This is a genomic window from Tannerella sp. (assembly GCF_052170195.1).
Taxonomy (GTDB): domain Bacteria; phylum Bacteroidota; class Bacteroidia; order Bacteroidales; family Tannerellaceae; genus Tannerella.
In genome coordinates, this window is the sequence record NZ_JBQNAZ010000002.1 from 1 (window position 1) to 115,343 (window position 115,343).

Genomic DNA, 115,343 nt, shown 5'->3' on the forward strand with positions numbered 1-115,343 from the left:
AGTGTCAGCCCTAATTTTTTACAGTCCTAAAAGTTTTACCGGACAGCAATATTTTTGTATCTGATTCCTCAAGCTTTCAGCCCACACGGTCGGCAACGGCTTTTCTCCCCTCTTCCTTCTCAGGCTTGGGAGCGCTCAATGTCTGACGGTACAACGCCTCATTAGTCAGCACTTCCAACGCTTTCTGCAAGGCCTTGTCGCCTTTCAGGTTCTCGATAAGTTCCCCCTCCTGATAATAATACCGCTTGACAATCTCGGTTGTAATAAGTTTTTTGATATCTTCCTTATACCGTTCGAGGTCACGATCCAAATCAGGCTTGAGTTGAGCTTCGAGCGCCACAAAAACCGTTGTATCTTCAGATAAATACCCTTCAAACTCAGCCACCTCTTTGAGGTTCTTTAAGGCCTTCTCGCTCTGCCGGTCGTACGTAAACTTCGCATCTTTCAAGCGTTGCTTGAAGACTTCGTAATCAACGTCCGGATAAACGAACTCTTCAGCCGGTGCGATCGTCGGATGCGCCTGCACCCAATCGGTGACGTAGTCAAACAACGTAAAGTCGTTCAATAAATAATACAGCATGGTTGGTGTTTTCTTCTCCTCCACTTCAAAATCAGGGCGAACACCTCCACCGTCGCGTACGGGACGCCCTTTCGAAGTATAAAAAACAGATGTCAAGCTGTCTGGAATAGCCGAGACACTCCCGTCGGTATGGCGATGAGCATAGTCCATGTGCTGAACACATCGTCCGCTGGGAATATAATATTTACTCATTGTCACTTTAACATTACCGTCGTAAGGCAAGTTGCGTGTCGATTGGACGAGTCCTTTCCCGAACGATCGGTTGCCCACCAGCACTGCACGATCCATATCCTGCAACGCCCCGCTGACGATCTCGGCTGCCGATGCCGAACTTCCGTTAATGAGCACCACCATGGGAATAACCGTATCGATCGGCTCGACCGTAGTGCGATACGTGCGATCCCACTGTTTGATTTTGCTTCGCGTCGAAAGGACCTCCCGCCCCTTCGGTACGAAATAATTCACGATCTGAACGGCACTGGGCAGCAACCCTCCGCCATTATCGCGCAGGTCGAGAATCAACGAGGTAATCTGATGACGATTTTTCAGGTCTTCAAAAGCCTCTTTCACCTCCTGCGCACTCTTTTCCTTGAACCCGTCAAGGTAGATGTATCCCGTGTGATCACCATAAACACCGTAATGCACAACTTGTTTAAGCATCACTTGTTTACGTATCACTTCGAATTTACGCGGTTTCTTTTCGCCCGGACGCTGAATTTTCAATACCACCTTCGAGTTGGGAACGCCTTTGAGCAATTCGCTTACCTTCTCGCTAGTGGCCTTCGTAACGTCTGCCGTATCAATGCCCAGAATCCGGTCACCGGCCTTGAGACCGGCCAGAGCCGCAGGCATCCCTTCGAACGGTTCGGTGATGATTACTCCCCCGTCACGCGAACGGATATAAGCCCCTACTCCGCCGTATTCACCGGTGATCAACATTTTCATATTGTCCATCTCCTGCTCGGGAAAGTATTCCGTGTACGGGTCCAGACCTTTCAACATGGCATCGATGCCACGTCTCACCATCTTATCGACCTCGACCGAGTCAACGTAAAACATATCAACTTCTTTCACAAGTGCATTGAGAATCTCCAACTGTTTACTAACCTCAAAACGGTTACCCTGCTGAGCGTCGAGTCCGTAAACTCCTCCCAATGCCAGCAAAAGGGAAAGGAGCAGTATATTTTTTAATCGTGACATGTACTGTTGTGTATATTATAAATGTATAAGGATGCAAAAGTAGGCATTTTCGCCACGCCTATGATATGATCTCACTTACTTTTAACTTTATTTGTTGCCAACGATCGGCCGGGATTTGCGGCCCGACGGTTTCAACCACATGAGAGGCCATCACGGCACCAATCGAAGCCATCTGCTTCAATGAGAGTCCTTGCGAATACCCGTACAAGAATCCGGCGGCAAAGTTATCGCCCGCTCCGGTTGTATCGACAGGTGCATGACTTAAGGCCGGTACATGTACTGTTTCGCCCTGATGTCCGGCCAATGCTCCGTCTCTCCCGATGGTCACTACCGAATATTCAACATCTTTCATGATCTCACGAATGGCCTCAGCCGGAGCAAGGCCGGTATAAGCCTCGGCTTCGCTATCATTCGAGAAAAGAATATCTACATATTCGGGAATGACCTGATGCAACATCTCATGAAACCCGTGAACTATATTAAAGTTCGACAGATCAAGCGCAATTTTCAGTCCCAGCTTCTTTGCACGACGCAGGATCGGATGAAACAGTTGCTCGTTCGAGATCAGATAACCCTCCATATAAAGACAGTCATACATACGTAATACGTCATCTGTAATCTCTTCGGCCGTCAGTGTGGCTGCGGGACCGAGAAAAGTCACCATCGTCCGTTCGCTGTCGGGCGACATCAACACCGTGCAGCATCCCGATATACCGTCCGTTTGCACGATATGCGGTGTCACACCGGCATCGTGTATCGCCGTTGTATAAAAACGGCCGTTCGCATCCGAGCCTACTTTACCTATATAACCGACCGAAGCGCCTAAAAATGCAAGCGCACGCATCGTATTACATACCGATCCGCCCGGAGCCTCCGCACGTTCCAGTCCCGACTGTTCACGCTGAATCGATCGCATCGTTGCTTCGTCGATCAAATCCATCGCTCCTTTCTTCATCCCGATAGTTTCCAGCGTCATATCACTCTCCAGACGCAACAAAACGTCGAGTAATGCATTCCCAATTCCAATAATTTTCATCTACTCAAAAAAATTTTTGCACAAATATATTGCATATTTCGAAAATAGCCGTATCTTTGCACCGCAATTTTAAGAGAACAACACTCTTCCTTAGCTCAGTTGGTTAGAGCATCTGACTGTTAATCAGAGGGTCCTTGGTTCAAGTCCAAGAGGAAGAGCAAAAAAAGAGCTGAACAACAAAAGTTTAGCTCTTTTTCTTTTTATATCAGCCGACACAAAGCAAACCTATATGCTTATCTCCATTGATTTTCTACTGAGCCCGCTCTTCCGCCTGAAAGGAAAGATTACCCGATCTTCTGTCCGTTATACGAACGGGCAAAATAAACAGGACGTTTTTTGGTTTCGTTGAAGATACGCCCGAGATATTCGCCGATAATCCCAATAGAGAGCAGTTGGACACCTCCCAAAAAGAGGATAGTCACCATAATGGTAGGGAATCCGTCGACCGGATCATCGTAAATCAGATTGGTGACAAAAATGTAAATTCCATAGACAAACGCCAGCAACGAAACGATGGCTCCCGATACGGAAGCAATACGCAAGGGGGCTACCGTAAAAGATGTAATCCCCTCGACAGCAAGATTCAACAGTTTAAAGAAGCTCCATTTGCTTTCTCCCGCTACCCGACATTGCTGATCGAATAAAAGTTCTTTTTTACGAAACCCGATCCAACTAAACATTCCTTTCGTGTAACGCTGCGACTCACGCAACTGTTTCATGGCATTGATGCAGATTCGATCCAGCAGACGGAAATCGCCTGTATCTTGTTGAATCGGCATATGAGCGGCCTTTCGTAGCGTCGCATAAAAGATACGTCTCAATTTTTTTCGCAAAAAAGACTCCTTTTCATTCGTACGACGCCGCGCATAAACATCATCGTAGCCTTCTTCCCAATAACGGAGCATCTCGGGGATCAACTCCGGCGGATGCTGCAAGTCGGCATCCATAATCACCATGCAGTCGCCCGTAACATAATCGAACCCGGCCAGCATAGCTACCTCTTTGCCATAATTGCGCGACAAGTCAACATAGTTGATACGCAGATCCTTCTCGTGTAACTGCGCGAGCAGCAAAAGCGTGTGATCGCGGCTGCCATCATTGACAAATACCACCTCCCACGCGTACTCGGTGTGTGCATCCATCAAACTTCGGAGTCTCTCGTAAAGCATTAAAAGAGATTCCTGCTCATTGTATGCAGGGATTAAAACGGACACTTTTTTCATCTTACAGTCGTTTAGATTTCAAGACAGTACGAACGAGTATAAAATTGATCGGAATGGTAATGGCGTATACCGGCAGAGGTGCGATATTCTCGGGGACGCCAGCATAGAGAAACAAGTTCAAAAAACCAACCTGCAATACATAATTGATCAAGTGACTTCCTGCAAAACCCAACCCTTTCTTGGTCGAAGGTTTTGTCTTGAACGTGAAATAATTCGATAAAACAAAGTTAGCAAAGAAACTGATGATATACCCCACGGAAAAAGCGATGGTCGTATTCATCACCTTATTAAGCAACAAATAAATGCCGTAATGAATGCCTGTAGCCAATCCTCCGACGACACAAAACCTGATGAATTCTTTTTGTTTAGCTGAAATCTCCATGCTCTGGCGAAATCTTACGACCTGCAAATGTAACAGATAATTTTGAATTTAGGCCTTGCGAGCAGAAAACTTTTCCAAACATTACTATAACCATACTTCTTATCGAGAAAATATTTTATCCCCATTATTGGGGATTTGAGCATAAGACCGGATATACTATCTTTGCAGTCTGATTATAACGGCCATGCGTGGATATATTATTGGGGTTATCATATGGTGTTCGGTCTGTGCACAAAGCCTGTTCTGTCAGCCTTGTACAATAACGGGTAAAATACTGAACAGCAAAAGCAAGGAGGCGGTCGGTTTTGCCACCGTTTCGTTTGCGGACAATCGCTTGTGGACCGTGGCCGACGAGGCGGGACGGTTCGTGCTGAGAGATGTTCCCGGCGGCAAGGCTGTATTGCTGGTTCATTGCCTCGGGTACGTCACAAAATCGTTCGATATCGAGGTCAAAAACGATATGCCGGAGCTTGTATTTCTGCTCGCGGAAGAAAATCTGGCGCTCGACGAAGTTGTAGTCACGGCGCGCCAGAAACCTCGCGAGTTGACGACATCCTATACCATTGACCGTACGACGTTAGACCATGCACAGATATTGAATGTGAGCAGTATCCGTTCGTTACTGCCGGGTGGAAAAACTTCCATACGTCAGGGACTCACGACGGATGAACGTTTTGCATTACGGGCTAAAGGAGACGAGAAAGGAAATGCCTCGTTCGGGACGGCCATCGAGGTAGACGGGGTGCGCATACAAAACAATGCGGCCTTCGACGAAACAAAAGGAGCCGACATACGGAGCATCAGCTCGACGAATATCGAATCGGTCGAAGTTGTCACGGGTATTCCGTCGGTCGAACACGGCGACTTATCGAGCGGGTTGGTGAAGATCCACACGCGCAAAGGAAAGACGCCGCTGACAGTTGAGCTATCCACCTCGCCCGGAAACAAGCAGGCTGCTGTCAGCAAGGGCTTCTCGCTCGGTAAGGATGCGGGAACGCTCAACACAAGTTTCGAGCATACGAAATCCATCCCCGACCCAGCCTCTCCTTATACGTCGTATGCACGCAATGCGATTGCAGTAAAATACTCACATACGCTAAACAAAAGCCGGGGAATGCCTCTCTCGTTCGATCTGGGACTGACAGGCAATATCGGCGGATACGATTCAAAAGCCGACCCGGATGCTTTCAGAGAGACATACACATATATGCAAGATAACAATCTGCGGGCGAATGCAAAAGCCAGATGGCTGCTTAATAAGGCATGGATCACGAATTTGGAGTTCTCCGGATCGGTCAGTTATTCCGACCGGCTATCGAAGTTGAACACGAACAGAAGCAGTTCGTCGTCGCAGGCGTCTCTCCATTCGTTGGAACAAGGATATTTCATCGCAACGAACTATGACGAAGACCCGGATGCTCCCGTCCTCCTGCTTCCGCGCGGTTACTGGTATGTGTTGCAATATCACGACAGCAAGCCCGTTCACTACACAGCCAAGATAAAAGCCGACTGGCAGCATCTGTTCGGCTCGCTCTCGCACAAACTCATGGTCGGAGCCGAACTGAGCAGCAGCAGCAATAAAGGGCGGGGCGTTTACTACAACGATCTGCGCTATGCCCCGACGTGGCGTCCGTACCGTTACAACGAAAAACCGTCCGTGAATAACATTGCCTGGTATATCGAAGACAAACTGAGCCTGCCTCTCAGGCAGAACGCCTCGCTGCTCGAAGTAACGGCCGGCATACGCTCGGACATGACGATGATTCGCTCTTCGGCCTACGGTACCGTACAGAGCTTCTCGCCCAGAGCCAATGCCAAGTACACCCTGCGCAAAAATGCAGACGGCATGCTCAGCGACTTCAGCCTCTACGCAGGATGGGGAAAATCCGTCAAACTCCCCTCGCACGAAGTGCTCTATCCCAGACCGACATATTCGGACGATCTAGCCTTCGCTCCCGGCGCCATGGCCGACGGCAGCACGTTCTATGCCTACTACACCACCCGGACACTGCCTCGCCACAATCCCGACCTGCGCTGGCAACATAACGAACAGTATGAATTCGGTACAGAGTTTTGCATCAGCGGTGTAAAGGTTAATCTATCCTTCTTCCGAAGCCAAACCGTCGATCCGTATATCTGCACCCTCGAACACACGCCTTATTCCTATCGGTTGACCGATCAAAAAGCGCTTGAACAGAGTACCATTCCGTTGCAAAACAGAAAATATACAATCGACAGGGAGACGGGGATCGTCACCGTCTCGGACAAGACCGGCGCACACAGCAGTCATTCGCTCGAATATACGACACGCGATACGTATAAGACCAACTACGTCTATCGGAACGGATCGCCCATTGAGCGAAACGGCATCGAATGGACTGTTGAATTTCCGCGTATTCGCTCCATCAGAACCAAGCTCCGTCTCGATGGAAATTACTACCGCTACAAAGGAGTAGACGAAACGCTGATTGCGTCAGTTCCTGCACAGTCCATGACAGACAATACCCCGTTCAGGTACATCGGCTATTACGTCGGTTCGTCGACGAGCACTACTTCTTACCGAACGGGAGGCAGCATTGTATCAAGCATTCAGCCGGCGTCTCCTTCGGTCTCGAACGGAGGAATCTCCGAAGAAGTGAACCTGAACGTTACGTCCGAAACGCATATCCCCGCGATCCGAATGATCTTTACCGTAAAGTTCGAAGCGTCCTTATATCAATACAGTCGCCGGCTCAGTCAATACAAGGGGCGAAGCTACGGTTTCGTAATGAGCAAACCGGAGCATCTTTCGGGCGAGGATACCGATATTTATCAGGGGGATGTTTATGTAGGTACTTATCCGCTGTATTACTCGACGTGGGAGGATCCCGATACGAAGATTCCTTTTGCCGAAAAATTCGCATGGGCCAAAGAGAACGACAAAGATTTATACAACGAGCTGGCCAAGATGGTACTCAAATCGCCAACAAATTATTTTTTCAATCCGAACCGGATATCGCCGTACTTTTCGGCGAATATTCACATTACAAAAGAAATCGGCAAATATGCATCGATCTCCTTCTATGCCCACAATTTTTTCAATAACATGGGAAAAGTCAAGTTCTCGAACAACCGTACGGAAACCATTTTATATGAAAGCGGGTTCATTCCGCAATTCACCTACGGACTGTCGCTGCGACTGAAATTATAACGAATATAATCTTAATTTTATATGTATAACCAATTTAAAAAACAAGGTAAGATGAAAAAGATTTTTTATTTGATGATCAGTGCACTAATTTTGTGCACGTCATGCAAGGATGATGAGAAGGACTACCAAACCTTTGTAATCAAAATTCAACTGGCTTATCCGAAAGAAAGTCCCTTTAAACCGAGCGAAGGCATAGAAGTGACCCTGACCGACAGCAAAGGCTCTTCCCTGAAGGAAAAAACCGACAAGACAGGAATGGCTTTGTTTAAAGTACCTGCCGGCGTCTATAAGGCATCGGCAACCGATATCCGTCAAAGCGGCGACCATTCGTATATCTACAGCGGCATCAAGAGCAACATTGCTATTTCGATGGCTACATCGGCCAATCTGTTTGTGTTAGACCTTTCGGAATCGAAAAAAGGACAGGTCGTAATCAAAGAGCTGTATATCTCAGGATGCCCTAAGAACGACGGATCGGGGAATTTCAGCAATGATCAATATGTGATTCTGTACAATAACTCCGCCCAACCGGCCAGCCTCGACAATCTATGCCTCGGCATGACATTCCCGACTGCTAATTCATTTGCTCCCAACAAGGACTATGTAGGAGGAAAGTTAATGTACGAAAGCGAAGGATGGGTTCCTGCAGGCAACGGGATCTGGTACTTCCCGAAAAACGTAACGATTGAACCGGGCAAGCAAATATTGATTGCACTGAGTGGCGCGATCGATCATACGAAGACGTATACGAAGTCGGTCGACCTCAGCAAAGCCGAATATTACTGCACATACGATGTTTCCGTATACGACAACACCATATACTATCCGGCTCCTTCGGCGGCTATCCCGAGCACGCATTATCTTTCGGCCGTAAAATACGGATTAGGTAATGCTTGGGCGCTAAGTAATACAAGCCCTGCTTTCTTTATCTTTACAACGAAAGATGTCACTCCTGCGGCTTTTGCCAACGATAAGAGTAACTTCAATTACTATTCAGGCAAAGTGAATCCGGTTTATGCACGTCTGAAAATCAAAGACGAATGGGTACTTGACGGCATCGAAGTATTCAAAGTCGGTGAAAAAAACAACCAGAAGCGTCTGACGGCAAAGATCGATGCCGGATACGTCAATCACCAAAACGCGAAGGGCTATACGCTGTATCGCAACGTCGATCCGGAAGCTACGAAGGCCGTGCCGGGCAACGAAGCGAAGCTCGTATACAAATACAACAAAGGCACCGAAATCGACGGCAAGGCCAGCACCGACCCGAGCGGTATCGATGCCGAGGCATCGCTCAAGAAAGGGGCGCGCATCATCTATATGGACAGCAACAACTCGACGAACGACTTCCATCAGCGCCGGCAATCCTCGTTGAAAGACTAATCGGCAGAAGAAACAGATGATAGACCGTATGCAGAAACGATTTTATATACGCATGCTGATGTGGGTGGGCGGAGTGTTAAGCTCCGCCTGCATCGCAGCGCAAGACACGACGGGATACCCCGGACGGATCGATTACGGTTATATCAAACGTTCCGATGCGCGGCTTACCGGATACAATGCAACGGGTATCCGGTATCTGCCCGTCGGGAAGATGGCGGTGGCCGATGTCTTTGCCACAAAGGAAAACGGTGGGTTTATCAATTATCATCAGTCAGACGACAGTTACACGCTCGGCGCACAGACCGAGTCGTTCTTCCGTCTCTCGCCGCGAATCGTCTTCTTCGGAGGGATAAGTTACCGGTATTTCACAGGCAAAGATATGGGCGGATCGGCCTTTATCGATCCTTACGAACAACCTTTCGACATTGTGGAATACACCGATACGACACGCGGCGTCAAAAACCTCGAAACGTACCGTTTGGCCGGAGCGATCAGCACCGACCTGACCCATCGGGTGACACTAAGCGCAAAGGTAGATTATCATGCCGCCAATTACGCCAAACAAAAAGACCTGCGCCATAAGAACAGGCTGCTCGACATGTCGGTCACAGCCGGAGCTTCATGGCGTCTTCACGAAACGGTCGAGCTCGGAGCCAATTACTTCTATCGCCGCAGTGTAGAAGGACTTAATTTCAACGTATATGGCACAACCGACAAACGATATTACTCTCTGATCAGCTACGGCGCGTTTTTCGGTGCCGTCGAAGAATTCGGAGAAACCGGCTACACCCAAAAGAATGACAATACCCCCATGTATAACCGTTACCATGGCGCTTCGATGCAACTGCATATCGATCGCCCGGCTCACTTCCGGATGTTTCACGAGCTGACGTACAAGCAGCGCGAGGGCGGGTATGGCAGACAGGCTTCGGCAAGGGTGCTGCACAGCCGACATCGCTCGGATATCTGCGAGTACAAAGGAGCATTTCTGCTGAAAAGAGGCTCCGCCCATCACCGCCTCGACTTACACCTTGAAAACGAAAGTCTCGAAAACCTCGAAAGCGTATACAGACATGAAAGCCTGCCGGGCGGCACAACCGTGATCGTATATTACGATCCGCTGAAAGTAGCCGACAAGCAACGCCTGAACGCAAGCATCGGCTATACGGCTGATATCGGAGTGCGGAATTTCAATCCGCTATGGACGTTTAAAGGAGGCATCGACCTGTATCAACGAAAGCAAACCCTGTCGCTTTACCCTTATTACCGCAAACAAACGATCCGTTACGTACATTACCACGCCACCGCCGTGCGTAACCTCGTGCGAGGTAAGAACGAGTACGGTATTTCCGTCGGCGCACGCTATACCTCGGGCGGAGGAACGATGGCTAAAGACGGTCAGTACGCAACGCCCGGCGAAGACCAGACCAAGCCGAAATGCAACGAGCTATACCTCGCCCGCGAATACGAATACCTTACGGCCGCGCAGATCAGAGGCGACGTGGCGCTCCAATATTCGAGGGTTCTCAATGCGAACGGCACCCGCGGCTATGTGGCAATGAACGGTACGCTGACTCGGGGATTCAACGTGAAACACCTCGAAGGCAATCGCTTCGTCTCGCTCACCCTTCGCTTCGGATGCCTCTTTTAACGGATATTCCGCGATAGAGGTTTTTCGGTTCTGTCATCGAGATAAATCACAACTGTGATTTATTAAAAACAATTTGCGGGGAATAAATCTTCGCACAGATTTTTTCGTTTTACCGCTCTTCCCCCTTTGAAGGGGGGCTGGGGGGATGTTCCTCAGCGCTCGGATACCGTGTACCCGGCATAACAATTAACCATTAACCATTAATTTGTCATTCAGAGCGAAGCGATGAATCTCTTCCCTTTACCCCGCGAGATTCCTCACGGTGTTCGGAATGACAAGAGGAGGTGTTCGGAATGACAAAGATTGTTATTTGCGTTGATTTGCGCCCATTTGCGAAATTTGCGTTCGGATGGCCGTTGCACTCGGATACCGTGTACCACGCATAACAATTGACAATTAACCATTAACAATTGAATTACGTCAGGCTTACAGCCCTCCGCCGAGATGCGATGCCTTTTTTCCCAACGCTTCGCTTCGCTCCACATTGGGCTGAATTAATGCGCCCTTTCAGGGCTGTTACAACGGTCAGCAGTCAGCCAACAAACAATTCAACAACTAAACAATTAAACAATTAAACATCTCAACAACTAAACACCTAAACCCCTGAATTAAATTCATTCTTATTTCTTCTATCGCGAAATCCGGGATTATTACAAACAACGATGCGGGAGATAAATCTTCGCACAGATTTATTAAAAAACTCAGAGCCGCGAATTTAATACTCGGAGCTCTGATTCTTCAATTCGGGGCATCAACGTCGTGCCCTCTTTCGGCCTATCTATCCGGCTACGGAAAAAGATGTGCCGGTACTTCCTGTTTGGCTTAAGACTCGTAAACTACACGCCCTTCGCATACGATTCGGCGGAGGGGATGAGCCTTTGCCCACCCACAACGGGTAAAAGTATATACCGCCTTCTTTCCGAGCAATGCCGAACGGAGGTCTTCTATCGAATAACGGTCTTCTCCTCTATTGATGTACAGGCAGATGCCATTCCCCGTATCTTGAAAAACAATGTCTTTCACTCCTCCCGAATAAATCTCGTCCATCACATACTCCTCGCATGTGCTCTCGGTTGAGCTGACGGCAACAACCCCAAGAGAAAACATCGCTATCACCACGAGCGATACCAATGCGATCACAACCGTCGAGACACGGCCAAGTCCTCCCTTTTTCTCTTCATCCGATTTTTTCTTCATGACTCATTTTTTTAACAAATAAATGTTTTTTCATACAATCTCATGACAAAGGTAGAAAAAGAAAACAGAAAACCGGACTTCATAGCAAAAACTTTTTTATTGTGTTTCATCAACAAGAGGCGTCAAATTTATCTCCTCTGCTCGACAGACAAAGCTTCTCATTCCGACGTAAAGAGGCTTTGCGAGTTTTGCAAAATATCTGCTTCTATACCCGCGCCATCGAGTATGGTATGAAAAAGAAAATCGGTATGATAGCGTTTGTTTCTGTTTTGTAGCAGTCGTTCGTACATTCCGGGCTTCGCCTCGCGATAAGTATCGGAAAGCCAGACGATACAAGCCGGATTATGAGCGGCATCGACCGTGTTTGCGTGAAGCCACAAACCATCCTCTCCGAGCGCCTCACCGTGATCGGACAGATAGATCATCAGCGCCTTACGGTTACGAAGTCGATTAATGATACAAGAGATAAAGTAATCGGTAAAAACGACCGTATTATCATAGGAGTTAATCATTTCTTCCGATGTATTGGCCGTAACGATACGACTTTTCGTTTCAGGCACGAACCGTCGAAACTCGTCCGTATAATGCGCATTATAATACCAATGCGATCCTATGGTGTGCATAATCACCAATCCTCCGTCCGTCATGTCGGGTAATACCGTGTCGAGAGGCGGAAGCAACAACTCATCCGTCCAATGATCAAACACGTAATACGATTTATTGATATTCCCATAAATCAACCGGTCGCATTCTTCCATAAAATAAACATACGTTTTGGCCGGCTCCTGATTGCCCAGCCAGACAGTAGGAAAACCGCAACGTTTGAACAGATCGACGAAGGAGCGTTCGCTGTCGGCACGTTCGGGCGCCAGACTGTCGGCACGGGTCATGATATGCGCGATGCTCGGATTCGTATACGTATAGGGGGAATAGATGTTGGGAAACGAAACGACGCTTTCGGTCGCAAGAAGAGGGGTCGTGTTACGTGCATAGCCGTTCAGTCCCAAATGATCGGCACGCAATGATTCTCCGAGAATCAGTACGACCAGCGGCTTATCGACGGGTGCGGTAACTTTGCCGGGAAGCGGTTCTCGATAACTCCGAGCTGTTTTCTTTTCGGCAAAATAACGCTGAGGAATAAAGTACAGATTCATCGGGATACGTTCCGTCATCGGACGTCCGATACGGGGTAATTGAAATACCACAATCGTCAATGCTACAGCCAAAACAACATGTAAAGCAGGTAAGGGCACTACCGGTAACTTACGAAAGCGATATACAGTAAAACCGACTCCGGCCAATAAGCTGGCGATCATCGTCAGGATAAGCCAGACACTGATCAACTCTTGCGTAATTTTATGGTCGTTGTCAAGTGCCGCATCAAAGATCATCGTCGTAAAAATAGTGCCGGTCGTGTATCGGAAATAAGTCAATACACCGGACAACACGCATACGAGGGGATAGATGCTTGCAAAAACATATTTATTGATCGAAAGCAAATAGAAAACCGGAAATATCCCGATCAGGATGGCCAGCCATTGAGAGAAAAGGATCAAGCGGTCGGTGAGAGCATGGGTGGGAGCCGTGAAGAAGTCGGAAGCCGTATACGCAAGACCGACAAATAAGGTAGCAGCTCCGGCGAATAGCCAGACGGATAGGTGTTGCTTAAACTTTTGCATCAAATTATGTTTTGAATCCCTCTCCGCGAAACTCTTCTCAAGAAAGCTTCGCGGAGAGGCGCAATACAAAGCGCATTACTTTTCGAGCGCTTTGATCAGTAAATATCGATGTTATGTATTATGGTTTCCGAAGTTTGAATTTGATGTTGTTCAAATCTTGCGGATTGACTCCGGTCGTTTTCAGTACGACCGTACCGGTCGGATCGATCACAAAAACCGTCGGTCGGGCTTGGGCGCCGTATATGATTTTAAACGGCGTATGATCCATTTTGAAATCGGACACAAGCGTAAAAGGAAGATTCATCTTCTCTACGTAATCTTCCCGTAATTGCTCCGGACTGCTTGAAATACAGTAAACGACAATCTCCAAGTCGTCACGCGAAGTTGACTCGTACAGTTGCTTTAACTCATTTCGTCCCTCCTCGCCCATGCAACTGATCCCGTCGTAGAGCAATACGATGTATTTGCCTTCGAGCGATGATAACCGAAACGGACGGCCGTCGGCAGCGGTAGCTTCGAAATCGGCATAGCGGGCTCCTTCTTCTATCTGATGCGTATCCAAGTGCATGCGGATACTTTTCCCATAAGGCGACGTTTTCATTTCGTCAGGGAGACGGTTCCAGACAGCCTCGACGGTATCTTTCGGCAGATTGAGACGCACCCAAAACAACCGTTGCAAGCCACTCGGCACGGATGCGAAACGCAAAGCCGCCTGCTCATTCCGTCGCTGCGCATCTTCGAGATTCTTTTTAAATTCATGTTTCAATGCTTCTTTCCGCTCCGGTTCGCGCTTCATCAGGGCATAGATCGAATCGTTTTGCCGTTCATAGGCTTCCCAGATTTCTTTGTCCAGTTTCAGGTAATTCTCTTCCGTTATTTCCTGCGCCATACCGGCCGCAACAAAGACCGACAGAAGAACGGTCATCATATAAATTCGTTTCATAAAATGGGGAGTATTTAATGAGTAAATAAAAATATCATCCGCCATACGAACTATCGTATGATGAGGTAAATGATATAATAATGTTTGATGCCGAATGTCGCGTAACGCTCCCTTGCGTTTCCCGCATCGAGAATACAGTACGAAGCCATGCCCTTTCCGGTATCGTAAGGAGGAGTGTATGCAAAAACGGGAGTAAGTTTATTCACAGGAAGTTTCATGCTTTCATCATCATCGCAGGAAATGGTTCGAAGGGAATAGTCTGCATTTCCTCTGAGTTTTTTTGTCAGACAGATAGCGGGATAATCCATCAGCAGACGGAAGGTATCGGCTTCGAGCTTTCCGGCAAGCGCCACCCTAAAAACACTGTCGCCCGGCAGAAACGTTCTATAACGACAAGGGTCATAAAGATATTCTATCGTCTTCCCGTTTACTTCCATCGGTATCCGCTGTTCTTTACATTCTAAATCCGTTGAGTCGGGACGCACTTTCTCACCGTTCTCGTATTCTTCGGTATATAACAAAAATTGTTTGCCGTGCGCCAAGGTATCGGTGCACGTAAATCCGGTGTACTGAATATTGTTCAATTGATTGAGTAAAGTAAGGTCACGGTTCAGAGAAATAAACCGGATGCTGATACTGTCGTTCTGCGCCATACCGGAGGTAGCAGAGAGCAGTAAAAAGACAATTATGCCATAGATTTGTTTCATGAAAGTTTTATGAATAGACGTGAAACGAGCTTGTCTGGGATTGATCTTTTATGAAGACGCCTTCATAATGCGAACGAGGCTGTCTGCAAAGTCGGGTAGGACTTTTCGGACAGCCTCGCTTATACGAAAAATTCAGATACAAAGCGTTTCGTTACGCTTCTCCGCTCTTATTCGGCCGGTGTTTCGGGTTGTTGCTGTGCAGCATCCGGTTGCGCTGTTCCGAAGTTCGGTGCTACCGCATTGGGATCTACCATCACCGCATCGTTCACCTGCTGCTGAATTTCAGATTCCTGTTGCTGCATCGTCGACTCACCATGAGGGATGAACGACGTAATGACAATACTCAAGACAACGACTGTGCCGGCCAATGCCCATGTCGCTTTTTCAAGGAAGTCCGTCGTTTTGCGAACGCCCATGATCTGATTCGACGAAGAGAATCCGGAAGCCAGTCCGCCTCCTTTTGAGTTTTGCACCAATACAATCAATATCAGAAAAACAGATGCAATAAAAATCAAAATCGATAAAAATACGTACATTATATTTTTTGTTTAGAATGAATAATCAACTTTTCCAAGAATCGGATTTGGTCCGCAAAGTAAATATTTTTTTTCGGATATTTCAAACTTAAACTTCTAATAATCTCCAGCGCTTTCTCATAACGCTTCTGACGAATGTAAACATGAGCCAGTGTTTCAGTAAAATACGAATCATCCAGCGTGCCGTGATCAACCTCCGCCGTATGCTTCCGCTCAGGCTCTTCCTGATCTGTATCCCTGCCTTTTCCGACCTGCTCGGGCGTGAGTCTTCCGATCCGTTCGTTTCCGCTCTCGATAAAGGAATCGATCAGCTCCTGATGGCGCAGTTTATTTTTCGAAGCAGAGGCATCGGGATCTTTCTCGGTCAGCCAGCGCATATAGTCCAACGAAGCGGACGGTTCAAAGGCAGGTTTCGACAATTCCGTTTCCATCTCGTCCATCGGGTCGGATAAATATTCATTGACCGGAGCAGTTTGCTTTTGCCCGTCTTCACCTTCCCCCCTTTGGCCGCAGGGTTCTTTGCCGTAACGCGCCCCTTCGAGCCACAGGAAGAGCTGTGTCCTGTCGGGGACACCAATGGCTCTTTTCTTCAGTTCGATATTCAGGCGCAGGTCGTTCGTCACCTGCAGGTTCTTCAGGTAGAGCATCTGAACGGCATGAAAGTAGGGAAAATCTTCCGCAATCTGCTTGAGTTCGGGCAGTGTTTTCTCCGACAACAAGGCCGGCGCATTCATCAGTTGATATAATTCCTCACACGTCATCGTTTACCAATTAGCTACCGTTGCATTATAAATCTGCCCGACCAGATCATTGATGATCTCCTTACACAATTCATCCTGTACCTGATCGATGGTTTTCGTATTCTCAAAATCGCGATACGACGAGAAAGACTGTTCAAATCCTTCCTCCGGCTTGACCTGATTGGTATAGCGCACCCTGACGGTAATCGTCAGACGGGTCAAGGTAGCGAACGACGCTCTTCCGTCGGGCGTATCTTTCACCGCCTGCGGCGTTAGATCGTAGCCCGTGATTTCGCCCTCCAGATCGAGTGTTCCGTTTTCGCGCAGTACGCTCAGCTTCGTCTGCCGTACATACCGGTCTTTCAGCTCGTCGGTGAATCTTTGAGCCAAAGGACCGTAGACGAGCGGCGCCATATTGGGAAAATCCTTGATGGAAATAGATTTCACGAGCGTATAATCAATCGATGTACCGCTGAATTTGTAGGAGATCGAGCAGGCCTCCAGCATGAACAGCGCGACAAGCGTCAAAAAGCTTGCGGTTATTTTCTTAGTCCAGCCCATATTCCTTAATTTTCCGGTACAGGGTACGTTCCGAGATTTTAAGCTCGGCCGCGGCATTTTTACGGCGACCGTTATGTTTTTCCAATGCCCGGCGAATCATTTCTTTCTCCACCTCGTCGAGTGCGAGTAATTCTTCAACGGTTTCGGCTTCTTGAATGGGATCCGTATCAATGGGATGTGTCGTATAAGTCGGTACATCGGGCTGTTCGACGGGCATAGCCATCTGGATGTTTCCGCCCATAATGTCGTGCACGAGTTTTTTCAGTTCGTTCACATCCTTCTTCATATCGAACAACACCTGATAGAGAATCTCGCGTTCGGTATGAAAGAGTTTCTGGTCTTCTTTCTGATGCGCCAGCACCGGCAGTTTTTGCATGTCGAGACTGGGGAGGTACTGGCGCAGTTCGTCTGCGGTAATCGTGCGGTCGCGCTCGATGACGGAAATTCGCTCCGTCACATTCTTCAATTCTCTGACGTTCCCCGGCCAACGATAACTCACCAGCAGGCGACGGGCATTTTCTTCAAGCTGAATGGCAGGCATCCGGTACTTCTCGGCACAGTCGCTTGCAAATTTACGAAACAGCAGCAAGATATCTTCGGGGCGGTCGCGTAACGGAGGAATAACGATGGGTACGGTGTTGAGCCGGTAATACAAATCTTCGCGAAAACGATGTTGAGCGACGGCTTCTGCCAGATTCACATTCGTGGCCGCCACGATGCGTACATCGGTTTTCTGCACCTTCGATGATCCGACCTTGATAAATTCGCCGCTTTCGAGCACACGCAACAAACGCGCCTGAGTGGGAGTAGGCAGCTCGCCGACCTCGTCTAAAAAGATCGTCCCGCCATCGGCCACCTCAAAATATCCTTTCCGGTCGGCCAACGCGCCCGTAAACGAGCCTTTTTCGTGCCCGAACAACTCGGAGTCGATCGTTCCTTCGGGGATGGCACCACAATTGACCGCAATGTATTGTCCGTGTTTGCGCGGACTGTTCTGATGAATGATTTGCGGAAAATTCTCCTTTCCGACCCCGCTCTCGCCGGTAATCAGTACGGAAAGATCGGTGGGCGCTACCTGAAGCGCTACGTCGATCGCCCGGTTGAGCGCCGGACTGTTGCCGATAATCCCAAATCGTTGCTTGATTTGTTGTATGCCTTCTGTCATCATGATGCTGTAATTTTTTCAGTTTGACCTGACAAAATTACCTTATTTCTTGGAGACGGCAAAAAAACATCTGAAAAATTCCTGTACGTAGAGAGCAGAAGAACCCCAAGACGGATTTATCCTTTCTGACCGTACGTCGTACGATAAAGGAAATCGGCCAGTGCTTTATCATCGGTATAGCTCCGAATGATTTCCGGTTCAATCGGCTGACCGATATGCACATCGAGCGTCTTACCCCGTTTATTGAACGCTTCGGTAGGTACCCGCAGCAGCCTTATTTTCCAGTTGATCTGCCCTAACCAATAGAAGAATTTCGAGTTTCGACAATCGAAGTAGACGGGATAGACCGGTACGCCGGCCTTACGTATCAAACGAATCACACTGTGTGTCCACGGAAGGTCAAACACCTTTCCTTCCCTGTTACGGAAAGACATGGCGCCGGCCGGGAAGAAGCCCATGGGATGACCGTTGTTAAGTCGTTCGAGCGAAGCACGCACACCGTTCACATTCGCCGGATTAGCGGCTGACTGCCCGCCGGTTTTCGGTACGACGGCAATGAAATTATCGGCCATCGCCCCGATTTTTTCCAGAATGCCGTTGACCATCACGCAGAAGTCTGTCCGCCGCGAGGCAAAAATATCGATCAGCATGATGCCGTCGAGCGATCCGATCGGATGATTGGAGACGGTGATGAACGCGCCTTCGGGAAGTGTCTTCAGACGGTCGGAGTGATGAATCCTGTATTTCACATCCATCATAGGGTCGGCAAGTATGGCCGACGTAAATTCGGCTCCGCGAAGGTGGCTGTATCGGGCGTGAATCGTATTGACCTTGCCAATGTTGAGCCATTTCATCAGTCGTTTGGCCAAAAAAGCTGCCCATCTCTTTTTGAAGACGGGCGCCAACTGCTGCAAATCGTATATGTCGAGTACCGTTTTTTTCATGCTTCTTCTTTCAGGATGGCCATACATATACGTTCGTGTTTCCGGACAGAGACGTAAAGAATGCTATTCAGAACCACAATTTCGAACGCGAAATAGATCCATACCAGCCCACTCCAGCGAAGACTGAGAAGCATCACGGCAAAGAGCACGACGGTACGGCCGTTAAACGTCATCCAGTCGATATATCGTTTCATCAACCGGCGGCTTTGCTTGCGAAAGCGGAGGCGGAGAGGTTCGGGAATATCGTCTCCGTAACGGGCGTGCAAGGTGCGCAGCATCGTCTGCAAAGCGGGGGTTAATCGTTCCTGCACCCACGTGTATAAGGCGTATAACACGTAGAAAAACTTGTTTACCCGCTTCTTGATAACTTTTCGTTGCGCCTTGACCTGCTCCGTGCGCTGAAACTCCTTGCCTTTTTCCTTGCTGACGAAATAGAGGTGAAGCGTCTTGTAATAATCCGTAATACCGGCTTGGAGAAGATGTGACAGTCCGGCCGCGACGGCAGGCACAAAGAACCATCCGGTACCGTAGAGATGTGTGAGTCGCAAGGCGAGCGCCACGTAAATGACGGTAAACCAAATGTCGCCGGCTATGCCGTCGAGGATACGTCCGATCTCGGATTTGATGCCCGTCAGACGCGCCAGTTGCCCGTCTACGCAGTCGAGAATATTGGCAAAAACGAGCAGCAGGATACCAAGTAGCGTATACGTGAAGTTGTTCGTGAAATAGAACAGCCATCCTGCTCCGGCTCCGACGAAGATGGAGAAAAACGTAATCATGTTCGGAGTGATTCCCGTGTGACGGAGCATGCGAGCGATCCGGAAACCTATCGGACGGTAGAAGTACAAATCGATGATATTTTCCGTCTCGATCGATTTCAGCGATGTTTCATATTCTTTATCATTCATCTTTTATCGATATGCATAGCCGCCGTCTGCAACGACCACCGAGCCATTCATATAATTGTTTTCAATCAACATACGATAGATTTCCGCCACTTCGTCGGGACGGCAGAAACGCCCCATCGCCACCTTCGCCTCGATGTTGCGGCGTATCTCGACCGGTTTGTTCTTTTGCCAGTCGGTATCGACAAAGCCGGGTGCTACGGCATTGACTCGGATACCGTACGGCGCAAGGAATTTGACCAGATTCCTCGTCAGGGCATGAACGGCTGATTTGGTCACGCCATAGGATAGCGAGGTGGCATGCGGTTCGATCCCCATCAATGAGCCGGTGAACACGACGGCCGCCCCGCGTTGCATACGCCCCACGATGCGCTGAAGCAGAAACACCGGAAAATGCACATTGGCGAAGAATTGTCGTTCCCACTCGGCAAGATTCATCTCTTCAAACGTCGTGCGATACGTCGTTCCGGCATTCAGCACAAGGGCATCGAGTTTCACGCCCGAATCATTCAGACGGTTCTCGATCCGGTCGATTGATTCTTTCTGCGTGATGTCGGCCTGTAGCACATCGACCTTCACCGCATGGTCTTTCTGCAATGCGGCGGCGAGGTTTGCGGCGGTTGTTTCGTCGGTGTTATATGTCAGCAGCAAGTCATACCCTGCCTTGGCCAGACACAGGGCTATCGCTTTTCCGATCCCTTTTGTCCCGCCTGTAATCAGTACCTGTTTTGCCATTGTTACTTTGCTTTTTTCGATGCCGTTTTCTTCGGAGCGGTATTTTCGGCTGCTACCGGAGCAACTTCCATCGTTTTTACGGAAACAGGTTTTGCCTTTCGTTCATCTTGCAAATGCTTCTCGTACGAGTCGTGAATTGTCTTGCGCAGCGATGACGAAGAGACGCCCGTACCGTAGGGGAAATAAAAGACCTGCACATCGACATCTTTCAGATAGTCGTACTTCCCATACCAGTCATCGCCTACCACAAAAGCGTCGATATTGAGTTTTTTGACAATCTCGGTATGATCGAGGGTATGTTGCGGAATGACGATATCGGGCGTTTTGAGCGCTTCGATGATCTGCATGCGTTCGTTAAACGGGATGATAGGAGGCGCCTTATAGGAAGAAACCAACTCGTCGGTGCTTACCCCGACAATGAGGATATCGCCCAGACTGCGTGCATAGTTAATCATGCGTAGATGATTGTAATGGAACATATCGAATGTTCCCGATGTATACACAATCGTTTTATTTTTGAACATAATTCCTTTAGCTTACTGGAAGGGCAAAGATATAGCTTTTTTTCAATTTTTACAATTTATACTACCTTTCACACACGAAAGAGAGACGCGTTGGCCTTTTCTGGAAAACGGTATCGCATTTTCGTTGCCACAATGATGGTTTTAATCAATCTGTGTAGAGATTTATTTCCCGCATCGTTGTTTGTAATAAATCTGTGCGAAGATTTATTCCCTGCAAATTGTTTCTAATAAATCTGTGTGAAGATTTATCTCCCGCATCGTTGTTTGTAATAAATCTGTGTGAAGATTTATTCCCCGCAAGTTGTTTCTGATAAATCTGTGTAGAGATTTATTAGCCGCAACGCTGTTTGGTTAAAATTCCTGTAGCGATTTATCTCCCACAAATTATTTGCGATAAAACCGAACAGGAAGCGTTCGCCCGATTTTCCACGCGAACGCCTCCTCCTTGTTACGATTCGTCCAAATCGTCTTTCGTGAGATCGAGTTTGACGTTATCGTGCCCACCTTTGTCTACATACTCTGTCCGTAGGGGATTGGCCGTCATCTCACGGTAGATTTCGCGGTGGCGAAAGATGTCGATCGAAGCATAGACGGCATGGCGGAAAGAGACTTCGGAGGCTTCGTTTCGACCGGCAATATCGTAGGCTGTTCCATGATCGGGCGAGGTGCGGACAATGGGCAACCCGGCCGTATAGTTCACGCCGTTGTCCATCGCCAGCGTCTTAAACGGGGCCAGTCCCTGATCGTGATACATGGCCAGTACTCCGTCAAAATGTTGATACATCTTCGAACCGAAGAAGCCGTCGGCCGCGTAGGGTCCGAACGACATTACTCCTTCTTTCTCGGCCTCATTGATGGCCGGAATGATGATCGTCTCTTCCTCGCGCCCCAGCAAACCGGCTTCGCCCGCATGCGGATTGAGTGCCAGCACGGCAATGCGCGGACGGACAATGCCGAAGTCTTGCTTGAGCGAGGTATTGAAAAGTATGAGTTTGCGCACGATTGACTCTTGTGTGAGGCTGTCTTTAATTTCCGTCACCGGTACATGACCTGTCACCAACGCTACGCGCAAGTCTTCGTTCATCAGCACCATGAGCGAGCGATGCTGTCCGTTTTCGCCGAAGCACTCTTCAAGGTATTCGGTATGACCGGGAAAGCGGAAACCTTCGCATTGGATGTTGTGTTTGTTGATCGGCGCCGTTACAAGCGTATCGATCGCGCCGCGCTTAAGATCGGCCACCGCGGCCTCAAGGGCTTTGAAGGCGGCCTTGCCTCCGTCGCCGGTCGATTCGCCGGGGGTGGCCGTCAGTTCGGCCGGCACACAATTGATGATATTCAGCTTACCTTCCACCGCATCCTGAGGCTTTTGAATGACCTTAAAAGTCAGCGGTTCGATACCCAACGTTTTCTGATACGCAAGAGCGATTTTGAGCGAGCCGTAAATCACCGGCGTACAAAGTTCCATCATCCGGTCTTCGGCGAATGTTTTCAGGATGATTTCGTACCCGACGCCGTTGATGTCGCCGTGCGTAATGCCGACCTTAATCATTTTTCTTCCCGTTTATTTGCTGTTCTTCGTCTTGCGTATTTTCATTCATGTCGCCGACCGTGTCGAGCGGCTTGTCGAACTCGCCCGGCAGACGCAAGGTGTGCAACGCAGCTTCGAGCCGGCGGATGTAATTCCGCTTGTCCGTTTCGGGCGCATATACGAACCCTTCGGCCACCACGATGCGGTTGTTGGCCTCGTCGAGGCGCGCATAGCTGACGAAGGGCCCTCCCATCATGTCGCCTTCCATCTTCCACAAGCCCCGCAACACACCGCAATATTTGCCTTGCAGTTTTTTGACTTCGTACGAGAGTCCGAAAGGTACCGTCGTCATGTGAGAATTGGGGAACGCACCGGGGATATTCGCACCGAGAATCGAGTCGCGCATCGCTCTGAAATATTCCTGCGAGAACGTGTTGGCATCGGTATATGGGAACGTATAGACTACCACATCCATACGTCCGGTATTGGCATTGTTCGACGCCCAATAGAAATCGGCCGTATCTTTATCGGAAGTAATGTCGGAAGGCACATTGAGCATCACATCGAACTTGGTTTTGACCTTATCCATCACGCGAGAGCTGTACGTTTCCTGCATCACCTCGGCCATGCGTGCCATCTCCAACCGGGTGAAATAATCGGTCAGTATACCTTGATGCAGCCTCAGGTAATCGATGAGCATCGATTCGTTCGGAGCGGTAAAATATACGACGGTCTGCCCCGAAGCCCAACGATTTTTTTCGGTACGCAGCGAGAGCCTCGTATATTTTCCTTCGTCAATATCGACCATGAGGATGTTGCGAACATACGTCATGAGACCGTTAAAATCGTTCGGCGCCACATACGTAATCCGCATCGAAGGTTCGATCTGCGGAAGGCCGTGTACCGGCTGGCGCAGTTCCTCTTTCAGCACTGCTCCCAGCGTATCATTCCAGTTCGAAGGTGTGGCAACGACCACCACTTCGTACGGCATACCGGTTGCCGTCACTACCGACGGGGTTGAATGGCAGGCGCCGAGTAACGCCAGCAAAAGTCCCGCCATGAGAGTTAAAATCGGAGTTTTCATCGTGTATAAAAATTTTGTTTACAAACGTACATAAAAAATTTGATTGTATAACCCGTATGCCCGATAAAATTTCACTTTTCTACAAGCGCTTATCTTTTTTTTCGTCGTTCAAACGGGCGGTCGATAACATTCCGCAGGCCGCGAAAATATCTTCTCCTCGCGAAGCACGAATCGTACAGACGACGCCTTTCGCATTGAGCGCATCGCGAAACTGCTCCATCCTGGCTGGCGTACAGCTTTTGAGCGGCACGGAAGGAATGGCATGAAAACGGATCAGGTTCACGCGACACGGAATACCCTTAAGCAATGCCGCCAGCGCCTTGACATGTCCGAGCGTATCATTCAGTCCTTCGAAGAGGATGTATTCGAACGAGACGCGCCGCTGATGCGCAAAATCATATTGCCGCAACAATCCGATCAGGTCGGTGAGCGAGTAAGCCTTTTCGACCGGCATCAAGGACTGACGTTCTTCGGGGAAAGGCGAATGCAGGCTGACGGCCAGATGACAGGTGCTTTCGTCGAGAAAACGGCGCAGACCTTTAGGCACCCCGACGGTCGATACCGTAATCCGCTTGGGGCTCCAGCCGTAACCGTACGGCTCGGTCAGTATTTCAAGCACGTTGAACAGTTCGTTCGGATTGTCGAACGGCTCACCCATCCCCATAAAGACGACGTTCGTGAGCTTGTCTGACTCGGGTACCGAGCGGATCTGATTCAATATCTCGTTCGCCGTCAAGTTGGCCGAGAATCCCTGCTTGCCCGTCATGCAAAACAGGCATCCCATCTTACACCCTACTTGCGACGAGACACAAAGCGTCGCCCGGTTTTCGGACGGGATAAAGACCGCTTCGACTGCGCGCGCCTTGCCCGCCGAAAACAGGTACTTGACCGTTCCGTCTATCGAACGTACCGATTCGGCAGGCGCTACGGCTCCTACCTCATAGTGCGTTTCGAGCAACTTCCGTTTCGCCAAAGCGATGTTCGTCATATCTGCGATCGCCCCGACTTGTTTCCGGTACAGCCAGTCGGCCATCTGTCCGGCAGCATAAGCCGGCAGGCCTACTTCGGCAGCCACTTCACGCAATTGTGCAAGGGTCATCCCCAACAAACGTTTTTTTGCTTCCATTGTTTATGTATAAAACGATAAAAAACGGCGTGCCATCACAGGGGAATTGCTCCATTGCTTTTCATCTTACCCCTTCCTACACACCTTAAGAGGGTGCGCCAAAACCTTTCGTTTTGACACACCCTCTTTTATAATTCATGCCCAAAAAGATTTACTCGAAACGGATCCGATTGTCGTTTATCTTCGCCCCTTCCATCAGTTTCTGGATGGAGAAATAGCCGACACGCGGTCCCATATTTTCTTCCAACGAACGCACCTGCTCTTTTTCGTCATACGGCACATTCTCTTTTGTACGATTATACACCCTGAAGACGTACACCCCATTGTTTCCGGCAAGCGGACCGGCCAATTCGTTCTGAGCGGCATAGGCTACACCCGCATTCAGGACGGGCTCCATACCGATACCCGAAATCCGGGGCGTATTCATCGTAATGTATCTCACCGTGTCGATGCGCGAACCCATCGCCTGCGCATAGGCATCGATCGAGGTCAGATTTTTCGCTTTCAGATCTTTGACAATCTGCTCACCTTTCTTCTGAGCCAATAGCTCCATACGAATCATCGGAGCCACCGACTGCATCGGCTGATAACCTTCTTCCAGCACGTCGCGAAGGATCGCTACCACGTAGGTCGTTTGATAACCGTCGGTATTCGACAGTCTCGACTTACATTCTTTGATATCTGAAACAGTACCTTTCTTTTCGTTCTCGAAAGCCCAACGAACAACCTGACGGGCATCCTGAATGCCGCCGAGATTATGCTCTTGAGTCGTTACCGTTACATTCTGAACCAGTTCGTAATTGCTCTCCTTCACGGCTTCCGTTATCTTATCGGCCGTATTGTTTTTTGCCACAAAACTATTCAGGTCGTTGAACATTTGGCTGTATGTCTTATTGCTCGGCGCAACATCCATATACACATAACCCACTTTATATTTAGGTACACTGGCCGTACGTTCCGTAACTTTCATCAGGTGATAACCGTTCTGTGTCTTAATCAAGATCGGCTGATTCAGAGCAGCCGAAAAGGCCTCGCGCTGAAACTCGGCGCCGATATTGCTTTGCGCAATGGCAGCCTCGGTAAGCCATCCCAAGTCTGCTCCCGTTTCGGCCGCACCGAACGACGAATATTTCTTGGCCAACTCGTCCATGTCGGCTCCGCCTTTCAGGAGCGTCATCAAGCTGTCGGCCAAATGCGTCAGTTCGTTCGTTACAACACCCTGCGATGCCAGAAAAATATCGCTGATCTTCACCGAATCCGAAGCCATCTTCTTATCGACAAGTTTATATACACGATAGCTGTCATCTTTAAAAACAGGACCTTCTACCGCGCCGACCTCGGCCGTCGAAACGAAACGTTTCAAATCTTCATCCCGCATGTCTTTTTCCGACACGAAAAAATCCATGTACGGATTTCTGGAATATCTGGATATGATATGCTCAATGCTGTCGGTAGCCATCAGTTGAGCTCTTACGTCTTCGATTTCCTTGCTCACCTGCTCATAATCATCCTGACTCGGACGTACGTTGACGGCGATGTAATCGAGCACTCTCGCTTCGCTCTGCTTATACTGTTCCTTACGAAGGTTATAAATCTTCCGGATTTCGGAGTCGTCTACTTTCACTGTCGAGTCGGGAATGGAAGCGTACGACTGCATGGCATACACAATATCCGAACTCTCGATAGATCCTTCATATGCATCTTTAGCATCGATCGGATTGGCTACAATAGCTTTAGAGAGCAGATTCGTATATTTTTCCTGCATCCGCTGCATCTTCATGTTACGCTCCCAGAACAACCAGAAATCGCGCATGCGAGCCACTTCTTCGCGTTGTGCTTCGGGAACAGCCTCTATATTTTCAAGCGTTTTAAGTATGCTCAAGGCACGCGTCTTGCTGAACTGCTGTGTCTGAGGGTCGATAAACAAAGGATTCTGCTGAACGATCTGCGGCACATGGTCTCCCTGAATCATGTCGAACAATTCGTCCGAAGTCACATCAATACCGATCTTGTCCAATACGTCTTTCATCACAATTTCATGCACCATTGAGTTGTATACGCTCTGACGCAACTGCGTAGTCTGATCTTCCGTAAGACTTTGCAGACCATACTGCAACTTGTATACTTCGGTCATTTCCTCAATACGTTGCTGGTAATCCTGATAATCGACTGGGGTGCCGTCTACCGTCACCACCTGATTTTGAGAGTGCCGGAAATACGTTGATCCGGAATTCAAAAAGTCCTGTACAATAAATCCGAGTAAAGCAAGCCCAACCACGATAACAAGAAGCGGAGCATGACCTCTAATTTTTTCTAACGTAGCCATCTAATCTGTTTTCTATGTTTTTAATTTATTTATCCTTTATTTAGGGGCACAAAGGTACAAAAAAAAAGAAATGACCCAATTATTTCCTTCTTTTTTTATTTTTACGGCGAAAGTGGCGGTTCGGATTGCGTCGTATCCGCCTTGTCTGTTTCTAACGGTATCTCCGCCCCTGCATTGAAAATCCGGTATTGCGTAAGGGTGAGGTTGGACTCGAAGCCCATGCCGGTGTTCACAAAATCGCCTTTGGTAATGCGGATAAAACGATCGGAATAAACTTTCTTTCCCTGATCGTCCCAAAACAAAAGTTCGGTTTCGAACTGTTCTCCTTCAAGGTTCTTGACACGCACGTTGCCCGACAGCTTCCAAAGTTCTTTCCGTTTATAGTAGTAAGCCGTATCGGCATCGACACTCGCCTCGACCCGAAAGAGCGAGTCGAATTTTTCCAGATGTACTTTCTCCGGGAAGAACCAGTACGGCTCTTCCGCCTCGTCGAACATCAGCCATTCTGCAGTCACGACTTTATACCGGGTAATCCCAGAATCGGATACCATTGTCACAATTTGGGTCGCTTTCATCGTATACGAGCTATCCGGATCGAACCCGACATCTACGATTTCCTTCTTCTCGCCGCCACAGGAAACGAGGGCGCATAAAAGAGGCATAGCAATCACTCCGAAGAGGATTGCTATGCGAGATTGGTTGTTTGAGCGCGAATGCGTCATTCCGCGTTTTTATCTTACCGTCGTCTGCTCACCGATCCAGCCTCCGATCATGAAGCTTTGACCTTTATTCAGGTCGGGGTGCATAAACACTTCTTCCGTCGTGGGGAAGTATGAACTGTAAGTCGAAATCAGCGACGCAGCTTCACTGGCTACGGAAGGATCGACCGAACGAGCCTTCTGGAACTTATCTACGGCGGCATAATAAACGCATTTCTTCTTCACCGGATCATCGGGGAAGATGCTGGAAGCCGTCGCAGCATACGCCTTTCCGATCATGATGTACGCCTTTCCGTTATTCGGATTAATGCTCAGCGTCTTGTTGCAAAAGTTACGCATTTTCTGATACGACCGCTGTTCAAGTGCAATGGCTGCCAACGTAAAGTATATGTTTTCCTTCATTTCGTTATCGGTCGCCATTTCGGCCGCTTCGTTGAAATAGCGCTCCGCAGCATCGTAATCTTTCTTTTTTACAGACTGCTTACCCATACCCCATGCGATTTCCGCTGTTTTTTCTTTCTGATAAGCATACTCGGATGCTGCAAAGTAAGCATCGATTTCCTGACATCCGGCTCTTCTCATGAGCGAAATCGTTTCTTTAAGGAAATCCAGATTATCCTTGTTAGCCTCGATCTGATCAGCATAAATACTTTGCAGAGTCTCGCAATCGGCAGCTCCACTGCCCGAAAAACCTTTTTCCACACCAGCTTTCATAGCCGTCAGATTATCTACCAACTTTTGATTGCCGGCACCCTGAGCAGCCTTGATCTGCGCATCAAAAATGGACGAACATTTGAGAAAGTCCTGAACAAATTTTGCCTTATGTCCGGCTTCATCTTTTTCCATCATCTTATGTGAAGCAAACATGTACTGCGAAACAGCCAGTTCGTCCGTCTTTTCCTTATATTCATCCAACACTTGTCCTAACCAGCCATAGACCATCGGAATATCGGCCTTGTCGCCTTTGAGACTCAGGTAATCCTGCGTTTTACGGCCAACAATCCAATCCTTCCCGTATTTCGGGTCGTTCCCGAAATATTGGATACGCTTATCATACACAGCCATCAGATCGTTGATGAGTGCCTCTCGCTTCGTCGCGTCTTTTTCCTGCTCGATCTTCCAATTCATGATACGAACCCCGTAGAGGTAAATATCTTTGGTCGCAGCCGGACATTCTTCGTACGCAATCTTCCAGGACGGATAAGCATCCTGAAAATTGTTTACTTTGGCATAAGGAACAAACAGACTGATGTTTGTCAGGCAGCGAATGCTGTCTTCGCCCGAACCATATTTTGTTCCGTTATCCACTCCTTTCTGTGCATTGGCACCTGCTACTGCCGCCCAAAGACCGGCGACAACTAAAATTCCTTTCATTTTCATCACTATACTGTTTTTTTATGTTCAACAAATCAAGAAACCACAATTCTCTATTTTAATCCACCTTACGTTTAAAGAACCAATATTCGTTAAATGTATAGCTGACCGTGAACCGGAGATACTGCTCATTGATCAGTGCTTTACTGTCCGGAGCTATTTTCACATACTCGAACGAGGCATTGATAAACGAGCGGTTGTCCAACATGGGGAAGCCTACTCCCAATGTCGCTCCATATTCCTTATAACCGCTTCCGTTCACTTTCAGATACGAATCGCTGTAATGCAATCCGGCGCGATAACGGATGCGGTTCAGATACGAACGGGTGAAGTAGTTCGGTATATACTCTCCTCCGAGAGCGACGCGGAGACGATCTTTAAAGTCGTCGCTACGGTTGAAAAACTTTGCACCCGACCATTCCTGATAAGCGACATCAGCGGCCAGAATCATTTTGTAATCTTTGGTATAGGAGAGACCGAAGCCGTACGAATTGGGAATATCGAAACCCTGATTGCGCAACGTATCCCCCTCTATCGTCCGTTCAAAATATTCGGAATTGCTAACGACATGGTAAGCTGTCGTTTTCAGACGACGTTTCGGCGAATAAGCCCATCCGAATGTCAGCCGGTCCGTTTTAGTCAGCGGATGGGTGTATTGCATCCCCACATCGTATTTCAGATTATGTACAACCACCTTATTCAACCGATATAACGGGATATTCAGATTCGTTGCACTCTGATGATTTATATTTCCGAACATATAACTTACGTTCGCTCCAACTGAAAGACGCTTCTTCCATATTTCAACAGACAATCCTCCGTACACTTCGTTTAATCCGCCCGTGCCGGAAAATACATCCGTATAGCCCTCTTTACCTTGACTCGGCGCCATATAATCATATCCGACAGACGAATACGGAAGAATACCGATACTCATCGCCACACGGCGATGAAGTGGGAACTGCATGGCAGCATATTCAAAATTTCCGTTCAAATCGTTTTGTTTGCGCAGACCGTCATCAAGCCATGACATTTGCGCCGTAGCTCCCACATCGAAAAGAAAAGTGAGTGAATCCATGCTCGTGTACGAAGCGGGATTCATCGGGTTAATCTGCTTCGAAGAGCGCAACCCGTAGCCTATCCCTCCCATAGAGCGGCCGGCTCCGAACGAACGGTCGGACAGCATGCCATACCCGTAGCGCGTATAGGGTGAACGCGTGCTGTTTTGTGAAAACAGCGACATACTTAAGCTGACAAGGATGACAAAAATCAGCCCTGATCTACTATTTTTCAACATTATATTATATTATTCGATTTGATCCGATACATATTATATTTGAAGTTGCAAAGATGGAATTTTTCAGGCGTCTTTCAAAATAAAACACACCTCCGTCCGTTAAAAAAACAAAAACAACAGATTCTCTTCGTTTCAACCCATCTTTTTTTCGCGGATATACGCATGATTCTTTAATCGTTTCACCGACATGGTACGAAAGATGAAACGAGATAGATATACCTGTACTTCCCACATAATATTCCGATCGGACAGTTTGGACTCCGAACCGTCACCATCCATCTGTTTTTCCGTTAAAAAGAATTATCTTTGCGGACTTTATGAGGTGTAAGACATCGCATCAGACATCCGGAACGATTCGATAGAAATGCTTTTTATCGCATTGTCATGAACAAAGAAAAAAGAAGAACATGTTGAAAAGAAAACGAAACCTGCGTTGCGGAAAAGGGCTGCTGGCAGGCTTTTTGCTCTCCATCGCCCTTACCATCAGCGGACAGACAGCCAATTCAGGCAATCACCTCCGCATCAGCCTGCTGACGTGCTCGCCCAGCGACGACGACGTGTACACGCTCTACGGTCACACGGCCATACGCATTCAGGAAAGACTGGAAACGGAAAGTTTCATCCGCACGTCGGATTATGTCTTCAACTACGGTATTTTTGATTTTTCCAAGCCTAACTTTATTTATCGCTTTGCGTATGGCGAAACGGACTATATACTCGGCGTCATAGATTTCGAGAGCTATCTGAACGAATACCGGATGCGCGGCAGCGAGGTGTGCGAACAGATGCTCAACCTCGACTCGACCGAGCAGGCAGCACTACTCCGGGCACTCACGACAAACGCGCTCCCTGAAAATCGAGTATACCGGTATAATTTTTTCTTCGATAACTGCGCCACCCGTCCGGCCATGATGATCGAACAGGCTGTTCATGGAAAGATCGCATACGCCGAACGACCGGGTGAAGAGTCATTTCGCGACTTGATCAATCGTTGCACACGCTATCATCCATGGAACACCTTCGGCTGTGATCTCGCACTGGGCAGCCCGACCGACCGCACCATGACGCTGCGCGAGTCTTTCTTCATCCCCGCGCGGCTGAAAGAGGCGTTTGCAGAGGCATGGATCATCCGCCCTGACGGATCGAAGCGTCGGCTCGTTTCAGACACCCAAATACTCACGGAAGAAGTGAAAGACGAGCCCCAAAAGACTTTCTTTACGCCATTCGTATGCAGTCTGATTTTCTTCGCTATGGTCGCATTACTGACCCTTATCGAAACCCGCCAAAAGACCTGCCTCCGGTGGCTCGATGTCGGGCTGTTTTTCCTTGCCGGAGCGGCGGGATGCGTACTGTTCTTCCTCAGCTTCCTTTCCGTACATCCCTGCGTGTGGCCAAATGTCTCGCTCGGATGGTTGCATCCGCTTCATTGGGCAGGAGCCGTCCTGATGGCCGTAAAAAAACTTAACAAAGCCGCATATTGTTATCATTTCATTAACTTTGCGGCGCTTTGCGCAGTGCCGATCGGATGGATTCTCCTCCCTCAGCATCTGAACATCGCTTTTATTCCGCTGATGCTAAGTTTAATGTTACGCTCCGGAAAATACTTGATAAGAAGAAAGACAAAACATTTCGAATGATAAAATTCATCTCCTCTCTGATTGCGATTCTGGCGGTAGGCAACCTTCAGGCGCAACAGCATGCCCCGAAATTGGTCGTTTACATCACGGTCGACCAGTTGCGCGGCGATTATATCGAATATTTCTACAACACCTTCGGCGAACGCGGATTCAAACGCCTTTTCAATGAAGGTGCCGTATATCACAATGTCCGCTTCGGGTTCAGCAACGTTGATCAGGCAACGGCTTTCGCCACCCTCTTCACCGGCGCTTATCCTTGCACGCACGGCATCACCGGAAGTATACACTACGATTTCGAAAAAGCCAGAGAAGTTTCGCCACTCTATGATTCCGACTTTCTCGGCAATTACACGCGCGACCATTACTCCCCCCGAAAACTGCTGGCGGCAACGATCGGCGACGAGCTGAAAATCGCTTCGAAAGGGCGAAGCGAAGTCTATGCCATCGCACCTGATGCCGAAAGCGCGATCCTCTCGGCAGGACATGCAGCCAACGGTGCTTTCTGGCTCGATAACTACAATGGCAAGTGGGCTACCACGACCTACTACAAAGGTGTGCCGTGGTATGTGGAAAAATATAACAACGGAAGCGAATCGCTGCCTGCACGGTTAAGCACGCTCGTATGGCAACCGTCTCTGCCGGTCGGCAAATACGACGCACTGCCCTATGTGCAGGAAAACACGGCATTTCAGCACACGTTCAAGGCCAATACCGTAGGATGTTATCCCGACCTGAAGACTTCGCCATACGGCAATAAGGAAGTGAACAGATTAGCAGCTCAGTTCCTCGAATACGGGGCATTCGGAACACGCCCGACACCGGATATGCTGTCTATCACGTTCTATGCCGGAAATTTCCGTGATATGCCCGGCAAAGAGTATAATCGCGAGATTCAGGACACATACCACCAGTTGGACAAAGACCTCGAACAATTGCTCGACCTGATCGATAAAAAGGTCGGTCTCTCTCATACGCTCGTCGTGCTTTCGGGCACAGGTTATTTCAAGAGCGAAGAAACGCTCCCCGAAGGGATGAAACTTGCCGGCGGAGAATTTCATCCTAAACGCTGCATGGCGTTACTGAACATGTATCTGATGGCCATCTACGGTCAGAGAAACTGGATCAACGGATTTTACAACAATCAGGTTTTCCTCAACCGTAAAACGATCGAAGACGCCAAAATCGATCCGGCCGAATTTGAAAACAAGGCGGCGGAGTTTCTGCGCGAGTTCAGCGGGGTGGAACGTGTCACCACCGATATGGCGCTGCGTTCGGGCACGTGGAATGAGGAGATGGCCGACTTTCATCGCGGGACGTATCACACGGGACGCGGCAATCTGCTGATCTCGCTGCAACCGGGCTGGAGAATCAGCGACGAAGAAAACCCGAACGAAAAACCCCGCATCATCCGGAACAACGCGGTACCGATGCCGGCAATCTTCTTCGGATGCGGCATCAAACCGCAACATATTTACCGCGAAATCAAGGCGACGGAGATCGCTCCGACCGTCACACACGTACTGCGTATCCGTCCGCCGAATGCCTGCGACGAATACCCGCTTCCCGAAATCCGGCAACAGTAAGGGTTCGTTTGTCGGGTTTCACACCAAACATCTATTAACAACTAAGAAATTAACAAATACAACGATATGGGATTTAACGAAATAATGACGAAGTTGTTCGGCAACAAGTCACAACGAGATTTAAAAGAAATTACGCCTTACGTAGATAAGATCAAGGCGGCTTACCCGGCCATCGAGGCGCTTTCGCACGATGAGTTGCGCGCCCGTTCGGCAGATATCCGCAAGCGCATACAGGATTACGTGAGCGAAGAGAAAAAACGCATCGAAGAATTGCGCAAGGGCATCGACGGAAAAGAATTGGAAGAGCGCGAAACGATCTGGGCGGAAGTAGACGAAATCGAAAAGAAGATTGCCGACCAGTACGAAAAAGTGCTGGAGGAGGTGCTGCCCGAAGCCTTTGCCATCGTCAAGGATACGGCGCGTCGTTTCGTGCAAAACGAAGAGATTACGGTCACAGCAACGGATTTCGACCGCGACTTGGCGGCCAGCCACGACTTCGTACGCATCGAAGGCGACAAGGCTATCTATCAGAACCATTGGGTAGCCGGAGGCAACGAGGTGAAATGGGACATGATACATTACGACGTGCAGCTTTTCGGCGGCGTCGTGCTGCACAAGGGAAAAATTGCCGAAATGGCCACCGGCGAAGGAAAAACGCTCGTCGCTACGCTGCCCGTCTTCCTCAACGCCCTCACGGGCGAAGGCGTGCATGTGGTAACGGTCAACGACTACCTCTCGAAGCGTGACTCGGAGTGGATGGGACCGCTTTACATGTTTCACGGGCTGTCGGTCGATTGCATCGACAAGCACCAGCCGAACTCCGACAGCCGGCGCAAGGCTTATCTGGCCGACATCACATTCGGGACGAACAACGAATTCGGCTTCGATTACCTGCGCGACAACATGGCCATCAGCCCGCAAGACCTCGTACAGCGCAAACATAACTACGCGATTGTCGACGAGGTAGACTCGGTATTGATCGACGACGCGCGTACGCCGTTGATTATCTCCGGTCCCGTGCCCAAAGGCGAAGAACAGCTCTTCGACGAATACCGCACAAAGGTAGAAACCGTTGTCAACGCCCAGAAGAACTTGTGTACGAAGCTCCTCACCGAAGCCAAATCGAAGATGGCGAGCGACGACAAGAAAACGCACGAAGAAGGAACGCTCCTGCTCTATCGCTCGTTCAAGGGACTGCCCAAAAACAAGGCGCTCATCAAATTTCTGAGCGAACAGGGCGTGAAAGCCAGCATGCTCAAGACCGAAGAGTTTTACATGCAGGACAACATGCGCAACATGCACCTCGTAACGGACGATCTCTATTTCGTCATCGACGAGAAAAACAACAGCATCGAGTTGACCGACAAAGGGCTCGACCTGCTGACGGGTAACATGGAAGATCCGCAATTCTTCGTGCTGCCCGACATCGCTTCGCAACTGTCGGAGATCAGCAACATGGGATTATTGGAGGCGGAGAAACAAGCCAAAAAGGACGAGTTGCTAACGAATTATTCGATCAAGAGCGAACGCGTGCACACGATCAACCAGCTGCTGAAAGCCTACACGCTTTTCGAGAAAGACGACGAATACGTGGTCATCGACGGGCAGGTGAAGATCGTCGACGAGCAGACAGGCCGTATCATGGAAGGCCGTCGTTATTCGGACGGGTTGCATCAGGCCATCGAGGCGAAAGAGCGCGTGAAGGTAGAAGCGGCGACTCAGACGTTCGCCACCATCACCTTGCAGAACTATTTCCGTATGTATCATAAGCTGTCGGGGATGACCGGTACGGCCGAGACGGAGGCCGGCGAGCTTTGGAACATCTATAAATTGGATGTTGTCGTCATCCCGACGAACAAGCCGATTGCGCGTACCGACATGAACGACCGCATCTACAAGACGACCCGCGAGAAGTACAATGCGGTGATCGAAGAGATCAGCACACTGATCGAAGCCGGCCGGCCGGTGCTTGTGGGTACGACTTCGGTCGAAATTTCGGAACTGTTGAGCCGTATGCTCCACATGCGTAAGATTCCGCACAACGTATTAAATGCCAAACTGCACCAGCGGGAGGCGGAGATCGTCGCGCTGGCGGGACAGTCGGGCACGGTGACCATCGCCACGAACATGGCCGGTCGCGGAACCGACATCAAGTTGTCGCCGGCGGTACGCGCTGCGGGGGGATTGGCGATTATCGGTACCGAACGTCATGAGAGCCGTCGTGTAGACCGTCAGTTACGCGGTCGTGCGGGACGTCAGGGCGACCCGGGATCGTCCGTGTTCTTCGTTTCGCTCGAAGACAATCTGATGCGTTTGTTCGCTTCGGAACGGATCGCCGGACTGATGGACAAGCTCGGATTCAAAGAGGGCGAAGTGCTTGAGCACAACATGCTCAGCAAGTCGGTGGAGCGTGCGCAGAAGAAGGTGGAAGAAAACAACTTCGGCATCCGTAAGCGTCTGCTCGAATACGACGACGTGATGAACTCGCAACGAAGCGTGATTTACACGCGTCGGCGTCATGCTCTGATGGGTGAACGGATCGGCCTCGATGTGATGAACACACTCTACGACACGACGACAGCCCTTGTGGAGCAGGCGGTAGAAAGCGGCGATTTCGAAGGGTTCAAACTGGAACTTTTCCGCACGCTCGCGCTTGAATGCCCGGTTTCGGAAGAGACATTCCGCGAAATGAAAACCGATCAGCTCATCAACGAGGTGTTCGATGCGGTGCTGAAACAGTATAAACGCCGGACGGAAAGGATGGCACAAGTGGCCAATCCGGTTATCAAACAGGTATTCGAGAATCAGGGAGCGATGTACGAGAACATCATGATCCCGATCACCGACGGCAAACGGATGTACAACATCTCCTGTAATCTGAAAGAGGCTTACGAGACGGATTCGAAAGCCATCGTGAAGGCGTTTCAGAAAGCGATCACGCTGCATACGATCGATGAGTCGTGGAAGGAGCATCTGCGCGAGATGGACGACCTGCGCCAGTCGGTACAGAACGCCAGCTACGAGAACAAAGACCCGTTGCTGATCTACAAGCTCGAAGCGTATAACCTGTTCAAGGTCATGGTCGAGGAAATGAACAAGAAGACGGTAGCCGTGCTGATGCGCGGACAGATTCCGGTACGTGAAGAAGAGCAGCAATCGATGCAGGTGCGCGAGGCCGCTCCCGAACGACGCACGGACATGAGCCGTTACCGTACGGAGAAAGATACGGTAAGCAGCGGCGGACGGGCCGACGGCGGCGGCGATCCGTTGCTTCCCAAACCTCCGACGGGTGCGGGAGCGTCGCGGCAGCCTCAGGAGCCGGTGCGCGTGGAGAAGAAAGCGGGACGGAACGATCCGTGTCCGTGCGGCAGCGGCAAGAAATACAAAAACTGCCACGGCAAGGGACTCTAAACATTCCTATACATAATAAAAGAGACGCGCCGGAAGGTACGTCTCTTTTCTTTCGGAGAAACAAACAAGTTGAAAAAAATGATGCCGTTTGCCGCCCGTATATGGATATACCGCTTGCTGCTGACGCTTGTCGGAGGGACAGGATGTGCGATGGCATCACACGGCCGGAGCAGCGATGTGTACTTCTCGAAAATCGGTATCGAGCAGGGTCTGTCGCAGCTGTCGGTCATGAATATCTATCAGGACGAGCTGGGCACGATGTGGTTCGGCACGCGCGAGGGCGTGAATCTCTATAACGGGAGCAGCATGACCGTGTTGCAACCGAAAGAAGACGATCCGCATTCGCTGTCGGGCAATTTAATTAAAATGATCTGCGGCGACGGCAATGGCTCCGTATTCATCCAGACCCAAAACGGCATCGACCGGTTCGACCTGCGCACCCGCACCCTGTCACGGGTCACCGACACCCCATACGACGCCATGGCCTACGACACCGACCGTTTGTTGCTGGCCGCGCAGAACCGTATCTTTTCCTATCGCGACGGCAAGTTCTCGCTTCTTCTCGAAATAGGCCGTACACAAACGGTCATTACGCGGATTCATACGGGTACGAACGGACGGCTCTGCATCGGAACGGTCGATTCGGGGGTCTACACGGTCGGGGCCGACGGGCAGGCCAGGCCGCTTATCACGGGTTGCAGCCGCGTCTCGTCGATCTACGAAGACAGCCGGCAGAATCTCTGGATCGCCACGTGGCAAAACGGGCTGTACCGGATGACGCCGCACGGCACGGTCGTCAACTACCGCGAGAGCGCCGACGGACGCGCCCTGTCGTCGAACTTCGTGCGTACCGTATGCGAAGACAACAGCGGCGGAATATGGATCGGTACGAAGAACGGACTCGACCGGTTCGATACCGTCACGGAGCAGTTTACGCACTACGACTCGGAAGAGCACAACCTGCAAAAGTTATCGAACGAGTCGGTCTGGGACTTATACAAAGACCGTCAGGGTACGATTTGGGCAGGCACCTACTTCGGCGGGGTCAATTACTTCAACCCCGAGCACGACTTCTACACGTTCCATGACTTGCAAAAGGGGGTATTGAGGAACAAACCTTTTCCGGTCATCAGCCGGGTAATCGAGGCGGAAGACGGCCGGCTCTTTCTTTGCACCGAAGGCAACGGCCTCCTCTCCTACGACCCATCGGAAAAAACCTACACGGACTATGCAGCCCTGAGACAGAAAAATATCAAGACGGCTTATTACGACCGCGCTCGCCATCAGCTATGGCTCGGCCTGCATCTGGAAGGTTTGTGTATGCTCGATACGAAGACACAACAGGTCTCTTTTTACCGCAAAATCAACGTCGGCCTCTACGAGTCGAATATCGTCCGGGCGATCCTTCCCTACCGCGAGTCCCTGCTCGTAGCCACCTACAACGGGCTCTATCTGTTCGATCCGCACACGAAGCAATTCTCCGTCTTCTCCGAAGTGTTGCACCGATCGGTCACCTACTTCACCGACGTGCAAACCGACGACAACCAACAGCTGTGGGTCGCCGGCCACGGACTCTACCGGTACGACCTGCAGACGGGAATCTGCCGGAGCTATGCGCATCGCAAAGACGACCCGTCGTCGCTCAGCAATAACCAGATCAACAAAATCCTCATCGATCGCAAACGCAACGTATGGATTGCCACCAACGGAGGAGGAGTGAATCTTTACAATCCTTCGTCCGATTCGTTCACCCGCTTCGACTCCGAGAACGGTTCGTTGCCGAACGCTTATATCAGCAATCTGGCCGAGCTGCCTTCGGGCAAATTACTGCTGGCCACCACGCAGGGCTTCTCGACCCTCGACCCTTCCACACACGAGATCGATCATTACGGCCCCGGCAGCGGATTCCCGCTCAACTCGCTTTACAACGGCGGACTGACCGTCACGGCCGATAACGAAGTGTATATTGCCGGCATGAACGGCATGGTATCTTTCGCCGAAGACAAGCTGGCCGGCAACCTGCCGCCTTTTACGCTGCACTTCTCGCAACTGTGGGTCAACCATCTGCCGGTACTGCCCGGCGATGATTCGGGCATCCTGAACGCAGCCCTGCCGTTTACCGAATCCGTTGCGTTGAATCATAAACAGTCGATGCTCGAGATCGAATTTTCGTCCGATCATTTCATCGCAAGCAACCGTCCCGGTTTCCGGTACCGGTTACTGGGCTTGTCCGAACAATGGATGCCGGTGCAACCCGGCGCCCATCGGTTTAACTTTACCGGCATCCATCCGGGCAGATATCGCCTCGAACTGGAGGCTGTCTCGCCCATCGACGGCACCGTGCTGGCACGCACCGCGCTGAAGCTGAACATGGCTCCTCCTTTCTACAAGACATGGTATGCCTATCTGACTTATGCCCTGTTGCTGGCATTGCTGGCCGCGCTTTACGTGCGATTCGTCCAATCGAGGGTACGGCTCGTGGCCTCGCTCGAATATCAGAAGAAAGAAAAGGAGCATTTAGAGGCTGTCAACCAGTCGAAGCTGCGTTTCTTCACCAATATCACACACGAATTCCGTACACCGCTGACCATCATCGCCAGTCAGGTAGATACGGTCATGCAGACGGGTAAGACGTCGGCGGATGTGCACCGGCGCATGGCCAGTGTGCGTCGCAACATCGGGCTTATGCAAAACCTGATCAACGAACTGATGGAGTTTCGCAAGGCCGAGAACGGTAAGCTCGCGATCCGTGCAAGCGAACACGACATCGTTAAATTCATGCACGAAATGTACCTCGCCTTCGAAGAATATGCCGAACACCGACAGATCGATTTCACCTTTCATGCCGACCGGGAAAGCATACCTTTATGGTTCGACCCGGCACAGATGCAGAAAGTATTCTACAACCTCCTCTCCAATGCCTTTAAATATACTTCGGCAGGCGGGAAGATCGGGATGACCGTGAACGAACATGCCGACGAGGTCCGCATCGCCGTGCATGACAGCGGACAGGGTATTCGCGAAACCGATATCCCCCATATCTTCGACCGTTTCTATCAGGCAATCGATACCGGGCTGAAAACCGACGAATCCGTATCGCCCGGAACGGGCATCGGACTGGCGCTGACGAAACATATCGCCGACGCGCACGGGGCGCAGATGCTTGTATCGAGCCGGATCGACGAGGGCAGCGTCTTTGAAGTCGTGATGAAAAAAGGCGCCGGGCATCTCTCGGACGAGCAGAAACGCGAACGACCGGAGAGCGGCGAATGGCATATACGCTCCGTCGAAGTGTACGACGCGCTGCCCGACACGCCTTATCCCGACGAAACGGCCGAAAGCGTACATACGCTGCCTTCCATCCTGATCGTAGAAGATAACCCCGAGCTGCTTCATGTGCTGCAAAGCATCTTCGAGCCGATCTACACCGTTCACACCGCCTCGAACGGCGAAGAAGGACTCCGGAAAACCATCCGGCATCAGCCCGATATCGTATTGAGCGACCTGATGATGCCCGTGCTCTCAGGCAACGAGATGTGCCTGCGAATCAAAAACAATTTCGCCACGTCGCATATCCCCGTCGTCCTGCTCACGGCACAAACGGCCGTCGAAGCCAAACTCGACAGCCTGCGCCTCGGAGCAGACGACTACATCACCAAGCCGTTCGATGTAAACCTGCTCATCGCACGCTGCCGCAACCTGATCGACGGACGACGACGACTGCAGGAAAAATTCGGACGCTCGACCGAACTCCCTCCCTCGGCCATCGCCTCGAACGACATCGACCGCGAATTTATCGAACGCGCCCGTCAGGTCATCGAACGACATCTGGCCAACGAAGACTTCGACGTCGCCCTCTTCTCGCGCGAAATGGCGCTGGGACGCACCCGCCTGTTCCATAAAATCAAAGGTGTGACCGGGCAAACGCCCAACGAGTTTATCCAGACCATTCGGATGAAGAAAGCCACCGGCCTGCTTCAGAACCACCCCGAAATGAATATCGCCGACGTGGCATACAACGTGGGCTTCAGCTCGCCGAAATATTTCTCCAAATGTTTCCGCGAGCAGTTCGGAATGTCTCCCTCCGAATTTCGTGCCCGCCAGCTTGCCCCGCCCTCGGACGGGCAGTAAAGATCGTGATGATTTTGCTCCCGGCCATGCTTGTCCGATAACGAAAGAAACGACTGAACGGAAGAAAAAAACGCTCAATCGTCCATTTCTATGTTTTAAAACATCATTTATCTCTTTCTTTCCCGATATAAGAAGCTTAATTTTGGAGCGTAATTAAAAATTATTACTTCGGGAAAACCCCGAAAGGCAAAATCAAACGGATTGAGCCGTCGGGAAAACCCCGAAAGGCAAAATCAAACGGATTGAACCGTCGGGAAAACCCCGAAAGACAAAATCAAACGGATTGGGTCGTCGGGAAAACCCCGAAAGGCAAAATCAAACGGATTGGGCCGTCGGGAAAACCCCGAAAGGCAAAATCAAACGGATTGGACCGTCGGGAAAAACCCGAAAGGCAAAATATAATAGATTCATTCAAAAAAAACAATGGTATGAAGAAATTAGATTCTCGCGTTCGTATTACGGAAACAGACGATATATCCGACCGTCTGATTCTTCTTTACGACAAACATCCGAACCTTGCAGCCGATCTTTTTCTGGACCGGATTTTTAATCGGATGCGTACGCAATCACTCCATATCACGGAGGCTATCAAACATAACCGTATGCAATCCAAGCTCGGCGCTGCCGATGCGCTGCGCAATCAAAAACTGCGCCGACTGCGCGACATCCTCAACGGATACCGGGCGATGCCGGTACCCGCTCAGAGCATGGCTGCCAACGCGCTTTGGACTGTCTTCTCCAAGTACGGAGTAAAGACCGTCTACCGGAATTATGCTTCCAAATCGTCCTTGCTCGAATCGCTTCTGCTCGATTTTGCCGAACCGGGCGCACAAACGCATGTCGGCATGCTGCCGGGAATGGCCGAAGCGCTGTCCGAACTTCGCCAGGCACAATCCGACTTCACCGCCGAACGCATTGCCTACGAAACGTACTGGGCACACGCGGCCAAAGAAAAGACCGCCAGCGAACTGAAAAAAACATTGCTCGAGCTGATTAACGATAAGCTGCTGCTTTACGTCGAAACGATGCGGATGGTCGATCCCGACAACTACACGTCTTTCGCCGCTACCGTCGAACAGATCATCGAAGAGATGAACACCGTCATTGCGCGACGTTCGGGCAGATAAAGCAAGCCCAACCCTCACTCTGCTTCGGGGTAGTCCGGGTAGAGGAGGTATTTTTTGCGTATCTGTTTGTATTCGTCGAGACCGGATTGCCATGTAGCGCGGATTTCGGCTTCGGGTACTCCGTCAAGGATTTGTTTGCGCAGCGCATCCGTTCCGGCCAGCAGGTCGAACCAGCGCGGGCGGTTGAAAAACAGCTTTTCGTTTCGGCCGGTGCGAGCAAAGAAGTCGATGACGAAAGAGAGCGTAAGGCCTCCTGCGAAGGGGTAATAACGCAGGTCGTCGCCGTAGCAGGTTTTGTCTTTATAAAGCGGAGCGGTATCCATGCCGGGAATAGCCGCGGGGACAAAGGTAAACGAGCCGGTCTGCGGCAGCGTATACCCGACGATCTGGAACGGGAAATGCGTTCCCCGCCCGACACTCATGCACGTCCCTTCAAAGAAACAGAGCGAAGGATAGAGGCGGACGGCCTGATCGTTCGAGAGATTCGGAGAAGGTCGGACGGTCGGCTGGTAAGCGTCGCCATGTTGCCAGTTCAACATTTTAATGACAGTCAGTTTGCAGGTGGCGGCCGAGGGCAGCCACCCTTCGCCGTTGATCATTTGCGCCAGTTCGCCGACGGTCAGCCCGTGCAAAACAGGGATCGGATGGACGCCGACAAACGACTCGAATCCCGGCTGACGCACCGGGCCGTCTACATAGTCGTTCGGGTTCGGGCGGTCTAACACCATCAGCTCCTTGCCGTGTTCCGCACACGCTTCCATCAGGTAATGCATCGTACTGATGTACGTAAAGAAACGCGCCCCCACGTCTTGAATGTCGAAGACAACGACATCGACGTCGGCCAACTGTTCGGCGCTCGGCTTTTTATTTTTTCCGTAAACCGAAACGATGGGGACACCCGTTTTCGGGTCGCGGCTGTCGTGAACGGTCGCACCGGCATCGGCCGTACCGCGAAAGCCGTGCTCGGGAGCAAAAACCTTCCTGATATCGATCTTTTGTGCCAGCAATGTATCTAACAGGTGCGTAAAACCGGTCCCGAGGATCGAGGTATGATTCACGGCCAGCGCCACCCGTTTATCTTTCAACCGGGTGCAAATGCTATCCATCCGTTCGTTACCCAGTACGACACGCTTGTTCCGCTGTTGCGCGGAGATAGTCCCCGTTGCTGAAACCCAAAGCATCAGGAGCAGAAATAATGACAGGATATTTCGTTTCATTGCAAATAATATGTTTCTTTTTCGGGGTGTAAAAGTAGTTGAAAAAGGGGAGAAATCCGACAATTTATCCGTATTTTTGCGTGCGATTTTTTCTTTGACGAAGCATCTATGAATCCATTGGAAATTATTCAGACCTGTTATCATCCGGAATCGCGGGCTTACGAGATTCTGATCACCCACAGCCGCAGCGTAGCCGATAAGGCCGTAGCGATTGCTGAGACACATCCGGAAATGGAGCTGGACATTCCTTTCATCCGCGAAGCCGCCCTGCTGCACGACATCGGCATCTTCCTCTGTCATGCCCCGGAGATCGACTGTCATGGTGAAGCGCCCTACATCTGCCACGGCTATCTGGGCGCCGACCTGCTGCGCAAGAAAGGGTATCCGCGCCACGCGCTGGTCTGCGAGCGTCACACGGGTACGGGGCTGTCGCTCGAACTGATCCGGCAACGCAACCTGCCGATTCCCCTCCGCGAAATGCGTCCGCAGTCGCTCGAAGAACAACTGATCTGTTTTGCCGATAAATTTTTCAGCAAAACGAAGCTCGACCGTGAAAAACCGATCGAGAAAATCCGCAAAGGTCTGGCTGCGTACGGAGAAGACGACGTGGCGCGTTTCGACGCCTGGTGTAAACTCTTTTTAGGAAAATAACCGCCACATCCTCGTTAAATTGTGCTATTTTTGCGCCCGAATACATACGGGACGAAGCATGTTTCTAAAGCAAATGATAGGATGGATCGCCTGCGTATGCGCTCTTTGGACAAACGGACGGGTGCAGGCACAGGAGTCTGTGACAGCCGTCGGGTCGTTAAACGATTCGATAGCCGTCCGGCAACCTGACAGTTTGCTGCAGATCGCGGCCGACACTACGTTACAAGTCGACACGGCTGCCGTCGATACCACCGCCCGTAAAAAAAGCATGCTCGAAGCGCCCGTCACGTATCAGGCGAGCGACTCCATCGTCCTCACCGGCACAAACATGGCCTACCTCTACGGAGAGAGCAACGTAAAATACCGGAACATCGAATTACAGGCCGAACGGATCGAGATGAGCATGGACAGCAGCATCGTCTACGCCACGTTCGCCCTCGACTCTGTCGGTTCGGAATACGGTTATCCGCTCTTCGTCGAAGGCGAACAGCAGATCGAGGCAAAGAGCATGCGTTACAATTTCAGGTCGCGCAAAGCGTATGCCAACGAAGTGCTGACCCAGCAGGGCGAAGGCTTCCTGACGGCCGGAGTCACGAAAAAGATGCCCGACGACGCCATGAACCTGATCAACGGGCGCTACACGACATGCGACGAGCACGATCATCCGCACTTCTACATCAAAATGACGAAAGCGAAGGTCAGACCCGGAAAAGACATTGTCACCGGACCGGCTTATTTGGTGATCGAAGACGTGCCGCTCTTCCCCATCGGGCTGCCGTTCGCGTTCTTTCCGTTCACAAGCACATACTCGTCGGGGATTATCATGCCCACGTATGGCGACGAGATGGCGCGCGGCTTCAACCTCCGTAACGGCGGATATTATTTTGCCATCAGCGATTACGTCGATCTGGCGCTTACGGGCGAGATTTACACGAAAGGATCGTGGGGCTTGGCCGCCCGCTCGTCGTACCGGAAACGGTATAAATATTCGGGATCCGTCGATGCTTCTTATCTGGTTACGAAAACGGGCGACAAAGGACTGCCGGATTACGGCGTGTCGAAAGATTTCAGGATTGCGTGGACGCATTCGCAAGATATGAAAGCCAATCCATACCGCACCTTCTCGGCCGGCGTGAATTTCGCAACCAGCAGCTACAGCCGCAACCAACTCAATATGTTGTACACGCCGGATGCGACGGACAATAACAAGGGATCGAGTATCAGCATTTCGCAACGTTTCCCCAACAACCCGATCAATATCTCCGCCACGATGAACATCAACCAGCGCTCGCAAGACTCGTCGCTGAGCGTCACCCTGCCCGATATGAGCATCTCGATGAGCAGTATTTATCCCCTCAAACGCAAACATATCGTAGGTAAGGAACGCTGGTACGAAAAAATCTCCATCTCCTATTCCGGTTATTTCAGAAATACGATCCATACGAAAGAAAACGAGTTTCTCAGAAAGAACCTCATCAAAGACTGGAAGCACGGCATGCAGCATTCGATCCCGATCAACGCGACGTACAACTTCGGATTCCTGAACATATCGCCCTCCGTCAATTATACGGAACGATGGCTGACGGACAAAGTCTACCACAAGTACGATACGGCACGCAACGCGCTCATGCCCGTCGATACGGTCTACGGCTTCTATCGTGTCTATAACTATAATGCCGCCATCTCGGCCTCCACAACCTTGTACGGCTTCTTCAAGCCGTGGGCGATTTTCGGAGACAAGGTCAAGATGATCCGGCACCGCATGGAACCATCCGTTTCGTTCAGCATGTCGCCCGACTTCGGCAGCCGCAAATACGGATATTACGAAGACTATTCGTATGTGAACCGTCAGGGAGAGACCGTGACCGGCGTCTACTCGCCGTTCAAAGACGCGATGTTCGGCCCGCCGGGAAGAGGCAAGCAGGGCTCCATCAACTTTGCGGTGGAAAACAACGTGGAGATGAAGATACGCTCGGATGCCGACTCGACGGGAGAGCGAAAAATCAGCCTGATCGAGAAGCTGGGCTTTAACATCAGCTACAATCTGGCGGCCGACTCGTTCAAATGGAGCGACCTGAACGTGGGGCTGAACCTGCGGCTGAGTAAAAGTTACTCCTTGATACTAAACGGTGTTTTCGACGTCTATACGTATGGTTACGATGTCAAAACGCAACGGGCTTATCCCATCGACAAAACGCGCTGGCAGGCGGGGAAAGGCTTTCCGAGACTGCGGTCGACGAGTACGAGCTTCTCCTATACCTTTAATAACGACACGTTCAAAAAATGGTTCGGAGGCAGAGGAAGCCGGAAAGACGAAGATTCGCCGTCGAACAATACGGAGAATGAGAATCCGGACGGAAAACAGGACGAAACAGGCCAGACTAAGGGAGGCCGTCTGCGAAAAGCGAAAAAAACCAATGCGGGCGAATACGACGAAGACGGTTACTACAACGCCGCCGTGCCGTGGAACTTATCGTTCCATTATAATATGGGATTGGGGTACGGTAACTTTAACCCCGAAAAGATGGAATATAACTACCGGCTGACGCACAATCTGAGTTTCAGCGGAAGTATTCAGCCTACGAAGAACTGGCGCATCAGCATGAACGGTTCTTTCGATGTCGAACACGGGAAATTTCACAGCCTTACTTGCAGCATCTCGCGCGACCTGCACTGCTTCCAGATGTCGGCCAACGTAATCCCCATCGGACCCTATAAATCGTATTCGTTCTCGATTGCCGTTAACTCGTCGCTGCTCAAAGACCTGAAATATAATCAAAGCAATACGAACCGCGACCAGCAAAGCTGGTATTGATTACCAGTCGACAGGCTCCTGCCCCGAAGCGATCAGATAATCGTTCGCACGGCTGAAATGTTTATTTCCGAAGAATCCGCGATGCGCCGACAGAGGCGACGGATGCGGCGATTTCAACACCAAATTGGCCGACGCATCGATCCGTTCGCCTTTTTTCTGCGCGTATGATCCCCACAACATATAAACGATGTGCTTGCGCTCGGCATTCAACTGACGGATGACGGCATCGGTAAACGTCTCCCACCCTTTCCCCTGATGCGATCCGGCGGCATGAGCACGCACCGTCAGCGTGGCGTTGAGCAGCAGTACACCCTGATCGGCCCAGCGCGTCAGGTCACCGCTCCGAGGCATCGGTTTACCGAGATCGTTCGCGATCTCCTTGAAAATATTCACGAGCGACGGCGGGAAAGGCGTCTCCTCCTGCACCGAGAAACAAAGTCCGTGCGCCTGTCCCGGCTCATGATACGGGTCTTGCCCGATCAGTACGACTTTCACCTGCTCGAACGGACAATGCGCAAACGCGTTGAAGATATGCGCCCCGGAGGGATAGACCTTCGTGCGCCGATATTCTTCGCGCACAAAATCCGTCAGCGTTTTGAAATACTCCTTCTCAAATTCGTCGGACAGCCGTTCCTTCCAGCTCTGTTCTATTTTTACATCCATAACTTCTTGGGCATTGACGATGCGACGGTTCATGATTCGCATTCGGCATACGGCAGACAAAGGTAATGGAATAATCCGAAAATTTGTAGGCCGACGGTTGTCATCTGTCAATTATTTTTATATCTTTGCGGCGTTTTTGGCCCCGTAGCTTAGTTGAATAGAGCGTCAGATTCCGGTTCTGAAGGTCGTGCGTTTGAGTCGCACCGGGGTCACTTCCCTTCTCACCCGATTTCCTTCCCCCCTTTGATGATATGAGTGACCTCTGAGGTAACAGCAGTAACCTTTTTGCTAACTCATAGCTGTATATAATAGATGAAATGCGTATATTTGGCAGATTAATGCAATAATTGTTTCGAAACAAGCGAAAAAGAATTGAATAAGATTATGTCCAAAGACAAGAAGAATATCCATGCGGACAAATTTGAAGCCGCATTTTACGCCGACTTGGACCTTATTAAACAACTTATCAAATCAAAAAAAGATTTGAATGTGCTTGTTCCTGTACCGAAAGGCTATGAATCGTTATGGTCCAAGCCCAATATCTGTGTAAGCATGTTGGACATATTAAATTGGCTGGCTTTCAGTTTTTATACATATCATGATGAACCTGAAATCTGTCATGAGACATATCTTGCGGAAAGCGAGCAAACTCATAGAGAGTGTATTAATCCAAGTATTATTTACAAAAAGACTATCGATTGCATAGATTGGATTTGCAATGAGTTTTCCATTATAAATTATGATTTGAAAGATTATTCGGAACTCCGACGTTTAAGACATGCTCTGTTTGATGATGAAGGTTGGTTAGATGAAGACGAGATAGAAGAAGCACTGCAAAGAGGATTTCGGAAAATTGATTTAGATTTAATCAATGAAGCTGAAAAAGGAGATGGAATATCGGTTTACTCACTCGTCAAACAAGGAGCAGATTACAAAATTGACCCGGATGATGATACGGATCAAAGTGCAATCGTTTTAATATTAGACTTAGATTTAAATTTTCATTTATTATTAGTCATAAGTTATCTTTGTCATAGAGAGGAGTTCTCATTTTCAGAAAGCTATGAGATGCTTTCCAGTTTATACCAAACAGGTACGAGCCAATATATCCTTGATATCGTCATGTTAAACGACTAAGCGAACATTACAATCCCGAACCTCGTTTCCATAAAACGATTTCACGATTCATGCTTTTTTGTTCAGCAGGGTCATGAAATACGCATCGGCGAAGTCATGATTCGTATGCAGCCAGTCCTTTAAAATGCCGCACGAGGTGAATCCGCTGTCCAGAAATAAGTTTCGGCTGGGTTCGTTCGATACGGGTACAAAGACATAGAGCTGGTGTATGTTCAGCAACCCGAAAGCATAAGCCGTCAGCAGGGACAGGGCCTCCTTTCCGATGCCTTTCCGCTGATGCGCCGGATCGACCAGAATGCCTACTCCGGCACGCCGATGCCGAGGGTCGAAATCGAACAGGTCGACCGTCCCGACCGTCTCTCCCGAAGCCTTCAGTACTATCATAAGCCGCAGCTGCTTCTGTGCGTATATATCGGCGTCGGCATGTTCCAGATAGGCTTTCAACACGTAGCGCGAATACGGTACAAGCGTGCTGCCGAATTCCCACAGAGACGTATCATTTTCCCACGCGTAAAGCAGATCAAGGTCTTCCGGTTCTAACGCCCGCAGGCGTATCGTGTCATTCTCCAGCCATTTCATCGTTCACGCCTCCGTTTTTTATCTGCCCGGCGAAACCAACTGTCCGCTATCGGGATAATAAATATGATACACACACGATTTATCGGTGTTTCTGTCCATAAAAAGCAACATCTGGTCGAACGTCATGTCCGGATAGCAAAAGACCATGTCCGTATATTCGTTCATCCGCACCCGGCGCGAGAGCGCATCCATCGCCCGGCGCTCATCCAAATCCCACTGACGGAAAACGACAGCCTCCGGCAACCGCTCAGCGACCCGGTCTCTGGCTGTCTTGAGAGCCTCCGCACGACAGAAAATCAACACACTGCGACGCTTCGGCTTCGGCGTTTTCGTCTTTTTCCACCCGAACAGACACGCGACTCCTTTCCGCAGACCGACCGAAGCACGAATCAGCCCCGACATCCATCGCCCCGATCGCGGATAATGCTTCCGATAGAAAATAAGCATCGCATCGTAAAAAGCATGCAGGTATTTTTTGTCGGCATAAGCCGTGCTTTCACCCTTGTAATGCAAGATACGCTCGGGAATATAATAATTTTTATAACCGCCGAGAATGATTCGGTACGACAGATCAATGTCTTCACCGTACATAAAAAACGACTCGTCGAACAGTCCTATCCGATCGAGCGCCTCGTGACGCAAGAGCATGAACGCCCCTGACAGTACCTCGACTTCATGCTGCTTGTCGGGACTGAGATACGGCAAACTGTAAGCCGCATACCGGCGGGAACGCGGAAAGAGTTTCGAGAGACCGAACAACTTGCAGAACGCCACCCACGGCGACGGAAAGCTGCGCTTGCTCTCGGGCAGAAAAGCGCCCCGGCCGTTAATCATCTTCACCCCGACCGCACCGGCTTCGGGATGTCCGTCCATAAAATAACACAACGTGCGCAGACTGTCTCCTACGATCGTATCGGGGTTGAGCAGCAACACATATTCGCCCCGGCAAATACGAAGCGCCTGATTATTCGCACGGGCAAAACCGGGATTATCCGTATTTTCGATAAACCGCACGTCCGGAAAACGGGGACGCAGGTATTCGATCGAACCGTCGGTCGAAGCATTGTCTACGACCCATATCTCGGCATCGAAACCGTTCGTCGCCGCCTGCACCGAACGCAGACATTGCTCAAGCAAATACTTTACATTATAATTTACGATGACGACCGACAGTTTCGTTTCGTACATAACGTTATAATTTGATCGATTCGTTAAAATCCACCCGGTTCAGGATCGAGCGTCCCAACGTCACCTCGTCGGCATATTCAATCTCGTCTCCTACTGAAATGCCACGGGCGATGACCGTCACCTTCACCGGATAAGCCGACAGTTTGCGGTAGATAAAGAAGTTCGTCGTATCGCCTTCCATCGTTGTGCTGAGGGCAAACATGACTTCTTTGACCTCGCCCGAAGCCACACGCTCCACCAAGCTGTCGATTTCGAGATCGGCCGGCCCGATCCCGTCGATTGGCGAGATGATTCCGCCCAGCACATGGTAGAGACCGTGAAACTGCGACGTGTTCTCTATCGTCATCACGTCTTTGACATTCTCCACCACGCACACCGTCGAACGGTCGCGCAACGGGTCGGCGCAGATCGCGCAGTACTCCGAATCACAAATATTATGACACACCTTGCAATACTTCACGTTACGGCGTAAAGCGAGCAGCGCGGTCGAAAAACGCTCCGTATAGTCCGGCTCCCGACGCAGCATATACAAGGCCAGCCGCAGAGCCGTCTTCCGCCCGATTCCCGGAAGCGTAGCCAACTCATTAACGGCATTTTCCAGTAAAGCCGAAGGATATTGCTGATTCATCACGTTATTTCAGCTCCCGTCCGGCATACATCCGCTCGTAATACCTGACATAATCGCCTTTGGTGATTTCTTCGATCCAGTCCTGATGCTCCAGATTCCAGCGCACGGTCTTCACGATACCGGCATCGAAACTTGTCTCGGGACTCCAGCCCAACTCGCGGGTGATCTTCGATGGGTCGATCGCATAACGCTGATCGTGTCCGAGACGATCCTTGACGAACGTAATCAGGTCGTCGTTGATCCAGTCGACCGACCATTGCCCGTCGGATCCCCTCTCTTTTTTCTTGAGTGCCTCACGATATTCGGGATGCTCGGTCATCAGTTCATTAACCGTCCGAATAATCGTCCGCACAATGTCGATGTTCTTCCGCTCGTTATGTCCGCCGACATTGTAAACCTCACCCGCACGGCCACGATGTATCACCGCATCGATCGCCTTGCAATGGTCGGTAACGTAAAGCCAGTCGCGCACGTTCGATCCGTCGCCGTAGACGGGCAGTTTCTTTCCTTCAAGGATATTTTTGATGATGAGCGGAATCAGCTTTTCGGGGAAATGATACGGCCCGTAATTGTTTGAACAACGTGTGATGCTGACAGGCATCTTATATGTGTCGTGATAAGCCGTGACGAAATGATCGGCGCTTGTTTTCGAGGCACTGTACGGGCTGCGTGGCGAAAGAGGTGTTTCTTCGGTGAAATACCCCGTTTCACCCAAGCTGCCGTAAACTTCGTCGGTCGAAACCTGATGGAAGCGTACGCCGGACATCCACACCGGATAGCCGGCCTCGTCTTTACCCGTCACCCACGCCTTCCGCGCGGCATCGAGCAGGTTCTGCGTCCCGAGAATATTCGTCACGAGAAACAGTTGCGGGTCTTCGATGCTTCGGTCCACATGGCTCTCGGCCGCAAAATTGACGACATAGCGTATCGGATATTTCTCGAACAATCCTTCCACTAAGGCGCGGTCGCCGATATCGCCTTTCACGAAGTGACAGCGACGGCCGTCGATATCATCCTTGATCGTTCCCAGATTGCCCGCATAGGTCAGTATATCGAGCACAATAATCTGCGCCTCGGGATACGTAGCGAGCATATATTTCACAAAGTTTGCCCCGATAAAACCGGCACCTCCGGTCACTAAATAGGTTTTCATCAATCGTTATGTTTTAATCTTCAAAATTTATTTCGGCATCTTTCAGGAAAGGTAACCGACGGTCTTTCTCCGACGTAACAACCGGATCGCTCTCCGCCGTGCCCCACGCAATGCCGATCTGCGGATCGTCGTACCGTACCCCCCGCTCATGGCTCGGCATATATGGGTTATCTACCTTATACGTAAATACAGCCGTCTCGCTTTTCACGTAAAAGCCATGTGCAAATCCTTGCGGGATATATAACTGACGCTTATTCTCGGCCGACAGTTCCACAGCTACATGTTGCCCGAACGTCGGAGAGCCACGACGAAGATCGACCGCGACATCGACAACCGCCCCCACAATCACACGCACAAGCTTGGCTTGCGCATAAGGCGCCAGCTGATAATGCAGTCCGCGCAGCACACCCCGCGACGAGCGGGATTCGTTCTCCTGTATAAAATTTACTTTTCCGATATACCGTTCGAATTCCTGTTGTTTATAGGCTTCCATGAAGTATCCCCGCGCGTCGGCAAACACCTGAGGCTCTATCATCCACACGCCGGAAATATCCGTTTCTATGAAATTCATCTCTTCTTTTCTCGATTTTTTTCGAGAAACAAAGATAAGCATTTTTCCGGCAATCGGGCAAAAGAAATTTCAAAAGATTTTTGTATATCCGAAAAAAGCCATATCTTTGCACCGTAAAATTTGGTTCCTTGGCCGAGTGGTTAGGCACCGGTCTGCAAAACCGTTTACGGCAGTTCGATTCTGCCAGGAACCTCACAAACGTCACATCGTGATGATGACAGCAAAAAATGCCCGTCTTGAAGCAAATACTTCGGCGGGCATTTTTCATAACAGGCCATACGGTGGCTCACCTACTCAACCATATTTCAACAGTATAAGCAACACGTCTTCTGCAGGAAGCGTGCGATCTGCTTTGCCATTCCCATGGTTTTTACTATCTTTGCGCCCTCAAAAAAACAAAAGCACTCATGATTACAATTAGCGGTTTGGATATTCAGTTCGGAAAACGAACGTTATTTCAGGATGTCAATCTCAAATTTTTGCCGGGCAATTGTTACGGCATCATCGGGGCGAATGGGGCCGGCAAGTCGACCTTTCTGCGTGCCATCAGCGGCGACCTCGATCCTACGCGCGGAACCATTTCGCTCGGGCCGGGTGAACGGCTGTCCGTCCTTGCTCAGGATCACTTTGCGTTCGATGATTACACCGTACTCGACACCGTACTGACAGGACATACCACGCTCTGGGCGATCATGAGCGAGAAGAATGCGATTTACGCCAAAGAAGATTTTTCGGACGAAGACGGTCTCCGCGCCTCGGAACTGGAAGAGAAGTTTGCCGAAATGGAAGGCTGGAATGCCGAAAGCGATGCGGCAGCGTTGCTTAGCGGACTGGGAATCGAAGAGTCGCTCCACAATAAGATGATGAAAGATCTGAGCGGTAAGCAAAAGGTACGCGTCCTGCTGGCGCGCGCCCTGTTCGGCAAGCCCGACAACCTGCTGCTCGACGAGCCGACGAACGACCTCGACCTCGAAACGGTGGCATGGCTTGAGAATTACCTCTCCAACTTTGAACATACGGTACTCGTTGTCAGCCATGACCGTCACTTTCTCGACTCTGTCTGCACCCATACGGTCGATATCGATTTCGGTAAACTCAAACTTTTTGCCGGCAATTACAGCTTCTGGTACGAATCGAGTCAGCTTGCCTTACGCCAGCAGCAGCAACAGAACAAGAAGGCGGAGGAAAAAAAGAAAGAGCTGGAAGAGTTTATCCGCCGTTTCAGTGCGAACGTAGCGAAATCGAAACAAACGACAAGCCGCAAAAAGATGCTTGAAAAGTTGAATATCGAAGAGATTCAACCTTCATCGCGCCGTTATCCGGGTATCATTTTCACTCCCTCGCGCGAGCCGGGCAACCAGATTCTCGAAGTCAGCGGCCTGACGAAAACGCTCGACGGAAAGACACTATTCAAAGACCTGAATTTCAATGTCGAAAAAGACGATAAAGTCGTTTTCATCAGTCGCGATCCGCGTGCCATGACCGCTCTGTTCCAAATCATCAATGGGGAAGAGGAAGCCGACTCGGGTACATTCAAATGGGGACAAACCATCACGACAGCCTACTTGCCGCTCGACAATGCGAAATATTTCAATTCAGACTACAATCTGCTCGAATGGCTCGGACAGTTTGCCAAAGATACGAACGAAGTTTTTCTGAAAGGATTTTTGGGACGTATGCTTTTCTCGGGCGAAGAACTGATGAAGAAAGTGAGTGTGCTTTCGGGAGGAGAAAAGATGCGCTGCATGATCTCACGTATGATGCTCAAAGATGCCAACACGCTCATTCTCGATACGCCCACGAACCACCTCGATCTCGAGTCGATTCAGGCATTCAATAATACGCTGATCAACTTCAAAGGCAACGTGCTTTTCGCCAGTCACGACCACGAATTTATTCAGACTGTGGCTAACCGCGTTATCGAACTTACGCCCAACGGGAACATTGACAAGATGATCGAGTACGACGATTACATCTCCGATCCGAAGATTGCCGAGATGCGTGCGAAACTGTATGAGGGGAGTTAAACAGCCCCCTCATTCATTTACAGGGCTCCTATAAACCGTTCAGGGCTGACGCATTAAACAACTGATTCAATACTTGAGTTTGGAGGATGCGATTATTCGCATTGATGTCATAGGTACGCCGACGGCATTATTGAACAAATCGTTGAAAAAAGCAGGCATTATGCGCCTTGTGTCAAAGTGGACCGGACAAATAGCACAAATTATATACATTATTCAAAATATCAACTCCTTCATTATCGAGTGGCTCAAGACTTCTTTGAACTCTTTTATTCCCCGAATTCAGAAGAAACCAGCCGGATTGAGACCTCAACAAACGATAGAAATCGTCTTTTAATATGTCGTTTCTAAGAAAAAGTCCTGAGCTTGTGTTGCGTATTCGGAGAAAAGTTGTACCTTTGCCACCCGATTATTATCTAAAGTGTTCAAACAGTTCGTTCTTAACACCTTGCTAAACTCTTCTGTGTCCGAAGAGTAGAAAGGGAGTGAAGGCGCGTTTTTTAGTATTAATTTATAAAGAAATAACAGTGGATACGTTAAGTTTTAAGACCATTTCTGCAAACAAAGCAACTGTAAACAAGGAGTGGGTGGTTGTCGATGCAACCGGCCAATCGTTGGGACGCATTTGTACGAAAGTCGCCAAATTATTACGCGGCAAGTACAAACCGAATTTCACCCCGCACGTTGACTGTGGTGACAATGTGATTATTATTAATGCAGACAAAGTCGTTCTGACGGGAAATAAGTGGAACGACCGTATTTATTTCAAGCATACCGGATACCCTGGTGGCCAGCGTGAAATTACTCCCGCCCAATTAATGGCGAAAGGGGAAGACCGTCTGTTCCGTAAGGTCGTAAAAGGCATGCTTCCCAAGAACCGTCTGGGAGATAAATTGCTCAATAATCTGTATGTTTATGCAGGTTCGGAGCATAAACACGAAGCCCAGCAACCGAAGTCGATAGATATAAACTCACTTAACTAAATTTCATGGAAGTAGTAAATGCAATAGGAAGACGTAAGGCGGCCATTGCCCGTGTATACGTTAGCGAAGGAAATGGAAAAATTACGGTGAACCGCCGGGAATTGTCCGATTATTTTCCCTCCCCGATCCTGCAATTCGTAGTGAAGCAACCCCTCAACGTGCTGAATGTGGACGGCCAGTACGACATCAAGGTGAATTTGGTCGGCGGCGGATTTAAAGGACAGTCGGAAGCGGCTCGTCTGGCTATCACGCGTGCATTGATTAAAATCAATCCCGAGTCGAAGCCGGCGCTTAAGGCCGAAGGTTTCGTAACACGTGACCCGCGTGCGGTAGAACGTAAGAAACCGGGACGTCCGAAAGCACGTAAACGGTTCCAGTTCAGTAAACGTTAATGTTATTTGTGAGTTGCTTGCAAGTAGAAAAGGCGTTTAGTATCTAAATTGTCCGGATTTTTTCTGCATGGAGAGATGTCGGAAAACTACCGGATAGTTGAATGAAACAGAATGTAAACGATTTAACAACAAAAAAAGAAATGTCAAGATTAAATTTTGATCAGTTATTGGAAGCAGGCGTTCATTTCGGACACTTGAAAAGAAAATGGAATCCTGCAATGGCTCCTTACATTTTCATGGAGCGCAATGGTATTCATATCATTGATTTGTATAAAACCGCTGCAAAAGTAGACGAAGCAGCAGAAGCACTGAAGAACATCGCTTGTTCCGGACGGAAGATTCTGTTCGTGGCTACTAAGAAACAAGCCAAACAGATTGTGGCCGATAAAGCAACGTCAGTAGGTATGCCCTACGTAATCGAACGTTGGCCGGGTGGTATGTTAACGAACTTCCCGACAATCCGTAAAGCCATCAAAAAAATGTCGACGATCGACAAGATGAGCAAGGACGGCACTTTTGATAATTTATCCAAACGTGAGAAATTACAGATTACCCGTCAGCGTGCCAAGCTGGAAAAGATGCTCGGTTCGATTGCCGACTTGAATCGCTTGCCGGCAGCCCTGTTCGTGGTAGACGTAATGAAGGAGCACATTGCCGTGCGTGAAGCCAATCGCCTCGGTATCCCGGTATTTGCCATGGTTGATACGAACTCTGACCCGACGAATATAGACTTCGTTATTCCGGCTAATGACGATGCGACGAAATCGGTCGACTTGATTTTGGGCGTAGTATGCGAAGCCATCAACGAAGGTCTTCAGGAAGGTAAAGCCGCCAGAGATAAAGAAGAAGCGGAAAAGGCCGCAAGCGAAGACGGTGAAGACACTCCGAGACGCGAACGCCGGGCAAAAACAGGAGCCAGACGCACGAAAAAAGAAGAAGAAGAGGCTCCGAAAGCTTCTGTAGCTTCCGATGAAGAAGGAGAAGAAGACTAAAATTTAATCATAAAGAACTAGATTATGGCAGTAACAATGGCAGATATCACCCACTTGCGCAAGATGAGCGGAGCGGGTATGATGGATTGCAAGAAGGCTTTGGAAGAAGCAAACAATGACTTCGACAAAGCTATGGAAATTATTCGTAAAAAAGGACAGGCCGTAGCAGCAAAACGTTCTGATCGCGAAGCCTCCGAAGGTTGTGTGTTGGCAACAGAAAACGGCGATTTCGCAGCAGTCGTAGCGCTGAAATGTGAAACGGACTTTGTGGCTAAAAACACAGAGTTTGTAGCCTTAACACAGGATATTCTCAATGCAGCGGTGAGCAACAAGCCGGCGACAAAAGAAGAGTTGTTGAAACTTCCTTTGAGCGATGGACGTTCGATTGAGAACCATATCACAGACCGTGTTGGAGTTACGGGTGAAAAGATGGAACTTGGAGAATACGAATTTGTGAAGGGAGTTTCTACGGTATCGTATATTCATCCGGGAAATAAGTTGGCTGCTATCGTAGCTTTCAATCAGGAGCTTGACCATCAGGTTGCTCGCGAGATCGCTATGCAAGTAGCCGCCATGAATCCGGTAGCAGTGACCCCGGCCGATGTACCGCAACATGTACTGGATACGGAGAAGCAGATTGCCCGCGACAAAGCCCGCGAAAGCGGAAAACCGGAAAACCTGCTGGATCGTATTGCCGAAGGTGCTTTGCAGAAGTTCTACAAAGAGAATACGCTGTTGCAACAAGAATACGTGAAGGATGCGAAACTTACGGTTGAACAGTATCTGCAAAAACAAAACAAAGACTTGACGGTAAACGCATTCAAGCGTGTGACGCTGAATGTGGATTAATCATTTGGTCGTATTAAAAACAGAAAGTCGTTCGGAAACACCTCCGAGCGACTTTTTTTTTATTTATTTACACGACACATGCAATCATAAATGTTTTGCGTATCTTTGAAGGCTCATTAACTCGGTGTACTTGGTTTTGAATGGAAACAATTATTCATTGCGAAAATATTACCCATTATTACGGAAAGAAGCTAATCTATGAGAATCTGAACTTTGAGGTCAAACAAGGGAAGATTCTGGGACTTCTGGGCAAGAACGGGACCGGCAAAACGACGATCATCAATATCCTGAACGGATACCTTAAACCTCGTTCGGGCGTCTGCCGTATCTTCGGCGAGCGGATGGAATCGCTCTCTCCTTCGACGAAAGCGCGTATCGGACTGTTGCTCGAAGGGCATATCCAGCATACATACTTCAACGTTGAACAGATCGAACGGTTTTACAGTCGTTTTTTCCCAAACTGGAAGAGGGATGCCTACTACGAGCTTCTACGGAAATTACAGGTTACGCCGACCCAGAAGATCAGTACCATGTCGTGTGGACAGCGTTCGCAGGTGGCGCTTGGCCTGTTATTTGCTCAAGATCCCGATCTGCTCATTCTGGACGATTTTTCGATGGGATTAGATCCCGGTTACCGTCGTCTGTTCGTTGAATACCTCCGGGAGTATGCTACGGCCGGGGACAAAACGATTTTCCTGACCTCCCATATCATTCAGGATATGGAGATGCTCATCGATGACTGCATGATTATGGATTACGGACGTATCCTGCTGCATGAACCGACTCGATATATCATGGAGCGATTCAGGCGTTTCCGCTTTGTCTGCGATGGAGCGGAGATACCGGTCGACGAGAGGTTGTGGCATACCGAAAGGACCGGTAACCGGTGGGAGACGTACTCCTTTGCCCCGAAGGAGGAAGTGGAACGAATCCTGTCGTCTTGTGGGGTGAGCGGGCTGAAAGAGGAAAAGCTCTCGCTCGAAGATGCGTTTATCGGTTTAACCGGAAAATATTAATCGATTATGTTCAGTGCAATCTTTTATAAAGAATGGATCAAGACGCGGCGGACGGTTGGGCTTATACTTCTGCTGCTTGTTGCCTTGCTGGTGTACGCGTTGGTACAGATGGGGCAGACGCTTCGCGTCAATGGGGCGGTACAGGCCTGGTCGGCTGTCTTGTTAAAAGACATGTCACTTGTACCGGCGGTCACGAGATGGTTTCCGCTTTTGGCGGGCGTACTGCTCGGAGTGGCCCAGTTTATCCCGGAGATGACGGACAAACGATTGAAACTAACCCTTCATCTGCCGTTACGCGAGTCGAAGATTGTCTTTGTAACGTTGCTGTATGGCATGGCTGTACTGTCGGCAGTCTTCCTGACGATGTACGTGGTGCTGTATGCCGGGCTCTCCCGTCATTATGCTGTTGAAATGCTGCATGCGATGACCTGGCAACTTCTGCCTTATTTCGAGGGAGGGCTTACCTGCTATCTTTTTACGGCATGGGTTTGTATGGAACCGGTATGGCGCAGGCGTGTAGCCAATGCACTCGTGGCTGCCGCAGGGCTATACCTTTTCTTTATGGATGCCCCATCAGGCGCTTATATGACTTTTTTGCCCTGCCTGACTCTTATACTTGTCGCAGGACTTAGCTTCCCGTTCTATTCCGCTACACGGTTCAAAGACGGATCGCCCGGATAATATTTCGTAAAAAATAACGGTATATGATACGCAAACCATTTATTTACTATACGATTCTGCTCTTCGTCACTTTTACGGGGATGTGGATCATCCCGTCATTCGTCCGGATGGCTACGGATTCGCCGGACAGCTATCCATTCGTCTATTACAGTGCGGTGATGAAGGATTGGGGCATCATAGATTACAAAGACAAGGAGATGCCGCTCAGCGATCTGCAAGGAAATAAATATACGACGGCACAGTTCGACTCACTGATGCCATTTCTCAATTATCGTCAGCTTATGGCCGACGGACGTCTGCCCGACAGCATTTGCGGTACAGCAATCAGCCCGCCTCTGTTACGGGCTGCAACAGTTGTCTTCCGGTATGCTCCGAGAGAGCGGAAGACGCCGGATAAAGGATTGTATATCCTCTTCGAATCAATGCCCAAACGAGTCGGGTTGGAAATGCCGGACGATGTGTTTCGCCTGAAAGACGGGATCGAGTTTATCGACGTGCAGACGAATACCGTTAATCGGGAAAAGAGCGATTTGTTTGCACGGGCGCTCGAAAAAGCCGGCTATACATTCCCCGCCCGTTGGGCTATTGGCAATCCGAATCCGCGCAAACCGTACGACGAAGGCTATTTCACGCTCGATTCTCAGGGGCGGCTTTATCACCTCAAAATGGTCAACAATCGTCCGTTCGTTAAGGATACACGCATCAATAAAGACGTGGAGATGGTTTGGTTTTCGATGTATGAGGCATCGAATAAACGTTTCTACGGCTTTCTGTTCGACCCACAGGGGGGGCTGTATATCTTAGAGAGTCGCGAAGGGCAATACGTGCCGGTGAAATTGGATATCACCCCGATCGACATCGACTGTGACGAAGTAACGGTGATGGGTAACTTCCTTTATTGGACGGTAATTATCACCACGCCGCAGGGACGCCGGTATTACGGATTGGAGACCGAAACCTTGAAGAGAGTGTCCGAACATGCCATTGCAAGAGAACCGAACCGCTGGGATAAGGTGTCGGGATGGCTCTTCCCTTTTTATATCACGTTTCAGGAATCGGACAGTCTTTTTCTTTATCCCCGGCTACATGTTACGGAATATCGTGCGTGGGCAATCAATCTGCTGCTGGCATTGCTTGTCACAGTCATTGCTTCCCGACGGAGCGATAAGCTCTTTGCCGCACTTTTTGTTGCTCTCACCGGTATAGCGGGCATCGTCGCATGGTTGCTGATGCCGAAAAATAGATGAATGATAAACATAATAAATACATGAAGCGATGAAAAAGATTTTATTTTTAGCTGCCGCTTTGCTGACGATGGCAGCATGTAACAACAAAAGCGCAGAACAACAACGCGCAGGTCAAGAGGAAAATGTAGAAGCGCATGCTTCTGAAGTGCCGGTTTATAAACTCGACAGTTTATTGAAAGTGGCTGACCGTATGGTTGATCAGACCGTTACGGTACGAGGTTTCGTGACGCATACGTGCAAGCATTCCGGAAAGCGCTGTTTTATTGTAGGAGACGATCCCAACACGTCGTTCCGTGTAGAGGCGGGCGGTGAAATCGGCGGATTCAACCGCGAACTGACCGGTTCGGAACTGGCCATAACGGGCATCGTTCGTGAACGTCGTTTGACGAAGGAATACATTGACCAATACGAAGAAGAAGTCAATGAGAAGAAACACAAGGAAGACGGATCGGCCGAAACATGCCAGGCCGAACTGAACAACATCAACGAGATGCGCGAATGGATGAAAGCGCATAACAAAGATTACTACTCGATTTACTACATGGACGGCGAACGCTACGAAGTGATTGAATAAGCATGGCAGAAGATTTTCGCCCCGCGAAAGGGGTATCCAAAAACAAAATGAGCCGTTGGCTACGGGTCATACACCGCGATCTGGGATTCCTGATGGTCGGTGTATGCCTCGTCTACGGTATTTCGGGCTTCCTGCTCAATCACATGGACGGGAAAGATCCGGCATTCAGAACGCAGGAAGAAACATTACATCTCGACAAAGGTTTATCGCACGAAGAACTGTCGGTGATCTGGAACGACAAAGGACTTCCGGAGTTGAAGAAGATCATGACCATCGACGAGGAACATACTCGTCTGATGCTGAACGGTGGCGTAGGCGTGTACAACTCGGAAACGGGCACGGTCGATTACGAACTGCATAAAAAGAATACGTTTATTTATGCGATCAACAGACTGCATTACAATCGGCTCCGAGGTTGGAATATCATGGCAGACCTGTTTGCCTTTTCGCTGATTTTCTTTGCGCTGTCGGGGTTATTCATCGTCAAAGGGAAGAAAGGCATGGCCGGGACCGGTAAATGGTATCTGCTGGCCGGTATACTGATTCCGGTGCTGTATGTGCTATTCGGATAAAAGACTTGAGCTGCGATGATTGATATGTTGTTTTTTTTGTTTACCGAGATTGCTAAACAAAAACATTTAAACAACTAACCAACTCAAGGACTGCCCCGCCGTAAAACGATTGTTAAAGACGTAAAGTGGCAGGGCGATGTGCATCCGGAAATTAAATATCCCAATCTTGTATACGCCAAATCCCCTTTTTTTCGGGTAGGTGAACGCAAAGATTCGGATTGACTTTTTTTAACGCCTTTATAAAAGCCTGCTCTCTTGCCGGAGAGATTAACAGGTTAGAATATTTCTTTCTTTTCGAGAAATCTATACGCAGTCTCTTGAGGGATGCAGCAGGGGCAGAAACCGGATTATAGGATCTTTCTACCGAAAGAATATCAGCAATATTTACACTCCATCCGCAAATAAAACCTATTTTTAAACTCAATGTACTTCCTGAAATGATATAACGTGTTCCTGTAAAAAGAAATACGAGTAGCAAGAACAAACAGGCAAGTACACACATATCGGTGTACGCCTTGTTTTGAAGAAGCGGTATAGATACCGATATGAAAGCGACGAATACGGATACGATCAACAAGATGCTTATCCGTGAGCGAAATACTTGTTTATCCGATTGATTTTCCATGATTTCCGATCTTTAGTTCATAGTTTGTTATGTCCATATATGCTCATAAATCTCAGCATAATCTTCCACGTCAATTACCTCAAATCCAACTTTTTCGAGAAAAAACTTCTTGCCTTGATCCGTCTCGTTATTACTTCGTCTATTGATATACCATCCTTTATGTCTTCTACCAGGGAATTTTTTGAAATACTTGATTCTTTCTATCAGTATCCATCGTAAAAAGAGTTCGTTTTCTTCAAGTCCTAAGCCGAAAACAAAAAGAGATTTATTGAAAATAATATGTAACCATGTTTTATACCCCTTCCATTGTGTATTATTTTTGCCTGTAAAAAGCACTTCATCTTCTCTTTTATGCAATAAGTTTCTTGCTCTTTCCACACTTCCCATATAATGACTTAGCCCGAGTCTGATGCTTCTGTGATAGTTGATCATACCGTTTATGTACCATATCCCAAACCCATCGGTCGGTAAATTTAATGGTTTGGTTCCATGGTATGTAGACCATGGATAAAAATCCGTAAACCCTTCTTGTTCCGTTCTATACTGCTGATATTTGAAGGTTCGTGCGAGCGTTTCCTCGAAATTGGTAGTCAGTACGGGAGCATCTAATTCTTTCATGCGATTGATGATTCGTGCATGATGATTTAACGGTTGCCACTCTCGCATAAGGTCTGCCACCTCTTTCTGAAGATTAATCTCTTGCGTATTTTCAAGTTCTAAAATGTCATAAAATTCCGTCAATGAAATACCCACAGGTATACTTGACAGGTCCCTTTCGGGTAAAACCTTTTTCCATAATTTTATCAATAAATCGTCCCATGAAAGAACATTGGGATTGTTCGGGTATCGATTCACTCCATTACCGACGATAAATGCGATGTCTTTTTGATTTCGCTCAATAATTTCTTTGATCTGATCTGTTGTCATTTTGTCTTCCTCGTTTTCTTCTTTATATTTTACGCGCTATGTCTCTGTTTTGGGGAAGCATAAGACTGTTTTTAAGCTTAGAGACAAACATGTTGTGTCAAAATTACGAAATTATTTTTATCTGTCGGAAAGATGTAGAAAAAATGAAAAAAAAGAAGCCAACCGGCCATACGGCGAAGCAACAAGAATTTCCTTCTTCTCGCGCTGTATGTCGGTCGGCCTCATGTTCGGCAGTGCAGATGCAAGCACAAACTTATTTATACTCCTGCCAGCTCTTAATCGAGATATCCTTTTCGGAGAGATTACATATAGCCCGGATAAATGCGCTTGCCAGACGCGCATTCGTAATCAGCGGAATGTTATGATCGATGGCCGCGCGACGTATTTTATAGCCGTTGGTCAGCTCCCGTCTCGTGTGATTTTTCGGGATATTGATGACCAAATCGAATTCATGACGGCTGAACATTTCAATGATATTCAGTTCGCCGTCGTTTTCATCGGGCCAGCAGACCGGTGTAGCCCGGATGCCGTTGTCGTTCAAGAAGCGAGCAGTTCCTTGCGTAGCGTAGATGGTATATCCTTTCGTCTCGAGCAAGAGACAGGGTTCCAACAGATCGACTTTGCTTTTGGCGCCACCCGATGAAACCATGACGTTCTTTTGCGGAATCGTATTGCCGACGGCGATCATGGCCGAGAGCAGCGCCTCGTCGAAATCGTCGCCGATACATCCCACTTCGCCTGTCGAACTCATGTCTACGCCCAGTACGGGATCGGCTTTCGAGAGTCGGCCGAACGAGAACTGCGAAGCCTTGACTCCGATCCAGTCGATATCGAACTCCGTCTTGTCGGGACGGTTAAAGGGCGCGTCGAGCATGATGCGGGTTGCCGTGTCGATAAAGTTTTGTTTCAGGACCTTCGACACGAAGGGGAAGCTGCGGGAGGCGCGGAGGTTACACTCGATCACCTTCACGTCGTTGTTCTTGGCCAGATACTGGATATTGAAGGGGCCACTGATATTAAGCTCCTTGGCTATCTTACGACTGATTTTCTTGATGCGTCGTGCCGTCTCGAAGTAGATTTTCTGTGCCGGAAATACGAGTGTGGCATCGCCTGAGTGGACGCCGGCAAACTCGATATGTTCCGAAATGGCGTACTCTACGATCTCGCCATTCTGTGCCACCGCGTCGAATTCAATCTCTTTGGCATCCTGCAAAAATTCCGACACAACTACGGGATATTCTTTCGATACCTGAGCCGCGATATTCAGAAATTCGATCATCTGTTCTTTCGTATGGCAGACGTTCATAGCCGCACCACTCAGCACATACGAGGGGCGAATCAGAATGGGGAAGCCTGCTTCGCGGATGAATGCATCGATTTCGTCCATGCTGCTTAGCTCCGCCCAGCGCGGCTGATCGATGCCGAGCGTGTCGAGCATGGCCGAGAATTTGTGCCGGTTTTCGGCACGGTCGATCGATACGGGCGAAGTGCCGAGAATAGGTACTTGTTGCCGGTACAACTTCATGGCCAAGTTGTTCGGAATCTGTCCGCCGACCGATACGATCACACCTCGGGGCTGCTCCAGATCGACCACGTCGAGCACGCGCTCAAGCGACAGCTCATCGAAATACAGTCGGTCGCACATGTCATAGTCCGTCGAAACCGTTTCGGGGTTATAATTGATCATTATCGATTTATAGCCGAGGTTACGCGCTGTCTGTGCCGCGTTGACCGAGCACCAGTCGAATTCGACGGACGAGCCGATGCGGTACGCGCCCGACCCGAGGATGATCACGCTTTTATCATGCTTATAATAAGGAATATCATGCTCCGTACCGTCGTACGTCAGATAGAGGTAGTTTGTCAATTCGGGATGTTCCGAGGCAACCGTATGGATGCGTTTCACACTGGGCAAGATGCCGAGTTTCTTACGCCATGCGCGCACGCGGAGGTTGCTTTTTTCCATGTTGTCGTCCGGTTGTTCGACGAAGCGGGCAATCTGGAAGTCGGAGAATCCGAGTCGTTTGGCTTCACGCAGTACTTCGGCCGGCAAGTCTTCGATGCGGTCGTATTGTTTCAGCACATGGCTGTAATCTACGATGTTTTTCAGTTTGTTCAGGAACCACGGGTTGATTTTCGTCAGTTCGTGGATACGCTCGATCGTATATCCTTCTTCCAATGCCTGTGCTACGGCAAAGATACGCAGATCGGTCGGGTTTTCCAGCTCGTCGTCAAGGTTTTCGAACGTGAGGTTGTTATTGCCTACGAATCCGTGCATGCCTTGTCCGATCATACGCAGACCTTTCTGCATAATCTCTTCAAACGATTTACCGATCGACATGATTTCGCCGACCGATTTCATGCTTGAGCCGATCTGACGGCTCACACCCGCAAACTTCGTCAAGTCCCAGCGCGGGATCTTGGCGATCAGATAATCGACCTCAGGAGCTTTGTAGGCCGAGTTAACCGTACCCATCTCGCCAATCTCGTCGAGCGAGTAACCGAGTGCCAGCTTGGCTGCCACAAACGCCAGCGGATAGCCACTCGCTTTCGAGGCTAAAGCCGATGAGCGACTCAGACGCGCATTGACTTCGATGATCCGGTAGTCGCCCGTGTCGGAACTGTAGGCATACTGAATGTTGCATTCACCTACGATATTCAGATGGCGGACCGCCTTGACCGAAATTTCTTTCAACATCTTTACCTCATCGTCACATAGCGAACAGGTCGGCGCCACTACGATGCTCTCGCCGGTATGTACCCCCAGCGGATCGACGTTCTCCATGCTTACGACGGTGAAGCAATGGTCGTTTTTATCGCGAATCACCTCAAACTCGATCTCTTTCCAGCCTTTCAGCGATTCTTCGACGAGAATCTGCGAAGCAAACGTAAAGGCGCTTTCGGCCAGTGTCTTCAGTTCACTTTTTGTCTGGCAGATACCGCTTCCCTGACCGCCCAATGTATAAGCTGAGCGGATCATCACCGGGTAGCCGATCTCTTCGGCCGCGCGGATCGCATCAGCCATCGTTTCCACAGCCTGACTGACGGGGGTTTTCAGGTTAGCCTGATCCAGTTTCTTAACGAACAGGTCGCGGTCTTCCGTGTCCATGATCGCTTCGACCGATGTTCCCAGCACTTTTACACCGTATTTGCCGAGCGTACCGTCATTATACAGTTGCGTACCACAATTCAACGCCGTTTGTCCGCCGAAGGCCAGCAGGATCCCGTCGGGTTGCTCTTTCTTAATTACCTCCTCGACAAAAAAAGGCGTTACGGGAAGGAAGTAAACCTTATCCGCAATGCCTTCCGATGTCTGGATCGTAGCGATATTCGGGTTGATCAGCACCGATCGGATACCGTCTTGGCGTAAAGCTTTCAGCGCCTGAGAGCCGGAATAATCAAATTCGCCGGCCTGTCCGATTTTAAGAGCACCGGAGCCTAACACGAGTACTTTGTTGATATCATTCTTTGACATAAATAGTTATTTTATTTGAGTTTCATTTTTGAATACAGACGATCTATTTGAGAACGAACATCAGGAATATGGTAATGAGCAGGAGTGCCCACGTAATAAGCTGGTTCCTTCTGATCTTGTCCATTTCGGTGCGGAATTCTTCACGCTGCGTATCTTGTTGCTGTTCTATTCGTTCAATTTGTTTTTCGATCGACAGTACCTGACTGGATAAATCCAGCTCCGATAACTTATCGATGAGGGTCTGCATACGGTTACAATATTCCATCATGGATTCAAGGGCATCGGATATCTCGGCCTGCTGCACTTCGATAGCGTCGGTCGAGACCGTCGTCAACTCCTGAAGGGAGGCCGTCGAAGCGGCAGCCGCTTCTTCAAGGGTTTTCCGCGCCGAGGCATTGACCTCGTCCAATGTTCGTACCGTCGCTTCCAAAGCCTGCTGCAAGGTCTTCTCCACCTCGACCTTCAACTGTGTCGTAGCTTGCTGCGACTGAGCGATCTCGGCTGCGAACAACTCTTTTCCTTCGCTGATCACATTGGTCAGTCCCGCCTGCGACTCGTTGAGCCGATCTTCAAACCGGGTGATGACCGTCTGCGTCTCTTCGCTGATTTTCTCGGCCAGCAGCCTGACGTCTTCCGCCAGACGCGCTGTCGCATCGATTACTTCTTTACTTTCTGCCGTTACTTGCGATACCTGTTCGCGGGCAGAGTTGAGGTGGGTCAAGCTGTCGCGGAGTTGCAGCAACGCCTTATGGATATTTTCTATTGCTTCCATTCTTCCAAGTATTTATATTGTATCATCTTCGTTTGCGCCAGATGGAGGTTGAGGAGGTCGGCAGCACGCATGATATCAATGCGTATACGCACTTCCTCCGTCCAGTCTCCGGTGGTGGCGAAATAGTCTGTCTCACCTCGTATATAACAATTATATGCGTCAAAGAGTTCGCGGAAATCGGCGATATTCGGCATTGAACGGTAAAATCCGATCATGCCGTTTTCATAACTTTCATGCAAATCACATTCGAGCATTTCTTCTCCCTCCGTACCGGTATGGAAGAGACAAAAGGCATTAAGAAGCGAAAGGGTGGGGTTATTTCCGTCGAATGAACGGCGCAGTGTGCGTACGGCCTCGTGCAATTCTCTGGCGCGACTGTTAGGCGATCCGTTTCGCTCCGTCGCTCCGTCTTTGATCCGATGCATATAGCGGAACAGAATATCAGGGGATGACTCCCTGCCATTCTGCGTATCTTCGGCCAGATGGTACGTGAAGGGATTACTGTTGCCGGGGATAATCTCCGTAGTTTCCTGTTGCTGCAGTGCGATGCGCCGGTAAACGAACTCGTTCATGTAAAGAAGACAACGGCATAATTCTTCACGAAGAGCGTCGTGGAAGGTTGTTTTCAGCGAAAGATTTTCAGCCCTGACCATTTCCTGTTCCACCTGTTTCTGTGTATGGTAACGAAGAAAATAGTTACGTAACTGCCGGTAATATCCTCCGGCCGGTTGCTTTCGAAGAACGATGCGGTATTGTTGTTGTGCTTCATCAAGGGTGATCTGTTCCATCAGTCCGAGAGTACTCATGCGATAGAATGCTTTGGTGTAAAGTACGAGCAGGTTCTTTCTGGGACGGTCGTCTTTTGATCCATCGCGCTCTGTAACGGGGTACGGCAGGAAAAGGACACATTCGTCCGGCAGATTATCAAGTGTGAGTGGGAAATAGCATCCTTTAGCCGGTATCGTACGATCTCCTTCGAGGTAGGAAACGGGAGCAAAACCAATCAGGTGTTCAATACATTCGTTTTCCGCTTCGAGGCCACAGAAGTAACGCAGGTAGCGTTCTTTCCGATAGGCCGATTCGGGCAGTCCCGCGCTTTTGCACAACACGAGCCGATCTCGGTCTGCCGAGCAGGTATCACGGGGCGAGAGCGCCTGTTCGATATCGAAGAGCGTATCGAACGATGCCTGTTCGGTCAGTCCCAAAAGGGTAATCATTCCTTGTTGAGGCAAGGTGTGCCGGTAGAGCGTTTGACCTGCGAGTATCGCTGCCGGCAGGAAGTCGGGGCTCCATTCCGAGAGACCCTGTGCCTCGTCGAGAATGCCCGTGGCGAAGTATACGCCCGTCTGCTGCATATACCTGAAACGTTGCAAGAGCGGCAGTCGGCCGAGTTGGTCGTAAGAGAGCACAACAATCAACGCTTCGGACGATTCTGCCTGTCGCTCGCGTCGTTCGCGCTCAGTACGGTCGAGGCCGGCATGGAACGCCGTCATACAATCGATACCCGCATCGATCCATTCGCGGTGCAGGGCCTGTACGGCATCCGTATCAGGCACAGCGATAACCGTGATACCGGGCTGCATCATGGCGGTCAGTTTCCGGATCATGGTTTTGCCTCCATTGGCCGGCACGAGGCCGACGGTGCAACGGTTTTGAAGGATACGGCTCAACACGGGCAACATCCCCGGTATGAAATCGTTCTTGCGGAAGAGCAGTTGCAGGAAGTAGCGCAGGTGTTGCGAAGTATCCGGCAACGTTTCGTACTGTTGCTGTGCGTTTTTGGACGTCATCGGACGGTAGGTAATACGTCCGGTGGTATACATGTGTCGTGTACTGCGCTCATAATGTGATGAGCGTATATGAAAGAAACATTTGTTACGACACTCCGTAAAGCCGGCGAACGATATGTTCTCGATGTCGGTTCGCCGCAGCGTGGATATATCGATAATCAGATCGTACGCTTTCCGTCGCAGTTCATCCGTCACCTCCGTCAGGGGCAAGGTGTTTCCATGCAGGGGCGAGCCGATAAATTCGGGTGTGCTGACGACCGTCAGTTCCACCTCGGGAAATGTCAACCCCGTGTACTCCGCACTCATCGCTGTGAGGTGATTGAAATGTTCTTTCAAGTCGGCCAAAGCGAGAGCGGCGCAGGGTACATCACGTTCGAGGACGAGCACAGACCACGTATTGCATGTGATATCAAGCTGGCGGGAGATGACGGCTTCGAGCACGACTTTCTGGATACGTGCGATAGCGATCGGTGAGAGGACATATTGCAGTGTCCGTACCCAGTCATCATCAAAACGTCGGTCGAAGACCTTGAAAACGGTTGCTACATATTCGCTCCCGAGGAACCCGAAATGCGAATCGCTCATTTCTTCTTCCGGTACTTGCCGACAATACCAGTGAATGGCCGAGAGGTCGTCGGCACGTTGTTTATAGGCGCGCTTCTGCTCCATGTCGGAGTGATCGATCGCCTCATGAATTTCGATGGCGCATCCGTCATGCCAAAAGTCTTTCTCATCTTTGGTCGGATAGGGAAATTCACATGCGAAATCGATTCGCTGCGTATGGTACGTCTTTTGTTTAGTGAGTGAATAGAGATTGCGCTGCGGTTGCAGCAACTGACGTAACGGCTGGGGCGCTATCCGGGTGATGAATGTCTTTTCGGCATCGCTTTCGAGCAACTTGTTATTGTAATTCGATTCGTCCAGATTCAGACGAGGATCGATGATATGCAAAGCGTCAAATACGTCTTCGGTATGCAATCCCCATGTATCATAACGAATATCTCCGTCGAGGTCGATGCGTCGGTTACCCAATTTGGCAAAAGCTTCTTCAAGAAGCGGACTGGCCTGTGCGGGCCGTCCGCGGGTCACGATGTTGTTCAGTACGGCAAACAGCGGATGTACATTTTCGCGTGCGCCTCCTCCGAGGTCGTAGTGAGCCGATACTTCGAAGCGTGAGAGACTTCGGTAGAGCGCCTCGGTCTTTTCTGCATCGGCCGTTTGAAGCGTTTTCTTCACGGCGTCCAGCCGGTAGGCAGCATGGTATTGCACGGCCGGATAATAATTGACGTACTTGAGGTTGAAATTACTGTTCTCAAGTTTGAAGGCTTTGATTTTGATACCGTTTGACTGTCGAACATTCGGATACAGTTCTTCGTCCGCTAAGGTCTCGGGCGAGTCGAAGTAATGGTAGAATGCATCGATTCGCCGGTTGTTATGCATGAGGTTGCCTGTACAGAAGAAATAATGTTTGCCGTGTATGCCGTACCCGACGAGTTCGGCGATACGCTTGAGATCGAGCTCCGGTTGCTCAAGTACATCGGTAAAGAAATGAAACGTAATCGGCTGTCGGGTTTCGATCTCTTTCTTTCGGACTTCGCTTACGGGTTTGCAGACACAGCTGATCCGGTCAGGGTCGTCTATGTAGGGACTGATGTGCCAAACAGCACGTTCGAGGGCCTCGCGCGAAGGATCGATGAGCGTGACTTTACGCACACGGTTTTCGATACCGTTCTTTTTAAGGAAGTCGAAGAAACAAACTGTATGAAACCCTTGTCCGCATTGCCAGTCGATGATTTCGAACACGTCGTCCTGAAAGATTTTGCGGGGAATGGTTTCGAGTGTTTTATCGATTTTCGTTTTCCATAAGACTCCGTTTTCGCAGAGGTCTGTTAACATGTCCTGGTCTGAGGCTGAGAAAGAGGAAGAAGCGGGAATGGCGTTGTCTTTATCCGCAGCAGGGATAAAGTTTCGGGCAATAGCCCGTATGTTCTCGAAAGACGGATTGCGCAACCGGCGCAGACTTTCTCTATACGATATCATCATGTTATATTAATAATCAGACGAAAATTCTACGATGTATATCATCAAGGCGAATCGGTTGTATGCCGATTATCCTTGCGGGAGCTCTTTGGCCGGTAGCCGTTTTTCGGACGGCTGACCTGTCAGTCCCTTTTTGGCTGACAAAGCTAAACAAATATTTTTGCTTATCCGTCCGGTGTGTCGAAATTATTTTTCAACACGGAGATTTATTGTTTTCAGAGGGTTTTTCCTTCGCTCAGATGAATGACTTTGCGGCGCTCGCCGACAATCCACACGATATCTCCCTCTTCGAAAACGGTGGAGGGCGGCGGGTTTTTGATCGACGTCTTTCCGCGTTCAATACCAATGACGAGGCATTGAGCCTTGTCACGGATGCCCGATTCACGGATGGACAGGCCGATGAGCCGCGAGTCTTCGGAAATCGTAAACTGTTCGATATTCATCTCATCGGCTTCCTCCTCGCGTCGTTTTTGATCGGCCTGATGGTAGCGCTCAGCAATGTAATCGTGGAAGTGCAGGATGTCATCGTCCGACCCGACGACGATGAGTTTGTCGAGCGGATAGAGATATTCGTCTCCGCCGGGGATGTTGATACGCCGTTCGCCACGTATAATGGTAACGATATTAACGTTACACTTCTGTCTAAAATTTAACTCCTTGAGTGTTTTACCAATACTGGGTGAATGGGGGCGCACTTCGATATCGGTCAGGTGCAGGTCGCGTTCGAGCAGATGATTGGCGAAGTCGCGCCGGATAGGGGCACGTCGTTCGCTTTCCGCCTCACGTGCCGAAAGGTTACTGACGAAGTGGCGTTCCATAAGGATGGAATGTTTCTTGACGCGTTTGGAGAAGATCATAATGGCGATGACGCTCAGCGAAGCGACAAGCACAATGCCCCATTTCGTACTGAGCAGCGCCGAAGTGGGGATAGCTACGAGGCCCATGCACACGATGATACGCAACACGATGAGCGAGACTAAGGGACCGCGATTGTATTTGCTGTCGTTCCAGAGATGGCGGAAGGCTTTCGAGCGGTTTTTCTTCATCATGATGGCGCGCAAGAGCGGAGCCATCAGGGCGATGAGCAGGACGAGTGCGAGGATGTTACCGTTTTGTCCGGGCAGGAATTGACGGATGAGCGGCGCGACGAGTTGCAACCAGACAAAGATCAGAACGAGTGTTACGGCCAGATAAATTCCTACGATACGGCTCATGGAGCGCAGGTATTTTCGCCATTCGCTCTGGTGGCGAATCGTGTTGGAACCGGAGGTATATTGATCCAGAAATTGTTTCCATGACGGTGGTAAAGCTCTCTCAATCCGATTATATACAGGTTCGGCTAACCGGATCAGATAAGGCGTGAAAAAGGTGGTCACCACCGAAACGGCGACAATGAGCGGATAGAGGTGAGGCTCCATAACCTTGAGCGCGATACCTTGTGAGGCGATGATGAAAGCGAACTCACCAATCTGAGTGAGCGAGAAACCACTCTGTATAGCCGTCTTGATAGGCTTTCCCGAAAGTAACACACCGAAACTGCCAAAGAATAACTGTCCGATCATCACCGCGATAGTAAGTACAGCTACATGCCACTTGTATTCCCACAAGATATTCAGGTCGATCAACATTCCGACCGATACGAAAAAGACGGCCGCAAACAGATCTTTGACCGGTTTGACGAGGCTCTCAATATGCTCGGCCTCGATTGTTTCAGCTAAGATGGCTCCCATCATGAATGCGCCTAATGCCGACGAGAAACCGATCCAGTCGGCCACGTAAACCAACCCCAGACAAAGCCCGATACTGATGATGAGCAGCATCTCATCGTTAAGGATTTTTTTCAACGCTTTCAGCATTGAAGGAATGAAATAGATCCCGAAGACGAAGCATCCAACCAGAAAAAGCGCCAGTTTCGTCATGCTCAGCAATAACTCTTGGCCCTCAAAAGTTTGGCTTACAGCTAATGTAGAGAGTAACACGAGCATCAGCACCGCGAAAATGTCTTCGACGATCAGAATACCGAATACTACGCCCGCAAATTGTTTGTTACGCAATCCCATTTCATCGAAAGCCTTGAAAATAATCGTGGTGGACGACATCGAAAGCATCGCCCCGAGGAAGATACAGTTCATTCGGTCTAACCCGAGAGCCGTCCCCACTAAATATCCCGTCGTCATCATTCCGATTAACACCGTCATAGCGCTCACGATAGCCGTCCCCCCTACTTTCATCAGTTTCTTAATGCTGAAATCGAGGCCAAGGTTGAACAGCAGAAAAATGACTCCGATCTCCCCCCATGTATTGATATTGACCGTGTCGGACACAGTGGGAATGAATTGGATGGATGGACCCGCCAACACGCCAGCAAGGATATAACCCAGTACGACAGGTTGTTTAAGACGCTTGAAGAGGAGGGTCATCAGACCGGCCGCAATGATGATGACGACCAGATCGGATATTAATGTAGGTAGATGCATATGTTTATTCTGTTTTTCAGAAATGCAAAAATAAGCAAAAAAACCGATTTACCAATGCACTACCTCACATCTTTATCGGGAGAGACGATTTATCTTCTTCCACCCGAACCGGATCGTTCCGACCGGTTCTCGGACGATCGACTTTCGGATGAACGACTCCGGCTGCCTTCGTCGCTCCGACTACTCACAGATGACTCACTTCTGCTGCTGCGCATGGAACTTGACGAATCATCGCCGGAACGGCCTTTGCGGCTGTCTAAGGATGAATCGCTGCTGCTACGGCTACTGCTGGAGCGTGTAGAAGAGGATACATCGTTTCCGGAACGATTTCTGCGATTCTCGGACGATACCTCCGACGAACGACTCCGGTCATTACCGGTCGACCAGTCGGCCGATCGATCACTACGACTCGAACTCGTTGCTGAGCTGCGTTCGCTTCGGCTGCGTGTATTGGTCGAAAAATCGTCCTCGGAACGACGACGTCCTTCCGACGATACACCCGACGAACGGCCGCGATCGCTACCCGACGAGATTTCTCTCGAACTGCGCATACTCCGATTTGATCCGGAAGTGCTCCTTTCTTCATAACGTTCCGTATCGGAATTGCGATGACTCGATATCCGGCTGCTTTCACTGCGACTGCTTGCTCCTCCGCGTCTCTCGTCCGACGATACACGCGATTCGGTGCTCCGATTGCTCCGTAACTCTACGTTTTCATAATACGAACGATTCTCCATGTAACGAGGCTCTACCCATGCGCAGGCATTATATCGCGCATACTCGTAGCGGTAGTCGTCCACGTAAAAGATCGGAATCTGTGCGTAATTGTAGCGGTAGCGCGCGTACCGACGGCGATGGTGGCGGTTGTATCGCCACGGATCGATCACATCGTTCAATACCACTTTATACAGTGAATAAAAATCGTATCTCGCATAGCGTGCCGGTAAGTAAGGACTTTCGATCCACCCCCTGCCATGACGATAGTAGAACAGCTCGTTCTCCACATCGAAATAGATATTCAACTCCGGGATATAATAATACTCTACATAATCGTAACCGACAGGTCCCCATGCCGGCTGACGGTCTACATTAACATGAATGATTGTCGTTACGTGTTGAGCGTCTGCCGTATGCACGTTTAACAGGCCGATCATCCATCCCAGGCCTACCATAATGATTAACTTTTTCATGACGTTCTGTCTTTTAAAATAATTCATATTCCTGTTCTTTTAAAGAAAACTGCGGTTTTCTTGTTGTCTTAGACCCGACAAATATAAATTAGTTTATTCACAAAAATAGTTAAAAGCACTTTCGACTTCGTACATCATATAAAATATAGATGAATGTGGAGTGCATACTTGCGATTCTGTTTTTATAGCCTGCATTTGATGAAGAATTTGGGTCCTACCGTATTTTTGCATGTACAGCTTCTTCCGTTTCCTTTTCTGCGTTCTTCACTCAGGACCTAAAAGAGCAATCTGTTTTTTCTGATGTGTCGTTTCGGAGAATCATTGTTTCATCGCCCCTACGTAAGAAAAAAATGCCGTATCTTTGGATGCTCAAAAGTTTAAAACCGATATGATAAAAATATTTGAAACCTCGAAAATAAAAGAACTTGATCAATATACGGTCGATCACGAACCAATTGCTTCTATCGACTTGGTAGAGCGTGCGGCCACGGCTTTCGTCAATGAGTTTGGGCGTCTCTACTCCAAACAGTCGCGCGTCATTGTCTTTGCCGGACAAGGAAACAACGGAGCGGATGCTTTGGCTATCGCCCGTCTATTGGCCGAAGACGATTACCGGATCGAAGTTTATCTTTTTAATCCCGGACGCCATCTTTCGCCCGACTGCGAGGCTAATAAGCAGCGTCTACTTGCGGATGGGAAAATACTTTTGAACGAAGTGATCGAAGATTTTACGCCCCCCATACTTTCTGAACATGATGTGGTGATCGACGGGCTGTTCGGCTCCGGATTAAACCGGCCGTTGAGCGGCGGATATGCGGCCGTCGTCGATTATATTAACCAGTCTGATGCGACGGTCGTTTCTATTGATATCCCCTCCGGACTTTTTGGGGAAGATAATCGGGAGAATGATCCGGATAGCATTATTCAGGCCGACATGACATTCACGTTCGAATTTCCGAAGCTCTCCATGGTACTGCCCGAGAATGCGGCGTATGTCGGCCGATGGAAAGTGTTGCCTATCGGATTGCATCCGGATATCATGGCACGAACAAAAACACCTTACATCCTGATTAAAGATGAGGATATGACAGGAATTCTCCGTACGCGCAACGTATTTGCTCATAAGGGCGACTTTGGGCATGCCCTGTTGATTGCCGGCAGCAAGGGCAAGATGGGAGCAGCCCTGCTGGCTGCCGGAGCCTGCATGCGCAGCGGCGCCGGAAGGCTGACGGTTCATCTTCCTCAACGAGGTGAGACGGTGCTTCAGACAGCCCTTCCCGAAGCCATGCTCAGCCTCGATGCAGATGCAGACCGTGTCTCGGTGCTCCCCGATACGGACGGGTATGACGCTATCGCCGCCGGACCGGGACTAGGCACGGAAAAGCAGACTGTGCAGATGCTGGAACAACTGTTGAAGACTTCCCGAAAACCCTTGCTGCTCGATGCCGACGCGTTGAATATCCTGGCACAACATAAAGAGTTGCTCTCTCTGTTGCCCCCGCATACCGTCTTGACACCTCATCCGAAGGAGTTGGACCGGCTGCTCGGGGATAGCATCAACGGATATGACCGGCTCCATAAAGCTGCCGAAATGGCTATGAAACATACGCAATGCATTGTCCTCAAAGGTGCCTATACGGCGGTCTGTACGCCGCAGGGGAATATTTACATCAATACCACAGGTAATCCGGGTATGGCAACGGCCGGCAGTGGCGACGTGTTGACCGGTGTGATTGTCGGTCTGATGGCTCAGGGATATGAACCCGAAACGGCAGCCGTCGTCGGAGTTTTTCTGCATGGGATGGCTGGAGACTTGGCCGTAGCCCGATTGTCGGACGAAAGTCTGATTGCTTCCGATATCATCCGGATGTTGGGAAAGGCGTTTCGTTTGCAACATGAAGAAGAGTAACCGAAATACCGAAAAGGGCTTGCACCGTTTGTCCTTCAAAAAAACTGTTGATGATTTAAAAATGCAAAAAAACGAAGGATTTTTCGGATGGTCGTGTTAAAAATATTTGTTTTGATATGGCAGATTATTCTATTACCTCTTTTTTATTGTACTTTTGCACACATTAAAAGATATAGAAAAAACAGCTATGGTTAAGTTAATTGGAACGAATGCCGGTCTTGTATGGAGAGCCTTGAGTAAGGCGGGCCGGATGAGTGTGAAAGAACTCAAAAAAGAGACAAAATTGAGAACGGATAAAGAATTGTTTGCAGCCATTGGCTGGTTAGCCAAAGAAGGAAAACTCGAATCGGAAGAGAAAGATTCCGAAATTTACTTTTGGCTGTCGTAGCTCCGTAACATGCAAGAAAAAAAGGGGCTGTCTGATTGGTTGTCAGGCAGCCCCTTTTTCATTCTGTCGGCAAAAAAAAATGACAGAAAGTTGTATCTTTAAATACTTCTTTTTACTTTTGTCTGCAATTTTGGAACGAAATGGCCGGGAATAACAAGGATTTGTTAGCTGTATTTGACGTCAGGTTGCAGGATTTGTTCGCATTGTGTGATGAGCAGGATCGGAGAATCAAAGATCTGACCCAAACCATACGGCAAATGGAAGAAGAATACCGGATATTGAATACCAAATACACGGACATGCTGACAGCTACCACTATTGCCTTTGCCGATACAGGAGAAAGAAAAGAGGTAAAGCGGCGGTTGTCGGGATTAGTGCGTGAAGTAGATAAGTGCTTGGCACTACTAAACGGATAACTGTGAAAGGAGACGAGTTTATCATACATCTGGAAATTGCAGGAAAACAATATCCGGTGAAGATTAGGCGAGGTGATGAACAGACGGAACAACGGGCGCGTGAAGCAGCCAGACGAGTTCAACAGATGTATCTGCAACAGAAGGCCTATTTCTCCAAATCATTGGAAGATAAAGACCTCTTAGCGATGGTTGCCGTTCAGCTGGCGATGGATATGATCCCGCTGGAAGAAAAAAACGATACGCAGCCTTTCGTAGAAAAGATACAACAATGGACGGAGAAATTGGAGCATTATCTAAGAGAGAGATAACTTTTCACTTCTATGTTATTCGAAACGAGAACATAAAAGTCTATGCACAAGAGGTTGGCATGGGGAGACATGTCAAAAATGTGCTTTTTTTATAACAATTTAACAGTAGATAGAATGAGCTGGATATGGATGGTGATTGCTTTTTTCGTAGGAGGGCTTTTGGCCTGGATCGTAATGACATTCCTTGCGAAATCCCGCCGCACAGCGCTCCTCCAAGAGATGGAGAAGGAAGCGGAAGTCATGAAAAAAAATAAAATGCTGGAAGTAAAAGAAAAATTCCTGCAATTAAAAACAGATCTGGAGAAACAGGTCACGGCACGCAATGCCAAAATACAGTCGGGGGAGTCGAAACTGAAACAGCGCGAAATGGCACTCACCCAGCGTCAGGAGGAGTTGCAGCGGAAGATGTCGGAAGTCGATATCGTCAAGGAAAACTTGAACAACCAACTGCAAATCATAGAGAAGAGAAAGCAGGACATGGAAAAGCTGCACCAACAGGAAATAGCCCATCTGGAAACAATCTCCGGCTTGTCGGCTGATGAGGCCAAAGAACGCCTGATCGAATCGCTCAAAGACGTGGCCAAAACAGATGCGGCCTCGTATGTAAACGAGATTATGGAAGAAGCCAAAATGACCGCCAATATGGAGGCCAAGAAAATCGTTATCCGTACGATACAGCGCGTAGCGACCGAAACGGCTATTGAAAACTCGGTAACGGTCTTCCACATCGATTCGGACGAAATCAAAGGACGAATCATCGGACGCGAAGGCCGTAACATCCGCGCTCTCGAAGCAGCTACCGGCATCGAAATCATCGTAGATGATACCCCGGAAGCTATCGTGCTTTCCGGCTTTGACCCGGTGCGCCGTGAAGTGGCTCGTCTGGCCTTGCATCAGTTGGTACAGGACGGACGTATTCATCCGGCACGTATCGAAGAGGTCGTTAATAAGGTGCGCAAACAAGTGGAAGAAGAAGTGGTGGAAACCGGAAAGCGAACAGCGATCGACCTTGGTATCCACGGCTTGCATCCCGAACTGATACGGATGATCGGAAAGATGAAGTATCGTTCGTCGTACGGACAGAACCTGCTGCAACATGCGCGTGAGACGGCGAATTTGTGTGCTGTCATGGCGGCGGAACTGGGACTGAACCCGAAAAAAGCACGTCGCGCCGGATTGTTACATGACATAGGAAAAGTACCTGATGATGAGCCTGAAATGCCGCATGCTCTCTACGGTGCGAAGTTGTGTGAGAAGTTTAAAGAAAAACCGGATATCTGCAATGCGGTTGGTGCCCATCACGACGAGATGGAGATGCAGACGCTTCTGGCGCCGATCGTGCAGGTTTGTGATGCTATTTCGGGAGCGCGTCCGGGAGCGCGTCGCGAGATTGTGGAAGCATATATCAAGCGGCTCAATGACTTGGAACAGTTGGCTCTTTCGTATCCGGGAGTTTTGAAGACATATGCCATTCAGGCCGGTCGCGAGTTGCGGGTGATTGTCGGTGCTGATAAGATTACCGATAAAGATACGGAAAGTCTCTCGACCGAGATCGCCAAGAAAATTCAAGACGAGATGACGTATCCCGGTCAGGTAAAGATTACCGTGATTCGCGAGACGCGTGCCGTCAGCTACGCAAAATAGAAATATACGGATTCTTTAAAATAACAAGAGCTCGATGTAAGAAAAGTTTCCTTTAGGATAGGGATCATTGCTGTCCGATAAAAATTATTCTCGAAAGAAAGGAAGTCTCTTTTATCGGACACCAATGATTTGAATAACTTTTCATTGACAGAGTGCATTTAACCCAAATTACGCGATACACTGTTCGGCGTTTGCCATTAATAATGGACGAACGAAGGTACGACAATGGTTACGTCAGGCTTACAGCCCTCCGCCGAGATACGATGGCCTTTTTCCCCAACGCTTCGCATTGGGCTGAATTATCTTGCCCTTTCAGGGCTGTTTTCCAATTGTTCATTGTCAATGAATTAACGTCTCTGCGGGGGAAGGGCTGAAAGCCCGAATTATTTCAGCCTCATCCCGCAAGGGTGGGGTATCGACATCTGGACCTTGTTCGGAGGGCTGAAGGCCTGAATTAAATTCATTCTTATTTCTTCTATCGCGGAATCTGGGTTTAATCACCAAACTTAGAAAAACATAAACAACGCCTTGATCCTTTTACATGACAGAATCATATTGTGCAAAAGAGCTTTAATAGAATCGATAAATAATGACTTGAAGAACATTTGTCAGAATACACCCGATAGATGTCGATCATTTGATACTTAGATCGAACTTACCTTTATTTGGAGTATTCCGGGCAGATCCGGTGCGTGATTTACAACACCAATGGGAGTTGTGAGCATCGGTATTCATATCCAGTCTCCGTATTCAGTAAGGTAGAGGAAATTGAAAAGAAAGGAAATTCCTTCTTCAGGACATTGTTCCGCTACGCTCCACAACATCCTGAAGAAGGAATGACAATTACACACTCTTATTAGAGCTCTACCTTTATTTTGCAATATTTCGGCCGATTACATATCCGTCAATATGGTAATTTTGATGTTTTCGCGATTACCGTTGACCGGATGAATCAAACATCTCCACGAGTGAAATATCATCAGCAATCCACCTCCAATAAGATTCCTCTACAGTTTTTCAATCGGTCGATATTTCGGTACAAGGCTTTTCATCACCACCCAACCAATCAGATAGGCCACGGCACAAACACAGAAGATGATAAAATAACCGGCCGGTTTACCTTCGAAGCCGAAGCATTGCAGATTCGTCTCACCGGCATACACGAAAAGTTTACCGGCCGACTTCTGCAGGATCAGCGAACCGATGCCTCCTGCCATACCGCCGATACCGGTCACCGATGCGATGGCCGACTTGGGAAACATATCCCCGATGGTCGAAAAAATATTGGCCGACCACGATTGATGTGCAGCCCCTCCAAGTCCGATCAGGATAACGGGGAACCACGGGGAGATCGTACCTAACGGTTGTGCCATCAGCACAATCAGAGGAATGAATGCAAAGATAAGCATGGCCTGCATCCTCGCGGCATACGGATTCTTCCCGGTCTTGTCGATAATGATAGTCGGCAGTTTACCCCCATAAACCGAAAGCATCGTAATGGCGTAGAGCGTGAAGATAAGCGCCATACCGAGTCCGTCGGTCGTTTTGATACCGAATTGCGTGTTCAGATACGACGGAATCCAGAAGAGGAAGAACCACCACACGCCATCGGTCATGAACTTGCCGAATGCGAAAGCCCACGTCTGTCGGTGCATAAAGCAGCGGATAAACGAACTTTTCTCTTCCGATGCATCTGCCGGCAGACTGTCCGTATCTTTATCCGAAAGAATATAGTCGAGCTCGGCCTGATTGACACGTGCGTTCTTCTCCGGTTTTTCATACATAAATACCCAGAATCCCATCCATACGAATCCCAATGCTCCAATAATGATAAAAGCCATTTCCCAGCCGAAAGCTTTGGCCAAAGGAGGGATGGATAAAGGAGCGATCAATGCACCGATCGATGCACCGGCATTGAAGATACTCGTGGCATAGGCCCGGTCTTTCTTCGGAAAATATTCGGCCGTCACTTTAATGGCTGCGGGGAAGTTGCCGGCCTCACCGATCGCCAACACACAACGTGCGACGATGAAAGCGTACATGCTCACCGTAGCGATGACGACAACTACGTCGCCTGTAGCTTGTGCCAATTCGGCTGCCGAGGCCAGTCCGGTGTACTGCTCGGTGACGATACCACACAATGCATGAATACACGCTCCGAGCGACCAAACACCAATGGCCCACAAGAAGCCTTTCTTACTCCCAAGCCAGTCGACAAATCGGCCGGCAAAAAGCATCGAGATGGCATAGATGAGCGAAAACAACCCCGTGATAGTACCGTAATGATCTTCGTTCCAATGAAATTCGGGTTTGATAAATTCATCCCATGTCAACGACAGCACTTGTCGGTCTAAGTAATTGATCGTCGTCGCAAAAAAAAGCAATGAGCAAATCACCCACCTGTAATTTGTCTTTTGTTCATTTCTCATGTTCATATTCTACTTCTTTACTACCTTTTACTTCTTTAACTACCCTACCCTTTTTTACTCCTTCCGAACCTCACGGATAACACCTAATGCCTGCGCACAGATGTCTGTAATCTTTTCCCAGTTACCGGAAGCTATGGCCTCGGGCGGAAACAGGTTAGACCCCATCCCGACACATGTTGCTCCCGCATCGAACCAGGCTTTCAGGTTCGTTTCTTCGGGCTTGACACCTCCCGTCACCATCACCTGCGACCATGGCATCGGCGCTTTGAGCGCTTTGACGAAGCCGGGGCCCAGCACATCGCCGGGAAAGACCTTACAGATATCACAACCCAACTCCTGCGCATATCCTACTTCCGATACCGATCCACAACCCGGAATGTAAGGAACGAGCCGGCGGTTACAGACTTTTGCAATGTCGGGGTTCGTCAGCGGACCGACAACAAAGTTAGCCCCCGACTGCAGGTATAACGAAGCGGTTGGGGCATCGACGATGGATCCGACACCAAGTATCATCTCCGGACAAGCCTCAACGATCCAGCGGCTCACCGCTCCGAACACTTCGTGAGCTGCCTCTTCTCTGTTCGTAAACTCGAAGACCCTGACCCCTCCGTTATAGCAGGCACGGATAACCTGCTTGGCCACTTCCACATCACAACTACAAAACACCGGCACGAGGCCCGTATCCGTCATGGTCCGTATTGTTTCTTTCTTATCGAATCTTGCCATATTTATCACAATGGAGTTCCTGTTAATTAAGGCTGTTTACCGATATAAGCAAGGATACCTCCGTCGACATACAAGATATGTCCGTTCACGAAGTCCGAAGCACTGGAAGCCAAAAAGACAGCAGGCCCGGCCAAATCGTCGGGCGTACCCCATCGGGCGGCCGGCGTCTTGGCAATGATGAAAGAATCAAACGGATGACGCGAGCCATCGGGCTGTACTTCACGCAGCGGTGCCGTTTGCGGTGTGGCGATATAGCCCGGTCCGATACCGTTACACTGGATGTTGTACTGTCCGTATTCCGAGGCAATGTTACGTGTCAGCATTTTCAGTCCTCCCTTGGCGGCAGCATATGCCGAAACGGTTTCACGCCCCAATTCACTCATCATGGAGCAGATATTGATAATCTTTCCGTGTCCTTTTTTGATCATCGCCGGAATAACCGCCTTGGCCACAATAAACGGAGCATTCAGATCGACATCGATCACTTGCCGAAATTCTTCGGCACTCATCTCGTGCATCGGGATACGTTTAATGATACCGGCGTTGTTAACCAGAATATCGATTGTTCCCACTTCCTTCTCTATCTGTGCGACCATCGCATCGACCGCCTTTTCGTCGGTCACATCGCAGATGTATCCCTTAGCCTCAATCCCGGCTTCTTTATAAGCTCTTAACCCTTTGTCTACAAACTCTTGCTTCAGGTCGTTAAACACGATGGTTGCTCCTGCTCCGGCCAATGCCGACGCAATAGCGAAACCGATACCGTAAGATGCTCCTGTTACAAGCGCTACCTTACCTTCTAATTTAAACTGTTCCATATCGTTTTATTTCTTTTGTTATTTTAATATATTATCTTACTACTCTGCCCGATCCATCGCCTCCCATCAGTTGCTCCACTTCGCTCACTGACATGAGGTTAAAGTCTCCGTAAACCGTATGCTTGAGACACGATGCCGCCACGGCAAAATTGAGCGCCTGCTGATCGTCGTGCGGGTAGGTGATCAGTCCGTAGATCAGTCCGCCCATAAACGAGTCGCCCCCTCCTACCCGATCTACGATATGCGTAATATCGTATCGGCGCGATGCATACAGTTTATCCGAATATAAGCACCCGCCCCACGTATTGTGGTTGGCGTTGATCGATCCGCGCAGAGTGACAATGACTTTCCGGGCACGCGGAAATCTCTGCATCAACTGACGACAGACCGACTCGAATTCATTCGCTTCCAGCTTGCCTCCGGTATGCTCGGCCTGAAACCCTTCCGGCTTGATGCCGAACACCTTCTCGGCATCTTCCTCGTTACCGAGGATGATATCGCATCCTTCAACGAGCGCCGGCATGACTTCCGAAGCCTTTTTCCCGTATTTCCACAAGTTCTTTCGGTAATTCAGATCGCATGAAACGGTTACGCCCATCTCGTTAGCTGTCCGTATGGCTTCGAGGCATGCGTCGGCTGCCCCCTGCGAAAGCGCAGGAGTGATACCTGTCCAATGAAACCACTGTGCTTCCTTCAGCACTTCTTTCCAGTCAATCATCCCCGGTGTGATCTCGGCAATGGAAGAACCGGCACGATCGTATACGACTTTCGAAGGCCGTGCCACAGCACCTGTTTCCAAAAAATAGATACCTACCCGGTTACCGCCGCGAAGGATATGCTGTACACCCACATTGTATTTTCGCAGTTCGGAAATGCACCATTCGGCAATTTCATTTTGAGGTAACCGTGTGACGAACTCGACCGGGATGCCGTAATTAGCAAGTGAAACGGCTACATTGGCTTCGCCCCCGCCGAATGTTGCCCCGAGACTGGTAGATTGAATGAATCGTAAATATCCGGGAGTCGCTAAACGAAGCATGACCTCTCCGAAGGTAATCACTTTTTTTTGCATACTACACATTTATATTATAACGAATAAACCTTTTTATTTCCGTGAAATGACAATCCGGTAATGACCGCTTAGAGAGAGCTCTTTTGCCTCAAGCGTAATCCTGTACAGTTCCTTTCCCCATACGTTTGACAAACGCGGATCGGTCAACGTAATCGTTTCGACCGAAGAGGTAAATATATTTCTGTCGTACGACAAGCGCGCTTTTTTCCCCTGTACTTCCATATCAATCTGTCCTTCGATGCTCCGATCCACTCTCCCCCACGTCAGAAAATGAAGTTTATTCCTCTTTTCAGGTGATTCCAGCGAAAAACGGTCATTTATCTCGAGTTGCTTATCCTGTAACCGATAAGTCCTGTTCCACGAATGTATGGAGGTCTCCTGAGGATATGCCTGCTTCAGTTCGAGCGATAACGTACGATTTGCCGGTGTAAATTTCATCTGTTCCGCTTTATATTTCGCGCCGAATGCCTGCTGGGTTCCGTTTATTTCCGGCAGGTTGTGAAAAAGACTTTGCATCGTCCAGATTGTATATCGCTCGTTACCAAACGTTTGTCGGGTATAAGTACCTACACCGGCATCGATCAGTACGGGAGTTTCATCGATATACAGCGAAAACGTACCGACATCATTATGATTATGGCTCTCATTGTTATGTCCTCCTTTACCGGCAAAGAAAAGTCCGCCACGGGTTCTCATATAACAAAACTGGGTCTCGGGATACCACGTGGTAGCTGGGGCTGAGTAAGGAAGCGTGACTGTACTCAACGCATGGTGAAAACGTAAGGTTTCGAATGTCCGGTATACGTCCCGGCGATTGTTCGGGGCTTGCGGAGTCTGCTCATTCTTTCTGAGAAAGGCGGAAAAAGCCATCATCTCGGTGCTGTTTACCGCTTTTCCGTACCGATAGATCAAATCCGCATCGGGCTCAAGCCTGGCGGTAGCGTCGGCAAAATTGACTACCCAGCCGTTACCTACGTACGAGCGAGAGATGTATTCCCCCATACGGCGGATCAAAGGCTCTTCAAAAAGGGACAGCTGTCCTCCGGTAACATCGCAAAGGAGCTGTAAATAATCATATAGTTTTCCTGCCGCATGTCCCCAATAGGATGGGCCTTCCTCGCAGGCGCCGTCGGCTTTGCTGTAATTGATGAAATGATCGACCGACCGTATCGTTTTATAGACCGCTTTGGCCAGTCTGTCGGTATCGTTTTCGAGCAGCATGAAACACTGGAGTACGCTAAAGTTACACCACGGGTTCCAGTTGTTTACCATATCTCCCGGCTTGTAATTCATGGCCATCCACCAGAAATGATCGGTTTCAAGATACGTTTTCAGGATACGCTTCTCCACTTCGTCGCGCACTCGCTGTGATATTACGGGATTGATTTTATCCAGTTCATCACGGAAAAAGTAATGAATCCACGAAAGTTCGGCGCCAACTTCGCCCGAGGCAAGTGCAATCACATGTTCGCCATGATTAGGGAGTGTTCGATTGTCGTGTTGCAGACGTACATGAGCCGAGAGCGCCCACGAAGTCATCTCGCAGAAATAGAAGACGCCGTTAGCCAGCGGTTCAATGAAACGCCCTTTTCCTTCGGCAAGTTCGGCCAGAAAGAGATCGGTCAGGGTCTGTGCGTTTTCATTGTACGGATTCTCCATGATCTTCCGCGATCCGCTTCGTTCGTATTCTATATAGTCCATTGCCTGAATGACCTGCCAGCGATACTCCAATGCTTTCTCACCCCGTCGGATATAGATATCTTTGAATTCACCGAACAGGGCATCCCAGCCTTGGCGATCGGTATAATCAGGATAAGCCACCCACTGTTGATGCAAAACGAGCAGCTCTTTTAACCTCTCTTCCGAGGTTTTCCGTTGCAACAAATTCTTTTCAGTATAGGCAAATAGTGTGCAAACCGGCAAGAAGTATACGATAAGAGAAAAAAGTAATTTCTTCATTTTTTCACCTCTTCATTATTACAGAATAACGTGTATTTATTCATACATAATCAAATCTTTCAGAATACCGTCTTTATACCACGGATCATCATATTTTTTGAGCAACTGTCCCAACTGTATCAATAATTGTCGTTTCAGCTGAGGCCGGGTATTCCAATCGATATTATTCATTTGGTACGGATCATCGAGATCATCAAAAAGCAAGATTTCCTTCAGTTGCTTATTCTCCTTATCGACTGTAAGAGAGAGCGTGTAACGATGTGTTTTGATACCACGCGCCACTGGAACATACGTTCTTACCTTACCGTCTTGATCTTGCCGACCATCCATATTCCGTATATATAAAGCAGCATCGGGCAATGGCTTATCAGGTTGGTTGGAGAACAACGCTTTTGAGAAGTCGGTTCCCTGTACCTCATGAGGAATGTGTTGGCCCAGATTACTCAATCCAAGCAGTGTTGGCATAATATCCGGACTGGAGAGCAGATAGTCGACCACTTTCGGTTTAAGCCTCTGCGGATAACGTACCAGGAAAGGAACATTCATCGATTCAATATAAGGTGAGTTTTTAGCGTCTTGCAAACCATGGCTGCACATCGTTTCACCGTGATCGGAAGAAAATACCACCATGGTATTCTTCGACAATCCCAATTCATCTAAAGCTTCGAGCAAGCGACCGAACTCCCGATCTACCCCTGTGATCTGTGCAAAATAATATGCCGCTGAAGATGACTTCTCCATTGTCGTATCGGCATTATGGCGTACAAGCAGTTCGCACAATGTCCGGTCTTTGTAGTGCGTGTAATCCTCCTCCATGCAGTCATTGAACGAGTTGTACGGGTGATGCGGCGGATTCATGCTGATCATCAGAAAGAACGGTTTGGATTCGTCGCGCCGGCCGAATTCGTTTTTCAAATAACTGATGGCCATATCGGTTTCGTGCGAGGGTGACCATTGATTGATATCGTGTCGTTTACCGTCGGTATCCCAATAGTGCGGATGCTTATGTACATCGAATGTACCGTACGAATACCAGAAGTTGAAGCCATGTCGTCTCTCGGGAGGAGTATAAGCATCCCAAACGAGATCACGATTCTCTACATAGTTGCCCGGGTTCTCGGGATCGTTCGGCGTAGGGGTATCAAGATGATACTTTCCGATATAAGCACAGTCATAACCGTTACGACTGAAGACGTCGCTGACAGTCGTGGCATCGTTACGCAGCGTACTGAAAGGGCGTCTGCTGTTCACATTCATCGGCACTCCGCTCCGGTGAGGATACATGCCTGTAAGCAGCGACGCACGATGCGGACTGCTTAAGGGGCAGTTGCTCATGGCCGAAGAGAAAACGACGGACTCCTTGGCAAAACGATTCAGGTTCGGTGTTTCGACCGGATCCGCTTTACCTTGCAAATGCGAAGCAAAAGCCGGATCGTTCCAGAATCCCATCGCACTGTTACGCATCTGGTCAGGGAAAATATAGATAATGTTGGGACGTAAGGTGTCAGCGGCACAGTGTTCCTGAGCATGTATGCAAGCCGGAATAACACCGATAAGTCCCAGACAGGATAGTTTAGAGGCTTTCATTCAACGTTTATTTTAAGAGGTTGTTTAATTTTTCGGGTTTCCTGTTTCAGGAAGTCGATCCATGCGGCGAAATTGTCGAACCCAGCCTTGCTCCATCCGGCGCCGGCATAATACACATAGTTTGTTTTTGTGCGATAAGGGGCGATGCCCAGCAGATGTCCGTGACCGGTTTTGATTTCACGGAACGATTCCGGACGGATTACGCCGGCATAGATCGTCCCGTTGATCGAGTCTGTCGGTGTTTCACAAGCCATGACTCCATTCTCGGCATCAGAAAGAATGTCTTCAGGTGTCTGCGCATGCAGCACGATACCGGTAGCCAATGTGATCTCTGCCGTATCAGCCTCGAATACCTGTTCTATCCGGTTGAAGTAGCTGTATGCATTGAGAGAGATTCGACGCGTCTCATTCACTTCGAAGCCTTGCACATTATACGGTTTGTAACGCAGCTCAAAGGCAATGCGTAAAGGCCCTTGATCGAGAATCCTGTATTCCGTAAAATTATTTCCGAGCCACAGACTGTCATTGACGTAAGGCGCTGTCATTCCCAACCCAAGCGTACGGCCTACTTTGTAGAAATCCAGCCCTTCACCATGATCTTCATGATATGACCGAATACCGGCCAGATCATCTTTATACCACCGGTCGATAACGAGTGCATCGGTACGCTTAGCCCAGAAATCCATCCCGTTGCTGATCTCGCCGGTAGCTTCTAATGCCGGTCCGTACACCCGAAAAGCGCTGCGGTTGTTCTCCCACGTAAAGTCATCCTTCCGTTCGGGCACAAAACGGCCGTAGGTCATCGGATCCACATGGGCCGGTTTACCGACGGTTATGCGGTATTCGTTTTTTCCGTTTCCGGCAAGACTCACGGGAAAAATCAGGCTCACAGGCACCTCGTTTCCTTCGGTAATAAGTTGGCAGGGAATTTCTTCCCTGGCGTCATTATGCACTACGACCGTTTGTCCGTCTTGCAACGAAAGTTTCTCGCATACAGTCGTCCACGCTATTTCAACCATTTCATGTTCGCGATCGAATGTCGTAGGATTCTCGACCGTTACCCGTATCGTTTTCTGCGTCTCCGTACATGCTGTTGCGGCACACAAGCAAAAAAGGGCAAGAAAAAAGAAATATTTCATCTTCGATTCGCCACTATTTAAGTTCGGTGATTTTTGAAAAATCCTGATCACCATAGTCGAGATTTTCTCCGGCCATCCCCCAGATAAAAGTATAATTGCTTGTTGCGGCGCCCGAATGGATAGACCACTCCGGTGAAAGCACAGCCTGATCACCTCTCATCCAAATGTGTCTCGTTTCGTTCGGTTCACCCATAAAATGGCATACGGCCTGATCTTCCGGCACCTCGAAATAGAAATACGCTTCCATACGACGGCTATGCACGTGTGCGGGCATCGTGTTCCATACGCTTCCCACAGCAAGCTCCGTCATCCCCATCTGCAACTGGCAGGTAGGCAGCACTTCATTCACAATCATCTTATTGATTCTACGATGGTTCGAGGACTCCAACGAGCCGAGTTCCATCACGATGGCATTCGCTTTCGTCACCTTCTTATCAGGATAATTCCGGTGTGCCGTGGCCGAGTTGAAATAAAATTTAGCAGGCCGACTTCCATCCAGGCTCTCGAAATACACTTCCCGATCACCTGAACCTACATAGAGCGCTTCTTTATAGTCGAGTTCAAAAACATCATCACCTACTTTCACGGATCCTTTGCCTCCGACATTGTAAATACCCAACTCACGCCTCATCAGGAACACCGGTTGTTTCAGCGGATCGATCGCTTCGAGCCGAAGGGTTTCTCCTACGGGCATAGCTCCGCCCACAACCATCCGGTCATACATGGAATAGACCATATTTACCTCGTTTGGAGCAAATATTTTCTCAATCAAGAAATCTTTTCTCAGTCGTTGCGTATCATACGCCTTCGCATCGTCGGGATGCGCTGCATAACGCAGTTCATAATTTGTCTTCATTTTGTTCGATTAGTTTTGTTTTGCACACAAATATAAGAAATAAATCGCATCTTCTCTTCGGTCGGAAGAAGTCATCCCTGACGCTCTGCGCCGTCGGGAGAGTTTCGGATTTATCTGCCGCAAAACAGGCTTTCCGGAAATCGGAAAGATCTGTCTTGCGGCAGAATCAGCCTGATATATTATCTGTTCGAGACAGGATTACCAGCCAGGGTTCTGTACCAATTTGTCGTTCTTATCGATTTCCTCTATCGGTATCGGCCAGAGGTAATCACGGTCACGTATGACACGCTGATAGTATTTCGCACCGGTGAAGCCCTTTTCCCATTTTCCATCGAGCAGTTTCTTTAAGAGATCCCAACGGCGCAAATCACTGAAACGTAACCCTTCACCGGCCATCTCCACAGCGCGTTCATGCATGATACGCTTGAACACTTCTTCTTTTGTCGATGCTTTCAACCATTCGGGGCCACTGTTCAGGCCAGGCATCTCCACACGCGCTCTGACCTGATTGATCAGCTCGACGGCACGTGCCTGATTACCTGTTTCATTGTGACATTCGGCACACATCAGCAGCACGTCGGCATAGCGGATGATCGGGAAATTGATCGGCGTATGCTCGCGGTTCGTCAGTGAACCGCCCATGTCGTATTCGGGAACGAATTTACGCCAAGGATATGAGTCAGACATACTTCCGTTGATACGGATAAAGCCGTTTTTCTCATTTACTCCTTTGGCAACTACATATTCACAATCTTTACGGGCGTTAGATACCCATCCATTGTAACGGGAATAAGGCAAAATGATAGAAGCTGCCATGCGAGGATCGCGTTTAGCATACATTTCAAGCAGTTTCTCCTTTGCTGAGGGATAAGCTTTCACCTTTGTTTTATCGGGTGTCAACGAAGCCCGGAACGTTTTATCCTTTACTTTGTTATCATTCTTGAAACCGGGAACAATTTCGTCCCAGTCGAACGGTCGACCATCTTTCCATTCATACGAATCGACGAAGGTCGTTGCAGCCATCACATTATTCCAACAACTTCCGTAAGCAGCACGCGTACCCATATATTTAGCCATCGGCATACCGAACTCGGTACCCACACCGCTCATGTTTTGCACGGCAAAAATCATTTCGGAACTCTCATCGCCACCGGGCTTAAACAAAGCAGCATAATCCGGATAAAGAGTAATGCCCGAAGTTTTGATCACTTCTTCGAAAACATCGGCTGCTTCCTTATATTTTTTACCATAAAGAAGTGTTTTTCCTTTCAACGACAGAGCAGCCCAGCGGGTAGCTCGCCCGCGATTCGGTGTATCCCACTCTGATGGGAGAGTTTGAGCCGCTTCATCTAAGTCTTTGAGGATAAATTCATGAACAGTCTCTTGCGTATCTCTGGGTTTGAGCATATTCGCAAAATCTTTGGGCACAACCGTCGTCTCGTCGTACAGCGGTACCCCTCCGTAGAAATCACAAAGCGTAAAATAATACAATGCTCGCATAAACCGGGCTTCACCTTTGTAGCGCGCCTTTAATTCATCGCTCATTGTAATTTTATCCACATTCTGCAGCACGGCATTAGCCCGTGCAACACCTTCGTAAAGATTGGCGAATTTATTCGCACAATAATCTTCCGAGCTGTTATAAGTACCACGAGAAATACGGAAATACGCAGGATTATCATAACCGGTACCAATATCGGAGAGGCAGTCGAATCCGTACTGAATTCCGAACACATGTTCGTTTTGCATCTGGGCATAAACACCCATCATAGCCTGATCGGCATGAGTCTGAGTTTTCCAGAACGAATTTTCGTCCAGAGCGCCGGCCGGTTTTCTGTCGAGGTCATAACACGAAACGAACAGAGCGGCCTGTATCATCGATAAAAGAATATATTTATATTTCATGATGGTATGGATTAAAATGAAAGATTAATTCCGGCTACAGCTTGCTTCATCGAAGGATAATTCAAACCGGAAACTTCGGGATCGAATCCCTTGTATTTAGTAAATGTAAAGAAGTTCTCAAGGCTGCCATAAAGACGTATACGCTCAACACAAATCTTTTGTGTCAGTGATTTAGGGAACGTATATCCGAGTTGGATATTGCGTATTTTCAGGAACGCTTTGTCTTCGAGATAGAAGTCACTGGCAATGATATTCCTCCGGTCGGAATAGTCGAGCAGACGCGGATAGGTAGCATCCGTACGCCCTTCATACCAGCGGCCATCGGCTATGGCCTTATTGATTTGGTATCCTGTGCGAACTGTAGGAGTGTTATACGGCGAATGTTGCCAGTAAACTTTCACACCGGCCTGTCCCTGCAGAAGAACCGAGAAATCGATTCCCTTATAAGAAGCTCCCAGATTCAACCCGAAATGGTATTTGGGATTAGGTCCGTCGCTTACGACGGTACGGTCTTTTTCATCGATTACCCCGTCGCCGTTGATATCTTTATAAAGCAAATCCCCTTTCTGAGGTCTTCCGTAAGCGGCAAACGGATTTACTTTTTTGCCGTCGACGACCGGAGCATTATCGATCATTTTCTGCACGAGTGCCAAGTCCTCATCCGTTTGGATGATACGGTCGGCCCGAAGCATATATTGAGCATTGATGGGCAAACCTTCTTTGATCATGTTCGTACCTGAGAGCGAATATTCTTTTCCTTTGAACTTGTCCACATTGTTCGTAATATGGGTAAAATTCACCTCGGCCGAATATGAGAAGTCACCTATCCGATCACGCCATCCGAGCGTTATTTCAATACCCCTGTTTGTTACCTGTGCGCTGTTCTGTTTGGGAATAGAAACCGTTCCGTGTACTGCGGGTGCCGGCAAATTGATCAGAATATTTTTTGTTTTTTTATCGAAGTAATCAATCGTACCCGTCAATCGATTTCCGGCCAAACCGAAATCGATTCCGAAGTCGGTAACATAAGTTGATTCCCATGAGAGATCGGGGTTAGCAATCGCAGGTTGTGCTAAAGCGATCATCGCTGTATTATTGAGCACATAACCTAATTTATGATTATGGAAGATATTGGAATAGGTCGATAAGGCATCGTAATTTCCTACCGAATTATTTCCGAGTGAACCGTACGAAGCGCGTAGTTTCAAGTTCGACAATCCTTTTTCCGTCAGAGGTGCCATAAACGCTTCCTGGTCAATACGCCAAGCCCCTGATACAGAGGGGAAATAACCCCTGCGTTTATTCTTTGCAAAGCGTGAAGAAGCATCAGTACGCAAGTTAATCTCAAGCAGGTACTTATTATCCCAATCAAGATTAAGCCGTCCGAAGTGCGAGTGCATCACCCACTCAGTGCGTGAGCCGGACGATGACGATTCACCCACTGCGCCATCAATCACATCCAGATTCGGATCAATCAAGTTATAACGGCAGACGGAAAACTTCTTTTCCCGGTATAGTTCCTGGCTCGCACCCACCATTGCTTTCAAATTCATCCGGCTGTCGAATAAAGATGTTTCGTAGTTTGCGACAAGATCGTTGAAGAAACGTTCGATCTTATCATTCACGTTTGTGATGCTTGTTTTCCCTGCACCGGGCAATGTAACGGTATTATCGGAAAAGTTCCATCCATCCAGAAATACGGGTTTGCGATCCTGAAGAAGATCCACAAACTCATACGAATACGAGCCTGTAATCGTAAAACCTTTGAAAGGATTCAGTACACCGAAGAAACGCGTACGCATATTGTTCTTGCGCGTATTTCCGGATATCGAATTAAGTCTCCGCAACGGATTGTTATTGGCCGATTGAGAAGCATCCTCAAGATTATTCATCGCTCCGTAACGACCGTCGGGCGAGCGGAATACCATGCCCGGCGTCGTAGCGGACGTGTACGTAAAGACATCCTCAATAACAGAACCTGCCGCCGGTCCCATATTCGAGACATAACCACTCAGTTGAGCACCTATTTTGAGCCACGGTTTGAGGTTGGCGTCCAGATTCAGACGTGCATTGTAACGGGTGAAACCTGCGTTTTCCATGACCCCCGGATTGTCTAAATAACCGAAGGAGCCGTAATAGCGCATATTCTTAGAACCGCCGCTTACAGACAAGGTATGATTGGTAGAGACCGACGGGCGAAATGTTTCGTCTACCCAATCCGTATTCGGATATTTCAACGGATTGCGTCCGGCATCATCGCGCCATGCTTTGATTGATTCGTCGGAAAATACACGAGACTTACCCGAATTTTTCCAACCTTCGTTGACCAGTTCCATATAGTCTGCATAATTCGAAACGGGGGTCAGTGTCTTGCGAATCGACTCGGATGAAATATACCCGTTGTAATCGATCTTCACCACTCCTTCCTTTCCCTGCTTCGTTGTGATCAACACAACGCCATTGGCTGCCCGTGATCCGTAGATTGAAGCTGAAGCGGCATCTTTGAGCACGGACATCGACTCGATATCCTGCGGATTAACCGTGTTGATACCCGCTTCGACCCCATCGATAATGATCAGTGGCGCCGAGGAGTTAAGCGTTCCCTGTCCACGCACCAAAATGCCGGCATTGTCATCACCCGGCTGATTTTTCCCGGAACGTACCGATACTCCGGCCACCATACCGGCCAGCGCATGGGAGGTGTTGGTGATCGGACGACTTTCTGTCAGTTCGTTCATGTTGATTGACGCAACCGACCCCGTCAAATTGACTTTCTTCTGCGTACCGTAGCCTACAACAACTACTTCGTCGAGCAGCTGATCATCTTCCGACAGGATAACATCGATGGTCGATCGCCCTTCGACCGCAATTTCCTGTGTTTTCGTACCGATGTAGCTGAACACTAACGTAGCTCCCGATGGTACATCCTTGAGTTCGTACCGACCGTCCATGTCGGTAATTGTACCCTGATTCACATTGCCTTTGACGATAACCGTCGCACCGATAACAGGCTCTTTCCGTGTATCGGAAACCGAACCACGCACCGTGATCCCGCTCTGAGCGAAAACATACAGAGGCAATAGTCCGATGCATACAAGGATACATCTTCTCCAAAAATCGTTAACTGTTTTCTTCATGATTCATTTGTTTGTTTTGTAATAAGGTATTTTTTCCCTTTTCTAAATTTTATGTAGATAAATTATTTCATATTCTTTTTTCGGATCAACGCCTCGAGAAAATAATAATCGGCATAGTTCAATGGTACATCGATTTCGTTGTCGTGCGGGATGCTACCCACAGAGTGCATCAGCAAAAAATTTCCGTTCGTACCCACGATAGCTTTGTAAGAAGAGCTCGACAAAGAATGAATAATTTTGTCGGCTGTTTCCCTGTAGTCCGTCTTTCCGAACGATGCCAGTTCATACAGCGCCGAAGCTGTGATAGCGGCAGCCGATGCATCACGCGGCTCGTTGGGGATACAAGGAGCGTCGTAATCCCAATAAGGGATATAATCTTCAGGTAAGTTTTTATGATGAAACATAAAACGATAGATTCTATCGGCCATTTCAAGATAACGCTGATCCCTTGTATAGCGATAGCAAACGGCATATCCGTAGATGGCCCATGCCTGCCCACGCGCCCACGACGACTCGTCGGCATAGCCCTGTGCAGTATATTTGCCGCGCACACCGCCTTGTTTTTTATCGTAATCAACTACATGATAACAGCTACCGTCTTCTCTAAAATGATTATTCATCGTTACATCGGCATGCGATACGGCTATTTTATAATATGCAGAATCTCCGGACAGCGCCGTAGCCTTAAAAAGCAACTCGAGGTTCATCATATTATCGATAATCACCGGACACATCCAACCGCGTTTGCCTTGCCAGCCCCGATCTTCGTCCCAGCTCTGAATCACGCCGGCTGTCGGGCGGAAACGCGTCGCCAATGATTTGGCAGCTTCGATCAATACCTCTTTATATGCTTCGTTACCGGTGATCCGTAACGCATTTCCGAAGCTACAATTGATCATAAAACCTACATCATGATGCCATTTAAGATATTTTACCGAATCGAGGTCTTCCGTATATTTTACGCCCGTTACCTTCCAGTGATCCTCTCCGGTCAAATCATACATATAAAATAGCGTACCCGGAAAAAATCCGCTTGTCCAATCGTCCTTCGAGATGTATTGTACTTTCCCGTTGTGAACGGTTCTAGGATTGAGTATCCGCCCGGATTCCTCGATCAGCCGTACCTGAAATCCGATTTGTTGTACGGCTGTTTGTACGACCGACGAGAGCGGATCTTCTTCTGAGCATGTTTCCGTATTCCGCAAGGTCTCTTTAGGGCTACAGCCGAAAAAGCCGAGAAGCAGAAACACCGAAATCAAAAAACTGTTTTTTTCCATGAGGTATCTTTATTAATGTGTTCTTAAAACTTTATCATGATTTGCGGGGCAAATGTAGAAGTCGAAAAGAATACAGGAGGGACAAAATCGTACATTAGACACCTCTTTTCGTACAGAAATGCTTTGAAACAGAGATGTACACTTCAAACTTCAAAAGATCATTTTTCTTTTTTAACCTCGAACTGTCACTCGGTTTCGCCCGGTTTTTAGGATACCATACCGACGACATTCCGACAGACATCTGTTTCGAATCCGACGCTTATCGTTTTTTTTCGATGCCTATCGGATTTCACTCCCAAAGTTTTCTTCTTACTTTATTTTTATTCGTTTTGCATATAATTCTCGATTTTATGATACCTTTGCATCTGATTTCGGTGTAGCCGCGATGCTTCCGCATCCGGTTAGTAAAAGGGAATCCGGTGAAAGACCGGAGCTGTACCCGTAGCCGTAAGTTCTTAACGCCTCGGCACATCTATCCGCCACTGGCTCAATACGGGCCGGGAAGGCAGCCGACCAAAGGAGGAACGAGCCGGAAAACCTGCCGGAATCGGATACTCAGACGCTTCGGGTCAAAACGCCTGACATAAGTATAGATTGCGTAATGTATATCGACGGGAGAAATAGAAAGATGCCGGGTGTCATCTTCATGCTCGTATTGTTTTTCGCCACGGCAAGCGCTCAGGAGCGTGACACGATGCCGGAGAGGAGAATCGACGAGGTGACGGTGTCGGCTCATCGTATGCCCCGACAGTTGACGGCAACCGTTCCCGTACAGGCCATCAGCGGAGAGAAGATCAAGACACTCGGTTTGCAGAATATTGCCGACGCGGTAAGACGCTTTGCCGGTACCACCGTACGTGATTACGGCGGCATTGGCGGAATGAAAACGGTGTCGGTCCGTAGTCTTGGCGCGCATCACACAGCCATCAGCTACGACGAGGTAGCCGTCAGCAATTGTCAGGCGGGACAAATCGATATCGGGCGCTTTTCGCTCGATAACGTTTCGATGCTTTCGCTCTCGGTCGGACAGGAGGAAGACCTGCTCCGATCGGCACGCATGGCGGCCTCGGCAGCCGTCTTAAGCATCCGCACCGAGATGCCCCGGTTTATCGGCAAACGGAAGTACAGCGTACAGGCCAACGTGCGCACAGGCTCATTCGGGCAATTCCAACCGTTTCTACGGGCTGCATTCAAAGCCAGCGAACAGACCATCGTTTCCATCGACGGTCATTTCCTGAGAGCGGACGGCACCTATCCGTTTATCCTCAAGAACGGAGCCTTAAGGACGCGTGAGAAGCGATATAATTCCGATATCGTCGCATGGCACAGTGAGGCGAATGTTTTCCATTCTTTTAGCAACACCTCCGATCTGAACATCAAAGCATATTACTTCAACTCCGAACGCGGTCTGCCCGGAGGAGTAATCCTTTATAATAATGATAACCGCGAACGGCTGTGGGACGAAAACTTTTTCACACAAGCGTCGTACAAAAATCATTTCTCCGACCAATGGTCGATGCAGGCACAACTTAAATATACCTACTCTTGGAACAAATACGAAGATACGGATGTTAAATATGAAAACGGAAAGCAGATCGATTTGAATACGCAGAACGAATATTATGCCTCGGCTACGGCCCAGTTCAATGCCACGGACCATCTCCGATTCTCTCTGGCAGAGGATGGGGCAATCAATACGCTGAACAATAACATCAACGACAATCCATCGCCCGTGCGCTACACTTCGCTGACGGCTCTGCGCGCGCATTTCCACCGAGGGGCACTGACCGTAAACGGGACGTTGCTTTATACGTTCGTCACCGAAGAAGTGGAACGCGGAGACCGGCCGGATGACCGCAAAAGGCTGACTCCTTCGCTATCGCTCACCTGCCGACCGTTTGCTACGCACCATTTCTATATTCGTGCCCTGTATAAAAAGACGTTTCGTGTGCCCACATTCAACGATTTGTACTACCTGCGACTCGGAAATACGGGCTTGCGTCCCGAACTCGCCGACGAATACAACATCGGACTTACATGGAACGGAACACCCCTGCGCTTTCTCGACCATCTCAGTCTGACCGTCGACGGCTATTACAACGAAGTCCATGATAAAATCGTCGCTTTCCCTTCGACCTATGTATGGAAGATGGCGAACTTCGGAGAAGTTAAAATCACGGGATTAGATATCAACGCGTCGGCCGGTGCCCCCGTCACCGACAAGATCCGGCTTACCCTCAACGGGAGCTACACGTATCAGCGTGCCATCGACCGAACGGACCCGGAGGCAAAGAATTATAACCAGCAGATACCCTATACGCCACGTCATTCGGGCAGTGGGGCCGTGACTTTCGAAACGCCGTGGGCAAATGTTGCCTACACGCTCGTAGCCGTAGGTAAACGGTATTACCTGAAGCAAAATATCCCCGTAAACCGCATCAACGGATACGCGGAACATACGCTCGCCGTCTCGCGCCTTTTCCACCTGCGCTCGTGTGAAATGCGGGTGCAGGCCGAATGCGTGAACTTTACGAATGAACAGTACGACATCATTAAATATTATCCGATGCCCGGACGATCATTCAGGGCAACGGTTTCAATCAAATTATAACCAATATTTTATTAACCCCATAAATAAAGAAAAGTATGGAAAGAAGAAATTTAAAAATCAGAAGTTTATTATTCAGCGTATGCTGTATGTTGGCCATCGGCCTTTCGTTTACCTCATGTGATAACGACGAAGGTGATTCCTTGATCGACACCGGATCAACCTTGACCCTTCCCAAAACGCGTGTGTTTATCCTGAATGAAGGAAAAATGGGAAACAACAACGCCGGTATGGCTTTTTACGCACCGAATAAAGATGCCGATTTCGTTGCCGATATTTTTATGAAACAGAACAAAAAAGGACTCGGCGATACGGGACAGGATATCATTCTTTATAAGAATCATATGTATGTGTCCCTTCATGGTTCTCAAGTATTACTGAAGCTTAACTCCGCAGGTGTTGAGGAAAAGCGTGTGGCCTTTTCTAAAAGCGACGGTGCACCGCGCCAGTTAGTAGCGGATAACGGAAAAATTTACGTGACGCTGTATAGCGGAAAGATGGCTAAAATCGATGCAACAACATTGGACATAGAAGGGTATGTTGAAGTCGGAAGAAATCCCGAAGGTATTGCTAAAGACAACGGGTATCTCTATGTCGTAAATTCCGGATGGGGCCAAGATTCTACCATGACCGTTATCGACAAAAAAGCGTTCGCTGTATCGAAAACCATTATTGTAGCTAAAAATCCTCAAAGAGTACTTGAATCCGAAGGACAAATTTTTGTTCAGGGCAATGGCGGTACATATCCGAACTACACATATCCGGTACAGAAAGTCGATGTAGCCAAAGGAATGGTTACAACGATTGCAAACGCTACCCATCTTTGCGAACACAAAGGAATTCTTTATATGGTTTACGGCGATACGGACTGGAAAACATATAAAACAACCAACACATTCTCCAGTTATAACGTAAAGACAGGTACGCTGAACAAAACGAATTTCCTGACCAACATGCCGGAAAAACTAGGAAAAACGAGTGTTTACATGATGGAAGTAAACCCGAATAACGGCGATATCTATATCGGCACATCGAGCTTTACCGAAAACGGCACGATCTATCGCTTCGACCGTAACGGCAAATTTATCGAGCAGTTTGAATCGGGCGGTATAAATCCGAACCATGCCGTCTTCTTTAACTGATCGTTTCTGAAGAACAAAAACCAATGATACGCATTTGCTTCTGCCTATTATGGTTATTCCTCTGCCTCACGTCCGGCTGTAACGTGGGGCAGAGCTCTTCTTCGGCAGCCGGAGGAGAGAAAGCCCTTTCAGCCGATTCGATAAGGTATGCCGCGGGATATACCATAACAGCATACGACGGTTATACGAAAGTCGAAGTACGCGACCCGTGGAACGAAGGCCGTCTGCTGCAACGTTACCTGCTTATCCCTCGCGACGCTCAACAACCCGACGGACTTCCTCAAGGAACAATCATCCGTGTGCCGGTCAAAAACATGGTCGTTTATACCTCCGTACATTGTGCCGTCCTCGATGAGCTGGGCGCTTCAGACCGTATTGCCGGTGTCTGCGAATCGCGCTATATTGATGTACCGACTGTTCGAGACGGTTTGCAAGGCGGGGCAATCATCGACCTCGGCGAAGCGACATCCCCCAATATCGAAAAGATGGTGGAGATCGGTACCGAAGTAGTGCTTGCTTCTCCATTTCAGAATGGAAGTTACGGGCCCGTCGAAAAGATCGGGATTCCCATTGTCGAATGTGCGGATTATATGGAAGCCGACCCGCTCGGACGTGCGGAATGGATTAAATTCCTCGGATTGCTGACCGGACGTGCTGCGCGCGCCGACTCTCTGTTCCGCGAGACGGAGACAAACTACCTGCGCATAAAATCGCTGGCTGAAGATGTTACCCACCGTCCGACGTTGTTGACGGGCATGAAGTTCGGCACACCATGGCATGTCCCGGCCGGAGAGAGCTACATGGCGCATATCTTTCGCGATGCCGGCGCCGATTACATCTTTCGCGACCTGCCCGGCACCGGCAGCTCCCCGCTTTCATTTGAAACCGTACTCGACCGTGCAATCCATGCCGATTTCTGGCTGATCCATTACAATAAGCCTACAGCCATGACCTACGCCGATTTGCAGTCCGAATACAGCCCTTACAATCGGTTCGACGCTTTCCGCGAACGCCGTATTTATGGATGTAACACAAACTCATCGCTTTATTACGAACAAGTGCCGATGCATCCCGACTACCTTCTGGCCGAACTGATTGCCATCTTTCATCCGGATCGGATGCCCGGCTACCGGTTTCGTTACTTTGCTCCGCTCGGCGAATAAACTTACTTTCTGACGCCGCGGGCAACGTCGGTCTGTCCGTCAATCGTATAAATGCGTATCAGGTACATCCCCGAAGGTAGCGAGTGAGTATCGATTACCCCGCCGGGACGATCTGCCTGTAAACGCAGCCGGCCGTCAACGGTATAAAACTCGATACGCTTGACCCTTTCGGCGCCTTTCAAGTGCAACTGTTCGGTAAATACCGTAGGATAAATCGTCACATCTTCTGCGCCCGGCACATTGCTCATCGGTATAAATTCCACCGCCTCACTCCATACGCTCTCCGCATTTCCGTACAATGCCGAAACCTGATAATACACCGGTTTGAGATGAGTCATCGGATCGATATAACGGGTAGGTGCAGCCGATACTGTGGCGATCTTCACCTTATCACGGTAGATATGGTATCCGGTAACCTGAGGAAAAGCATACGGTTGCAGGCTACGCATCAACACCGTATCAAGCTTGATATCTGCAATTTGCGCTTTGCGAACGCGAACCGTCTCCGTAGAAGAAGTCGAAAACAGCTGCGGCATTGATACTTCGGATGAGTATGTGGTGGGCAACTCGCCACTCTTGGAACTGACAACGGCAGCAATGAAAAAGTTGAAATTAAATTTATGCGCATCAAGGCCGCTATGGAGCGTTTTCCACGTCTTACCGTCGTAAGAGTAGAGATCTCCTTTCCCGTCGATGGCCGGGCCTTGGTCGCATACGGCAGGATAATTCGTACTGCTGGCTGACAGCTCCGATACGTAAATTGCCACAGTCAGCGGTTGTGTCCCGTTGATAACGAAAGGAGTCGTCAGCTTGATGGTGTTCGTCCTGCGGTACGTTACATCCACAATTTTCTGTCGATAACTGCGGTTTCCCTGTACGATATAAATTTCGTATGTGTTATTCTGAATCGGAATAAACTTCACCGCCGTAATCGTTTTCAGGTGTAGAGGCATGATTTCGTCCGTCGTCCATGCCTGTCCGAAATAGAAAGGCCTCGTTTCACCTTCATTATTCATATTGACCTCATATTTTGAGTTTTCCCCACCCCAATACATCGTTTGTTCGTAGACGGGCATATCCCACACGACAGCCGCTTTTCCGGCCGACGTTCGTGTTACTTTCACATGCTCCGGCGCCTTATATTCGCTCAAAGCAAGGGAAGAAGTGATGGCTGAAGACTCATTGCCGTTGGCATACACTGCAGTCACGGCATACATCACCGTTCCGGCCGGCGGCGATCGATCAATATATGAGCGGGCATTCGTTTCCTCTATCTTCGTATTGTTCCGATAGACGCGGTACCCTTGAGGAATACCCGACGAGGGCGCGTCCCATGCCAGTGCCACTGTTCCGGTCTGATACGTCGAACGAAGATTCGAAGGCGGCATCAGCAACGTGTGATAACGTCCTTCTAATACTTCGACACCGCTTTTTTTCGGGTCTAAAAACTGATCCATGTGAGAATGTGGCTGATCCGTATATTTATTCCAGTGGTAACTCATCTTACCGTACAGGTTCAAACCTTCCGGTTTGGCACACGTTGAACTTCCACCCGTCAGCGTCCCGACAATCAGTTTGTCCGTGTTAAACAAAGGCGAACCTGATGATCCGTCTTCCGTCACGCCATGCCCGTTGCGCGTCTTCATAAAAGTCACGTTCCAATGCGCATGCCTATCACCTTTGAGATCATTGTCCGAAACGAACGTGTTGTGTGTGCCCGGCTTGCTATACGTCGAAATCTTTTTATAATCTCCTCTCGGGTGATGGATACAGACGCCGGACCGGGGAGGCTGATTGCTCCGATCCCATCCGTTATAGTAAACGTTATAATTTTCCGGAACAGGAGTATTAAGGAGTAACAACAAGCCGTCGGACTGTCCGTTCGTAAGCGTATAGGCCATGCGTTTGCAGCCTGTCAGCGTCTTAGATCCGACGGCAGGCGAACTTGTACTGCAACCGCTCTGCTCCAAGTGGAAATAAAAAACCCACTGCTTCAGGTCTTCATCAGAGGCCACCGTATTTTTTTCGGTGGAGCAGTGCATGGCCGTCAAGACATACGGTTTCAGGTCTTGCGCCGTATTATTGACCAATGAGCCGGTACAGATATAGCTTTTCGTGCCGATGCGTTGTACCGTATGGCAGACCCCTTTCTTTTGGTTTTGCCATGCGTCCCCCTCTTCGCAATTAATATTGACCTCACACGGACCGGAAGATTTCGCTCCACGCCGTAACTGCACGCCTCCCTGCTCCGGTACGGACAAATGATTATACCCGTAACCGACGGCTTCGATCTCGATACGGGGCATCTGCCCCTCAGGACTCTTAACGTACTCCAGCGTCACAACATCACCCGCCACAAACTCGGTCGCAAAGCGCCCTCCGGACGGATGCGTCGCATGTGTATAAGCACCGAGGATTTGAGTCTTTTCCGCGTTATAGAGAAAGAGTTTTCCGCCCTCAGGGATGTAAAAATCGGAATAATAAAGCATCAGCGCAATCGCACCGTCGGCCCTCAATTCCAGTTGCCAGATCTCCTGACCATCGGGCAAGATGCTCCACTTCCCTGAATTTTCGGGGTTCAGGGTAACCTCAATCAGTGTCGAAACACATAGAGGCGCCAATCCTTCGCTTTCCTGCCAGCGATCGACCTGCTTCATATCCTCTACACTGAATGTGACGGGAATATCCGTCACAGCCTCCTTACTGCGCAATGTCGTCTGATAGCGAAAACTCGGCGGAGTTCCCCCCTCACTTATCTGTGCGCTTGCAGTGGTTGCGATACCCATTCCTATCGCTGTTATGATTTGACAAAGTCTCTTGGGACTTCTTCCCATGATGCTTCTTATCATCTATTTTCAATTGAAATGTAAACGGTTATATTTTTTTTAAGCGTACAAAGGTAGATGATTTTCCGGAATGTTCAAATTAATTTTTGCAAGACATCTCGCCATACCTTGGCCATCGAACAAAGAAAAAGAACAAAACGGAGATAGAGAAAAAAAGCGTTGGACTATTTGCTTCGATAAAAAAAATCGTTTATCTTTGCAGCCCGATTCACGACAATAATAACATAAAAATAAGATAGTAAGATGAAAAGAACATTTCAACCTTCGAACCGTAAGAGAAAGAATAAACACGGATTTCGTCTGAGAATGTCGACGGCTAACGGACGCCGTGTGTTGGCTTCGCGTCGGGCTAAAGGACGGAAAAGACTGACCGTTTCGGACGAATATCCGAAGTTTTGATAAACGATTCGTTTAAACGCATTGACCAGAGAAGGTAAAAGTTTCCGGAACGAAACTTTTACTTTCTTTTTTTGTGCATATGCTCGTTTTTGCCTACTTTTGCCTGCCAAGATGCAAATAGATTTCAAGAACATACGCGAACAGTTCATGCGCATGCCGATTGTTTTGCATGTGCTTTTAATCGGGGGAGTACTTTGCCTTCTATCAGCTATTACGTTGCAGGCGTTGAGAGGTTATACGCTTCATAACCAAGCTATCGTTGTACCGGATGTGAAAGGATTGCAACTTGAAGAAGCATCCACATTCTTCGAGAACAACGATTTGCGCTATACGGTGATTGACTCTGTCTATACGAAAGACGTTTCCCCCGGTGCCATTTACGAGATGGTACCCGGTGCCGGATCGAAAGTGAAAGAAGGACGCATCATCTTCGTGACGTTGAATGCCCGGACGGTCCAAACGGCACCTGTACCCGATGTGGCAGATCTCTCTTTCCGTCAAGCTTATGCCTTGCTACAATCGAAAGGATTCACTTCTGTTGATATTTTATACGTGCCGGGACGTTACCGCGATTTGGCACTTGGTGTCGAACTGCGAGGCAATTCTTTGAAGCCCGGCGAACGAGTACCCGTAGCTGCTCAGCTTGTACTGAAGGTCAGTGATGGAGGCTCAGCTCCCAACGCAGCATCGGGTGATTCAATCAATACGTCTCCAGATCCTTCGCGTCCTCATACGGAAGAAACAACAGCCACATCGTCGGAAAACGAAAAATGGTTTTAAAATGGACGATTGGGGAATACCGGATGACGAACAGACAGATGCATTTTTTGAACCCGAAGACGAGTTCGAAGGATCACAGGCATACGAACATTTTCGTTTTGTAGCCGATAAAAATCAGACGCTGATCCGCATCGACAAATTTCTGACCGACCGTCTGCCACATACGAGCCGCAACCGCATCCAACAAGCCGCCGAGGCCGGGTGTATCCTCATCGACGGACAGCCCGTCAAAAGCAACTACCGTGTCAAGCCTTCGGACGTCATCTCTATCGTCATGTCGTATCCGCGCCATGAAACGGAAATCGTGCCGGAAAATATTCCGCTTGATATCATCTACGAAGACGAAGACCTACTCATCGTAAATAAACCCGCCGGGCTGGTGGTACATCCCGGACACGGGAACTATACGGGCACCCTTGTAAATGCGCTGGCTTTTCATCTCAAAGACCATCCGCACTACAACCCGTCCGATCCGCGGCTGGGACTTGTACATCGCATTGATAAAGATACTTCCGGACTGTTGGTCATCGCTAAAAAGCCGGAAGCCAAGACGGACCTCGGACGGCAGTTTTTCAACAAGACCACCCAACGTAAATACGTCGCTCTCACATGGGGTATCCTGAAAGACGACGAAGGACGCATCGAAGGAAATATCGGTCGTGATGTGCGCGACCGGCTGAAGATGTGCGTCTTCCCCGATGGCGAGCAGGGTAAGCCGGCCGTCACGCACTATCGCGTACTCGAACGGCTGGGCTACGTCAGCTTGGTGGAATGCCAACTCGAAACGGGACGTACCCACCAGATTCGCGTGCACATGAAATATCTCGGCTATCCGGTCTTCAACGACGCGCGTTATGGCGGAGATCAGATATTGAAAGGACAACATTTCTCACGATACAAACAGTTCATTCAGAACTGTTTCTCCGTTTGCCCGCGTCAGGCGCTGCATGCCCAAACGCTCGGATTCATACACCCTTCGACCGGGAAAGAGATGTTTTTCGAGGCCGAACTTCCGGACGATATGCGACAATTGACGGAGAAATGGAGAATTTACAGCTCAACTTACGGATAAAGAAAGAATTGTAGAACATGAAGAAGATTATTGCCATCGTAGCCGGAGGCTATTCCCGTGAATACGACGTTTCGCTCAGAAGCGCCCAGGGGCTGGATCAATTCATCGATCAAACAAAGTACGACGTATATCACGTACTCTTAACACGCAACGAATGGAGCGTCAGACTCCCTGACGGATCTATGCAGCCGATCGACCGCAACAATTTCAGTTTTAGCCACAAAGGAAAAACCGTAACCTTCGACTTTGCCTATATTACGGTACATGGTACGCCCGGCGAAGACGGACGGCTGCAAGGCTATTTCGACATGCTGCAAATCCCTTATTCTTCGTGCGGAGCACTAGCCAGCGCACTGACATTCAATAAATATACGTGTACACAGTTTCTGAAAGGACAAGGTGTGAGGGTCCCCGACGCTCTTCGGATTCGCCGCGGACAAACCTTACCGACGGAAACCATAGTAGAGCAGCTCGGACTGCCGGTCTTTGTAAAACCCAATGATGGCGGAAGCAGCCTCGGCACAACGAAAGTCAAAGAACCCGGACGCATGCAGGATGCTATTCGAGAGGCTTTTGGCGAAGGAGACGAAGTCATTATCGAGCGATTCGTGCCGGGCATCGAAGTGACTTGCGGATGCTATAAAACCGTCGACAAAGAAGTTGTTTTCCCTCTGACCGAAGTCGTTACAGACAACGAATTTTTCGATTACGGAGCCAAATACAATGGTGAAGTGCAGGAAATCACGCCCGCACGTATCCCTGACGAGATCGCCGATTCGATCCGCAAGGAAACCCTACGAATCTACGACCTCGTCGGAGCAAAAGGTATCATCCGTGCCGATTTTATCATCCCCTCGGACGGAAAACCCGTCATGCTCGAAATCAATACGACCCCCGGAATGACGTCTACCAGCTTTATTCCCCAGCAAGTACGCGCTGCCGGATTAAACATTTCCGACGTGATGACCGAAATCATTGAGAACGAATTAAAGCCAATAACAAAAAGAGGATTTGAACAATCGTCGTAGCATTTTAGTTGTAAATTTATTAGGTGAATCTCGGAAAAAACATGGACAAAAAAGAACACTTGTATAATTTTGACGACATACGCCCGCTGAATGACAACGAAGTGGAGCAAGCGATCGAAACGCTGGTATCGTCCGAAGGATTGCAGCGTGCATTACGTTTCATCAAACCGGAGTTGGACTGGGAGACATTCGTGGCCACCATGCGATCATGCAAAACGAAAGCGCAATTCAAATCTACGATTGGCTACAATGCCGTGATGGATGTAGCCCGATTCAGCACTTTTTCATTGACTATCTCGGGACGCAGCCGGCTGGCTCAAAAAACTCCGTGTACCTTTATTTCCAATCACCGCGATATCGTACTCGACGCTGCCTTTCTCAACGGGTTGCTCTACGAAATCGGATACGACATGACACAAATCGCCATCGGTGATAACTTGCTTATTCATCCGTGGATCGACACAGTCGTACGTCTGAACAACAGTTTTATCGTCAAACGGAATGTACCGGTGCGTCAGGTACTCGAAAACAGCCGGAAATTATCCGCCTATATCCGCCATACCCTCGAAGTCACAAAAGAATCCATCTGGATCGCACAACGCGAAGGACGGGCGAAAGACTCGGACGACCGCACCCAAAGCAGCGTCCTGAAGATGCTCTGCATGGCCGGTGAAAGCGATGATCTGCTGACGAATCTCATGGCGCTAAACATCGTACCCATCGCCATTTCGTACGAGTATGACCCATGTGATTACCTTAAGGCACAAGAATTTCAGTTAAAGCGGGATCATCCGGATTATGTAAAAAGCAAACGCGATGACTTGCTGAACATGGAAACCGGCATTCTGGGAGACAAAGGACGCGTTCATTTCACCATCGGTACACCGTTGAACGGGACACTGAAGAGTTTCGACCGTGAAATGGGGCGTAACGAACTGATTGCAAAGGCCGCACAAGCCATCGACCGCGATATCTATGCCCATTACCGCTTTTACCCCTGCAACCACGTGGCTTACGATATGCTGTACCGGACGATGCGTTTTCGCGATCATTACGACCGGCGTGATAAAATGCGTTTCGAAGCATATTTGCAACAGCAATTGAATAAAATCGATATTCCGGACAAGGACGAAACGTTTCTGCGTACCAAGATGCTGGAAATGTACTCCAACCCGCTTAAAAACCATTGGGAGTACAAACAGGGATGACAGGAGACGAACAAAAACATGCCGGAAGAGTGCCGGAACCGACGTTACGCAGACTACCGTGGTATCTTGCGTTCCTTAAACTGCTGAGAGGGTGTGGTGAGGTATCTGTCTCATCGACCCAGATCGGCAAGGAAATAGGCGTCGACCCCAGCCAGGTAGCGAAAGACCTCTCGTTTGTGAACATTTCGGGGAAAACGCGCGTCGGTTACGAAATCGATGCGCTAATCGATATTCTCGAAAACTTCCTCGGCTTTACACGTCAACATAAGGCCTTCCTCTTCGGAGTCGGACGGCTGGGTGCTGCCCTGATGCGCGACTCGGGACTCAATCAATACGGGATGGATATCGTGGCGGGCTTCGACGTACGTCCTAATATTGTCGGTACGTCTATCGACGGGATCCCCGTGTTCCACATCGATGATTTTGAGGCCAAACAGAAAGAATACGACGCGACGATCGCCATCATCACAGTACCCGTCGAAACGGCACAGCAGGTTACCGACCGAATCTTGACCGGAGGCATCCGCGCTTTGTGGAATTTTACGCCGTTCCGAATCCGGGTGCCGGAAAACGTCGTCGTACAGAACACCTCTATTTACGCTCATTTGGCGGTGATGTTCAACCGCCTGAACTCACTTAATCCTTGAACAGATGAAAGTTTTTGCCGTCGGGATGAATTATGCCGCCCACAATAAAGAACTGCATCATTCGTTAGATTTATCGGAGCCTGTGATTTTTATGAAAGCCGACTCGGTGCTGAAAGACGGAAAACCGTTCTTCATCCCCGACTTTTCGGACGAAGTCCATTACGAGACGGAAATCGTCATAAAAATCTGCCGGCTGGGTAAAAACATCGACGAACGGTTTGCTCCGCGCTACTACGACGAAGTGACGGTAGGTATAGACTTTACCGCACGCGACCGGCAACGGGAATTACGCGACAAAGGGCTTCCGTGGGAACTTAGCAAAGCCTTCGACCAGTCGGCGGCAGTCGGTGAATTCGTCCCTCTCAACACACTGGGCGACATTCAGCAACTGGCTTTCCGACTCGACAAGAACGGACAGACGGTTCAGCAAGCCAACACGTGCAGCATGCTTTTTCCGGTCGACCGGATCGTAGCATATGTAAGCCGCTTTTTTACCCTGCGCATGGGCGATCTGATCTATACGGGCACCCCCGCCGGGGTTGGACCGGTACAGATCGGCGACCATCTGGAAGGCTTCCTCGGGAACCGGAAGGTGCTCGACTTTTATGTACGTTAAAATAAAGAGGAAGAAAAAAATATGAGGCGAACAATAGCTGTTTTATGCGCCGTTTTATTAGCTTGCAATCTTGTACGGGCAGATCGAAGTCTGTATGCAACAAGTTCCGTCCTGTCGAAAGGAAGATGGGTGAAAATCCGCGTTAACGACGACGGTATCTATAAACTGACTCATTCAGACCTGAAAGCCATGGGGTTTTCCGATCCGTCGAAAGTATCGGTACATGGCTACGGAGGCTGGATGCTCGACGAAGATTTTTCTAATCCATATATAGATGATGTTCCCGCAACAGCCATTTATCGCGGGGCAGATTATATCCTCTTCTACGGGCGCGGGCCGATAAAGTGGAGCTACGACAGCCGTCAATCCGTGTTCGTTCACGAAAATAACCCGTATGCGATGCACGGCTACTATTTCGTGACCGACGCAACAGAGACGAACGACATGGGCACGACCTCTTCTCAAGGAAATCCTTCACGCAAAGTAACGACTTTCGACGAACATCTGCTGCACGAAGTAGATCGGGAATTCTTGCAAAAAGACGGGCAGACCGGCTCCGGCCGAGAACTGTTCGGCGAGAGTTTCACCAGCATACTGTCTCAAAACTTCCCGTTCTCCATGCCGGGTATCACCGGCGACGACGGCAAAGTGACCCTCCGCTTCGTAGCCTATACAGGGGTTACAGGTGATGGAACGGTCACGCTCTCCATCGACGGGCAGCAACTGCTCAAAGGAATCATTCCTCATAACAATAGGATATATACAAAAGCACTTGATTTTATAGACATAGCCTTATGGAAAGGTTCCAAAAATGAAAACCCGAAAGTAGCCGTAACATACAATAAACCTTCCGCACCGAGCTTTCTGGACTATATCCGTCTGCAAGCCCGGCGGACGCTCCAACCCTACGGCGCTTATACGTTCTTTCGCGATGTGCAGTCGATGCAGGAAGCATCGCAATTCATTATTCGGAACGCCACGTCCGATATGGCCGTATTTGACGTGACGGACGGCGTAAAGGTCACACGGATGGAAGCCTCCCTCAACGGCTCCGAGTTATCGTTCTCCATTCCGGCAAGCCGTACGACATTGCGCGAGTTCGTACTCGTCGACCTCTCCAAATCATTCCCCAAGCCCGAAACGGTCGGTGAAGTGACAACACAAGACCTGCACGCCCTTCCGCAAACGGATATGGTCATTCTCGCCCCACCGGCCTTCGTTGCCGAGGCGGAACGACTGGCCGCAGCTCATCGCCGTAAGCGCGACAGCATCAGTGTAACCATCGTCACCCCGGAGCAGGTGTACAACGAATTTTCAAGCGGTACACCCGATGCCACGGCGATCCGTCGTTTTATGAAAATGTTTTACGATCGACGCACCTCGGAGGCCGACGCACCGAAGTATCTGCTGCTCTTCGGAGACGGAGCACACGATAACCGCCAACTCTCCACAGCGTGGAAGTCAATTGATATGACCAATTTCCTGCTTACGTTCCAGACACAATTTTCGTTGGGAGGAAATTATGGTAGCTCTCACCAAGAGACGTATGTTACCGACGACTATTTCGGTTTTTTGCGTGATAGCAGCGGAAGAGATATTGGTGGAAGTTATGTCGATTTGGGGATTGGGCGTTTTCCGGTACGCACCGTGAATCAGGCAAAAGCCGTCGTAGATAAAGTGATTCGTTATATCGAAACCCCGGCTTACGGCAGTTGGAAAAACCAGCTCTGCTTTATCGCTGACGATGGGAATCCGAATGATGGATATACAAAAGAGCACATGGATGATTCCAACGATTTAGCAAAGAAGATAGAAGAGAATCACCCGGAATATATCACGAACAAACTGTTTTTTGATGCTTTTAAAAAATCGAGTTTAGGCAGTAGCGGATCATACCCCGATGTGGAAAAGAACATTCAAAAATTGCAACGGCAGGGGGTAATGCTGATTAACTATACGGGGCACGGGAATGCCGAATCGTTAAGCGACGAGCACGTGATTACACAAAGCATGATCCGGCAATATACGTATCCGCATCTACCCTTGTGGATTACCGCTTCGTGCGATTTTACACCGTTCGATCATACCACAACATCGGCCGGTGAAGATGTCTTCCTGACCGAAAAAAGCGGTGGGATTGCACTAATCACCACTTCTCGCGTAGCATACGATAAGCCTAATTTTACAATTAATAAATTATTAATATCGAACTTGTTCAAAAAGAATAAGGGACGCCGGATGACATTAGGCGATATATTAAAAATAACAAAAAACGGATATCCGAGCTATTACAACCGCTGCTTTGTCTTAATTGGCGACCCGGCCCTTGCGCTCGCCTATCCGGAATACGGAATGCATGTAACCGAAATCAACGGAAAACCCATATCCGATACATCGGTCAACTTTAAAGCGTTAGACCGGGTAACCGTGACCGGAGAAGTGATAGGTGCGGACGGCTCCATCCTGACGAATTTCAATGGCCAAATGACGGCCGTAGTACTCGACAGCCAACAAGAAATTACGACTCTCGATAACAACAGAAAAGGAAACAAATTCAGTTATAAGGACTATCCGAATACGATCTATAAAGGGAATGCGATCGTTGAAAACGGTAAGTTCACGTTTTCGTTTATCGTGCCTGCCGATATCTCCTATACAAATGGTTCCGGAAAAATGAGTCTTTACGCCTATGACGAAACGAATGCCCTCGAAGCGAACGGTTCCTTCCTGAAGTACACGGTCGGCGGTACGGCCAATCAAACCGAAAGAGATACCGTCAAGCCGGAAATCCGCATGTTATACCTGAACGACAGCACTTGGACGGACGGACACGACACGAACGAAACGCCTCTGTTCGTAGCTAAGGTATGGGACAAAAGCGGGATCAACATCACCGGCAGCAGTATCGGGCACGATATCATGCTGACGATCGACAACAGTCCGTTGCTCAGCTATAACCTCAACAGCTACTATACGAATGTGGCCGGCAGCGAGGGCGAAGGGATTATCAAATTCCCGATCCCGGCGCTACCCGAAGGAAAGCATACGGCCGAATTTAAAGTCTGGGATATTTTCAACAACTCTACGACGAAGACCTTTACGTTCAATGTCGTCAAAGGACTGAAACCGCTCCTTTCCGGACTGACGGCCGGCCCCGTGCCCGCACGCGAAAAAGTAACGTTCTACCTCTATCATAATCGCCCCGAATCGAAGATTGACGCCACCATTTACGTGTACGATCTGAGCGGACGCCTGTACTGGAAACATCAGGAGATCGGCTCGTCCGACTTGTCCAAAGCCTACACCGTAACATGGGATTTGACGAGCAGCAACGGTACACGCCTGCGGCCGGGAATCTATCTCTATCGTGCCGTAATCCGTTCGGGTAACTCGACCGAAGCTACATTGGCAAAGAAAATGATTATTCTGGCAAAGTAAGGTAAAGAATTGTATCTATTAGGCGAAAGTGTTTTTTTCAGAAAAAAGTATTACCCCATAAAATTACGTTCTGAATAAGAATGACAAACTTTTTTAGGACAGTATCGTTAGAATAAATCACCTAACTACTGACCATATTGATATTTCTTATTTCTCTGTTATCCTTGAGGAAATAAACGCCTTTTCTCTATTCTTGAGCTCGTTATAATATTAGTGATCAAGCGTGAGAGATTTGGCTATGGAAAAGAGAAATATCAAGCGGGCAAGCGTGCCGTATACGAATATAGTATGTTCTCGCCGCCCGCTTGTTTAATTAATTCTTCAGTCCCGGATTGGCACTGATTGCCTCTTTAGGGATAATAAGCGTATAACGTGCATCGTCTTGTTCAAGAACATATTGCTTCCCACCACGTGTTTTTTGGATGCGGGGACGGGTAGTACGGCGCAGGTCAAACCATCGGTGCCCTTCTATGGCCAATTCGCGTTCGCGCTCGTTGAGTATTTCAGTAATCAGTTCATCCTGTGTCATGGCGTTCACAGCCTCTTGCTTTGTCCGATAAGCATCCGGGGTATACCGTTTCTTCATGAGGGCGAGCAGGCGTAAGCGTGCCTGCGACAGGTTACCGAGATGTGCTGCCGCTTCAGCCGCGTTAAGATAAAGTTCTCCCGTGCGAAACGAACAACGGTATTTGGTTGAACCGTCGGTCTTAAGTATGGGATACTGTCCGTTGGCATCAATCGCACCGAAGTATTTGTGCACACGCAAGTCTCCCAACGTATCATATTTGTTGATAAGGGTGCTCGTAGCACGTACGGCACGGATCGTAGAGGAGGAGTAGATCATCTCGCAGGGAGTGATCATCTCGACAGACCGATAATAGTTAGGTAACATGGCGTCGCTCCGGTTCAGGTCTTCAAGCTCCTGTTTCTTCTGCAGTACGCGCTCTGCCGCATCGTATGCTTTTTGCCATTCG

Annotated in this window: 89 protein-coding genes, 3 tRNA genes and 1 riboswitch (1 of these 93 running past the window's edge); of the genes, 41 read left to right on the forward strand and 51 right to left on the reverse strand. The window is 49.1% G+C overall.

From position 1 onward, the window contains the following. Positions 1-76 precede the first annotated feature (76 nt). Together ACTTKA_RS00710 and ACTTKA_RS00715 are read right to left on the reverse strand one after the other, a co-directional pair. Positions 77-1,780, reverse strand: coding sequence for a S41 family peptidase (locus ACTTKA_RS00710; protein WP_442723593.1), 1,704 nt, complete (start codon positions 1,778-1,780; stop codon positions 77-79). Between the two features lie 58 nt (positions 1,781-1,838). Continuing rightward, positions 1,839-2,816 (reverse strand): adenosine kinase, encoded by a 978-nt coding sequence (locus tag ACTTKA_RS00715; protein WP_442723594.1) that lies wholly within the window; start codon positions 2,814-2,816, stop codon positions 1,839-1,841. Between the two features lie 84 nt (positions 2,817-2,900). Between ACTTKA_RS00715 and ACTTKA_RS00720 the strand changes: the two genes are divergently transcribed. Next, positions 2,901-2,974 (forward strand) — tRNA-Asn (locus ACTTKA_RS00720). Positions 2,975-3,100: 126 nt separating this feature from the next. On the opposite strand, the gene ACTTKA_RS00725 is transcribed toward ACTTKA_RS00720, so the two are convergent. Both ACTTKA_RS00725 and ACTTKA_RS00730 read right to left on the reverse strand, forming a co-directional pair. Further along, entirely contained in the window at positions 3,101-4,039 is a 939-nt protein-coding gene (locus ACTTKA_RS00725; protein WP_442723595.1) for a glycosyltransferase family 2 protein, read from the reverse strand. A 1-nt stretch (position 4,040) separates the two neighbouring features. Continuing rightward, positions 4,041-4,421 carry a GtrA family protein gene (locus tag ACTTKA_RS00730; protein ID WP_442723596.1) on the reverse strand — a complete coding sequence of 127 codons (381 nt, stop codon included), beginning with the start codon at positions 4,419-4,421 and terminating at the stop codon, positions 4,041-4,043. Between the two features lie 184 nt (positions 4,422-4,605). On the opposite strand from ACTTKA_RS00730, the gene ACTTKA_RS00735 reads away from it, so the two are divergent. From ACTTKA_RS00735 to ACTTKA_RS00745, 3 genes are read left to right on the forward strand one after another with little or no spacing between them, the layout of a single operon-like run. Next, entirely contained in the window at positions 4,606-7,611 is a 3,006-nt protein-coding gene (locus tag ACTTKA_RS00735; RefSeq protein ID WP_442723597.1) for a TonB-dependent receptor, read from the forward strand. A gap of 51 nt (positions 7,612-7,662) precedes the next feature. Then, positions 7,663-8,994: a DUF4876 domain-containing protein gene (locus ACTTKA_RS00740; RefSeq protein ID WP_442723598.1), complete on the forward strand. Its 1,332-nt coding sequence runs from the start codon at positions 7,663-7,665 to the stop codon at positions 8,992-8,994. 16 nt (positions 8,995-9,010) lie between these two features. Then, a complete protein-coding gene (locus tag ACTTKA_RS00745) occupies positions 9,011-10,645 on the forward strand; it encodes a DUF6850 family outer membrane beta-barrel protein (protein ID WP_442723599.1) in 1,635 nt (544 codons plus the stop codon). Positions 10,646-11,467: 822 nt separating this feature from the next. Here the strand turns inward: ACTTKA_RS00745 and ACTTKA_RS00750 are convergent. The 20 genes from ACTTKA_RS00750 to ACTTKA_RS00845 all read right to left on the reverse strand — a co-directional run bounded on the left by ACTTKA_RS00750 (position 11,468) and on the right by ACTTKA_RS00845 (position 31,014). After that, complete coding sequence (locus tag ACTTKA_RS00750) at positions 11,468-11,842, reverse strand: hypothetical protein (protein WP_014226128.1); 375 nt, start codon at positions 11,840-11,842, stop codon at positions 11,468-11,470. Between the two features lie 158 nt (positions 11,843-12,000). Then, positions 12,001-13,521: a phosphoethanolamine transferase gene (locus ACTTKA_RS00755; RefSeq protein WP_097560264.1), complete on the reverse strand. Its 1,521-nt coding sequence runs from the start codon at positions 13,519-13,521 to the stop codon at positions 12,001-12,003. A 118-nt stretch (positions 13,522-13,639) separates the two neighbouring features. Continuing rightward, on the reverse strand, positions 13,640-14,464 hold the full coding sequence (locus tag ACTTKA_RS00760) for a peroxiredoxin family protein (RefSeq protein ID WP_179859342.1): 825 nt from the start codon (positions 14,462-14,464) through the stop codon (positions 13,640-13,642). A 50-nt stretch (positions 14,465-14,514) separates the two neighbouring features. Then, positions 14,515-15,171, reverse strand: coding sequence for a hypothetical protein (locus tag ACTTKA_RS00765; RefSeq protein WP_442723600.1), 657 nt, complete (start codon positions 15,169-15,171; stop codon positions 14,515-14,517). Positions 15,172-15,338: 167 nt separating this feature from the next. Further along, complete coding sequence (gene secG / locus ACTTKA_RS00770; protein WP_278478988.1) at positions 15,339-15,707, reverse strand: preprotein translocase subunit SecG; 369 nt, start codon at positions 15,705-15,707, stop codon at positions 15,339-15,341. Then, entirely contained in the window at positions 15,707-16,468 is a 762-nt protein-coding gene (locus ACTTKA_RS00775; RefSeq protein WP_442723601.1) for a hypothetical protein, read from the reverse strand. The genes secG and ACTTKA_RS00775 overlap by 1 nt, the downstream gene beginning before the upstream one ends. A 3-nt stretch (positions 16,469-16,471) precedes the next feature. Beyond that, positions 16,472-17,008: an LptE family protein gene (locus ACTTKA_RS00780; RefSeq protein WP_279172374.1), complete on the reverse strand. Its 537-nt coding sequence runs from the start codon at positions 17,006-17,008 to the stop codon at positions 16,472-16,474. Continuing rightward, positions 16,995-18,173 (reverse strand): sigma-54 interaction domain-containing protein, encoded by a 1,179-nt coding sequence (locus tag ACTTKA_RS00785; protein WP_423837462.1) that lies wholly within the window; start codon positions 18,171-18,173, stop codon positions 16,995-16,997. Before ACTTKA_RS00785 ends, ACTTKA_RS00780 begins: the two co-directional genes overlap by 14 nt. Before the next feature lie 116 nt (positions 18,174-18,289). Then, positions 18,290-19,117: a lysophospholipid acyltransferase family protein gene (locus tag ACTTKA_RS00790; protein ID WP_442723602.1), complete on the reverse strand. Its 828-nt coding sequence runs from the start codon at positions 19,115-19,117 to the stop codon at positions 18,290-18,292. Next, a complete protein-coding gene (locus tag ACTTKA_RS00795) occupies positions 19,114-20,025 on the reverse strand; it encodes a CDP-alcohol phosphatidyltransferase family protein (RefSeq protein ID WP_442723603.1) in 912 nt (303 codons plus the stop codon). The genes ACTTKA_RS00790 and ACTTKA_RS00795 overlap by 4 nt, the downstream gene beginning before the upstream one ends. A gap of 3 nt (positions 20,026-20,028) precedes the next feature. After that, on the reverse strand, positions 20,029-20,757 hold the full coding sequence (locus ACTTKA_RS00800; protein WP_442723604.1) for an SDR family NAD(P)-dependent oxidoreductase: 729 nt from the start codon (positions 20,755-20,757) through the stop codon (positions 20,029-20,031). Between the two features lie 2 nt (positions 20,758-20,759). Further along, complete coding sequence (locus tag ACTTKA_RS00805; protein WP_442714052.1) at positions 20,760-21,281, reverse strand: adenylyltransferase/cytidyltransferase family protein; 522 nt, start codon at positions 21,279-21,281, stop codon at positions 20,760-20,762. A gap of 448 nt (positions 21,282-21,729) precedes the next feature. Further along, complete coding sequence (gene pdxA, locus ACTTKA_RS00810; protein WP_442723605.1) at positions 21,730-22,830, reverse strand: 4-hydroxythreonine-4-phosphate dehydrogenase PdxA; 1,101 nt, start codon at positions 22,828-22,830, stop codon at positions 21,730-21,732. Beyond that, complete coding sequence (locus ACTTKA_RS00815) at positions 22,823-23,893, reverse strand: DUF4837 family protein (RefSeq protein WP_442723606.1); 1,071 nt, start codon at positions 23,891-23,893, stop codon at positions 22,823-22,825. Before ACTTKA_RS00815 ends, pdxA begins: the two co-directional genes overlap by 8 nt. A gap of 79 nt (positions 23,894-23,972) precedes the next feature. Next, complete coding sequence (gene rlmN / locus ACTTKA_RS00820; protein ID WP_442723607.1) at positions 23,973-25,019, reverse strand: 23S rRNA (adenine(2503)-C(2))-methyltransferase RlmN; 1,047 nt, start codon at positions 25,017-25,019, stop codon at positions 23,973-23,975. A gap of 151 nt (positions 25,020-25,170) precedes the next feature. After that, complete coding sequence (locus ACTTKA_RS00825) at positions 25,171-27,345, reverse strand: peptidylprolyl isomerase (RefSeq protein WP_442723608.1); 2,175 nt, start codon at positions 27,343-27,345, stop codon at positions 25,171-25,173. Between the two features lie 101 nt (positions 27,346-27,446). Next, positions 27,447-28,067, reverse strand: a complete 621-nt coding sequence (lptC, locus tag ACTTKA_RS00830; protein ID WP_442723609.1) for an LPS export ABC transporter periplasmic protein LptC — start codon at positions 28,065-28,067, stop codon at positions 27,447-27,449. Positions 28,068-28,076: 9 nt separating this feature from the next. Further along, positions 28,077-29,444 (reverse strand): tetratricopeptide repeat protein, encoded by a 1,368-nt coding sequence (locus ACTTKA_RS00835; RefSeq protein WP_442723610.1) that lies wholly within the window; start codon positions 29,442-29,444, stop codon positions 28,077-28,079. Between the two features lie 52 nt (positions 29,445-29,496). Beyond that, positions 29,497-30,735 (reverse strand): hypothetical protein, encoded by a 1,239-nt coding sequence (locus ACTTKA_RS00840; RefSeq protein WP_442714045.1) that lies wholly within the window; start codon positions 30,733-30,735, stop codon positions 29,497-29,499. Between the two features lie 132 nt (positions 30,736-30,867). After that, complete coding sequence (locus tag ACTTKA_RS00845; protein ID WP_179859341.1) at positions 30,868-31,014, reverse strand: hypothetical protein; 147 nt, start codon at positions 31,012-31,014, stop codon at positions 30,868-30,870. 128 nt (positions 31,015-31,142) lie between these two features. On the opposite strand from ACTTKA_RS00845, the gene ACTTKA_RS00850 reads away from it, so the two are divergent. From ACTTKA_RS00850 to ACTTKA_RS00870, 5 genes are all read left to right on the forward strand, one after another. Beyond that, positions 31,143-32,372 (forward strand): lipoprotein N-acyltransferase Lnb domain-containing protein, encoded by a 1,230-nt coding sequence (locus ACTTKA_RS00850; protein ID WP_442714044.1) that lies wholly within the window; start codon positions 31,143-31,145, stop codon positions 32,370-32,372. Continuing rightward, complete coding sequence (locus ACTTKA_RS00855; RefSeq protein ID WP_442714043.1) at positions 32,369-33,955, forward strand: alkaline phosphatase family protein; 1,587 nt, start codon at positions 32,369-32,371, stop codon at positions 33,953-33,955. The genes ACTTKA_RS00850 and ACTTKA_RS00855 overlap by 4 nt, the downstream gene beginning before the upstream one ends. A 66-nt stretch (positions 33,956-34,021) precedes the next feature. Beyond that, complete coding sequence (gene secA, locus ACTTKA_RS00860) at positions 34,022-37,366, forward strand: preprotein translocase subunit SecA (RefSeq protein WP_442723611.1); 3,345 nt, start codon at positions 34,022-34,024, stop codon at positions 37,364-37,366. A 78-nt stretch (positions 37,367-37,444) separates the two neighbouring features. Next, a complete protein-coding gene (locus tag ACTTKA_RS00865; protein WP_442723674.1) occupies positions 37,445-41,497 on the forward strand; it encodes a hybrid sensor histidine kinase/response regulator transcription factor in 4,053 nt (1,350 codons plus the stop codon). A 428-nt stretch (positions 41,498-41,925) separates the two neighbouring features. After that, on the forward strand, positions 41,926-42,624 hold the full coding sequence (locus ACTTKA_RS00870; protein ID WP_442723612.1) for a DUF6261 family protein: 699 nt from the start codon (positions 41,926-41,928) through the stop codon (positions 42,622-42,624). A 14-nt stretch (positions 42,625-42,638) separates the two neighbouring features. Here the strand turns inward: ACTTKA_RS00870 and ACTTKA_RS00875 are convergent, their stop codons facing one another. Beyond that, positions 42,639-43,841, reverse strand: a complete 1,203-nt coding sequence (locus ACTTKA_RS00875; RefSeq protein ID WP_442723613.1) for an exo-beta-N-acetylmuramidase NamZ family protein — start codon at positions 43,839-43,841, stop codon at positions 42,639-42,641. Between the two features lie 108 nt (positions 43,842-43,949). Between ACTTKA_RS00875 and ACTTKA_RS00880 the strand changes: the two genes are divergently transcribed. Next, on the forward strand, positions 43,950-44,492 hold the full coding sequence (locus ACTTKA_RS00880; RefSeq protein ID WP_442723614.1) for an HD domain-containing protein: 543 nt from the start codon (positions 43,950-43,952) through the stop codon (positions 44,490-44,492). 73 nt (positions 44,493-44,565) lie between these two features. Further along, positions 44,566-47,307: a putative LPS assembly protein LptD gene (locus ACTTKA_RS00885; protein WP_442723615.1), complete on the forward strand. Its 2,742-nt coding sequence runs from the start codon at positions 44,566-44,568 to the stop codon at positions 47,305-47,307. On the opposite strand, the gene ung is transcribed toward ACTTKA_RS00885, so the two are convergent. Beyond that, complete coding sequence (gene ung / locus ACTTKA_RS00890; RefSeq protein ID WP_442723616.1) at positions 47,308-47,970, reverse strand: uracil-DNA glycosylase; 663 nt, start codon at positions 47,968-47,970, stop codon at positions 47,308-47,310. Between the two features lie 138 nt (positions 47,971-48,108). On the opposite strand from ung, the gene ACTTKA_RS00895 reads away from it, so the two are divergent. Together ACTTKA_RS00895 and ACTTKA_RS00900 are read left to right on the forward strand one after the other, a co-directional pair. Further along, positions 48,109-48,182, forward strand: a tRNA-Arg gene (locus ACTTKA_RS00895). Between the two features lie 160 nt (positions 48,183-48,342). Beyond that, positions 48,343-49,107 carry a hypothetical protein gene (locus tag ACTTKA_RS00900; RefSeq protein WP_442723617.1) on the forward strand — a complete coding sequence of 255 codons (765 nt, stop codon included), beginning with the start codon at positions 48,343-48,345 and terminating at the stop codon, positions 49,105-49,107. Between the two features lie 48 nt (positions 49,108-49,155). On the opposite strand, the gene ACTTKA_RS00905 is transcribed toward ACTTKA_RS00900, so the two are convergent. Genes ACTTKA_RS00905 through rfbC form a run of 5 tightly spaced genes read right to left on the reverse strand, consistent with a single transcriptional unit; the run spans position 49,156 to position 53,226 of the window. Next, on the reverse strand, positions 49,156-49,686 hold the full coding sequence (locus tag ACTTKA_RS00905) for a GNAT family N-acetyltransferase (RefSeq protein ID WP_442723618.1): 531 nt from the start codon (positions 49,684-49,686) through the stop codon (positions 49,156-49,158). A gap of 18 nt (positions 49,687-49,704) precedes the next feature. After that, entirely contained in the window at positions 49,705-50,874 is a 1,170-nt protein-coding gene (locus ACTTKA_RS00910) for a glycosyltransferase family 2 protein (RefSeq protein ID WP_442723619.1), read from the reverse strand. Between the two features lie 4 nt (positions 50,875-50,878). Beyond that, entirely contained in the window at positions 50,879-51,502 is a 624-nt protein-coding gene (gene recR / locus ACTTKA_RS00915) for a recombination mediator RecR (RefSeq protein ID WP_124751980.1), read from the reverse strand. 4 nt (positions 51,503-51,506) lie between these two features. After that, a complete protein-coding gene (rfbB, locus tag ACTTKA_RS00920; RefSeq protein ID WP_442723620.1) occupies positions 51,507-52,655 on the reverse strand; it encodes a dTDP-glucose 4,6-dehydratase in 1,149 nt (382 codons plus the stop codon). A 13-nt stretch (positions 52,656-52,668) separates the two neighbouring features. Next, on the reverse strand, positions 52,669-53,226 hold the full coding sequence (gene rfbC / locus ACTTKA_RS00925; RefSeq protein WP_442723621.1) for a dTDP-4-dehydrorhamnose 3,5-epimerase: 558 nt from the start codon (positions 53,224-53,226) through the stop codon (positions 52,669-52,671). A gap of 122 nt (positions 53,227-53,348) precedes the next feature. Between rfbC and ACTTKA_RS00930 the strand changes: the two genes are divergently transcribed. The 11 genes from ACTTKA_RS00930 to ACTTKA_RS00980 all read left to right on the forward strand — a co-directional run bounded on the left by ACTTKA_RS00930 (position 53,349) and on the right by ACTTKA_RS00980 (position 62,556). After that, positions 53,349-53,419, forward strand: a tRNA-Cys gene (locus ACTTKA_RS00930). 214 nt (positions 53,420-53,633) lie between these two features. Continuing rightward, the gene (locus ACTTKA_RS00935) at positions 53,634-55,253 is read left to right on the forward strand and encodes an ABC-F family ATP-binding cassette domain-containing protein (RefSeq protein WP_442723622.1); all 1,620 of its coding nucleotides are present in this window, start codon (positions 53,634-53,636) and stop codon (positions 55,251-55,253) included. Between the two features lie 524 nt (positions 55,254-55,777). Beyond that, complete coding sequence (gene rplM, locus ACTTKA_RS00940; RefSeq protein ID WP_041591253.1) at positions 55,778-56,233, forward strand: 50S ribosomal protein L13; 456 nt, start codon at positions 55,778-55,780, stop codon at positions 56,231-56,233. Positions 56,234-56,238: 5 nt separating this feature from the next. Further along, the gene (rpsI, locus tag ACTTKA_RS00945; protein WP_014225408.1) at positions 56,239-56,625 is read left to right on the forward strand and encodes a 30S ribosomal protein S9; all 387 of its coding nucleotides are present in this window, start codon (positions 56,239-56,241) and stop codon (positions 56,623-56,625) included. Between the two features lie 140 nt (positions 56,626-56,765). Continuing rightward, positions 56,766-57,617: a 30S ribosomal protein S2 gene (gene rpsB, locus ACTTKA_RS00950; protein ID WP_442723623.1), complete on the forward strand. Its 852-nt coding sequence runs from the start codon at positions 56,766-56,768 to the stop codon at positions 57,615-57,617. A 24-nt stretch (positions 57,618-57,641) separates the two neighbouring features. Continuing rightward, entirely contained in the window at positions 57,642-58,466 is an 825-nt protein-coding gene (gene tsf, locus ACTTKA_RS00955) for a translation elongation factor Ts (RefSeq protein ID WP_442723624.1), read from the forward strand. Between the two features lie 140 nt (positions 58,467-58,606). Further along, on the forward strand, positions 58,607-59,482 hold the full coding sequence (locus tag ACTTKA_RS00960; protein WP_442723625.1) for an ABC transporter ATP-binding protein: 876 nt from the start codon (positions 58,607-58,609) through the stop codon (positions 59,480-59,482). A 6-nt stretch (positions 59,483-59,488) separates the two neighbouring features. Further along, complete coding sequence (locus tag ACTTKA_RS00965; protein ID WP_442723626.1) at positions 59,489-60,163, forward strand: hypothetical protein; 675 nt, start codon at positions 59,489-59,491, stop codon at positions 60,161-60,163. A gap of 23 nt (positions 60,164-60,186) precedes the next feature. Then, the gene (locus tag ACTTKA_RS00970; protein ID WP_442723627.1) at positions 60,187-61,410 is read left to right on the forward strand and encodes a DUF4857 domain-containing protein; all 1,224 of its coding nucleotides are present in this window, start codon (positions 60,187-60,189) and stop codon (positions 61,408-61,410) included. Between the two features lie 28 nt (positions 61,411-61,438). Next, positions 61,439-61,984, forward strand: coding sequence for a hypothetical protein (locus tag ACTTKA_RS00975; protein WP_014225414.1), 546 nt, complete (start codon positions 61,439-61,441; stop codon positions 61,982-61,984). Positions 61,985-61,986: 2 nt separating this feature from the next. After that, complete coding sequence (locus tag ACTTKA_RS00980; RefSeq protein ID WP_014225415.1) at positions 61,987-62,556, forward strand: PepSY-associated TM helix domain-containing protein; 570 nt, start codon at positions 61,987-61,989, stop codon at positions 62,554-62,556. Between the two features lie 151 nt (positions 62,557-62,707). Here the strand turns inward: ACTTKA_RS00980 and ACTTKA_RS00985 are convergent, their stop codons facing one another. From ACTTKA_RS00985 to ACTTKA_RS01015, 7 genes are all read right to left on the reverse strand, one after another. After that, entirely contained in the window at positions 62,708-63,181 is a 474-nt protein-coding gene (locus tag ACTTKA_RS00985) for a PH domain-containing protein (protein WP_442723628.1), read from the reverse strand. A gap of 27 nt (positions 63,182-63,208) precedes the next feature. Continuing rightward, positions 63,209-64,108 carry a hypothetical protein gene (locus tag ACTTKA_RS00990; RefSeq protein ID WP_442723629.1) on the reverse strand — a complete coding sequence of 300 codons (900 nt, stop codon included), beginning with the start codon at positions 64,106-64,108 and terminating at the stop codon, positions 63,209-63,211. Between the two features lie 253 nt (positions 64,109-64,361). Further along, a complete protein-coding gene (gene carB, locus ACTTKA_RS00995; protein ID WP_442723630.1) occupies positions 64,362-67,583 on the reverse strand; it encodes a carbamoyl-phosphate synthase (glutamine-hydrolyzing) large subunit in 3,222 nt (1,073 codons plus the stop codon). Positions 67,584-67,626: 43 nt separating this feature from the next. Further along, complete coding sequence (locus ACTTKA_RS01000) at positions 67,627-68,355, reverse strand: hypothetical protein (RefSeq protein ID WP_442714639.1); 729 nt, start codon at positions 68,353-68,355, stop codon at positions 67,627-67,629. Beyond that, positions 68,343-72,188: a hypothetical protein gene (locus ACTTKA_RS01005; RefSeq protein WP_442723631.1), complete on the reverse strand. Its 3,846-nt coding sequence runs from the start codon at positions 72,186-72,188 to the stop codon at positions 68,343-68,345. The genes ACTTKA_RS01000 and ACTTKA_RS01005 overlap by 13 nt, the downstream gene beginning before the upstream one ends. Before the next feature lie 212 nt (positions 72,189-72,400). Next, entirely contained in the window at positions 72,401-74,662 is a 2,262-nt protein-coding gene (locus ACTTKA_RS01010) for a cation:proton antiporter domain-containing protein (protein ID WP_442723632.1), read from the reverse strand. Positions 74,663-74,751: 89 nt separating this feature from the next. After that, positions 74,752-75,852 (reverse strand): hypothetical protein, encoded by a 1,101-nt coding sequence (locus ACTTKA_RS01015; protein ID WP_442723633.1) that lies wholly within the window; start codon positions 75,850-75,852, stop codon positions 74,752-74,754. A gap of 388 nt (positions 75,853-76,240) precedes the next feature. On the opposite strand from ACTTKA_RS01015, the gene ACTTKA_RS01020 reads away from it, so the two are divergent. The 6 genes from ACTTKA_RS01020 to ACTTKA_RS01045 all read left to right on the forward strand — a co-directional run bounded on the left by ACTTKA_RS01020 (position 76,241) and on the right by ACTTKA_RS01045 (position 81,165). Next, positions 76,241-77,761: an NAD(P)H-hydrate dehydratase gene (locus ACTTKA_RS01020; RefSeq protein WP_442723634.1), complete on the forward strand. Its 1,521-nt coding sequence runs from the start codon at positions 76,241-76,243 to the stop codon at positions 77,759-77,761. A gap of 187 nt (positions 77,762-77,948) precedes the next feature. Continuing rightward, the gene (locus tag ACTTKA_RS01025) at positions 77,949-78,149 is read left to right on the forward strand and encodes a winged helix-turn-helix domain-containing protein (protein WP_442723635.1); all 201 of its coding nucleotides are present in this window, start codon (positions 77,949-77,951) and stop codon (positions 78,147-78,149) included. Positions 78,150-78,289: 140 nt separating this feature from the next. Next, positions 78,290-78,565, forward strand: a complete 276-nt coding sequence (locus ACTTKA_RS01030) for a hypothetical protein (protein ID WP_442714634.1) — start codon at positions 78,290-78,292, stop codon at positions 78,563-78,565. A 2-nt stretch (positions 78,566-78,567) separates the two neighbouring features. Beyond that, the gene (locus ACTTKA_RS01035; RefSeq protein ID WP_442723636.1) at positions 78,568-78,873 is read left to right on the forward strand and encodes a cell division protein ZapA; all 306 of its coding nucleotides are present in this window, start codon (positions 78,568-78,570) and stop codon (positions 78,871-78,873) included. Positions 78,874-78,987: 114 nt separating this feature from the next. Beyond that, positions 78,988-80,517 carry a ribonuclease Y gene (gene rny, locus ACTTKA_RS01040; protein ID WP_442723637.1) on the forward strand — a complete coding sequence of 510 codons (1,530 nt, stop codon included), beginning with the start codon at positions 78,988-78,990 and terminating at the stop codon, positions 80,515-80,517. A gap of 516 nt (positions 80,518-81,033) precedes the next feature. Further along, positions 81,034-81,165 carry a transposase gene (locus tag ACTTKA_RS01045; protein ID WP_442723675.1) on the forward strand — a complete coding sequence of 44 codons (132 nt, stop codon included), beginning with the start codon at positions 81,034-81,036 and terminating at the stop codon, positions 81,163-81,165. A 359-nt stretch (positions 81,166-81,524) separates the two neighbouring features. On the opposite strand, the gene ACTTKA_RS01050 is transcribed toward ACTTKA_RS01045, so the two are convergent. The 11 genes from ACTTKA_RS01050 to ACTTKA_RS01100 form a co-directional block, all read right to left on the reverse strand. Then, positions 81,525-82,952: an MFS transporter gene (locus ACTTKA_RS01050; RefSeq protein WP_442723638.1), complete on the reverse strand. Its 1,428-nt coding sequence runs from the start codon at positions 82,950-82,952 to the stop codon at positions 81,525-81,527. 48 nt (positions 82,953-83,000) lie between these two features. Beyond that, positions 83,001-83,672: a bifunctional 4-hydroxy-2-oxoglutarate aldolase/2-dehydro-3-deoxy-phosphogluconate aldolase gene (locus ACTTKA_RS01055; RefSeq protein ID WP_097560023.1), complete on the reverse strand. Its 672-nt coding sequence runs from the start codon at positions 83,670-83,672 to the stop codon at positions 83,001-83,003. A 26-nt stretch (positions 83,673-83,698) separates the two neighbouring features. After that, positions 83,699-84,490, reverse strand: coding sequence for a gluconate 5-dehydrogenase (locus ACTTKA_RS01060; RefSeq protein WP_278478301.1), 792 nt, complete (start codon positions 84,488-84,490; stop codon positions 83,699-83,701). Between the two features lie 31 nt (positions 84,491-84,521). Further along, a complete protein-coding gene (locus ACTTKA_RS01065; RefSeq protein ID WP_442723639.1) occupies positions 84,522-85,562 on the reverse strand; it encodes a PfkB family carbohydrate kinase in 1,041 nt (346 codons plus the stop codon). A 33-nt stretch (positions 85,563-85,595) separates the two neighbouring features. Beyond that, on the reverse strand, positions 85,596-87,521 hold the full coding sequence (locus ACTTKA_RS01070) for a heparinase II/III domain-containing protein (RefSeq protein WP_442723640.1): 1,926 nt from the start codon (positions 87,519-87,521) through the stop codon (positions 85,596-85,598). Positions 87,522-87,557: 36 nt separating this feature from the next. Then, positions 87,558-89,108, reverse strand: a complete 1,551-nt coding sequence (locus ACTTKA_RS01075) for a sulfatase family protein (RefSeq protein ID WP_442723641.1) — start codon at positions 89,106-89,108, stop codon at positions 87,558-87,560. Continuing rightward, positions 89,105-90,301 (reverse strand): DUF4861 family protein, encoded by a 1,197-nt coding sequence (locus tag ACTTKA_RS01080; protein WP_442723642.1) that lies wholly within the window; start codon positions 90,299-90,301, stop codon positions 89,105-89,107. The genes ACTTKA_RS01075 and ACTTKA_RS01080 overlap by 4 nt, the downstream gene beginning before the upstream one ends. Continuing rightward, positions 90,261-91,103, reverse strand: coding sequence for a 5-dehydro-4-deoxy-D-glucuronate isomerase (gene kduI / locus ACTTKA_RS01085; RefSeq protein WP_315287335.1), 843 nt, complete (start codon positions 91,101-91,103; stop codon positions 90,261-90,263). The genes ACTTKA_RS01080 and kduI overlap by 41 nt, the downstream gene beginning before the upstream one ends. 198 nt (positions 91,104-91,301) lie before the next feature. Next, positions 91,302-93,008, reverse strand: a complete 1,707-nt coding sequence (locus tag ACTTKA_RS01090) for a RagB/SusD family nutrient uptake outer membrane protein (RefSeq protein ID WP_442723643.1) — start codon at positions 93,006-93,008, stop codon at positions 91,302-91,304. An 11-nt stretch (positions 93,009-93,019) separates the two neighbouring features. Further along, complete coding sequence (locus ACTTKA_RS01095) at positions 93,020-96,145, reverse strand: SusC/RagA family TonB-linked outer membrane protein (RefSeq protein ID WP_442723644.1); 3,126 nt, start codon at positions 96,143-96,145, stop codon at positions 93,020-93,022. Positions 96,146-96,207: 62 nt separating this feature from the next. Beyond that, on the reverse strand, positions 96,208-97,422 hold the full coding sequence (locus ACTTKA_RS01100; protein WP_442723645.1) for a glycoside hydrolase family 88 protein: 1,215 nt from the start codon (positions 97,420-97,422) through the stop codon (positions 96,208-96,210). A 355-nt stretch (positions 97,423-97,777) separates the two neighbouring features. Next, positions 97,778-97,982: riboswitch (cobalamin riboswitch) on the forward strand. A 41-nt stretch (positions 97,983-98,023) separates the two neighbouring features. Between ACTTKA_RS01100 and ACTTKA_RS01105 the strand changes: the two genes are divergently transcribed. From ACTTKA_RS01105 to ACTTKA_RS01115, 3 genes are read left to right on the forward strand one after another with little or no spacing between them, the layout of a single operon-like run. Beyond that, entirely contained in the window at positions 98,024-100,033 is a 2,010-nt protein-coding gene (locus tag ACTTKA_RS01105) for a TonB-dependent receptor plug domain-containing protein (protein WP_442723646.1), read from the forward strand. A gap of 35 nt (positions 100,034-100,068) precedes the next feature. Further along, a complete protein-coding gene (locus ACTTKA_RS01110; protein WP_442723647.1) occupies positions 100,069-101,172 on the forward strand; it encodes a YncE family protein in 1,104 nt (367 codons plus the stop codon). 23 nt (positions 101,173-101,195) lie between these two features. Next, positions 101,196-102,335 (forward strand): ABC transporter substrate-binding protein, encoded by a 1,140-nt coding sequence (locus ACTTKA_RS01115; protein ID WP_442714313.1) that lies wholly within the window; start codon positions 101,196-101,198, stop codon positions 102,333-102,335. Between the two features lie 2 nt (positions 102,336-102,337). On the opposite strand, the gene ACTTKA_RS01120 is transcribed toward ACTTKA_RS01115, so the two are convergent. Next, complete coding sequence (locus ACTTKA_RS01120) at positions 102,338-105,121, reverse strand: trypsin-like serine protease (RefSeq protein ID WP_442723648.1); 2,784 nt, start codon at positions 105,119-105,121, stop codon at positions 102,338-102,340. Between the two features lie 303 nt (positions 105,122-105,424). Between ACTTKA_RS01120 and rpmH the strand changes: the two genes are divergently transcribed. The 8 genes from rpmH (at position 105,425) to porU (ending at position 114,369) form a co-directional block, all read left to right on the forward strand. Beyond that, entirely contained in the window at positions 105,425-105,580 is a 156-nt protein-coding gene (rpmH, locus tag ACTTKA_RS01125) for a 50S ribosomal protein L34 (RefSeq protein ID WP_014226357.1), read from the forward strand. Positions 105,581-105,691: 111 nt separating this feature from the next. Further along, entirely contained in the window at positions 105,692-106,360 is a 669-nt protein-coding gene (locus ACTTKA_RS01130; RefSeq protein ID WP_442723649.1) for a PASTA domain-containing protein, read from the forward strand. A 1-nt stretch (position 106,361) separates the two neighbouring features. Beyond that, positions 106,362-107,432, forward strand: coding sequence for an RluA family pseudouridine synthase (locus tag ACTTKA_RS01135; RefSeq protein ID WP_442723650.1), 1,071 nt, complete (start codon positions 106,362-106,364; stop codon positions 107,430-107,432). Between the two features lie 17 nt (positions 107,433-107,449). Beyond that, a complete protein-coding gene (locus tag ACTTKA_RS01140) occupies positions 107,450-108,460 on the forward strand; it encodes a D-alanine--D-alanine ligase (RefSeq protein ID WP_442723651.1) in 1,011 nt (336 codons plus the stop codon). 41 nt (positions 108,461-108,501) lie between these two features. Continuing rightward, positions 108,502-109,668, forward strand: a complete 1,167-nt coding sequence (locus ACTTKA_RS01145) for a 1-acyl-sn-glycerol-3-phosphate acyltransferase (RefSeq protein ID WP_442723652.1) — start codon at positions 108,502-108,504, stop codon at positions 109,666-109,668. After that, a complete protein-coding gene (locus ACTTKA_RS01150) occupies positions 109,665-110,315 on the forward strand; it encodes a redox-sensing transcriptional repressor Rex (RefSeq protein WP_442723653.1) in 651 nt (216 codons plus the stop codon). Before ACTTKA_RS01145 ends, ACTTKA_RS01150 begins: the two co-directional genes overlap by 4 nt. A 4-nt stretch (positions 110,316-110,319) precedes the next feature. Beyond that, positions 110,320-110,931, forward strand: a complete 612-nt coding sequence (locus ACTTKA_RS01155; RefSeq protein ID WP_442723654.1) for a fumarylacetoacetate hydrolase family protein — start codon at positions 110,320-110,322, stop codon at positions 110,929-110,931. Positions 110,932-110,952: 21 nt separating this feature from the next. Continuing rightward, positions 110,953-114,369: a type IX secretion system sortase PorU gene (porU, locus tag ACTTKA_RS01160; RefSeq protein WP_442723655.1), complete on the forward strand. Its 3,417-nt coding sequence runs from the start codon at positions 110,953-110,955 to the stop codon at positions 114,367-114,369. A gap of 313 nt (positions 114,370-114,682) precedes the next feature. Here porU and ACTTKA_RS01165 read toward each other — a convergent pair whose 3' ends face one another. Beyond that, positions 114,683-115,343 carry the final stretch of a RagB/SusD family nutrient uptake outer membrane protein gene (locus ACTTKA_RS01165; RefSeq protein ID WP_442723656.1) on the reverse strand. It continues 689 nt past the right edge of the window, so the window shows 661 of its 1,350 coding nt (coding positions 690-1,350); the start codon falls outside the window, past its right edge — the gene reads right to left on this strand; it ends in the stop codon at positions 114,683-114,685.

Excerpts from the sequence above, each read along its gene's own strand:
- ACTTKA_RS00710 (WP_442723593.1), bottom strand. The coding sequence starts at position 1,780 with ATGTCACGATTAAAAAATATACTGCTCCTTTCCCTTTTGCTGGCATTG.
- ACTTKA_RS00715 (WP_442723594.1), bottom strand. The coding sequence starts at position 2,816 with ATGAAAATTATTGGAATTGGGAATGCATTACTCGACGTTTTGTTGCGT.
- ACTTKA_RS00725 (WP_442723595.1), bottom strand. The coding sequence starts at position 4,039 with ATGAAAAAAGTGTCCGTTTTAATCCCTGCATACAATGAGCAGGAATCT.
- ACTTKA_RS00730 (WP_442723596.1), bottom strand. The coding sequence starts at position 4,421 with ATGGAGATTTCAGCTAAACAAAAAGAATTCATCAGGTTTTGTGTCGTC.
- ACTTKA_RS00735 (WP_442723597.1), top strand. The coding sequence starts at position 4,606 with ATGCGTGGATATATTATTGGGGTTATCATATGGTGTTCGGTCTGTGCA.
- ACTTKA_RS00740 (WP_442723598.1), top strand. The coding sequence starts at position 7,663 with ATGAAAAAGATTTTTTATTTGATGATCAGTGCACTAATTTTGTGCACG.
- ACTTKA_RS00745 (WP_442723599.1), top strand. The coding sequence starts at position 9,011 with ATGATAGACCGTATGCAGAAACGATTTTATATACGCATGCTGATGTGG.
- ACTTKA_RS00750 (WP_014226128.1), bottom strand. The coding sequence starts at position 11,842 with ATGAAGAAAAAATCGGATGAAGAGAAAAAGGGAGGACTTGGCCGTGTC.
- ACTTKA_RS00755 (WP_097560264.1), bottom strand. The coding sequence starts at position 13,521 with ATGCAAAAGTTTAAGCAACACCTATCCGTCTGGCTATTCGCCGGAGCT.
- ACTTKA_RS00760 (WP_179859342.1), bottom strand. The coding sequence starts at position 14,464 with ATGAAACGAATTTATATGATGACCGTTCTTCTGTCGGTCTTTGTTGCG.
- ACTTKA_RS00765 (WP_442723600.1), bottom strand. The coding sequence starts at position 15,171 with ATGAAACAAATCTATGGCATAATTGTCTTTTTACTGCTCTCTGCTACC.
- secG (WP_278478988.1), bottom strand. The coding sequence starts at position 15,707 with ATGTACGTATTTTTATCGATTTTGATTTTTATTGCATCTGTTTTTCTG.
- ACTTKA_RS00775 (WP_442723601.1), bottom strand. The coding sequence starts at position 16,468 with ATGACGTGTGAGGAATTATATCAACTGATGAATGCGCCGGCCTTGTTG.
- ACTTKA_RS00780 (WP_279172374.1), bottom strand. The coding sequence starts at position 17,008 with ATGGGCTGGACTAAGAAAATAACCGCAAGCTTTTTGACGCTTGTCGCG.
- ACTTKA_RS00785 (WP_423837462.1), bottom strand. The coding sequence starts at position 18,173 with ATGACAGAAGGCATACAACAAATCAAGCAACGATTTGGGATTATCGGC.
- ACTTKA_RS00790 (WP_442723602.1), bottom strand. The coding sequence starts at position 19,117 with ATGAAAAAAACGGTACTCGACATATACGATTTGCAGCAGTTGGCGCCC.
- ACTTKA_RS00795 (WP_442723603.1), bottom strand. The coding sequence starts at position 20,025 with ATGAATGATAAAGAATATGAAACATCGCTGAAATCGATCGAGACGGAA.
- ACTTKA_RS00800 (WP_442723604.1), bottom strand. The coding sequence starts at position 20,757 with ATGGCAAAACAGGTACTGATTACAGGCGGGACAAAAGGGATCGGAAAA.
- ACTTKA_RS00805 (WP_442714052.1), bottom strand. The coding sequence starts at position 21,281 with ATGTTCAAAAATAAAACGATTGTGTATACATCGGGAACATTCGATATG.
- pdxA (WP_442723605.1), bottom strand. The coding sequence starts at position 22,830 with ATGATTAAGGTCGGCATTACGCACGGCGACATCAACGGCGTCGGGTAC.
- ACTTKA_RS00815 (WP_442723606.1), bottom strand. The coding sequence starts at position 23,893 with ATGAAAACTCCGATTTTAACTCTCATGGCGGGACTTTTGCTGGCGTTA.
- rlmN (WP_442723607.1), bottom strand. The coding sequence starts at position 25,019 with ATGGAAGCAAAAAAACGTTTGTTGGGGATGACCCTTGCACAATTGCGT.
- ACTTKA_RS00825 (WP_442723608.1), bottom strand. The coding sequence starts at position 27,345 with ATGGCTACGTTAGAAAAAATTAGAGGTCATGCTCCGCTTCTTGTTATC.
- lptC (WP_442723609.1), bottom strand. The coding sequence starts at position 28,067 with ATGACGCATTCGCGCTCAAACAACCAATCTCGCATAGCAATCCTCTTC.
- ACTTKA_RS00835 (WP_442723610.1), bottom strand. The coding sequence starts at position 29,444 with ATGAAAATGAAAGGAATTTTAGTTGTCGCCGGTCTTTGGGCGGCAGTA.
- ACTTKA_RS00840 (WP_442714045.1), bottom strand. The coding sequence starts at position 30,735 with ATGTTGAAAAATAGTAGATCAGGGCTGATTTTTGTCATCCTTGTCAGC.
- ACTTKA_RS00845 (WP_179859341.1), bottom strand. The coding sequence starts at position 31,014 with ATGGATGGTGACGGTTCGGAGTCCAAACTGTCCGATCGGAATATTATG.
- ACTTKA_RS00850 (WP_442714044.1), top strand. The coding sequence starts at position 31,143 with ATGTTGAAAAGAAAACGAAACCTGCGTTGCGGAAAAGGGCTGCTGGCA.
- ACTTKA_RS00855 (WP_442714043.1), top strand. The coding sequence starts at position 32,369 with ATGATAAAATTCATCTCCTCTCTGATTGCGATTCTGGCGGTAGGCAAC.
- secA (WP_442723611.1), top strand. The coding sequence starts at position 34,022 with ATGGGATTTAACGAAATAATGACGAAGTTGTTCGGCAACAAGTCACAA.
- ACTTKA_RS00865 (WP_442723674.1), top strand. The coding sequence starts at position 37,445 with ATGATGCCGTTTGCCGCCCGTATATGGATATACCGCTTGCTGCTGACG.
- ACTTKA_RS00870 (WP_442723612.1), top strand. The coding sequence starts at position 41,926 with ATGAAGAAATTAGATTCTCGCGTTCGTATTACGGAAACAGACGATATA.
- ACTTKA_RS00875 (WP_442723613.1), bottom strand. The coding sequence starts at position 43,841 with ATGAAACGAAATATCCTGTCATTATTTCTGCTCCTGATGCTTTGGGTT.
- ACTTKA_RS00880 (WP_442723614.1), top strand. The coding sequence starts at position 43,950 with ATGAATCCATTGGAAATTATTCAGACCTGTTATCATCCGGAATCGCGG.
- ACTTKA_RS00885 (WP_442723615.1), top strand. The coding sequence starts at position 44,566 with ATGATAGGATGGATCGCCTGCGTATGCGCTCTTTGGACAAACGGACGG.
- ung (WP_442723616.1), bottom strand. The coding sequence starts at position 47,970 with ATGGATGTAAAAATAGAACAGAGCTGGAAGGAACGGCTGTCCGACGAA.
- ACTTKA_RS00905 (WP_442723618.1), bottom strand. The coding sequence starts at position 49,686 with ATGAAATGGCTGGAGAATGACACGATACGCCTGCGGGCGTTAGAACCG.
- ACTTKA_RS00910 (WP_442723619.1), bottom strand. The coding sequence starts at position 50,874 with ATGTACGAAACGAAACTGTCGGTCGTCATCGTAAATTATAATGTAAAG.
- recR (WP_124751980.1), bottom strand. The coding sequence starts at position 51,502 with ATGAATCAGCAATATCCTTCGGCTTTACTGGAAAATGCCGTTAATGAG.
- rfbB (WP_442723620.1), bottom strand. The coding sequence starts at position 52,655 with ATGAAAACCTATTTAGTGACCGGAGGTGCCGGTTTTATCGGGGCAAAC.
- rfbC (WP_442723621.1), bottom strand. The coding sequence starts at position 53,226 with ATGAATTTCATAGAAACGGATATTTCCGGCGTGTGGATGATAGAGCCT.
- ACTTKA_RS00935 (WP_442723622.1), top strand. The coding sequence starts at position 53,634 with ATGATTACAATTAGCGGTTTGGATATTCAGTTCGGAAAACGAACGTTA.
- rpsI (WP_014225408.1), top strand. The coding sequence starts at position 56,239 with ATGGAAGTAGTAAATGCAATAGGAAGACGTAAGGCGGCCATTGCCCGT.
- rpsB (WP_442723623.1), top strand. The coding sequence starts at position 56,766 with ATGTCAAGATTAAATTTTGATCAGTTATTGGAAGCAGGCGTTCATTTC.
- tsf (WP_442723624.1), top strand. The coding sequence starts at position 57,642 with ATGGCAGTAACAATGGCAGATATCACCCACTTGCGCAAGATGAGCGGA.
- ACTTKA_RS00960 (WP_442723625.1), top strand. The coding sequence starts at position 58,607 with ATGGAAACAATTATTCATTGCGAAAATATTACCCATTATTACGGAAAG.
- ACTTKA_RS00965 (WP_442723626.1), top strand. The coding sequence starts at position 59,489 with ATGTTCAGTGCAATCTTTTATAAAGAATGGATCAAGACGCGGCGGACG.
- ACTTKA_RS00970 (WP_442723627.1), top strand. The coding sequence starts at position 60,187 with ATGATACGCAAACCATTTATTTACTATACGATTCTGCTCTTCGTCACT.
- ACTTKA_RS00975 (WP_014225414.1), top strand. The coding sequence starts at position 61,439 with ATGAAAAAGATTTTATTTTTAGCTGCCGCTTTGCTGACGATGGCAGCA.
- ACTTKA_RS00980 (WP_014225415.1), top strand. The coding sequence starts at position 61,987 with ATGGCAGAAGATTTTCGCCCCGCGAAAGGGGTATCCAAAAACAAAATG.
- ACTTKA_RS00985 (WP_442723628.1), bottom strand. The coding sequence starts at position 63,181 with ATGGAAAATCAATCGGATAAACAAGTATTTCGCTCACGGATAAGCATC.
- ACTTKA_RS00990 (WP_442723629.1), bottom strand. The coding sequence starts at position 64,108 with ATGACAACAGATCAGATCAAAGAAATTATTGAGCGAAATCAAAAAGAC.
- carB (WP_442723630.1), bottom strand. The coding sequence starts at position 67,583 with ATGTCAAAGAATGATATCAACAAAGTACTCGTGTTAGGCTCCGGTGCT.
- ACTTKA_RS01000 (WP_442714639.1), bottom strand. The coding sequence starts at position 68,355 with ATGGAAGCAATAGAAAATATCCATAAGGCGTTGCTGCAACTCCGCGAC.
- ACTTKA_RS01005 (WP_442723631.1), bottom strand. The coding sequence starts at position 72,188 with ATGATGATATCGTATAGAGAAAGTCTGCGCCGGTTGCGCAATCCGTCT.
- ACTTKA_RS01010 (WP_442723632.1), bottom strand. The coding sequence starts at position 74,662 with ATGCATCTACCTACATTAATATCCGATCTGGTCGTCATCATCATTGCG.
- ACTTKA_RS01015 (WP_442723633.1), bottom strand. The coding sequence starts at position 75,852 with ATGAAAAAGTTAATCATTATGGTAGGCCTGGGATGGATGATCGGCCTG.
- ACTTKA_RS01020 (WP_442723634.1), top strand. The coding sequence starts at position 76,241 with ATGATAAAAATATTTGAAACCTCGAAAATAAAAGAACTTGATCAATAT.
- ACTTKA_RS01025 (WP_442723635.1), top strand. The coding sequence starts at position 77,949 with ATGGTTAAGTTAATTGGAACGAATGCCGGTCTTGTATGGAGAGCCTTG.
- ACTTKA_RS01030 (WP_442714634.1), top strand. The coding sequence starts at position 78,290 with ATGGCCGGGAATAACAAGGATTTGTTAGCTGTATTTGACGTCAGGTTG.
- rny (WP_442723637.1), top strand. The coding sequence starts at position 78,988 with ATGAGCTGGATATGGATGGTGATTGCTTTTTTCGTAGGAGGGCTTTTG.
- ACTTKA_RS01050 (WP_442723638.1), bottom strand. The coding sequence starts at position 82,952 with ATGAACATGAGAAATGAACAAAAGACAAATTACAGGTGGGTGATTTGC.
- ACTTKA_RS01055 (WP_097560023.1), bottom strand. The coding sequence starts at position 83,672 with ATGGCAAGATTCGATAAGAAAGAAACAATACGGACCATGACGGATACG.
- ACTTKA_RS01060 (WP_278478301.1), bottom strand. The coding sequence starts at position 84,490 with ATGGAACAGTTTAAATTAGAAGGTAAGGTAGCGCTTGTAACAGGAGCA.
- ACTTKA_RS01065 (WP_442723639.1), bottom strand. The coding sequence starts at position 85,562 with ATGCAAAAAAAAGTGATTACCTTCGGAGAGGTCATGCTTCGTTTAGCG.
- ACTTKA_RS01070 (WP_442723640.1), bottom strand. The coding sequence starts at position 87,521 with ATGAAGAAATTACTTTTTTCTCTTATCGTATACTTCTTGCCGGTTTGC.
- ACTTKA_RS01075 (WP_442723641.1), bottom strand. The coding sequence starts at position 89,108 with ATGAAAGCCTCTAAACTATCCTGTCTGGGACTTATCGGTGTTATTCCG.
- ACTTKA_RS01080 (WP_442723642.1), bottom strand. The coding sequence starts at position 90,301 with ATGGTGATCAGGATTTTTCAAAAATCACCGAACTTAAATAGTGGCGAA.
- kduI (WP_315287335.1), bottom strand. The coding sequence starts at position 91,103 with ATGAAGACAAATTATGAACTGCGTTATGCAGCGCATCCCGACGATGCG.
- ACTTKA_RS01090 (WP_442723643.1), bottom strand. The coding sequence starts at position 93,008 with ATGAAATATAAATATATTCTTTTATCGATGATACAGGCCGCTCTGTTC.
- ACTTKA_RS01095 (WP_442723644.1), bottom strand. The coding sequence starts at position 96,145 with ATGAAGAAAACAGTTAACGATTTTTGGAGAAGATGTATCCTTGTATGC.
- ACTTKA_RS01100 (WP_442723645.1), bottom strand. The coding sequence starts at position 97,422 with ATGGAAAAAAACAGTTTTTTGATTTCGGTGTTTCTGCTTCTCGGCTTT.
- ACTTKA_RS01105 (WP_442723646.1), top strand. The coding sequence starts at position 98,024 with ATGTATATCGACGGGAGAAATAGAAAGATGCCGGGTGTCATCTTCATG.
- ACTTKA_RS01110 (WP_442723647.1), top strand. The coding sequence starts at position 100,069 with ATGGAAAGAAGAAATTTAAAAATCAGAAGTTTATTATTCAGCGTATGC.
- ACTTKA_RS01115 (WP_442714313.1), top strand. The coding sequence starts at position 101,196 with ATGATACGCATTTGCTTCTGCCTATTATGGTTATTCCTCTGCCTCACG.
- ACTTKA_RS01120 (WP_442723648.1), bottom strand. The coding sequence starts at position 105,121 with ATGGGTATCGCAACCACTGCAAGCGCACAGATAAGTGAGGGGGGAACT.
- rpmH (WP_014226357.1), top strand. The coding sequence starts at position 105,425 with ATGAAAAGAACATTTCAACCTTCGAACCGTAAGAGAAAGAATAAACAC.
- ACTTKA_RS01130 (WP_442723649.1), top strand. The coding sequence starts at position 105,692 with ATGCAAATAGATTTCAAGAACATACGCGAACAGTTCATGCGCATGCCG.
- ACTTKA_RS01135 (WP_442723650.1), top strand. The coding sequence starts at position 106,362 with ATGGACGATTGGGGAATACCGGATGACGAACAGACAGATGCATTTTTT.
- ACTTKA_RS01140 (WP_442723651.1), top strand. The coding sequence starts at position 107,450 with ATGAAGAAGATTATTGCCATCGTAGCCGGAGGCTATTCCCGTGAATAC.
- ACTTKA_RS01145 (WP_442723652.1), top strand. The coding sequence starts at position 108,502 with ATGGACAAAAAAGAACACTTGTATAATTTTGACGACATACGCCCGCTG.
- ACTTKA_RS01150 (WP_442723653.1), top strand. The coding sequence starts at position 109,665 with ATGACAGGAGACGAACAAAAACATGCCGGAAGAGTGCCGGAACCGACG.
- ACTTKA_RS01155 (WP_442723654.1), top strand. The coding sequence starts at position 110,320 with ATGAAAGTTTTTGCCGTCGGGATGAATTATGCCGCCCACAATAAAGAA.
- porU (WP_442723655.1), top strand. The coding sequence starts at position 110,953 with ATGAGGCGAACAATAGCTGTTTTATGCGCCGTTTTATTAGCTTGCAAT.